Here is a 115,343-nt window from a genome sequence, read left to right as displayed (position 1 = left end):
TCGCTCAGATCTTGCGCCAAGCTAAATAAAATGCCTCAGCCATATAGATACCAAGAAAACTAGCAATTTTCACCAACTGCTCAAAGTAAATTGCCATTGTTAAATATTTTCTATGCATTACATTGAGGAAAAATTAAAATTCATTGAGGACGAGGATGAAAGCAGGACGAGCAAGTAAAACTGCTGAAGCGGCAGCAGCAATTAGGGCCAATCACCATTTAAATGCCAACGATCCCGTATTCTCTGACCCTTATGCATTTGAAATGACCAATTCACAATGGCGCTTACTTTTAAATAACGCCCTTCTACGTAAAGCGTTAAATTCCAATTTGATAAATCAAACTTTTGGTAAATTGACTGGACAAGTGGTTGGACGTTCTCGCTATACAGAAGATCTTTTAAAGCAAGCGATTGCACATGATCATATTCAACAGTATGTATTGGTTGGCGCTGGTCTAGACTCTTTTGTATTACGCTTGGCCCAACAATACACTCAACTCAAAATATTTGAAATTGATCATCCTGATACACAAAGAACCAAATTAGAAAAATTAAAAAAGCTCAGTAATACAGCTGAGCTCCCAAGCAATGTGGAATTTGTAGGGATTGATTTTGAAAAAGAAAAACTGTCTGATGCTTTGGCGCGTAGTGGATTTCAAAATACCCAAGCTGCATTTTTTTCATGGCTGGGCACAACCCATTATTTAACCCCACAAGCAACCCTAGCAACCTTACACAACATTGCAGCCTTTACTGGCAAAAATAGCCAAGTCGTGATGGATTATTCGATTGATTATAGAGCCTTACAAGGTATTGAGCGTTTGGGTAGCTTCGCAGTGTCACAGTTTACCCGTTTCTTAAAAGAGCCTTTGATTGGTGCGTTTTCTTCGCAAGCATTGCATCATGCAGTTGCAATGATGGGTTATCAGGTGGTTGAAGATTTATCAGGTAAAGACATTACCCATCGTTACTTTAACCATCGTGCTGATCATATTCGTCATACCCATGCCACGCATTTGATCCATTTAAAAATAGGTTAATACTTGAATACCAGCCAAGGCATCGCTGAAGAATTGATGTTTAAACCCAATGCACTGAATATTTTTTAATTGCTGATCAAGATCTAAGTTCAATCTAAGGTTACAATGCGCGCTCTAGCCTTTGCACTTAAGCTTTTGTACTCCCATGACTGACGCTATTCACTCCCCCGTAAAACACTGGTGCGAATTTGAGTTTATTTCTAAGACTGTGAAAAATCCCAATATTCATATTAAAGGAAATTATTCTTATTATTCGGCATATTGGGATCAGGGATTTGAACGTTGCGTGGTGCGTTATTTGCATGATAAGCCGTCAACTGTAGAGAAACCAATTGACCAATTATATATTGGTAACTTTGTTTGTTTTGGGGCGGAATGTGTAGTCATGATGGGTGGCAATCAATTACATCGCCCTGACTGGATCTCTACATTTCCTTTTGATACCCGTAGCTTTTTACCCGCTGGGGATACGGTGATTGGCGATGGCTGTTGGATTGGCAGTCGTGCCATGATTATGCAAGGGGTAACGCTAGGTGAAGGTGCCATCGTTGCTACAGGTGCAGTCGTCACTCAAGACGTGCCAGCGTATGCAATTGTCGGTGGTGTACCAGCAAAAATCATTAAATATCGGTTTTCTCAAGATCAGATTGAAAAATTACAGTCAGTTAAATTGTATGATTTAGATGAGAAGCAAATTCTAAAAATTCGAGAGCGATTACAAAGCGATGATATCAATCAATTGATTAAGTTTTTAAAAGCAGCAGAATAATTTCCTCGGTATTGGTTAATAATCACACAGAAAGCAAAAAGGGCTAAATATCAATTTAGCCCTTTTGCAAAGATTAAAATCTTTTGCTATACATCAGAATTTAACACAACATTTTGCTGTGCATTTTTTAACTTTCGTTGTTTCAGATAATAAGCAAGCATCAAACAAAGAATCCATGCTGGAATCATCATTACCGCAATACGCATATTCTCGGTAAATGACATTACCACCAGAATACCCAACATAAAGATAATGCAAAGATAATTACTGAATGGATAAGCAATACTTGGAAACTTGGTGGTCTGCCCTTGTGCTTGCATGGCTTTACTGAACTTTAAATGCGTCCATGAAATAACCACCCAGTTAATCACAATTGCAGCAACCACCAACATCATCAATAAACCAAATGCTTTTTCTGGAAATGCATAATTGAGTAGTACACATAAAACCGTAACAAAAGCTGAAACATAGACCGCATTGGTTGGAATACCGCGCTTATTAATATGCTTAAGGAACTTTGGTGCATTACCCTGTTGCGCTAAACCAAGTAACATCCGACTACTACAATAACTGGTCCCGTTATAAACCGAAACAGCTGCGGTAAGGATGACAAAATTCAGTAAGGTCGCAACACCATGACTATCCAGTGAAGCAAATACCATTACAAATGGGCTACCGCCTTCTGCCATTTGGTTCCATGGAAAAAGTGCAAATAAGATAAACAGTGTTGCAATATAAAAAATCAAAATACGATAAATAATTTGATTGACTGCTTTAGGCAGAGTTTTATCAGGATCACGCGCTTCTGCTGCAGTAATACCAAATAGCTCAATCCCACCAAAGGCAAAAATAATCACAGCCATTGCCATGACTAAACCTTCAACACCAAATGGGAAAAACCCGCCCAATGCCCAAAGGTTACTAATGCTTGCCTGTGGCCCTGCTGTACCTGTTGCAAGTAGATAGGAACCAAAGCCGATCATGGCTAGGATTGCCAAAATTTTGACGATAGAGAACCAAAACTCCATTTCACCAAAAAATTTTACATGCAATAAGTTGATACCGTTGATTAAAACAAAAAACACCAATGCTGAAATCCAAGTTGGGATTTCAGGCCACCAATATTGAATATAAAGACCAATTGCGCTCAGCTCTGCCATACATACCAAAACATTGAGTACCCAATAATTCCAGCCAGACATAAAACCTGCAAATGAGCCCCAGTATTTGTAGGCAAAGTGACTAAATGAACCACTGACCGGTTCTTGAACCACCATTTCACCTAACTGTCGCATCATTAAAAACGCAATAAATCCAGCAATCGCATAACCGAGTATGACTGAAGGACCTGCAAGCTTAATCGATTGCGAAATACCCAGAAACAATCCTGTACCAATAGCACCACCTAGCGCGATAAGCTGGATGTGCCGATTGCTTAAACCATGTTTCAGGTTTCCTTGCTCATGTTTTGACATATGATTATTCTCATCCTTGTCTCGTAATTTTTTTATTCAAAATTACGTATATCATAAGTTAATCAAAAATGCCTATATCTAATCGAAAAATAATTGATTTACTTTTCTCATAACCGCGCATATAAGCAGAAAATTCAACAAATAACAATTATTATGAATTGTGTAATTAAATTATGTATTGCGTAATCAAATATTTTCAGTATGATAGAAATCATAAGACACTGACTACTTGCTTGAGTCATTTGAACAAGGCATTTAAATAACTTTATATTTATTTGTTTTTCAAACGCTTAAGAAAAAATATCAAAGATTTTGATCACCCCTAACAAAATTAAAGACAAGGAAAGCAAATCATGAGCTCACATTTAACTTGTTTTCTTGAAATTGACTCACAATCAGATTTCACAATACATAATTTGCCCTACGGTATTTTTAGTGAAACACCCCAAGGCACAAAACGAGTGGGTGTTGCAATTGGAGATTGGGTCATAGACCTTGCCCACTTAGAGGCACATGGACTATTAGCGATCAATGGACATCAAGATTGTTTTAATCAAGCGACACTGAATAAATTTATAGAAACGGGTAAACACAACTGGCAAAAGGTTCGTACGACATTACAAAGTCTACTCTCTGCTGAAAATCCAACACTTCGTGATGATGTGGTTTTACGCCAAAACGCATTGTTTAAGCAAAATACAGTCACTTTGCACTTACCTATTCAAGTCTCTGGCTATACAGATTTCTACTCGTCCAAAGAACATGCCACCAATGTCGGAACCATGTTTAGAGATCCTAAGAATGCATTGCTTCCAAACTGGAGCGAACTGCCTGTGGGATATAATGGTCGTGCCAGCTCTGTGATTGTCAGTGGCAAAGATATTGTTCGCCCTTCTGGCCAAATCAAATTACCAGATCAAGAACGCCCTGTTTTCTCTGCAACACGTAAACTCGATTTTGAATTAGAAACTGCCTTTATCGTTGGTAAAGCGACTGAATTGGGTGAGCCTATCGCGATTGCAGATGCTTGGGAGCATATTTTTGGTATGGTTTTGCTCAATGACTGGTCGGCACGTGATATTCAACAATGGGAATACGTACCATTAGGCCCGTTTAACGCCAAGACTTTTGCAAGTGCAATTTCACCTTGGGTAGTGACCATGCAAGCACTGGAACCATTTAAAGTCAAAGGTCCAGAACAACAGCCTAAACCACTTTGCTATTTAGAAGAAAACATTGCCAACAGCTATGATATTCATCTCAGTATTGAAGTTCAAAGCCCTCAATCAGCACAAGCTGATGTAATTTGCCAAACCAACTTTAAATATATGTATTGGTCAATGGCACAGCAACTCACCCACCACACGATTGCAGGTTGCAATGTCCAAGTCGGTGACTTGATGGGTTCAGGCACAATTTCAGGTCCTACAGAAGATGCTTATGGTAGTTTGCTTGAACTGACATGGAATACCACCAAACCGCTCACCCTCTCGAATGGCGAAAAACGTGGTTTCTTACAAGATGGTGACCGTGTTGTGATGAAAGGCTATTGTGAAAAAGCAGGGATCCGAGTGGGCTTTGGTGAGGTTGCCAATAGTATTTTGCCAGCTTGCCAGTTTAACTTTCATCAAACAGAAGACTTGAGCTATGAAACTGTATAGTTATTTTCGTAGCTCTGCAGCTTATCGGGTTCGAATTGCACTGAACCTCAAACAACTGAGTTATGAAATACAGCCCGTGCATTTGGTCAAGAATGAGCAACTGCTAGAGCGTTACCAAGCACTTAATCCAAGTCAGTGTGTTCCAACTTTAGTGGATGAAGATCAAAGCTTTTTACAGTCACTCAGTATTTTGGAATATCTGGAAGAACGTTATCCAGCAATTTCATTGTTGCCTGACAATATCGTCACGCGCAGTAAAGTACGTGCTTTTGCACAAGCGATCGCCTGCGATATTCATCCGTTAAATAATTTAAGAGTCTTAAAGTATTTACAAAATGATCTCAGTCTCAGTGACGAGCAAAAAAAACACTGGTACCAACACTGGATCATAGCGGGCTTTAATAGCTTAGAAGCCCAACTACAAGATTCAAATGGGCAATTCTGTTTTGGTACACAACCGACATTTGCAGACTGTTGTTTGATTCCTCAAGTCTATAACGCCAAACGCTTTAAAATTGATTTAAGCGCTTTTGCAAAGATTGAGTCGATTAGTCAACACTGTTTAACCCTTCCTGCCTTCTTCAATGCAGCCCCAGAACAACAACCAGATTGGGAATAGAGATAAAGGAGTTTTATCATGAGCTTTGCGATTAAAAAAATTCACCATGTGGCTTATCGTTGTAAAGATGCCAAAGAAACCGTGGAATGGTATAAAAAAATGCTCAATATGGATTTTATTTTGGCCTTTGCTGAAGACCATGTGCCTTCGACCAAAGCCTTTGATCCGTATATGCATTTATTCTTAGATGCTGGACAAGGCAATGTATTGGCATTTTTTGAACTGCCTACTCAACCCGATATGGGGCGTGACGAAAATACCCCTCAATGGGTTCAACATATCGCATTTGAAGTTGAAGACCTCGATACGTTATTGATTGCAAAAGAACATCTTGAAACACAGGGTGTTAAAGTTCTTGGTGTCACCAACCATGGCATTTTCCACTCGATTTATTTCTTTGACCCCAATGGTCATCGTTTAGAACTGACCTATAACGATGTGCATGCAGATGCAAAAATTGCACGAATTACCGAAGAAATGAAATTAGAAATGCTGGAAGAGTGGAGCCGTACCAAACGTGCGCCTCAGCATACTCATTTTTTGCATGAAGACGAATTGGGCGCATAATCATGCTCAGTTGAGTATGTCGGGGGCCAAAGCCAACTGAGTACTTACTAAGTTTATTAATCGAATGATTCGTGATTTGGCATCCTAGATCTAGTTGAACACGATATTAAGCAGCTTTAATGGCACACAATGCTCGTTTTGCTGGAACTTATGTAACCTTCAACTAACAACAGCCATCAGCATTTAAAATATTGCTGTGGGACAATGCTAGAACTCATCGGTATTGAAGCGTTGTGACTCCAATACCGATTTTTATCGGCTTAACTTTAATGGTCTAGACCTTTTGATGATGTACTGTTGTTTAATAAATCATATGCAGCACTTCAAAAACAATTGTATGCTGATAACATTCACTGAGGCTCTGTTGAGATTTCATTTAAAAAGATAAGTTCTATTTTGTACAATGCTCAGGCACTATGTGTTAAATATGTAAATCAAATATCGACAGCACATCAACACTGCTAGATCGTATGCAGATTAAGGGTTATTCAATGATTGAAGAAAAGTTGTCTGGTGGGGTTCAATCACTTGAGGTGGGCTTAGCCGTTCTCAATGCCCTTTTGGAACATAATAAGCCGATTATTTTAAAAGAGCTGTCGAGTAAACTTGATATGCATCCAGCCAAGGTACACCGTTATCTTGTCAGTTTGATTCGGATGAATTATGCAAAACAACTTGAAGATGGTCAGTATGCGCTTGGTGATCAAGCTTGGCGTTTAGGTTTAAACTGTATCCAACACACCGATGTTTTACAGCTTGTTCAGCACCTTATTTATGAACTACAAAGTAAAATTGGTTGCGGGATTCAAATCAGCAAATGGTCACCTAAAGGCCCATTAGTTGTACAGTCGATTGAATCAAATCATCCGATTTCAATTGTGACCAAGGTCGGTTCGATCATGCCTTTAGTCAATTCAGCTGCTGGGCGGGTTTTTGCTTCCTATTTACCTGAAGCGCTAATCAAACCATTGATGCACTCTGAATGGGAAAAAGCAACGCTGAACCATAGTCAGGTCAAACCCACCAATTGGGACGAATTTCTTGTTTTAAAAGAAAATACTTTACGGCAAGGCATGGCAATTGCTCAAGGTGACTTGCTTGTTGGCATCAACGCTGTAGGTTTACCTATTTTCAATGCGCATCTTGCAATGGAATTTTGTATTGTTGCATTAGACAGTGAAATGTTTTTACCAGTCAACGCGGGTAGTGAAAAACTTGAATTATTTAAACGTGAAGTTGCTGCGATGAATCAATACATACAAACACGTTAATTTTTTAGTAAAAGATCGCAAAAAGCCAAAAATTAAATTCTTGGCTTTTTTGTATTGAGTACGATTTTGTTATTTGGCTTCTAATACACCACGGCGGATTTGGTCACGTTCGATTGATTCGAACAATGCCTTAAAGTTGCCCTCACCAAAACCATCGTCGTCTTTACGTTGAATAAATTCAAAGAATACAGGTCCAAGCATATTTTCAGAGAAAATCTGTAATAACAGTTTCTTCTGACCGTCTTTGGTATTGCCATCTAACAGAATACCGCGCTTTTGCAACTCTTCTGTCGGCTCACCATGATCAGGCAGACGATCTTTTAACATTTCATAATAAGTTTCAGGAGGTGCCGTCATAAACTTCAGCCCTAAACCTTTTAACTTATCCCATGTTGAAATTAAGTCATCGGTAATAAAAGCAATATGTTGAATGCCTTCTCCGTTAAAGTCAGCCAAAAACTCGGCGATTTGTCCATTGCCTTTGTCTGAGTCTTCATTCAAAGGAATACGAATCATCCCATCAGGTGCCGTCAGCGCCTTAGAAGTTAAACCCGTATATTCACCTTTGATATCGAAATAGCGAATTTCTTGGAAGTTAAAGATTTTTTCATAGAAATTAGCCCAATAATCCATGCGCCCTTTATAGACATTATGGGTTAAATGATCAATTTCATTTAAACCAGCACCACGTGGATTTCGATTTTCGTCATCAAAGAATACAAAATCATTTTCATAAATATCACGATCGACCAAGAAAATTGGCATACCGCCTATCCCTTTAATCGCTGGGATATTTAATTCCATTGGTCCTGCTTGCGAATACATTGGCTCTGCGCCAAGTTCAATTGCATTTTTAAAAGCTTTGGCTGCATCACGTGTTCTAAACCCCATTGCACATGCTGATGGGCCATGTTCTTTAAAGAAGAATGATGCATAAGATTCAGGTTGGTAATTCAAGATAATATTGATATTACCCTGACGCCATAAATAAACTTTTTTTGATTTATGCTTTGCGACTTTAGCAAAACCAATTGCTTCAAAGATTTGATCTAATCCATTTTCTGTCGAAACAAACTCAATAAAAGCAAAGCCACATAGTTCTAATGGGTTATCTAAAATATCCATCTAGTTTCCCTTATTTGAATAAATTCATCCGTTTTTTAATGCCGAGAAAAGATCACAGGTATTTAGGTCAATCGACAAAACATCCTGATTTGAACTCTTCCTTTCCATAATTTAGTCCATGTAAAGCGCTAACCTTGAACTGCATTTACACTGACGCTTAACTCTAAATTTATCCTACAAGAAAGCTTTAATTTATGCAATACATAATCAAATTATGTTATGTGTAATTTTATTTCTTATTCTAATAACCTCGAGCACACTATTTTCGCGCAAATAGCATTACATTATTATGAGACTTTTCTACTAGCTTTGATGTTTCAGGTTAAAACGCTTCCCAACTTAAATCGTTATAATTCAATATCCATTGATAATACGTTTTCCCAATGTTCTTAAACTCAATAGATAAATTTGAACTAGTTTCATCATGGCAATCTGTTGAGTTTTCATATTCCTCTTGAGAAAAACACGCTCGAATCCGCTCATAAGAATGAAAAGGTGTATCAGCCAGAGCCAGTTTATATACACCATTCGGCTCTAACATGACAAAGTCTGCAATCTCTTCCAATCGCCCACCGCCTGAATAACTCACGCTCCAGCGCTTTACCACAGCAATGGCGAACTTTTGACGATTTAAAGGATAAAATGCTGGATAAATACGAATACCATCACTACTTAACACTTCATCCATAGGACTTTTACTATGGTGTTGATAATGCTTGAAATTCCAAGAATTCAGCATGACATACTGATTATTTTCTTTTACGAATTCAATTAATTGAGGTGTTTTGTCTATTAAATATAAGTGATTATCTTTAATGGTTTTCTTTTTCCAAACCTCTGCATTGTTAGTACAGCTTATTTTTAATGCTTGGCAAATGTGCGTGACTTGAGCTGTTTCAGTATTCATTTTAACCCATGGAATTGCTTTGATTTGATCCGCAATTGCCTGCTGTGAGAAAAACAAGAGTCCAGCGTACATCATCCATTTTAATGTCTTGATCGATTGCATCTTATGGATAAACATCGTTATTTATCGTCCTTTAAAATTTGGCTTATCTTTCATTAAAAAAGCGCGAACACCTTCTAAAAAATCTGCTGACTGCCCTGCCTGTCTTTGCAAATCCTGCTCAACTTTAACTTGGCTGGTAAAATCATTTTGCATGCTGAACCGCATCGCTTGCTTAATCAAAGCAAAACTCAGGCTGGCTTGGGTTGCCAAATGCTCAGCTAAAGCAACAACCTCTATCTGTAACTGATCATCTTCTACCACTTTATAAATCATTCCCAATCGTTCAGCTTCATCTGCACTGATTTTTTCGGCAGTCAGCATCAATGCTTTGGCCTTGGCAAAGCCGATCATACGCGGCAATAACCAAGTTGCACCACAGTCTGGAATTAAGCCAATTTTACTAAAGATTTGTGAAAAGCTTGCAGACCTTGCTGCAATCACGATATCGCATAACAATACTAAGCTCGCTCCCGCACCAGCTGCAACGCCATTTACAGCACAGATGATCACTTTTGGTAGTGTATTGATGAGCGCTAATAAAGGATTAAAGTATTTTTCCAAGACCAAACCCAAGTCTATAGCACCGCCATCAAATAAATCTGGGTTTATCGCCTGACCTGCGCAAAATGCTTTTCCAATCGCAGCAATCACAATAATGCGGATTTCGTTATCATCTTTCCATTGTGTTAAGACCTCTACAATTTCAAGGCACATTTGCGGTGTAAAGCTATTGAATTGTTCAGGCCGATTTAAGCTCAAATATCCAACTGCATTTTTTTCTTCGACTATAATTGTTTGATATTCCATTGTCTTTTCCTTTTAATCCATGGTTTAAATTGTAATGTCCTATTATTTTCAGTATGTATATTTAAAACATTTTAAAGGAAGAACTGGATTTACAATTTGCCAATTGTTTCATTCAGCCTCTATATTTTCTCAATTGTGTATGGCTTTTGTTTAAACAATTTAAAGCTTTATTTTGATCATGCTTGATTGCATCTCGATCTTTATTTTATTGATTGATTTATCTTTTTATTCAGCTGCATTTGCAAGCAAAAAAACGGGTGGTGTTTCAAAAAGTATGCTGACATTAAATGAAGCCATTATTGATGTAAAAAAAGGTTAAGTCGAAAGCTTTAAAATGGTTTTCAATCTTTTTTGAAAAATTACAACTCCTTCTAAAACCGCGCCTAATTCGATGCCTTATTTTGCAATTATTACCTTCAATACCTACAGTAAAAAATTTACCAATACTTTGCTTGCAGTTTTTAAAAGCAGTTATGAAACTGTCCCAATGATCACTTGCAATTCGGGTGTAGTGAATACCTAATTGTTTAAGCTTTGTCTTCAATCGTTGAACTGTAGCTAAGTCTCTTTTACCCCAAACATAAGCAACAATCTCACCTGTTTCTCGATGGTAGGCGTAAATAAGCCATTGTTTATTATTTTTATTTCCCACAAAAGTCCAAAACTCATCAACTTCAAGAGACTCATAATGACTTTGTTTAGGCTGAATTTGGTAGGTCGATTCGGTTAAAGTACGTAAAACTTTACCGATACTGATTCGCTCAACTTCAGCGATATCTCGTATACCACTACCTCTGACCATCAACTGTAATATTTTTCGAGTAATGCCTGAATTACATCCTAGATAGCTCAGAGCATGGTCACCAATAAACTGACGTTTACAGTCTTTGCACTGATAGTTTTGTTTCCCATCTACTTTGATGCCATTTTTCTTTATACTGTCACTGAGGCAGGTTGGACATTTGATTTCTAGAGTTATTCGCATTTCTCTATTTTATCAAAATTCAACCTGCTTTGTTTCAGCATACTTTTTGAAACACCACCAAAAAACGATGTAACTTGATGCCAATGCTTTTAATTAAATTTATGATATTTATATGAATTATCCCTACACATTTACTCGGTTTTATTCATCTCATATTCACGTTATGATGACTTTATAGACTTAGAATTGTAATAAATATTCAACTCAGCTTTTCGATAAAATAAGGAAAATAGACATGGCTTATCAAAATATCCTCGTTCCTGTTGATGGTTCAGAAACTTCATTATCTGTTGTGAAACATGCGGTTGAATTTGCCAAAGCATTTAACAGTAAAATCACGGTTGTACAGGTGATGACTTTAGACCCTTATATTGCATCAGAATATTTGGCGCATGGTCAAAGCAATATGCTGATTGAGCGTGCTCGTGAATTTATTCAATCCAATATCAATGTAGCAAAAGATCAATTTGCTGCAGAAGGTGTGCATGTTGAAACACGTTTACTCGAAGGTGAAAATATTGCACATACCTTAAATCAAGCTGTGCAGGATTTAAAAATTGATTTGGTCATCCTCAGTTCACATGGTCGTACCGGACTGAAAAAAATCATTATGGGTAGCGTAGCGCAAAGCTTATTAACTGAATTACAAATCCCTGTTTTAGTAATTAAATAATTTTCACCATTTGTTTTAAAGATTCCTCACTATCTTTATAGTGAGGAACTAAGGTGCCCATTGATATTTTTTTAGATTTATTTTGCCATCAATAACCACAACATCCTCAGCCAATAACTTTGCAGTCTGAATACACATTCCCTTTTCATCCAGCTTTTTTAAGCTGATTCGCCCTTGTGAATTAACCACGCGATACCAAGGGATATCATGATCTTCAGGTAACTGTCCTAATACACGCCCAACCAACCGTGCATGTTTGGGTAAGCCTGCATATTTGGCAACTTGACCATAACTGGCAACTTTACCTTGGGGAATTTGTATGATGACATTTAAAATCATCTGAGCGAGTTCATGATTTGACATTTTTTAGATCGCTCAAGTAATAAAAAATAATATTCATAATCATCTTGGCAAACAGCGTTAAATTGACTTTGAAAATAGGCTTTCAACATTTTAGGCAAATGTAATTTGACTGTACATAATCTAATCTTAAATCGTACCTCAAATACAACAACAAGAGTATTCAAAGATGAAAGGAATCTTCAACAAACTGATTTTATCGACGGCATTGGCAATGGGTTCTGTGGTAACAGTAGGCTTATCGACCACAAGCTATGCTGCTCCAGCGATTGACATTCAAAGTGTGCTTCAACAAGAACGTGCATGGGCGGGCATGGAAACCAAACGTGTAAAAGTCGGTGATATTGATTGGGCTTATAGTGAAGGCGGACCAGCTGGCAAACCTACCATTATGCTCGTTCATGGCCTAGCTGGAAGTCGTGACAACTGGAATCGTGTGGCACGTTACTTAACGCCTTATTACCATGTGATTATTCCTGATCTTCCTGGTCAAGGTGACAGTAAAGTCCCTAACGATTTTGATTATTCATTGCCCAATCTCACTGAAAAATTACGTCGTTTTGCTGAAGCCATTAAAGTAGACAATGGCTTAAATGTCGCTGGTCACTCGATGGGTGGTTCGATTTCCTTACTTTACGCAGCACAATACCCTGTTGATACCAAATCTTTATTTTTAATTGATAGTGCAGGTGTATTTAAATCTGCCAATACTCCTTATTTAAAAGATCCGACAACTTTACGTAATATGATTGTCAGCAAACCTGGCGATTTTGATCGTTTAATGAAAATTGCCACCAGTCTACCGCCTTTTATTCCTAAAGAATTAAAAGATGCTCAAGAGAAATTGATGATTAGCCAATCGGCAAACACCACCAAATTGGTTGAACAGCTGATTGTGATGTCTAAATTATTTACCCCAGATTCTTTTGCCATTGCAGCACGTTCGATTGACCAGCCGGTATTGATTGCATGGGGAGATAAAGACCAAATTATCAATGTTGAAGCTGCGGCTGAACTCAAAGGCTTATTGAAAAATGCACAAGAGCCAATCATTCTAAAAGGAGTCGGGCATTTACCGATTTTAGAACAAGAGCAACTTTTGGTGAAACCTTACCTCGATTTCTTAGGCAAAAACGCAAAATAACAGCTCCAATAAAAAAGCCAGTATTGTTACTGGCTTTTTTATTGCGACAAACGTTTAAGAATATTGAAGTTTTAGCTTCTTAATTTTATACCTTAACTATTCATTTGACTGAATGCACTGCATTTAGAAGTTACCAGGATTTTCCAATCGCTTCATTTCCTGCGCTTTTTCAGGATGATGTACAGAGGCCACACCATCTGCAGCTTTCTTGTCAACCAAGGCTTCTGGGTTATAAATGGTGATGGTTTCATGCCCTTCGTTATCTTCACCCACAATATATTTGATGCCTTTACGGTTCATTTTATTGCACATGCGCTGATACCAACCTTTGAAACCTTGGGTTTCTTCATTTGGATTGTAATAAAAGGCATTCATGACTGCAGGTAAACCCAAACCACAGACGACCCCTGAAAGTAATACGCTGATAAAGGTATAACCAATTAGAATACTACTGTAGTCACGTAACTCAGGGACGTTTGCCACAGCAAGAATCAGTGCAAGTGAAATCCCCCCACGAACCCCTCCCCAAGAAAGAATAGCCAGACTACCGTTATAGCTTTTTTTGCGGAATGATGGGAAAAATGCAAAAGCTAAATAATTTGCGGCAAAACGAGAGAGATGCAAGGCAAAGAAAGCAAAAAAACCACCAAGAATCAGACTTGTGCTTAAATCTAAAATAAAGATTTCTAGACCAATCAAGGTAAAGAGAAAAGAATTAATAATCCCTTCTACCGTATGCCAAAAATGATTGACCTCACGAATTTCACGATCCTGTAAAATTTCTTTCCATTTATTACCGACAATTAAACCGCCAATCACACAGGCAATCGGAGCGGATGCATGGGCAAATAATGCAACCAGATAAGAACCACATGCCAATAATGCAGTGGTAAGAATCAAAGACTCCATCTCATGTTTACCACGTAATAAACGCAAGATTCCCAGACCAAAAGCCCAACCAATAATCACCGCAACCACAATTTCATATAAGAAAGTTTGTAGTGTTGCAGCTAAACTAAAATGCTCTCCTTCAAGAACATTTAATAAAGTCATGAAAACGGCGATACACATTGCGTCATTAAATAAGGACTCACCTTCCAACTTAACAATCAGATGATGCGGCGCACGTACTGAACTAAGCACACCTTTGATCCCAATCGGGTCTGTCGCACCTAAGGCAGAACCCAGTAACAACAAAACTAAAATTGGAACGGGATTGCCAATCAAGAATTGGAAACCAAACACCAATCCTGCAAAAAATACAGCACAGAGCAGTAAAGCAATCGTTGCCAAGATACTAATCGGCTTCCAATAAACTTTTAAATCTGAAACCTTAAATTTAAGTGCTGAAGAGGTCAGAATGAAGCAAATGACACCATTGACTAAAAAATCATAAAAATCGACATGCCGTACAGCTTCTTCAATATTATGGATGTTAATCGAGATAAATTGATTGCCATTGAGTAAGCTGGCACCCCATTGCAAAATAAAGACAAAAATTGCAGAAACAATGGGAACACCAATGGCTTGAGGGAAACCTAATATTCGCTTATTAAAAATTGTAGTCGCGATAGAAAGCGCAAAAATGACTGTAAAGACCTGAAGAAAGAAATAGTTACCCATCCGAAACCTGTTTTAGATTTTTAATTTAAATGCACATCAAACACTCAATCATTTTTTTATAAAATATAAAATAAGAGACCATTTAACAATCTAGATAATTGTACAAAAAAAACTGAAATATGATGATTACTGGTTATATTTTTTAACATAAAAAGCGCTTAAAAAAAATTGATTGAGAAAAAAAGAGAACATGATGTTCTCTTCTTTAACCCAACAATCCCTAGCTATCTATTTAAAGGTATCACACGCATTGATATCACCCGAATTCATACCAATGTTAAACCATTGCATACGTTGCTGACTGGTGCCATGCGTAAAGCTGTCTGGTACCGCATAACCACGTGCTTTTTTCTGCAAGTAGTCATCACCAATTTTTTCAGCAGCATCCATCGCCTCTTCAATATCACCCTGTTCTAAGAACTGGGTGCGTTGTTGTGTACGATTGGCCCAAACCCCAGCCAAACAATCCGCTTGTAATTCTAAACGTACTGAAAGTTGATTGCCCTGAGTTTCACTGGCACGCTGGCGTGCTTGTTGAACCTGAGACGATATTCCCAATAAGTTTTGGACATGGTGCCCAACTTCATGCGCAATTACATAGGCTTGTGCAAAATCACCCGCTTCATCTTTAGCTGAAAGCTCGGATTGATTTTTTTCTCCAGAGATGCCCATCTGTTGGCGCATATCTTTAAAGAACTGGGTATCGATATACACTTTTTGATCTGCTGGGCAATAAAATGGCCCCATCGCAGATTGAGCCGTACCACAGCCTGATTGTATCGCACCACTAAACATTACCAGTTTAGGTGAAACGTACTGTACACCTTGTTGTTGGAAAATCGGTTTCCAAGTATCTTCGGTATCTGCCAAAACGGTTTTAACAAAAGATGCCGTTTCCTGCTGTTCAGGGGTTAAATTAGTGGGAGCAGAATTTTGACTTGCTCCAGCCGAAGTCACCTGTTTGGTCGCTTGATAGGCTTGCTGTGGGTCAACACCAAAGAATTTCCATGCAACAAAAGCGACGATTAAGCCCAGGATACTAATCCCACCTGCTTTTACGCCCCCACCGCCACGGCGATCTTCGACATTATCACTTTCTCTACGTCCTTTCCAACGCATAGATCGGTCCTTTTTATTTTAAATTGGCTATCGTTTAGGATGTGCTTTGCATTTAGGCTGTTGTGGATTTACCACGAACTTTTTGAATAAGTCCAACAACCAATACCACGGCAAAACCTGCGACGATACCAATCAGTAAATTGATTAACGTTGGTGTTAATGCACCAATAACACTACCAACAGTTGGAATATGTTGAATATGATCAACGGCTTCTTCTGACCAATGATGCAAAGTTGATACCGCATGGGTGATGATCCCCCCACCGACAAGGAACATTGCGATGGTTCCGACAATCGTTAAGGTTTTCATTAACTTTGGTGCAAATACCAGTAAACCACGGCCAATGCTTTGTTTAACATTTGATGCTTGTTGAGTTAAGTACAAACCTAAATCATCAATCTTTACAATCATAGCGACAAAGCCATAAACACCGACCGTCATTAAAATTGCGATGACAGATAGCACCATCACTTTGGTACCAAATGCTGCCGTGGCAACAGTGCCTAAAGAAATCACCACAATTTCAGCAGAAAGAATAAAGTCTGTGCGTATCGCACCTTTAATTTTATCTTTTTCAAATGTGGCTAAATCAGTTTCGATTTGTTGTAATTCTTCTTGTGCAGCCTCACCTGTTTTGGCTTTTTTATGCTGCAAACTATGTAGAACTTTTTCAACGCCTTCATAGCAAAGAAACAAACCACCAATCATTAACAATGGATTAATCAACCACGGTGCAACCACACTGATCAGCAAAGCCAAAGGCACTAAAATTAATTTATTGATAAAGGAGCCTTTCGCGACACCCCATACCACAGGAAGCTCACGCTCTGCTCTTACACCACTCACTTGTTGTGCGTTCAGTGCTAAATCATCACCTAAAACACCCGCAGTTTTTTTAGCCGCCATTTTACTCATGACGGCAACATCATCGAGCACTGCTGCGATATCATCTAATAATATTAATAGACTACTTGCCATTTTTTATCCAAAATTTTAGTTATCCTGTCATTTTAAAGTGAAAATTCATTTTTCTATATAAAATTTTGTAGATTTTCACATTTATTGATAAAAATTGGTTCTACACCATTTTTCGCTGACATTAAAATAAATTATCTCGTACAATAGTGCCCATTCATAAAACACGACTGTCTATACAAAGACTTTGGAAGCGATAATGACGAATCAAGATAATCGTCCTGTGATTTTGACAGGCGACCGTCCTACTGGACAACTACATTTGGGACATTTTGTAGGTTCTTTGCGCTCACGAGTAGGCTTACAAGATTCTCATCATCAACACCTCCTTCTCGCAGATGCTCAAGCTTTAACAGATAATGCGGATAACTTTGAAAAAGTTCGTCGTAATATTCTTGAAGTAGCAACAGACTATTTAGCAGTCGGCATTGACCCAACAAAAACCACAATCTGTGTTCAATCTTGCTTACCCGCGTTGAATGAACTCACCATGTTGTATTTAAACTTTGTGACGGTTTCTCGTTTAGAACGTAACCCAACCATCAAAGCTGAAATTCAATTACGGGGTTTTGAGCGTGATATTCCAGCAGGTTTTCTTTGCTACCCTGTTGCACAAGCTGCCGATATTACTGCATTTAAAGCCACTGTCGTGCCAGTTGGTGAAGACCAAATTCCAATGATCGAACAGACCAATGAAATTGTTCGTCGTTTAAACCGTCAAATTGGACAAGAAGTTTTACCTGAGTGTAAAGCGCTTTTATCCAATATGAGCCGTTTACCTGGCTTTGATGGTAAAGCCAAAATGTCGAAATCATTGGGCAATACCATCGTGTTAGATGCAACAGATAAAGACATCAAAAAAGCAGTCAATGCAATGTATACCGATCCAAACCATCTGCGTATTGAAGATCCAGGTCAGGTTGAAGGAAATATTGTCTTTACTTATTTAGATGCTTTTGATCCAAATAAAGAAGAAGTTGAAGAACTTAAAGCGCATTATCGTCGTGGTGGTTTAGGCGATGGTACTGTGAAAAAACGTCTTGAAGGTGTGTTAAAAGAGTTGATTACACCAATCCGTGAGCGTCGTATGGAACTTGCCAAAGATCCAGATTACATCATGGATATCTTAAAAACTGGTACGGAAAAATGCCGTATCATCACTCAAGATACTTTAGATGAAATCAAAAATGGTTTAGGCGTATTTCATTTCTAAAATGTGCTGATTGTCTAAGCAAAAAAAGCCACTGAATTCAGTGGCTTTTTTTACAACATCTTTTATAACATCATAAATTAATTTTTATGACGCATATGTGGGAATAAGATCACATCGCGGATACTTGCTGCATTGGCAAATAACATCACCAAACGATCGATACCAATACCTTCACCTGCTGTAGGAGGTAAACCGTATTCTAATGCTTCAATAAAGTCAGCATCGAAATGCATTGCTTCATCATCGCCCGCATCTTTTTCAGCAACTTGCGCTTGGAAGCGTTCAGCTTGGTCAATTGGATCATTTAATTCCGAGAAACCATTTGCCAACTCACGACCACCGATAAAGAATTCGAAACGGTCAGTGATATGTGGATTATCATCATTTCGGCGTGCTAACGGCGAAGTTTCCGCAGGATATTCAGTAATAAATGTCGGCTGACGTAATTGAGTTTCAACAGTTTCTTCAAATACGATGGTTTGTAGTCGACCTAAACCAAAACCTGGCTTAACTTGCTCTTTTAACTCTTCACGAATAAATGTTGCCAAGAATTCACGATCCGAAACATTTTCAGCAGTGAAATTTGGATTATGCTCAAGAATCGCATCAAACATCGAGATTTTCTTAAATGGACCTTTGAAGCTATACACTTCTTCACCATAAGGAACATCTGTTGAACCCAAGATGTCGATTGCTAATTTTTCAAGCATACCTTCTGTCAAAGCCATGAGATCTTTGTAATCAGCATAAGCTTGATAGAATTCAATCATGGTAAATTCTGGGTTATGACGCGTTGAAACACCTTCATTACGGAAGTTACGGTTAATTTCAAATACACGTTCAAAACCACCAACAACCAAACGTTTTAAGTAAAGCTCAGGTGCAATACGCAAGAATAATGGCATATCTAATGCATTATGGTGTGTTTCAAATGGACGCGCTGACGCACCACCTGGAATCACATGCATCATCGGAGTTTCAACTTCCATAAAACGTTCATTGATGAGATAGTTGCGAATACCTGACACAACTTTTGCACGAATTTCAAAAGTTTTACGTGTTTCTTCATTCACAATTAAGTCTAAATAACGTTTACGGTATTTTACTTCTGTGTCATTCAAACCATGAAACTTGTCTGGAAGTGGACGAAGCGATTTCGTCAATAATTCAAAATGTTCAATATGAACATATAAATCACCTTTGCCAGAACGACCGATATAACCTTGAACAGCAATAATATCGCCAAGATCTAGACTTTTCACAGTTTCTAGAACTTCAGGTGCAAGCTCTTTACGTGGCACATACAATTGAATACGGCCGGTCATGTCTTGAATCACAATGAATGAACCACGGTTCAACATCACACGACCCGCTACAGATACGTGAACTTGCTCGCCTGCTTCAATTTGTTCTTTAGATTGATCTGCAAATTGTTCTTGTAGATCTTGCGCATAATGCTCACGCTTAAATGTGTTTGGCCATGGGCTAACACCGGTTTCCTTGGCGTGATCTTGAATTTGCTTTAACTTGGCATGACGCTGTGCAATTAAATCGTTTTCGGAAATGTGTTGTTCAGAAGTCGATTGAGCGTTATGTTGCGTCATCTCTGCCTCGATTATATTAAAAAACGGAAGTTGCATAGCATAGCAGATTTACAACATAATGCGTATGAATATAACTCTACGAACCATGTAAAAATTAAAAATCATGAATAAATACTGGCAAGGATTCGCCCAAAGTATCATTCTTTTCAATGTTTTGTGGTTTTCAACTGTGGTTGATGCCGAGCAAATCGTTGTTATGAGCAATACGCAAAAAGATCTTCCCATAAAAATTGAAAGCACCAATCTCAATAATCAAGATTATATTTGGCAATTAGAAATCGTTCCAAATCGAACCAGTTTACAAAGCCAAGTCAAATTAATGAATCCACACTCCACTCAAAAAGCACTCAATTTAAGGGCTTTAGAACTGGCAAAAAAACTCACTCTGGATCAATTACCACAAGTCAGTAATGATTTTAAAAATAAAACCCTCAATGTTGATGAACAAAACATCGCAAAAATAAAATATTATTATGGGAAATACATTCTGTTTATTAAATTTCCAACCCGCATCCAATACGCCATAAAACCCAACTTTTCACAAGTACAAAGCGCTTTAGAACCCTTTTGTGATCAAAGTAAGACACCACCTCAGAATAAAATTAAATTTGATCAACAAGGTAATATCTCGCTCTCAGCAAAATTTTTGGTAAATACACAAGGGCAAATCCTAAATATCCGTTACAGCCCTTTAATTCACGAACAAATGAAGTCGATACTGCAACCTTTACTAGAAAAAATTCGCTTCCAACCACGTAATGAAAATGGTGTGGCAAAATCATTTTCTATTGAACAACCCCTGATTATTCAATGCCATTAAACAATAATGAAAGTGCTAAGTTTCTTAATGGTTTTGTTCAGCCAATGATTTGACTATGGCAAACCCTTGCTGGAAAGCACGATCCATCATGTCCTTATATTCCTCAGAGGTTTCTATTTCAGCAGATAATGTGGTTGTTGCACCCTGTTCATTTAAGAAATATTTTTCTAAAGAGCCACTCCAACTTTGAACATCTGCACTTGTTGAATCTAAAACACCATTTTTCAAAACACCCAAATGTTTAAATACCACTTTTTTAAACTGCTCCAACTCTACAATGGTGGCGACCATACCATTACCACTGGCATCCTGAAATAAGGTTTCCCCGCCAATTTTCCAGTCAGACTGCATTCGCGAAGTTTCCGAAAACGGTTGGGTCCATTTGGAATAAGTATGGGTATCCCACAGGATATTCCATACTGTTTGTGCATTCGCTTGAATGACAATGTCATAGCTTAAAGTCATCATTTCTTTCTCTTATTTTATTGATCCAATCTATAGCTTAGTACAATAAAAACCCAGAATGATTAATTTTTGTTAATAAAAATCCATCACCCTAAAAATTTAAACCTAAACATTCAATATGTTAAACAATAAATAACAAGCATATTGATCTGTTACACAACACTCTTAGACCAAAATCTAAGTTTTTAAAAAAGTGCAGCTAAGTAGAATATTTGAATATAAAAATAGTTAAATGGAAAATTTTAAATCCATTGATAACTTTTTCTAGCTTTGTTCAATTTCTACCTTTGCTCAATAAAGAAAGACCATATGAAAACGATAACAATGAAGAGTATTCATTCTAAAATCTTATTTTTACATGGACTAGATTCATCTAAAGAATCGACAAAATTCCATGCCATTAATGCTGAAAAAAAATATTGTATTAACGTGGATTATCGTAACCTTAACTACAAAACGGTTGAGTGTTTTTATCACGATATTATCGAAAAGATTAAACCCGATTTACTGGTAGGTCATAGTTTAGGGGGGTATTGGGCATTAAAAATGTCACAGCAACATCGAATTCCTGCAATCCTTGCCAATCCGAGCTTAAATCCAGATTTCCGTGAAGACTATGCAGCGATTGATGAACATGATTTAGACCATGACATTCCACAAATTGCTTATCTGGAACTGGGTGATGAGGTTTTAGATATGTATAAAGTGCTTGAGCAATTAGAGTCATATATGCAGATTGAAGCTGTTGAAGGTGGACACCATCGTTTAGTCCAACCTGAAAACCTAAATCATTTAATTGAATATATGGAACAAACCTTTATTGCTTGAAATAAAATCTTCAAAGTACAGTTCGCCGCTCTCTAACTAAAAAAGCCTTGTATTTACAAGGCTTTTTTCACGACAAGACAGACAAACAAATGATTTAAGTATTTAATCACAAGCAGGTAGCCCGAAAACTTAACCTGTTATTGCCTTTAAGCAACCGCTTTTTCAACTGGCTTGGAATGCTCATCGAGCACTGACCAAATCTTTAAACCAAGATCTTGATGTAAATCAGGCAGGTCAAGAAAAATACTTGCACCCAATACTGTATGTTGGCATTTATGCATCAATTGATTGACAGCTTTTAAAGTACCGCCTGTAGCCAATACATCATCTACAATAATCACTTTTTGTGCTGCGATATCCGCTGACATTTCCAAGCGATCTAAACCATATTCTAAGCTATAGCCCACACCAACCACTGGAGGTGGCAACTTACCTGCTTTACGAACCAATAATAAGCCTTTGCCAGTACGTTGTGCCAATAAGCTGGCTAAAACAAAACCTCGTGCCTCAACTGCAACAAAACTATCCACGGCATCCAATTGCTCTACAGGAATACTCGCAATCAATGCATCGGTTAACTCCACAAGATTGTTCATAAACAATGGGGTTAAATCATAAAAACAAATACCTGGTTTTGGGAAGTTTTGGACAGTACGAATACTTGACCACAAAGCAGTAGACATGTTCATCATGGGGGGAGATTAAAAAAGATAAATAATACGTGAATTTTAACGTTTATTAGCCAAAATTGACAGCAGCTCGCTACCTGTTTAATATTAAATTCACGCTAAGTTATTGAATTTATTAAGTCCATTTTCATACAAAATAATGGCTATAGAATGAGCTAATTTTAGCTTAATATTTTTGGCTAAAATATTCATCTAGACCTTTGTCTAAATTCAAATATTTTTAAACTTTTATATCAGTGCTCATCCCTTGTTATGACAGTGTTGTAATTAAAATTGTCTGACAAAGTTGGCATAATAAACATCGCTTTTGTCCTGAGCTGCCATTCAGCTTTAAGATTAGTTAGATAAACTCCGATATTTACTTTACTTTAGATACAGAACTGCGTAAGAATTTAGAGGAATATGTACACATTTTATTTGCATATTATTTGAGTCAAGCAGCAGAAGGAATTTTACTGACAGAAAAAACAATGCATCTGTCAGATATCGGAGAATCAGATGAAGAAATATCAATGCATCGTTTGTGGTTGGATTTATGACGAAGCAGAAGGTTGGCCACAAGATGGCATCGCAGCAGGTACCAAGTGGGAAGACATTCCTGATGACTGGACATGCCCAGACTGCGGTGTTTCTAAAGCAGACTTTGAAATGGTAGAAATCTAAGATATTGCGTAAAGACCATGTTTACATGGTCTTTTTTACATTTATTTTCAACAATACAAAATTATTCAATTCACCTCTAAATTTGAAACAGGTATGGAGAAAGATATGCAACCGATCATCATCATAGGTTCTGGCATGGCGGGTTATACCCTTGCAAGAGAATTTCGTAAGTTAAACACCGAACAGGAATTGGTGATGATTTGCGCAGATGATGCGGTGAATTATGCAAAACCTACCCTATCTAATGCATTGGTTGGGAAAAAAGCACCTGAACAAATTGGTTTAGGCGATGCTGAAAAGATGAGTAGTCAACTGAACATGCGGATTGAAAAAGAAACATGGGTTAAAAGTATTGATGCAGAGAAACATGAATTAACCCTTGAAAAAGATGGACAACCTTCAACTCAAGGCTACTCAAAACTTATTCTCGCTGTGGGCGCAAATCCGATTCGATTAGCGATTGCTGGTGACGGAAGTGATGATATTCATGTGGTTAACTCACTAATTGACTATCGTGCATTCCGTGAAACTTTAGACAATTGCAGCACGGGTGAATGTGGTAACAAGCGTGTGGTGATTTTAGGTGCAGGCTTAATTGGTTGTGAATTTGCCAATGACTTACAAAATACTGGGCATCAGGTTACGGTGATCGACTTAGCACCACAGCCGTTAGGGCGTTTACTGCCTAATCATGTTGCACAAGCGTTTAAAGACAATCTTGAACAATCAGGAATCAAATTTGCCTTGGGCACCACTGTAGAAAAAGTTTCTAAATCTGAGCGTGGTTATATCGTTTCATTGGCCAGTGGTCAGTCCTTGCTCGCGGATGTTGTGCTTTCTGCGATTGGCTTACAACCTAATATTGCCTTGGCTAAAGCTACAGAAATCAACACCAGTCGTGGTGTGATTACCAATACCTTGCTCGAAACCAGTCAAGCAGATATTTTTGCCATCGGTGACTGTGCCGAAGTGAATGGAACACTCTTGCCATTTGTCATGCCAATCATGCAACAAGCGCGTGCATTGGCCAAAACCTTGAGTGGACAAACCACCACTGTACACTACCCAGCAATGCCAGTCGCGGTGAAAACCCCAGCCGCACCTTTGACTGTACTTCCTGCTCCAATTGATGTAGATGTTACATGGGAGAATGAAGAGTTTGAAGATGGAATGTTATCTAAAGCAACAGATGCTGAAGGTACCTTACGTGGTTTTGTATTGTTAGGTGCAACTGCTGGAAAACAGCGTTTAACATTAACAAAACTGGTTCCAGACTTGATTCCTGCATCGGTTTAAGGTTTTAATAGTAAGGATATTTTTTAATCAAAGAATATCCTTGCTTAGGAAAATAACAATGAATAGCGCACTTCAATTTCAAGTTTCACCTTATGCATCGTTCATGAATGAAACCAAAGTCGATTTAGGTAATGGTATTCAGCTTCATGTTGAAACTGGTGGAAATCCACAACACCCGACCATTCTGTTGATTATGGGTTTGGGTGCGCAAATGTTATTTTGGCCTGATTTTTTTTGTAAATCACTGATTGATCAAGGCTTTCATGTGATCCGCTTTGATAATCGTGATATTGGCTTATCTTCAAAAATTCGCCACCAAGGTCCACGTTTAAACTCTTATAAGCTGATGGGTCGCTTTGCTTTGGGCTTACCGAATGACGGCGCGCCTTATAACTTATTTGATATGGCGGATGATGTTGCATTATTGATTGATCGTTTAGGTATTGAAAAACCACATATTTTGGGTGCTTCAATGGGTGGTATGATTTCTCAAATTTTAGCTGCAAAATATCCTGAGAAAATTGATAAAGTCGGCTTACTCTTTACCAGTAATAATCAACCTTTGCTACCTCCACCATTTCCAAAACAACTCTTTAGTCTCATTGGTAAACCTGAATCACGTGATGAAGAAGGAATTGTGAATCATTCCTTGAAGGTTTTTCATATGATTGGTTCACCTGGTTATATCAACCAAGTTGAAGCAATTCAAACTGCACGTAAATTATATCGTCGTAGTTATCATCCAGCGGGTGTACTTCAACAGTTTTTAGCAATATTATGTACAGGTTCCTTACTTAAATTGGATAAGCAGATCAAAAAGCCAACTTTAGTGTTACATGGCTCTAAAGATCGGTTACTACCTCCAAGTCATGGTAAGGCAGTTGCTAAAGCAATTTCAGGCGCTAAATTTGAATTAATTGAGGGAATGGGGCATGATATCCCACCGCATTTTGTTCCTCAACTTAGCGGGTTATTTGCACATCATTTTAAATCATAAGCATTAGGACACTATGGCTGCATTACCATCCCTAAGACAGTTGTCATATTTAGTGACATTGTCTGAGACGCTGCACTTCACTGAAGCAGCGCGCCGTTCGTTTGTAACTCAATCTACTTTATCTGGTGGAATCATGGAGTTAGAACGTTTATTGGGTGGCGTACTCGTAGAACGTGATCGCCAAAACGTACGTTTAACTCCTCTAGGTGAGCAAGTTGTTGCCCGAGCCCGTGTTCTACTCGCCGATGCTCAGGACTTGATGCGGTTAAGTCGAGAAATGAGTGAACCGTTAACTGGTGATTTGCATTTAGGGATTATTCCAACCATCGCCCCTTTCATTTTGTCGCAGCTTTTGGAAGAAGTGCATAAACAACTTCCAAAAATTCAGTTGCATCTGCATGAAGCACAAAGTGAAAAAATTGTTGAAAAACTTGAGCATGGCAATCTAGATGTGATCATGCTGGCTTTACCATTCGACACACGTGGTTTGAAAGTTGCTGAAATTGCGAAAGAAGATTTATTCTTAGTCTGCAATAAAGCAGATCAAAATGCGATGAATGCAAGAAGCTTAGATGATTTAGATCTTTCTCATCTTATGCTCCTTGAAGAAGGTCATTGCCTACGTGATCATACCTTAAGTGTTTGCCCAATCGGTGAGCGTAAAAATGATCACCGTTTAAAAGCAAGCTCATTGCCAACTTTAGTGGAAATGGTCAGTTCAAACTTAGGCTATACACTGCTTCCTGAGATTGCAATTCATGCACATATGCTGAAAAACAATGATCAGATTGTGGTTAAACCTATTGAGAATGCACCATCACGCACTTTGGCTTTAGTTACACGTAAAAGTACACCACTACAAAGTGAATTTGATGTGTTGGTACAAATTCTTCAAAAAATCACGCCAAATTTACGTTAATTTTCCAATACTAAAAAGGAGTCATGATTGACTCCTTTTTTATTGAATATCTAAAAAACCTATAGATCACATCAGCATAAGCAAAATTAAAACGATCTTGTTTTTACTGGATCAAGCATGATAATATTTGACCAGTACAAAAACACTCGCTTATTTTTGTATGTATTGTTACGATAAAAATCGCGAAAAATCGACCTATCCTCAGCTTGTTTTTTTAAAAGCATGCATCCATCTCGTCGACACATATCCAATTCTTCGCATTGGTCAGCGTTCCATAGGGCTTGAATCTTCCAAGCATCGTTAACAGGTTTCCACAGTTTTCTGTGCCTGAATTTTCGATAGGACGCGTATGAACCGACCTTTATATATTATTTTTTCAACGATTGTCTTAGATGCAATTGGCATTGGCATCGTATTCCCTCTGCTTCCCGCACTACTAAAAGACCTGGGCCATCAGCATAACGTTGCCTTGTTAATGGGGGTTTTCCTAAGCCTGTATGCGCTTATGCAATTTATTTTCTCCCCGATCTTAGGTGCTTTGAGTGACCGTATCGGTCGAAGACCTGTTCTGCTGATTTCACTTGCCGGTTCTGCAATCAACTATTTGTTTCTTGCTTGCTCACCCTCTCTTATCTTGTTATTCATTGGACGGATCATTGCTGGAATCAGTAGTGCCAATATGCCCGTGGCTTCAGCCTATATCGTTGATACCACGTCAGAAGAAAATCGAGCAAAATATTTTGGTTTAATGAGCGCCATGTTTGGTATTGGATTTATTATCGGTCCTGTACTCGGTGGATTATTGGGCGGGTATTGGTTACGGCTGCCTTTTTTTGTTGCGGCAATTTTAACAAGCGTTAACTTGCTTATCGCATTCTGGCTACTCCCTGAATCCCGAAGTAACAATCCACTCCCAGTTCCCCCTCAAGTTTCAATTTCGCAAAGTTCGAGTTTAAAGATAAATCCCTTGAAAAGTTTTGGTTTTATCCTTGCTCAAAAAGGTATATTGCCGATTTTGCTGATATTTTTTCTGTTTAGCGCCTGCGGTGAAGCTTATGGTGTCTGCTGGGCACTTTGGGGACACGATACCTTTAAATGGAATACATTTTGGGTTGGTCTTTCTTTAGGCACTTTTGGTTTATGCCAAGTACTGGTTCAGTCATTTATACCGCAACATGCCGTCCGATATTTTGGTGAAAGAAATACCGTGCTGATCGGTCTGGCATGTATATGTATGGCATTAATCATCATGGCTTTTACCCAACACGCTTGGATCATTTTTGCAATCATGCCGATCTTTGCCCTAGGAAGTATCGGCACTCCTGCACTACAAGCTGTTGTTTCACAAAAAATCCCAGCTGCACAGCAAGGACAATTTCAAGGTGTTATCGCCTCAACCATTAGTCTGGCCTCGATTATTGCCCCATTGTTATTCTCTACACTTTACTTTCATTTCCAAACACAATGGACTGGCGCTATATGGTTGGTTGTCGCGATGATTTATTTAATTGCATTACCTGCAATTTTATCGAGTTTAAAACCACAACAGCTTAAGTCATTCTAGTATTTAAGAACGTCAATGCTTTATTAGAAGCGTTGGTTGCTGATTTAAAAAACTTAAATCTATAGCAACCAAGTCATTCAATTTCATTAAAATCCGATTGATTGATACAAAAAAGCCCGATTAATTTTAATCGGGCTTAAGACAATCAAATTATCTTGGCTTAACCATTTACAAAGTGCTCAAGCAAAGTTTGTTGTGCATTGTAAATTGCCTCGCCTTCTTTAGGTTGCACACGAGTCCAAGTACCATCGCCTTGCAACAGCCAAGCACGGATATTATCTTTTAAGTAGTTGACTAAACCTTGCTGGTAAATACGTTTTTTTAATGCTGGATCTTCAATCGGGAAGCACACTTCTACACGATTAAATAAATTACGATCCATCCAGTCTGCACTTGAACAGTAAATACGTGGATTGCCATTATTTCCGAAATAATAAACACGGGTATGTTCTAAGAAACGCCCGACAATTGAACGTACTCGAATATTTTCAGACAGGTTTGGCAACCCAGGACGTAAACAGCAAATTGAACGAATAATCAGATCAATTTGCACGCCTGCTTGCGAAGCTTCATATAATTTATTGATCAATTGAACTTCAGTTAACGCGTTAACTTTAACAATAATTTGTGCAGGCTTGCCCGCTTTGGCATTGGCAATTTCATCATCAATAAAAGCAATTAACTGAGCATGTAGCGTAAATGGCGCATGTAACAGTTTTTTCAACTTCGCCATTTTGCCCATACCGGTCAATTCTTGGAAAATACGATGTACATCTTCGCAAAGCTCTTTATCTGTAGTGAGCAGTCCATAATCGGTATAGATACGTGCATTCGTTGCATGGTAGTTACCCGTACCCAAATGCACATAACGTACTAACTTATTATTCTCACGGCGTACCACCAAGATCATTTTGGCGTGCGTTTTATAGCCCACGATGCCATAAACCACAACAGCACCCGCCTCTTGTAATACATTGGCAACAGCGATATTCGATTCTTCATCAAAACGCGCCCGTAACTCAATCACAGCGGTGACTTCTTTACCATTACGTGCCGCTTCTGCAAGTACCTGAACAATTTCAGAGTCAGCACCACTACGATATAAGGTTTGTTTGATGGCTAACACTTGGGGATCACGTGCAGCTTCACGCAACAAGTTAATAACTGGTGCAAATGATTCAAATGGATGATGTAAAAGAATGTCTTGTTTTTGCATTGCTGAAAAAATATTTTCAGACTTTTTCAATACTTTTGGAATCGCCGGCACATGCGAGTCATAACGCATATGTGGACGTTTAAAATTTGACACAAGACGTGCCAGATTTACCGGCCCATCCACTTTATAAAGTTGTTCTTGTTCTAGATCAAATTCTTCAAGCAAATATTCATAAATATGTTTTGGACAGTTTTCTGTCACTTCTAAACGTACTGCACGACCAAAACGACGTGAACTCAATTCACCTTTCAATGCTTTGGCTAAGTCTTCTACATCTTCATTCAGTGCCAAATCTGCATTACGTGTAACACGGAACTGATAACAACCTGTAGCTGTCATCCCTGGGAACAAATCCGATACATGCTCATGAATAATCGCAGACAACATCACAAAATGTTCTTTGCCGCCTGTAAGCTCATCAGGTAAACGCACTACACGCGGAAGCGAACGTGGCGCTGGTACAACTGCTAAATCAATTTGTCGACCAAATGCGTCTTTCCCTTCTAGAGTCACAATAAAGTTTAAGCTTTTATTGACCAATCGTGGGAATGGATGTGCAGGATCAAGGCTAATCGGAGTAAGCACTGGTGCAACTTGTTCTTGGAAATATTTTTTAATCCACACAGATTGTGCAGGCGTTAACTCGCCACGACGTAAAAAGCAAATGTCTTCTTCACGTAACTTAGGAAAAATTTCCTCATTGAGGATACGGTACTGACGCTCAATCGCTTCATGTGCAGTTTTAGAGATTTGGTCTAAGACTTGTTTTGGCGTCAAGCCATCTGGTGAACGACTTTCATTCCCTAAAGTTAATTGCTCCATCATTCCTGCAACACGGATTTCAAAAAATTCATCCATATTACGAGAAAAGATCAATAAGAAATTCATACGTTCAAGCAAGGGATGTAAAGGATCAACGGCTTGCTCTAAAACACGTAAATGGAAATCTAAAATTGAAAGCTCACGATTTATATATCGTTCATTATAAGAATATTCTGTAGGCGTTGTTGTCGTCACTGCGGTATTCATGCAATAAACCTGCATCAAAAAAATGTCTTAATTCTAGTATGCTTCAAATTTGTGACAATTTCATAAAAAAAGCATCGCTTCATAAAAAAAGCACATCAATTTGTGCTTTTTTAAATTCATTTATTTAGCGTCAATCTGGAATACGGGTATAACGCATATACTTCAAAACCAAACGCTTACGGTATTGAAGCTTAGAATCATCACGATTTTTTTGATAAAACTTCGGATTGGTTAAAATCACTGCTAAAAATGCGGCCTGCTCACGACTTAAACTTGCCGCGCTCTTAGAAAAGTAATGTTGTGATGCAGCTTCAACACCATAGATATGATCTCCAAATTCAACAGAGTTCATATAGACTTCTAAAATGCGCTGTTTCGTCCACATCCGCTCCATCATGGTGGTGGCAATCGCTTCCTGACCTTTGCGAATAAATGAGCGACGATTATAGAAGAATAAATTTTTAGCCAATTGTTGAGAGATCGTTGAACCACCGGCGACTACTTTGTCTTTTTTTAGATTACGTTGTAGTGCATTTTCAATACCATCCCAGTCGAAACCATGATGATCGAGAAATTTGGCATCTTCGGCAGCGACAATTGCATGTTTAAAGTTATCACTGATCTTGTCATAGTCACGCCATTGATGTTGAATCGGCTCAAAATCAGACAAATATGTCCAACGCATAAACATGGTGGTTTCTACATCATGAGTACGCCAATAAATTAAACTTGAGAAAATCCATAGCTGAATCATGATCAAAATACTGACCACAATTAACAAAGCACGAACAATAAAAGCTTTCATGTCAGCCGCTTACTCCGAAAATTCTGACGTTTCATGTTAAGCTGAATCTATCTATAAAAAGCTAAGCAATAGCATGTCTAAATATCAAGATCTTTCAACTTATAGCCAACCCAATTCTATTGGTAAAATAACCTTATTGTTGATTGTCATCAATGTCGGTTTATTTGCCATCCAAGTCTTATCAGGTGTCAATATTACTGACCCGACAACGTTGGATGCGTTGCGTTGGGGTGCTGATTATGCACCTTTAACCTTCTTAGAGGAACCATATCGCTTATTCAGTAGTATGTTTTTTCACTTCGGTATCCTGCATCTAATGATGAACATGTGGGCACTGTATATTTTTGGTGATGTTGCTGAAAAAACTTTAGGAAAGTTTTATTTTCTTGAACTTTATATCCTTGCTGGACTCATGGGAAGTTTATTAAGTGGTTATTTGGATATTCGAAATAGCTACGAACTGCTGCAAAATTTTGATCAAAAACTCTTTCCTCATGTATCTGCAGGTGCATCGGGTGCTGTGATGGGACTTGGTGGTGCACTGACACTACTATCGTTGTTCCCACCTACCCCGAATCAAAGATTCATTTTAGATAAAAGATCACTTTTAACGGTACTTGCGATCAACTTAGCTTTTGGCTTTTTAGCCTCTGGAATTAACAATGCTGCCCATATCGGTGGGATGTTAATGGGTGCGGTCATGGCTTTGGCTTGGTATGCAACACAACGTGCCAAAATGGGTAAAGCTGCCAATATTATCATTGTGATTTTAGGGATTGCAGCAACCTATGGCGTTTATCTCTATTGCCAGCATCTCGTTGGACCACTTAGCCCACTTTGGCAACAAGCCATTGCACAAATGCGTGAGCAATTAAACTTTTAATCTCTAAAATAGCTTGTCTATGCCGTAATAAAACATTGCAGAGTACACTCAATTCAAAAGTATAAAAAACGGCGACCTATAGGTCGCCATTTTTAATTTACTGTCTTCTCTGACCAGTCTTTTAAAGACTCAACTGAAATTAAACAGCCAGATAAAACCACTTAAACAAAGCGGTTTAATTCAACTCTCGTAGACTTTGCAATGGTGGAATTTCAGATAAATAGCTCAATCGGTAACGCCCAATCAATGCACACAACACTGCCATCGAAATTGGTAAAATCAACCAAATTTCCCAATGTAATTGCATCACCATTTCCATACGATAACTGGCAACGGCACTAATCACCTCTGCAAAGAAACAGGAAACGATTCCTGCCAATAATCCGATAAAGCCGATTTCAAAACTCATCATATTTTTTAACTGACGCTTTGAACTACCAAAAGAACGTAGTAATGCCACTTCTTTTTTACGTTCATCCATCAGCAAATTGATACAGGCAATCAGTACCAAAAAGCCAGATAAACTCACCAATACTGCCAAAACCGTAATGATTTTAACCAACACAGAAACCAAGTTTTTAATTTCATCAAAAATTAAAGTGACGTCAATAAAGACCGTATTGGAAAATTGCTGAATCAGATTAACCATCTTAATTTTTTCACTCGGCGGCACATAAAAGCTCCCTAAATAGCTGCCTGCATTTTCATCCAACGTCTTTGGGGTAAAAATAAAGAAAAAATTTGGGCTAAAGCTTTGCCATTCCACTGTACGCAAATTCACAACTTGCGCGTCCAAATTTCCCTCAGGCAAACTAAAAGTTAAACGATCACCAATTTTGATGCCCAATTCTTCAGCCAGTTTGGCCTCTACAGACACCTGCCCAATTTGAGTCAATTGAGCATCTCCAGCAACAATGATATTGTCTTGTGGATAATGATCTGCTTGGGTGAGATTTAACTCACGACGTAAAGAATTATTGGTTTTCACCAATTGGGCAGGAAAAGCTTGACCATTTTTTGCCAATAAGCGCCCTTTTACATTGGGATATAACGGTGTGCTTTTCCAGTGTTGCTGTGCCAATTGTTGTTTAAAAGCATCCAGTTCAAATGGTGGTAGACCATAAATAAACTGGTTAGGCGTTCCTTCAGGCAATTGTTGCTGCCAACGCTCTAATAAATCAGTTCTCAATACAGCAAGTACCGTGATCAGACTTAAACCCAATGCCAAAGCGGTAATTTGCAATGCGGTTTGCGAAGGGGTTCGGATATAGGCTGAGAGCCTATTTTTCATTGATTTTAAAGTCTTTAAAATCATCCAAACCACTGCATATAACAAACCTGTTAACACAATGACTGCACCCATTACCAACGCAGTAAGTATCAGATTTTCGGTCAAGACCAAACTAAAAATAATTAAGCTGACTAAACCTGTAGCCATCATCCACAACATTGAACGTGCCGACTTTTCTTGTTGGCGTATCACCCGAATAGGCGGTGTATTTAACAGTTGCCACAAGCTCGGTAAAATAAATCCAATCAATACAATTGCACTGGTAAAGATTGCAATAGGTAAAGGACCAACCAGCATCTGCAACATTGAAAATTGCAACTCTAGGTTCGGAATCATCTGCAACATCAATTGCAATAATGAATAACCTAAAATCAGTCCTAAAATACTGCCAATGACAATGGCGATTAAAATAACAACGCTCAGCAACCCGAGATAGGTTTGAAAAATCTGCCGTTTCGTTGCACCCATGCAACGCATCAGCGCAATATGATCTTGGTTCTGCTGTACATAACGCTGACTAGTTAAAGCGATGGCTAAACCACATAAAAGAATCGTCAGAATATTGGCCAATTGTAAGAAAGTATCGAGGTTTTCAATTGGTTTAAGTAAGCGTGAATTGCCCTCATCTGCATTACGTAGTCTTAAATTACTTTGTGCATCTAATTCATTATCCGCATTTTGTTGATCTTGTATGGATTGATCTGTTTGTGAGTGTGTTGCTGGCTGCTTTTCAGTCAATGTGTTTTCAGTCAATGTATTGGCACTTGATGCACTTAAAGCTGAATCTGCATCCGAATTTTGTGCAATCTTTGGATTCACATTTTGCTTTTCTTGCGCTTTAAATGTCTTAAAAAATTGCTGGTATGTTGCAATCGACTCCGCATCCCCTGCCATCAACAAACGATATTCAATTCGACTTCCAACTTGAATTGCACCCGTTTTTGCAACATCTGCTTGAGAGATAATCACGGTTGGCGAAAAGGCGGAAAAGCCTAATTCTTGATTTGAATCATGTTCAATGATGCCAGTAACTTTAAACTGACCATTGGCAATTTGAACGCTATCGCCTAGGTTTAATTTTAATAATTCTTGTGCGCGTTTGCTTAGCCAAACACCACCACTTTGTAAGGCTTGTTTTGGCGCAATCCTTAATTCACCACGTAAGGGAAATGCTGTGTCAATGGCTTTCACATTGACCATAACAAACTTATCCTGCGTAGAGGCCATTGAACCAAAAATAGTGACATGGGACTGTTTTAATTTTAAATCATCAGCCTGTTTGATCCATTGTTGGTCAATTGGATCTGTATCACTAAGTTGTAAATCTGCAGCTTGCATTTTGGCAGCTTGTAAGGTCACTGCTTGTTTGACTTGATCATTGCTAAACTTCAATGCGGTGGTCGCACTAATGGCTAAACTCAATGCAATAATCAGTAGATATATACCTGAACTGGCAAAACTTTGCCTAAATAAGGGTTTAAACAAGGTCAACATTACACCACCTCATTCGATTGAGGCGTTTGAGCATGTTCAATCAATTGACCATCTTTTAATTCATAATGACGTTGGCACTGTGCGGCCAATTGCGAATCGTGAGTGACAAGTACTAAGGTTGTACCGAGTTCTTTATTTAAATCAAATAAGAGTTGTTCAATTTCAAATGCAGTATGTTCATCTAAATTGCCTGTAGGTTCGTCAGCAAAAATAATTTTGGGGTCAGAAATTAAAGCTCGTGCAATGGCAACCCGTTGTTGCTCCCCACCAGACAATACTTTCGGGGTTTGTTGGCTTTGTCGCTCTAAACCAACTTTAGCCAATAAACTTAAGGATTTTTGTTCTGCGTGTGCATAATTAAAATTCTTCTGTAAGCGTAATGGTAACATCACATTTTCTAAGGCAGAGAGATGTGGCAGTAACTGGAAAGATTGAAATACAAAACCAATATATTGAAGCCGAATCAGCGCACGTTGTTCTTCGTTTAAATGCTCAATCGCTTCACCACAAACACTGAGTTGACCTGCACTGGCTTGATCGAGAGTGGCAAGGATGCCCAATAAAGTTGATTTTCCGGAACCAGAACGTCCAGTAATCGCGACCTGTTCACCTGTATAAATATTAAGATTTAGATTTTCAAAAATTGTAAGCGTTTGATGAGGTAATTCTATCTTTTGTGTAAGTTGCTGTGCAGAAATTATCACTTGTGGCATGATGGGAGAAGTTGAATCATCCTGAACCTTAGACATCATAAAGTACCTTATATGCAAATCAAAAAATTGTTAAATTTGAAAATGATGAAAAATCTAATTCATTGTTTATTTTTTAGCATAATCTGTCTGTTGCCCGTTAGTAGTTTTGCAAAAACGATCATGATTTTAGGTGATAGCTTAAGTGCGGGTTATGGTATCAACCCACAACAAGGCTGGGTTTTCTTGCTACAGCAACGCTTAAACCAACAATTTCCCAAACAACATAATGTGGTGAATGCCAGTGTAAGTGGTGAAACCACCAGTGGTGCCTTGGCGCGTTTTCCAAAACTATTACAAAGCCATAAACCTGATATTGTAGTGATTGAGTTGGGTGGCAATGATGGTCTACGCGGTCAACCGCCACAAATGATTCAGAAAAATCTTGCCCAATTAATTCAACAAAGCCAAAAAAGCCAAGCCACGGTCATTTTATTGGGAATGAAAATTCCACCGAATTATGGTGCAGCTTATAGCCAAGCTTTTGAGAAAAATTACCAAACCCTAAGCCAACAATACAAAGTAAAAATGCATCCGTTTTTTATGAATGGAATTGCAGGCAATAAAAGTTTGATGCAAAAAGACTTGATCCATCCCAATGCAACTGCACAGAAAATTCTACTCGATAATGTCTATCCGTTGATTCGAGGCGCGCTTTAAGTTTTTCTCAAAGCCGAAATGATTGTGTACCTGTTTACTACTCAAAATCGGATGTCGTGTTTTTTAAGACATCCGCAAAATTAAACAAACGCGCCAATAAGTGGTGAATATAGTCCAAACTCGATTCTTGTTCGGTAAATAAAATCCGATGCAACATGGGTGCAATCACAATTTCAATAATCAATTGATTGTCGATGCTTGTTTCATTCCTTTGTTGGGCACGTTGCTGAATAATATCTAACTGTTGAATCAAAAAGTCATAACACTTACCAGAGGTCGGCGAATCATTTTCCGCCACAATATCGCTTAAGATTGTACGCCCAACGGGTGAGGCATATTCCTCAAAATATTGCTCCATCCATGCATATAAGTCTTGCTTAAAATTACCAAGATCCGCAGGCACATTGTCTGGATGTAAAATATTAAAGGCAACATCCGCAAGCAGTTGAGATAAATCTCCCCAACGTCGATAGATCGTAGAGGGGGTGACTCCTGCATATTCAGCAATCATCGGAATCGTCAAATCTGCCACAGCAACATTGTGCTGTAATGTTTGCACCGCATTATGAACTGCAGCTTGTATTCGTGCACTGCGCCCACCGGGACGCAAACCTGTAATCACTTTCGTCATCAGTAAATCACTACAAATCTATAAATGAAAATCTATCAATGGGTTAATGCTTGAAGAACAGCTTTAATCAAAAATCATCTTAGCTAAACCTTTGTGTTTAATCCAAAATACGGTATAAAAGCTAATTAATAGCTTTTATGTACATGTTGATTATGCGCAACTCTAATTTTAATCGTCAAGTGACTTCCTATAAATTAAGCCATAATGCTGCACTGTACACACATACTTTTACCCTAATGGCCTTTTTGGCAGCCTCAAGCGCACCAACACCGTTATATCGCTTGTATCAACAACACTTCCATTTTTCTCCTGTTTTATTAACGCTTATCTTTGCCACCTATGCGTTTGCATTGCTATTAACCCTATTGGTGGCAGGATCATTGTCTGATTATATTGGACGTAAGCCGGTTATTTTTGTGGCTTTGATTTTAGAAATTATGTCCATGGGCTTTTTCTTGTTTGCATCCAATATCGAAATGCTGTTTATCGCACGAGGTCTGCAAGGTATTGCCACGGCTTTAGCCGCATCTACGTTTGGAGCAGCTTTGCTTGATCTGAGTAAAACACAGGGTTCTTTAATTAATAGTATTTCTCCAATGCTTGGTATGGCTGCGGGTATGCTAATGACCTGCATTGTTTTAGAGTTTTCGACTGTTCCATTGACACTTATTTTTGAAATACTCATTTTTCTGTTTGTATCTACCACATTTATCGCAATTTTTAGCCCTGAAACAGCAACTAAACGTGTGGGTGCTTTGGCATCATTAAAACCGCAACTGACTGTTCCAGTACAAACCCGAAAAGCACTCTTGATCGTAAGTCCAATTAATATCTCGTTATGGATGGTCAGTGGGTTCTTCCTCTCGTTAATGCCTTCATTGCTGGCTCAAGCTTTCCATGTGCAATCGGCATGGTTGAATGGCATGATGTTTATTACCCTATCAGTTTCAGGGGCTGTTGGGATTTTAACCCTGCGCAATGCGCCAACATTTAAAATTTTAGTCACTGCTGCAATTACGATTGTCTCGGGCTCAAGTGTTATTTTGCTTGGCATTCATCTGGTGCAACCAATCTTATTGTTTATTGGTGCTGTGGTGACAGGGGTTGGCTTTGGTACAGGTTTTATGGGTGCAATTCGTGCTGTTATGCCCTTAGCTTTACCTGAACAACGTGCAGGTTTAATGGCCGCATTTTTTGTTGAAAGCTATTTGGCCTTTAGTATACCTGCGATTATTGCTGGATACTTTGTCAATAAAGTGGGCTTAATTTTTACTGCAGATGTCTATATTTGTATGATTATCTTGTTGGCCAGCTTGGCGTTTGTTTTTGCGTTTAAAAATAAACAGAACATTCATTAAAGCGTGTTAAAAATCAAAGCAAAACAAAAGGCGCATTGAGCGCCTTTGGTTTTAAATCTTAGATTAAGCTGGAATATCACGAATAGATGCTTTGCGAATCGCTTCTTTCAGTGCATCATAACCATGAATTGGCGGGAACTGTGGAAATTCACGAATCACATTTTCAGGCGCATCAAATAAGAAACCATGATCAGCTTCACCCAACATGGTTGTATCGTTATACGAATCGCCTGCTGCGATTACACGGTAATTTAGACCATGTAAGGCTTTTACAGCTTCACGTTTTTGATCAGGTTGGCGCAATTTATACGCAGTGATCATACCATTTTCATCAGTTTCTAATTTATGACAGAAAATTGTTGGCCAACCCAACTGTTGCATCAACGGATGTGCAAACTCATAAAATGTATCTGAAAGAATAATCAACTGAAAATGGGTACGTAACCATTCTACAAACTCTTTTGCACCCGGGAATGGCCCCATGTCTGCAATCACAGCTTGAATGTCATTTAAGCCTAAACCATGCTGTTTAAGAATATTTAAACGTTGAGTCATCAACACATCGTAGTCAGGAATATCACGAGTTGTTGCTTCTAATTCTTTGATTCCTGTTTTTTTAGCAAAATTGATCCAGATTTCTGGTACCAATACACCCTCAAGATCAAGACATACGATTTCCATGGGTTCTCCCAAATGTCAGTTAAAAATTTTGGGCTTATCATAGCACTAAAGTTTAAAAATAATGCTGAAAGTTTTTACAGCAACCCTATTTCATTTGGTTATGCATAAGGCTTGTGAATATTTACAAATCTGTTTTATTCATAAGCATTTTAATTAATCTGCTAAGTAGCATATTTCATTTACTTTAAAATATCTGGATCGTCAAAAGCAGCAATTCACATAAGTTGAATTGACCTAATTTTTGCCAAAATGCTTAAATTCAAATATCTTTTGAACATGTTTACGAAAATTGTAGCTTCAAGCTAACTGCCAGGAGCAGATATGACCGCCATTCCAACCATAGATCTTGTGGACGCACTTGCGACTGAGTATGCCGACAAATCACCTTCTGAAATTTTAGAACTTGCGCTTTCTCAGCAAGGTGAAATTGCAATTTCATTTTCTGGCGCAGAAGATGTTGTTCTTATCGATATGGCACACAATTTAGGTAAGCCATTTCGTGTTTTTAGTTTAGATACAGGTCGTTTACACCCTGAAACCTACCAATTTCTTGAAACCGTACGTAAGCACTATGGGATTAAAATTGAGATTTGCTTTCCAGAAGCCGATGCCGTTCAACAGTTGGTCAATGAAAAAGGTTTATTTAGCTTCTATCAAGATGATCATAAAGAATGCTGTGGTATCCGAAAAGTTCAGCCACTACGTAAAAAATTAGCCACTTTAGATGGTTGGATTACTGGGCAACGCAAAGATCAAAGTCCAGGTACACGTACGGAAATTCCAGTCATTCAAACGGATAGCGGTTTTTCTGGTGAAGGCAAACAACTGATTAAATATAACCCATTGGCCAATTGGTCAAGTGCGGATGTATGGAACTATATTCGTATGATGGAGATTCCTTATAATCCATTACATGAAAAAGGCTTTATCTCAATTGGCTGCGAACCATGTACCCGTCCAGTATTGCCAAATCAACATGAACGCGAAGGTCGCTGGTGGTGGGAAGAAGCAACACATAAAGAATGTGGCTTACACGCAGGCAATTTAAAAAAGTAATATCAGGAAAACTCATTAAAACTCATGAATTTTTATTAACTTAACGTTCATCGAAATGCTTGGATTTTACGCTTAGAAAAGTTTTATACTAAGGTTTGTTGATATTTCATCTATAGCTTGTGTTATAGGCTAAAGTTGAGTAGGCAAAGGCATGAAAAAATAGTGAGACTATTTTCAGGTTTCATCACTCAAACTGAGAAATTTTAGCTATACCCAGAATGCCAACAAAGCGCTGCATTGTTGGCAACACAAAATGTAACGATGTACCTGATGTTTTCCAACATCACATCGTTGTAAACATGGACGAATGATCAACAGACCCAAGTTACACGGTTCTATAATTCTAACAATTCACCAGCTCATAAAAGAGTTGTTGTAGAAATTGCAGTGAGGCAATCCAAGACTATGCGCCCATTACACCCTATTGATTTTATTTTTTTAAATTTAGAAAAACGTCAACAACCCATGCATGTTGGTGGGCTATTCTTATTTGAAATACCAGAACATGCACCTTCTACCTTCATTCAAGATCTCGTTGCGGATATTCGTAATTCAAAATCTATTCCTGTTCCACCCTTTAACAACCGCTTAAGCGGCATGTTTTGGGATGAAGATGAAGAGTTTGATATTGACCATCATTTCCGTCATATCGCATTACCTCATCCGGGGCGTATCCGTGAATTATTGGTTTATATTTCACAGGAACATAGTTCGTTGATTGACCGAGCTAAGCCGCTTTGGACCTGTCATATTATTGAAGGGATTGAAGGTAATCGCTTTGCCATGTATTTTAAAATCCATCATGCCATGATTGATGGTGTGGCTGGTATGCGTCTGGTGGAAAAATCATTTTCAAAAGATGCTGACTCCAAAACTATTATTCCGCCTTGGTGTGTCGAAGGTAAACGGGCAAAACGTTTAAAAGAAACTAAACTGGATAAAGCTAAAAAAATATTCTCTGCTTTAAAAGGACAAGTTGAAGCAGCACCTAAAGTGACTCAAGAGCTGTTCCAAACAGTATTTAAAGAAATGGGGAAAAACCCCGATTATGTTTCAAGCTTCCAAGCACCAAGCAGTTTATTTAACCAACGGGTAAGTTCATCACGTCGTTTCGCTGCTCAGTCTTTTGAACTTGATCGTTTTAGAGATATTTCCAAAGCCCTTGGTGTTACGATTAATGATGTGGTGCTTGCTGTTTGTGCAGGCGCGTTACGTGATTATTTAATCACACAAGAAGCTTTACCGAAAAAACCACTGATTGCGATGGTTCCAGCCTCATTACGTGATGATGACTCAGATATGAGTAACCGTATCACCATGATTTTGGCAAATTTAGGTACACATAAAGAAAGTCCTTTAGAGCGTTTAGACATTATTAAACGCAGTGTACAAAATGCAAAAAATCGTTTTAAACGTATGAGCTCTGATCAAATCTTAAATTATAGTGCTTTCGTTTTTGGTGCAGCAGGTGTGAATATTGCATCAGGACTTATGCCAAAACGTCAGGCGTTTAACGTAATCATTTCCAATGTACCTGGACCACGTGAACCTTTGTATTGGAATGGCGCTAAATTAGATGCTCTCTACCCTGTTTCTATTGTTTTGGATGGTCAGGCACTAAATATCACCATGACCAGTTATTTAGATAAATTAGAAGTCGGTTTAACCGGTTGCCGTAAATCTCTACCTAAATTGCAGAATCTTCTCACGCATTTGGAAAATGAAATCCAAAAGTTTGAGCAAATTATTGCAGAGAAAAATGCACTAGAACTCGCCGATAAAAAGCCAAACGCTCAAGCCAAGGCAAAAACGGATACTCAAGATGTAGCGAAGGAATCTGTTGCAGCACGAAAGTTAGTATAGGATTTTATAATTGATTTTAGTGTTGATTGAGAGATAAAAACATAAATTGATTCAAAAATTAAGGGGCTAATATATGCCCCTTAATCTTTAACATTACGACACTTATTTAACAGTTGATGACAGACATTAACCACCATGTCTTTGGTGATTTTCACTTCTTGACCATTGTCATCTAACATAACACATGTATTTTTAGGCTGGCTTTCCAACACATGCTTGATACTACGACTGATTAATTGTTCACTTACACTCATTTTATGACCTCACTTGCTAAGACTGTGAAAGGGAGAAAGTCTTTGGCTACCTTTGTAATCTAGTATTGTGAAATCAGTTGAAAAAGTAAAATTTCAGATGTAACAACTGTTTAACGACATCCTGTTACAATTTCAACTCAAAATGATATCGTATTGCTCTTGCGTGTATAAATTTTCGACTTGGAATTTAATCACGCGATTAATAAAATGCTCTAAATCCGCGACAGCTGGGGCTTCCGCAGTTAATAGGCGATCAATCACCGATGGATGACCGATAACAGTAAAGCCACTCTTAGACTCATAAGCACGGGTATATCTTAAGATTTCTCGAAAAATTTCGTAACATACTGTCTCTGCTGTTTTCACAAATCCGCGCCCTTGACAGGTCGGACATGATTCACACAACAAATGCTCTAATGATTCACGGGTACGTTTACGTGTCATTTCAACTAAGCCAAGTTCAGAGACTTGGGTAATCTTGGTTTTTGCATGGTCACGTTCCAGCATTTTATCAAACTGGTTCATGACCTCTTCACGATGTACAGCTTCCTGCATATCAATGAAGTCAATAATGATAATGCCACCCAAATTACGTAAGCGTAATTGGCGCGCGATCACCTGTGTCGCTTCCATATTGGTTTTAAACACAGTGTCTTCTAGCGTGCGCCCACCAACATACGAACCTGTATTGACATCAATTGTGGTCATCGCTTCAGTCTGGTCGATCATCAGATAGCCACCTGACTTCAAAGCTACACGGGTTTGTAATGCTTTTTGGATATCTTCTTCGACATTGTACAAATCAAAAAGTGGACGCTCACCAGGATAATGCTGCAAGCGGCTTTCCATACTCGGTACAAATTCACAAACGAACTCTTGCAACTTGGCATGTATTTCTCGTGAATCGACATAAATCGTTGCCGTATCATCATTGGCTAAATCACGAATAACACGTTGTGGTAAAGGAAGCTCTTCAAAAATCAACGAAGGAACTGCAATAATTTTTTGTTTTTTCTGAATAAATTCCCAAAGCTTGGCTAAATATGCCATATCTTGAGCAATTGAAGCCTCTTCAATTCCTTCAGCGGCTGTACGTACAATCACTGAACCCGGCAACTTATGCTCGCTTTGAATTCTTTCAATCATCGAGCGTAAACGGTCACGTTCTTCTTCCGACTCAATCCGTTGCGATACACCAATATGACTGCCATATGGCATCAAGACAAGATAACGAGATGGGATAGAAAGATCGGTACTGAGTCGCGCACCTTTGGTGCCCAACATGTCTTTCATCACTTGAACCGTCAGAATTTGACCGGGTTGTAATAACTCAAAGACATTTGGCGTAGGTTGATTACGCGGCCAAATCATATCATTGATGTGTAAGAATGCAGTACGAGATAACCCGATATCGACAAAGGCTGCTTGCATCCCTGGAAGTACACGGACAACTTTTCCTTTATAAATATTCCCGACTAACCCGCGTTTAACAGTTCGTTCAACAAACAGTTCGTTGACCGTACCATTTTGAATTAGCGCCACACGACATTCCATAGGTGTGACGTTAATCAATAACTCGTCAGACATAACTAAACTCAAAACATTATAAAAATTCTTTTCAGCAGTTAATTTAGTGCCTCAACTGCGCTGATCTATACGATCAAGTAACTGTATCGTTTCATGCAACGGTAGCCCAACCACATTGCTATAACTACCCTTTATACCTGTCACATACTTTGCCGCAATGCCTTGAATTGCATATGCGCCAGCTTTCCCCAAAGGTTCACCTGTAGCCCAATATTCTTCCATATCATTCAGACTGAATTGTTGGAACTCAACTTCCGTGCGAACCACGACACTCAATAATTGATGTGCATTTGCAACGCAAACACCTGTCAACACTTCATGTTTTTGACCTGACAATAATGTCCATATTTCAAAAGCATGCTGCTTCGATGTTGGCTTTCCAATAATTTGATTGGCAAAAACCAAGCTTGTATCTGCAGCAATGACAGTGCTTTGTGGGTGCAATTTCAGTACCACTTTGGCTTTGCTTTCAGCCAAACGTTGTACATACTGCTCAATCTGTTCATGTTCCAAGACAGATTCATCAATATCTGGGCTGTGGATGCTAAAATCCAAGCCCACTTGTAAAAGCAGCTCTTTACGCCTTGGCGAGCCTGAGGCCAGAATTAAATGCGCCATCTTCTTAATAAATAATAAAGAACTGGCCAGCAAAAAATACTCGAAACCAATGTTTGCCAATGACGGGTAATCGAAAAATGCGTACCTGCCATCACTTGTGCCATAAAGGTAAATACCAAATGCGCGAGGATTGCAAACATACTAATAATCCAAAGATTACTAAATGTCAGTACACGTCTTTCTCGAATAAAATAGCGAGTTAAAAATGCAATCAGCACATAGCTCAATGCATTCATCCCCAAAGGTGCATCTAACAATAAGTCAGTAAATAGCCCCATGGTAAATGCAAACCAAATTCCACACCATGTAGGCTGACACAGCACCCAAAATAGCATGATTAAAAACATATACAGTGGCCGCCATCCTGCTAATGCATAGGACATCGGATAAACCACTAAAATTGAACCAATAATAATTGAGACAACAATAATCCATAATGGATCTTTACGTTGCTTTTCAGAAGGTAATTTCTTAGCGATCAACATTTGGCTGCTCCATCGCTAAAGAATCAGAGAAAAGTACCACAACATGATGACCACCTGCTAATTGTGCAGCGGGAACCACATCAATTTGCGCAAACTCACCCGTGTTATGACGCATAACTTTAGATACAGAACCGACCAAATAGCCTGCTGGGAAATGTTGCCCCAAACCTGAACTATAAACTTTATCACCCACTTTGATATTGGCACTTGTTGGAACATATTCCATTTTCAAATGTCCTAAATCACCAGTTCCCGTCACGATGGCGCGCATACCTGAGCTTTCTAAACGTACAGATAAAGAATGTTCTTTATCGGAAAGCAACATGACACGGCTACTATGTGGATAGACGTTGATGATTTGCCCCATGATACCTTTATCATCTAAAACGGTTTGCCCGACTTTTAAATGATTGGCTTCACCACGGTTAATGATAATGATATGGCGCAATGGGTCAGCATCGGTTCCAATCACTTCTGCAATTTCCATACGCCCATCGATAATCAATGGTGTATCGAGCAAACCACGTAAACGGGTATTTTCAGCAGAAAGTTCAGAGAGTTTTTGCAGACGTACTTGAGCCTGAAGCAATTCAGCTTGCATCGCGGTATTTTCACGACGTAACTGAGCCTCAGATTTAGTTTGTTGATTTAGCCATTCTTTCGACAATACAGGATAGCTTGCTAAGGCATAAATTGGATTATATGCCGCATACAAGACATCTCTTGCAGGTTGAATCACTTGTGGCATGCGCCAGTTAAAAAACAGCACTACCAAACAAGTGATGACCGCAATGATGAACGAGCGAAAAGATGGCGGTTGTCTTGAAAAGAGATTCGGTTGCACCGCCTCATCCTTAAACTTAATCGAGTATAGTTTAGCCTACAAAAAGCATATCATGGTTTGGATTGTCAAAGAATTCTAAGACTTTACCGCCACCACGCGTTACACAAGTTAAAGGATCTTCTGCTACAACAACAGGTAAACCTGTTTCTTGGGCAAGCAACTTATCGAGGTTACGCAGTAATGCACCACCACCTGTCAACACAATACCACGCTCTGCGATATCTGAAGATAACTCAGGTGGAGTTTGCTCAAGTGCTGATTTCACAGCAGAAACAATACTTTGTAATGGATCAGAAATCGCTTGGGTAATTTCATCTGAAGTTACCGTAATAGCACGCGGTACACCTTCAGCAAGGTTACGACCACGAACTTCAATTTCTAAAGTTGTGCCGTCAGCAACAGCCATACCCACTTCTTTTTTGATAGTTTCAGCTGTTGTTTCACCAATTACACAACCATGTGCTTTACGTACATAGTTAATAATTTGTTCATCAAAAACATCACCGCCAATACGTAAAGAATCTGCGTACACACAACCTTGTAAGGAAATGATGGCAATTTCAGTTGTACCACCACCCACATCTACGACCATAGAACCACATGCTTGCTCAACAGGCATACCCGCCCCAATCGCAGCAGCCATAGGCTCTTCAATCAAACGTACATCACGTGCACCTGCGTTAAACACAGCTTCACGAATCGCACGGCGTTCTACCAATGTTGATTTACATGGTACACATACCACTACACGAGGTGCAGGTGGAAATAAACGTTTTTCATGCACTTTACCAATAAATTGATTTAACATGGTTTCAGTAACTTCGAAATCTGCAATAACACCATCTTTCATCGGACGGATTGCAGAAATATTGGCTGGGGTACGACCAAGCATTTGCTTAGCATCTAAACCCACAGCTGCAACAATTTTCTGCGAACCACTGTGACGAATCGCCACAACTGTCGGTTCGTTTAATATAATGCCCCTTCCTGGTGCATAAATAAGTGTATTTGCAGTACCTAAATCAATGGCGAGATCTGGCGAAAACAAGCCAATTAGTCGTTTTAGAATCACGGGTCGTTCTCAGTTTAAACTTTATATGGACGCAAGATGGCAACTTTAACTAAATGTGATGATTTGAACAAGTCAATCGCTTATTATAACGCACGATATTTTGAATTTTTTTAAAACTGATTAGGTGAGACATCATGTCAAGTTCAGATGTTCAGCATTCTGCAGAATTAAATGCACAAACTGTATCACAAATCGCCAATCTTGCTCGATTGTCGCTGAATGATACGCAATCTGCTGAATATGCTCAAAGTTTAAATAAAATCTTAGGGATGATGGAGACCTTAAAAGCGATCAATACCGATGGTGTTGAGCCACTTAAGAGCCCATTTGATAATCCGCAACCACTTCGTCCAGATGTCGTGACTGAAGCGAACCATCGTGAAGAATATCAAGCCATTGCTCCTGCAACTCAGGATGGTTTGTACCTCGTTCCGAGAGTGATTGAATAATATTTGATCAAATGAACTTATTTTAAAAAATTAATCGTAAAGAATTGTACTCATGACTGATTTACACCGTTTATCGATTCGTGAAATGACAGAAGGCTTAAAATCTGCCCAATTTTCATCTCGTGAATTGACTCAGCATTATTTGGACCGTATTGCGAAAATTGATGATCGTGTCAAATCGTATGTAACGGTCACTCCCGAACAAGCATTGGCTCAAGCTGATGCTGCTGACAACTTACTAAAATCTGGAACTGCTGGCATATTGACTGGTGTTCCACTGGCGCATAAAGATATTTTCTGTACCCAAGGGATTAAAACCACTGCGGGTTCAAAAATGCTGGACAACTTCATTTCACCTTATGATGCAACTGTGGTGGCGAAAGCCAAAGCAGCTGGCCTAGTGACTTTAGGTAAAGTGAACATGGATGAATTCGCAATGGGTTCAACCTCTGAAAGTTCATTCTACGGCGCGACTAAAAACCCATGGAACTTAGAACATGTTCCTGGTGGCTCTTCTGGTGGTTCTGCGGCTGTTGTTGCAGCTGATCTTGCCCCGCTTGCAACAGGTACCGACACAGGTGGTTCAATTCGCCAGCCTGCTTCTTTCTGTGGCTTAACCGGTCTTAAACCGACCTATGGGCGTGTCTCTCGTTTCGGGATGATTGCGTTTGCATCATCACTGGATCAAGGTGGACCAATGGCACGTTCTGCTGAAGACTGTGCTTTTTTGATGAACACCATTGCTGGACATGATCTCAAAGATTCAACGTCAATCAACAAAGAAGTAGATGACTATGTTGCAAACTTAAATGCAACAGCAGTGAAAGGTTTACGTATTGGTATTCCAAAACAATACTTCAATGTTCAAGGTCTCGATGCAGAAGTTAAGGCACGTGTTGAAGAATCTTTGAAAAAATTACAAGACATGGGCGCGATATTGGTTGAGATTGACCTCAACATGACTGAAGCCTATGTACCAACTTATTATTTGATCGCGCCTGCGGAAGCGTCTTCTAACTTGTCACGTTATGACGGTGTTCGCTATGGCTACCGTTGTGAAAACCCAACGGATATTTTAGATCTCTATAAACGCTCTCGTTCAGAAGCGTTTGGTGCAGAAGTGCAACGTCGTATCTTGATTGGTACTTATGCGCTTTCTGCTGGTTATTACGATGCTTATTATGTGAAAGCACAAAAAGTTCGTCGTTTAATCCAACAAGATTTCTTAAAAGCTTTTGAGAATGTCGATGTGATTGCAGCACCATCTGCACCAACAACAGCATACAAAATCGGTGCGAACTTGAGTCCAACCGAAATGTATTTAGGCGATATCTATACACTTGCGGTGAACTTGGCCGGCTTACCAGCTATTAACGCACCTGTTGGTTTTGATACGAATAATCTCCCAGTAGGTTTACAGTTAATTGGTAACTATTGGTCAGAATCACAATTACTTTCAATTGTGCATCAATATCAACAAAATACAGATTGGCATACTAAACGTGCGGCAATTGCTGAGGAGAATGCATAATGACTGAAGCTCAAAAGTTAGCACCATCCGTGTCAAAGCTGATTGACGGTTGGGAAGTCGTTATTGGTATTGAGATTCACACACAGCTTGCAACTCAGTCTAAAATCTTTTCAGGTTCATCAACTGAATTTGGTCAAGATCCGAATACTCAAGCCAGCCTTGTTGACTTGGCAATGCCGGGTGTACTTCCTGTGCTAAACCAAGAAGTGGTTGATCTTGCGATTCGTTTTGGTTTGGGGATTGATGCCTATATCGACCAAGCCTCTGTATTTGCGCGTAAGAACTACTTTTACCCAGACTCGCCAAAAGGCTACCAGATCAGCCAGATGGACAATCCTATCGTTGGGCTAGGTCATATCGATATCCAGCTTGAAGATGGCACAGTGAAGCGTATAGGCGTGACTCGTGCGCATTTGGAAGAAGATGCAGGTAAATCGATTCACGATCAATTCGAAGGCATGTCTGGCATCGACTTAAACCGCGCTGGCACCCCTTTACTTGAAATCGTGTCTGAACCTGATATGCGTTCAGTTGAAGAAGCTGTTGCTTATATCAAATCGATTCATACATTGGTGCGTTGGTTAGGTATTTCTGACGGTAACATGGCTGAAGGTTCATTCCGTGCTGACTGTAACGTATCTTTACGTCGCCCGGGGCAACCATTTGGTACCCGTTGTGAGTTAAAAAACCTCAACTCATTCCGTTTTATCGAACAAGCCATCAATGTTGAAATTCAACGTCAAATGGACATCTTGGAAGATGGCGGTCGTATTGATCAAGAAACCCGTTTGTTCGATCCAAACAAAATGGAAACACGTTCAATGCGTTCTAAGGAAGAAGCCAACGATTACCGTTACTTCCCTGACCCTGACTTGCTTCCAGTGATCATTGCAAATGAGCAAATCGAAGCTGCTCGTGCTGCACTTCCTGAGTTACCTAAAGCGCGTCGTGCGCGTTTTATCGCAGACTTTGCTGTGACTGAATATGATGCACATGTACTGACTCTATCTCGTGAATTGGCTGACTTCTATGAAGCGGTTGTTACTGCTTCTGGCGGCGCGGCTCAAGGTAAAGTTGCTGCAAACTGGGTGATGGGTGAGTTCTCTGGTGCTTTAAATAAAGCCAGCCTTGAACTTCAAGACTCTCCTGTTTCAGCAAAACAACTTGGCGGGATGATCGCACGTATTGTTGACAATACAATTAGCGGTAAGATCGCTAAGCAAGTGTTTGGCTTTATGTGGGAAGAAGGCAAAACTGCAGATGACATCATTGCTGAAAAAGGCTTGAAACAGGAAACTGATACAGGTGCCATTGAAGCCATCATCAAAGAAGTGCTTGCTGCCAATGAGAAGATGGTTGAAGAGTATAAATCTGGTAAAGAGAAAGCATTCAACGGTCTAGTTGGTCAAGTAATGAAGGCCTCTCGTGGTAAAGCCAACCCTGCTCAAGTCAATGAATTGATGAAGAAATTGATTGGTTAAGCTGATTTAATTTTAAAAGAAAACCCGCTTTAGAGCGGGTTTTCTTTGTTTAGGGCATTGGTATGTTTAGCTTTTAAAAATTTGGCATATATTCAAATCTATTGTTTTATTTCAAAATTTTTTATATGGAAAAGCACCCTCACCCCAGCCCTCTCCCGGAGGGCATAGGTATCTACACAATTAAATCTATTTAAGTTAAATTGGAGAGCATGCTCTCCAATTTAACATTCCACACTTAGATAACCGATTAGTTAAACGCTACGGAAGTCTTGTAAAACTTAATATGAATCCACTTGCTTCATTAGCCCCAGCGCTTAAAGATATTGCCTCTACCCAAAAGACTAGCTTTGCTACAACCCAAGCAGTTTGGCGTTTCTTAAATAACGAAAACGTTTCATTTCAACAACTCAATCAGCCTATTCAAAAACTTGCGCTTGAACAAATCGCTCTATCGAACCATCACTATGCCTTAGTTGCTCATGATTGGTCTCAACTACAATATTTCAAACATAACAACAAGTTAAATAGATTCAAAAGAACACATGCAAGTGACAAAGGCTATGAATTACAAAGCAGTTTATTAATTGATGCGGAAACGGGTTTACCCATTGCACCATTAGATCAAACTTTATGTGATGCTACTGGACGTTATTCAACATTTACTGATGGGCATAAAATAAAAGAAACCCATTTAAATGCACTATGTGAACAAATCGAACATATTGAGTCTTTACCAATAGAAAAGAAACTCGTACATATTATTGATCGTGAAGGAGATTCAATTGCTCATCTTAGATTATTGAATCAACAAGAACATTTATTTCTTATTCGAGGTAAAGAAGGAAATCGTGTTGAATATCAAGGAGAAGATGTTAAGTTAAGGGAAGTGTCAGACCAAATACCAACTACACAAACCCATACAATTCAATATAAAGGGAATTGCGAACAACTCTATGTTGGTGAAACTCAAATCAGTATTACGCGTAATGCAAGACCAATGCAAAAAGACGAAACGGGAAAAAGAGTTCCACCACAAAAGGGAAAGTCATTAACCGTTCGACTGATTGTAGTTGAAGTTAAAAATAAGCAAGGAAAATCACTTTCTCGTTGGAGCTTATTAAGTAATGTATCATCAGAAATTCCAAGTATAGAATTGGCAACTTGGTATTACTGGCGTTGGAAAATAGAAAACTATTTTAAGTTGTTAAAACAGGCGGGCCATGACATTGAGTCATGGCTACAAACAACTCCGCAAGCGATATTAAGACGACTCTTAATTGCAAGTATGGCATGTGTATTAACTTGGCGAATACAGCGAGAAAATGATGAGAAAAATTCAAGAGTTAGAGTCTTTCTAACACGTCTATCAGGAAGGCAACAAAAAAGAGGAACAAGGGAAAGTGCTCCTGCAATTTTGGCTGGTCTGTCAATATTACTGAATACACTACAATTATTATCTGAACATTCGGTTGATGACCTTAAGCTGATTGCTGAAATTGCATTAGAGTCTCTACAAAAAGATGTGTAGATACCAATGCCCGGAGGGAGAGGGAGCGTCATCTGATTTTAATCATATTATTAATCTCATACTTTTTACGAGTTAATAAGCATAACGAGGCAAAGAGTCATTTTATCTTCACTATTACTTTTTTATTTTCCAGAAACAGTTACACTTTCAAAAGAAATCTTTGCTGTTATTACTTTAAAAACATTAATCTAGTGCTCAAAACTCAAGGTCAAAATGAAAATATCTATCCTAACTCTCTCAACACTTGTCCTTTTCACAACTACAACTTTTGCAGAAACGAAAGTTAATGTTCCTTCAAAAGAAGCCAACTTGATTTTTAAAGCAGCAGGTTTTGCAAAAACCAAACATGGTTGGGAAGGAAAATGCGAAACAGGTGAAATTACTGTATATCGGGATTTAAATAAAGATGGTCTAAATGATGCTGTTATTTCAGACTACAGCAGTATGTGTTATGGCAATACAGGTGTGGGATACCACCTTATTGCACAACAAAAAAATGGGAAATGGAAAACTATTTTTGAAAACGCGGGTATACCGACTTTTCTAAAAAGCACAGGCAAAGACGGGTGGCCTGATATTGAAAATGGAGGTCCAGGTTTATGTTTTGCGGTGTATCGTTGGGATGGTAAAAGTTATGAGCTAAATCGCTATGAGTATCAGGGTAAAGCCTGCTCATTAAACTAAACCAACCTTGCTTTAAGCCAAAGCATTAAAAGAATATTGATTGATCATGCTGATTGAGTTTAAAAAGGAAAATCCGTTTTAGAGCGGGTTTTCTTTGTTTAAAGAATTTATATGTTGAGTTTTTAAAATTTGGCATACATTTAAATCTATTATTTTTCTCATTTTTTTATCTGGCAAAATACCATCAGTCGATAAAAGCACTCGGTAAAACAACACTTATTTCAGCAAACTTATAATCCTGAATATTTCTCGTCACGATTTTGCTACAACCAAAACTCAACGCAGAAAAATATTGAATTGCATCTTCAAAATCAGAAAACTTAGACACCAACGCTTGAGAAATCCCAACATGATCAACAGGGATAACCACCAAGAATTTTAAAAGTTGTTGAATGAAAAGACGCGCTTTCTCATCACCGCCCAACTTACGCAAAATATAATAAATATTGGCAACACTGTTCGAAGAAATGCATCCTGTAAAATGCCCTTTCTCACACAACGCTACAACAGTTTGACTTGCTTCAACAAAAGGCTGACGCGCTAAAGCCACATCCAAAATTACATCAGAATCAATAAATATCCGCTCGCTCATTTATGTTTTTCCATACGAGCCTCAGAAAGCAATGCCTTATAATCTTGCCCTTGATCTTGAACGGCAAACATCCCAGTCAAACGTCCAGTAATAGGCGCTTGAACATCACTCGAAATTTCAGTGTGTGCTGAAATACGATCTAAATAAGCTTCAACCAAACTCGAAACACTCTGCTCATGTTCCTGAGCATAAAGTTTCGCCCGTTCAATCACTTTTTTATCTATAGATAAAGTCAATTTCGCTTGCATAAGATTTCACCTCATACGTATCATTTAATTAATTATACGTATTGGTTAATTTTTAACAATTAAATTTTAAACAAATTAGACAACGATTGATTTCGCATACCTAACTTATTTCTAATATCAGAAAGCAAAAATCATCTGCTATTTAAAAATTATCAAATTATAAACTATCAAAGCGCTCTACGTTCAGGTTCATACTGATGAATAAAGACTGTATATGTGTCGGCAGAAGGATACTATTCAAGAGCAATCTTATAGTTCATAAAATATATACCCTGAGTTTTTAAAATCTCTCCCAGATATCCAAATAGATTATTTCTTTTCAATGTCATTTTTTTGCGAGAAGTTTCCCTCACCCCAACCCTCTCCCGAATGGAGAAAGAGCTTCATATGATCTTAATCATGCTATCCATCCAATAATGGATGTTCTCCCTCCGTTTATGAGATGAGAAACGCTACCGATTATTTATTATTAAACCAATAATCCCATTTCTCACGATCAACTCCAAACTGTCCTTGCCACCATCGTGTTGGATAGTTCACATCATCATTTCTAATCGGTCGATGCTCTCTTTCTGGATATGTCACATATTTATCTGCATAGCCAAAATGCTTGTCATCATGCAAAATACCAATCACTCCAAAAATCTCTAAAAGCCCCAAACGCTCATCGTCATTGGACTTGAGTGCTTTAGAAATACTCTTTTTAAGTTGAGCTATTCTGTCATTGGGTTGAGCTGTCTCTATTATCGTTTTGAGTTCATTTAGAATGTTGTAATCTTCATCGCTTGGTTCAACGACAGGAAATTTAAGAAATTGTTCCAAATCAAATAAAACAGAAATCAAATTGTCTGTACAGCTTCCATGTTTGTATTTAAAGAAATTGAGTGTATTAAACTCAATGAGTCTTTCAAACTCATACGTATATAGCCCACAAACTGCACATATATTTGAGTTTGGTTCTGGACTGGAAACAAAGTCATGTTCAATCAAACTTTTACCAATACAGTAACTTGATAAAAAAGATCGATACTCCAATCGTCTTGTACTTAGACTGTAAATAAATGCATCCACCACAGATTGCTTTTCAATTTGATTAACTGCTGTTTTTATTCTTCGACAGATTTCATTGTGACTTATTTTTTCTTGTTCAAACATAACGGAATGGCTTTTTGCATATTCAAACTCATCTTCAGTAATGAATTGCATGTATGTATCCCAATAAAACCAGCTCTCTAAATTTTGATCCTGCGAGCTTTTAATAGTTTTAAGTAAAATTTTGACTGCTTTCTTGTCCATGTTTATTTATCTATTCACTTAAATTTTTTAATTCAACATCTTACATATATCATGATAATGATTTATCCCACTCTACGCTCAGGTTCATACTGATGAATAAAGACCGTATATGTATCGGCAGGATGAACCACCTGAGCATGATGCAAAGCATGCGCGATATTGCCTCTATGGTATGTTCCATGATTGATGATATGAAAGAGGATCTCTTCTATTGATAGGCTACCCGTTTTTTTATCTATAAATTGAAAATGAATAATTTCAGCAAGTTGATCCGATCCAATATTTTGTACAAATTCAATAAACCATAAATATGATTCAGCAATTCGATGTTTAAGTTCATCTAAGGCGGGTAAAAATTCTGTATTGGTTTGGCTGTGCAACGCTTTTTTGTTTTCTAGCCGAGATCTAAATAACTCTTCGACAATGATCATATGATTGAATTGTTGCTTGGCAAAATTATAATCTTCTAAATATTGCACTTGATCAATTTGATCTATGGCTTTAAATAAACGCTGATCTGACCATTGTTTATATAAAAAGAGTTTTTCAAAATTCATTAAATTGACCTAAAGCTTTCTTTGAATCAAATCATCAAGATAACATGCAATCACTGAAAAAACCCGATCTTTTAAATACCCTCAATCACCAATTTTTTACAGACCAAAACTCAATCTAATTTTAACAATGCCACTTTAAACAAGCTTTCTTGATGTATTCATTCCACTCCCCAAACCCTTTCAATAGTAAGAGGAGCTTCGTTGAGATTTCTATAATGATTTCAATTGAGTCATGAAGATTCCCACTCCTTTAAACAGAGAAGAAGTCTTGCTCCGTAAAGGTAAAGTGATTTATGGACGAATCACACCCAACTTATTCCAAATATCTGGGGTTAAAAACGTCATCACCAATTTATTTAAGTCGATATAACGCAATACACCCTGTAACTGTTTTTTCACTTCAGGGTTTTTAATAATATCTTCACCTGTCGTACGACCTAACTCTTGGAAACTGTCACCTACTGCTTGCACACCTTCAGCTGCAATCACTGCTTTGGTCTGTGCGGAACACTGCTCTACTATCACCCGTTGCAAAACCTGAGCAAACTTTTGATCGAGTTGTGTTCTTTGTGCATCACTGACATTACTCAATGCTTTTAGATCAGGGTGTGTAGATAGCGCAGCAAAGGTCCACTGTAATACTGTAGTTTTATCTGTTGCTGTAGTTGCTTTTACCAAACAATCACTGAGTTGATCGACGGTTGGCCCTGCGACAGCAAATTGTGCTGTTCCCATTAATGCCGTCGCCATAAACACAGAACGACCCATATGGGAAAATTTAGAATGCATTGAGGAGAAAATTTGGCGTGACATAAACAAAGTCCAATTCGAAATTAAATCCTTTGTATCACAAGCGCTACCTGTTCGCCTGTTATGACTCTGTAAACAACCTATACTAAAAATAATCTTATTTGCTGTGCTAAACTCGATTCAATATTTATATTGTATTTAGAAATAGAAAGCATCTCAAATTTCAAAAATAAAATACTTTCTTAATCCATCATCTAACTCAAACTGATTAAAGATCTAATCTCATGACTCGAATCTCAATCAATAATCCACACCCAAAAAACCTACATTTGTTGGATTTTCTGACATAAAAAACAATCCTGTTGGTCATTAGTTCATCAATAGCACATACGTTTTAATAAGATATTCCATAACTGTTTATAGGGAAATATATATGAAAATGGTCCAAACTCTCACAATAACTACTTTATTCGCACTTTCAATGCCTGCTTTTGCAAAGCAAGTTGTATGTGTTTTTGATCCGGTTGGTAAAGCAGGTGATGCATATGCCCTAGCTAAAGATTATGCACTTGAAGCAAAAAATTGGGGCGCTGATATAGATTTAAGAGCCGTTACTGACGAAAGGCTCGCAGCAGAAGACTTAAAAGTGGGTAAATGTGATGGTGCCATTATCAGTGGTTTACGTGGTCGCCAATTTAATAAATATATTGGCTCCTTAGACGCGATCGGCGCATTAACGGATATGAAAACAGCCATTTCAGCCTATAAATTATTATCTTTACCCCGAGCAGCGGAAAAGATGATCAATGGCCCTTATGAAATTGCAGGATTGGGTACAATTGGCCCAGCATATCTATTTGTAAATGACAAAAATATCAACACATTAGCCAAAGCTGCTGGTAAAAAAATTGGGGTGTTCCGTTATGACGAAGCGCAACCAAAATTGGTTCAACAAGTGGGCGCACAAGCTGTTTCTGTTGATGTCACCAGTGCAGGCGCTAAATTTAACAATCATGAAATTGATATCCTTCCTGCACCTGTTGTTGCATTTAAACCCTTTGAGCTCTATAAGGGCTTAGGAGAAAAAGGCGGAATTGTAAAATTTCCACTGACTCAAATTTCGGCCAATTTTATTATTCGCAAAGACAAATTCCCTCAAGGCTTTGGACAAAAATCTCGAACTTGGGTCGCAAGCCAATTGGGTAGAACATTTAACATCGTAGCCAAATATGAAAAAGAAATTCCTGCAAAATATTGGATGAATATCCCTGCCAATGAACAACTGAACTATATCAAAATGATGCGTGAATCTCGTATTGCACTGACTAAATCAGGTATTTATGATCCACAAATGATGAATTTCCTCAAAAAAGTTCGCTGTAAAGAAAATCCGAGTAGTTTTGAATGTTCGTTGAATGATGAATAAAGCTTTTCATTTATTCGGGTGTTTCACTTCGTTGAAGTGAAACACTTCATTCCATTACTTAATCTGCTTGAGCATATGTTTGGCAACTGCATGATTTTGATTACTCGCCAAATTCTGCAAAATTCGTCTGGCTCGATCTTGCGGATTAGAAAAACGCTGACTATAACTTGGCACATTGGTTAAACATCTTGCTACCAATACACCTGACTCAGCATAGACATTAATTCCACTTGTTCCATGCAAGCGCCCATAATTATAAGCACGTTCAGCATTGTTACAGGCATTGATCTGATTTTGCCCACGCCCTAACTCTTTGCGTGCAGAAATATATAATTGCATCTGTTGTGACTGCGGTGTCGTTATTGTTTTTTCAGGCTGAGACTTTTCTTTTACTTCCTCTGTAGCTGCAGCGACTGGCTTTTTTTCTTCCATGACTTTAACAGGGGTAGTTTTTGCTACATTGTTGATAGCAGCATTTTTTAAATTATTCGTTTTTATATCAGTGCTTTTTGCATCACTGCTTTTTGAATGACTATTTTTAGATTTCTTTTCTTGAGCAACTGCCGCCATATTGCTTTTGTTGTTATAGAATTTATTAAGCTCATCCAAAGATAAAACTTTGGTTTGCAAATTTACAACTCGGGTTCCAGTTTGATCGAGTTTACGTTCAGATAAAGGTTCGATGGATACATACCATTGCTGACCATTACTTTCAATACATTGGTATGCACCGATCCCCTGTTTAACACTACTATAAGTATTTAATAATTTTTTTGCCCAAATATCCTTAACCGAACTCATTGTACTTTTTTGCACTTGAGAAAAATGACCACCTTTGGCGCTACAATAACGGCTTAAATAACTTTTCGGTGTTAAAGACTGCACCTGCTGATCGCTTTGTTTTGATCCCCAATCATAAACATATTCTTTAGATGCGCTATTATTTTCATTAATATTGTGCTTATCAATGAGTTCTTGAGCAGAAGCATATTGTTTAAAAGCATCTGATGTTGATGTATTCATGGTTGTACAACCCTGCAATACAAAAGCGACCCCACCCAACAATAAGAATGTTTTTAAATTCACCGGACATTTCTCAATTATATTTATGCATAAAAATATCTTAAAATGCCCAAAACAACAAACTTATTATATTGAATTTATTGACTATTTATCGAAATAAAGTGATAAGAGAATCACATAAAAAATGATTAGAGATAATCAATTAAGTTAAAACTTAAAAAGCTCTATCTAGACATCTATTCCACTGCCATTTTTTATACAACATGTGAAAAAATATAAAAAAGCCTGCCAAGTCTTGATACAGCTTGGCAGGCTTTTAGGTCAGATTATTACCAAATGGTCACGCGTTTATTGGCAGGTAAATACATTTTATCGCCCTGCTGAATATGAAAAGCATCATAAAATGGTGCTTGATTTAGCAAGGTGGCATTGCCACGAACTTTATCAGGTGAATGCGGATCTCTTTTTAAGAATTCAACTTGCATTGCATCAGTAATTTTAGAACGCCATGCTTGTGCCCAACCAATATAAAAGCGTTGTTCACCTGTTAAATTATCCAACACTGGCGCAGCCTTGCCATTTAAAGACAGTTGATAAGCTTTATAAGCAATTGCCAATCCAGAGTTATCAGCAATATTTTCGCCTAAAGTTAACTCACCATTGACATGATAGCCTTTGATTGGCTCATAAGCGTTATATTGAGCAACCAATGTATTGGTTTTTTCTTTAAATTTTCGATGGTCTTCTGCCGTCCACCAATTTTTCATATTGCCCAATTCATCAAACTGACTACCTTGGTCATCAAAGCCATGACTGATCTCATGTCCGATAATTGCCCCAATCGCACCATAGTTCACTGCATCATCGGCATCCATATCAAAGAATGGAGGTTGTAAAATTGCTGCTGGAAAGACTATTTCATTTAAAGAAGCGTTGTAATACGCATTGATGGTTTGCGGTGTCATGCCCCATTCATCACGATCAACAGGCTTGCCCAATTTATTCAAGGCATATTGATGTTCAAATTCGCGTGAACGGATCACATTTCCAATCAAGTCATTATTTTTGATTTCTAAAGCAGAATAATCACGCCATTTGTTTGGATAACCAATTTTCACCGCAAAACTTGCTAACTTTTTCTGCGCCTGAACTTTCGTGGTTGGGCTCATCCAATCCAGTTTCTCTATGCTTTGAGAATAAGCTTTCATTAAGTTTTGCACCAAGACTTCCATGCGTTGTTTTTTCTCAGCAGAAAAATACTTTTTCACATAAATCTGGCCCAAACTTTCACCTAAAGTTCCCTCAACCAATTGTACACCACGCTTCCAACGTGGTTTCTGTTCCTTGATTTCTCTGAGCTGTTTGCTATAAAAATCAAAGCTATTGTCTACGAAAGCTTGACTAAGCAATGATGAAAAATCACTGACTAAATGAAATTTAAAATAAGCTTTCCAAACCTTTAGTGAGGTATTGTCAACAATTGGGCTTAAACCTTTGAAGTAACTTGGTTGAATGACTTGTATCGTTTTAATCTTATCGGACAATTCTTGTTTTTCTAGATAAGTTTGCCAATCAATTTTTGGACTAAGTTTAGCTAAGTCTTGTGTTTTATAAATATTATAGAGTTTTGTTACATCACGGTTTTGAACATTACTCCATTGTATCTTGGCGATTTGCGTTTCTAATTTTAAAATCCCTTGCGCATGCTGGGCGGCTTGCTTGTCTCCAGCTAGGCTTAAAGTTTTTTCAATATACTTTAAATATTGCGAACGGATTTTCTTAAATTTGGCATCATTTTTTAAATAATAATCACGATCAGGTAACCCTAAACCACTTTGCCCAAGCATTGCCACCATTTCAGTTGAGTTTTTCATGTCTTGGTCAATACCCACATCAAAAGGGCTGGTTACACCAATACGTGAAAAATGTGCGGCCAATTGCGCAATATCTTTTTTACTTTTCAATGCATCAACATTGGTAATTTCCGCTTGAATCGGCTGAATACCCAATGTTTCAATACTTTTTTCATCCATAAAATTGGCATATAGACTTGCCACTTTTTGCTCTGAACTTCCTTCCACCAATTGCTGTTTTGAAAGCTCATCGACAATATCATGCAATTGTTTTAATGATTCTTCATGCAAAATATCAAAAGTTCCCCAACGTGATTTATCTGCAGGAATTTCGGTATTTTTCAGCCACCCTCCATTTACATGTTGATAAAAATCATCATTTCCTTTTACATTTTGATCAAAATATTGATGATCAATCCCCGATTTTTTTTGATCTTTCACAATAGCTGAAGTGGTTTGAGTGATTTGCCCTGTTGTTTCAGCCCATAGTGGTGCAGATGACAACATGATTGCAGATGCTAAAACACTTTTTACAAATCCAAGTTTCAAAGCGATATCCTCAATTCTATTTCTAAGGTTTGAATTTAAAACAATAATAGTAATCTTGAGCTCAGGCTTTATGTGTAGCAAAAATGCAATGATTCACTGATTTTATTTTCAAGATAGAATTTCAAAGCATAAATTATTCCAAAATAGCTCAATCTAAACCTAGATCTTTAGTCCCAGTGAGCAACACCAACATCCAAAATATATAAATCCACTTATTTAGCTAGAGCTTTAGCAAGTCAACCTATAAATTAAGCGAGCAAATTTAAAATATGTTTTAAACGGATATTTTCAGCATCCTGCTTATAGACTGCATAAATTGGTGCAATACACGGCGTATCCGCTTTAAGCGCTTTGTAAATAATTTGCTTGTTCCAAAAATCTCGAATAGCCTCTGGAACTATCGACAAACCAATCCCTGCTGCAATCAAATTTAAACTCGACGTTAAACGTGGGGCTTCTTGAACAATCTTTGGACTAAATCCAGCCTGATAACAGCTAGCCAAAATATTATCAAACAAGTCTTGTCCCGCTAAACGGCGATACAGCACAAAATCATAAGGCTCTAAATCAAGTAATTGGATGGCATCAGGATGTTCGGCTAAGGGGTGATTATTGGGCAATGCCACAATCAAAGGCTCATCAAGTATATGCAAACTGGTGAGTCCCAAACCAATCGGCGCAGGCTTACGCAAAAAAACGATATCATTCTTTTCATTGATAATCGAATCAATCAATGAGCTACTGCCATCTTCTTCCAAATGAATAGACACCGCTGAAAATACTTCACGAAAATTACGCAGTAAAGCAGGTAAAAAGGAATGTAAGCCGACTGAGTTGGTAAAACCAATATTGATTTGCCCTTCCAAACCTTTAGAAATATTTTGCACGCGTTTGGGAATAGCCTGTGCATGCGCAAGTATAGTGAGTGCCTCTTGGTATAAGGCCTTACCCGCTTCAGTTGCTTCTACGCCACGCGGTAAACGCTTCAATAAATCTGTGTCTAATTCATCTTCTAAGTTTTTGATAATTCGTGTTAAAGGCGGTTGCTGCATATTCAGACGTACCGCTGCCCGAGAAATATTACTTTCCTCAACCACCGCCACAAACGCATTAAGCTTATGAATATCAATCATCTTTTCGCCTCAATATCGATCTTTTCATTTTTATCGTGCTAATTCACGTTTAAAGCATACTTTTTAGGTATGAATAACAGCAAAAATAGCATTTTTCTTTATGACTCAACAAGCAGATAATCACATTCAAGCCAAGTACATCACAGCAAATTGAAGAGGTCTAAATGAATACTGAAGCAATCCCAATGGAACAATCCATGACCACACCCAATTGCAAAGCATTATTTTTAGGCTTTATGAAACTTGGTCTCATGGGATTTGGTGGGGTACTCCCTCTCGCACATCGTTTAATTGTAGAAGATCAGAAATGGTTAACATCTGAAAAATTTACCGACTTGTTGGGTGTCTGCCAAATCTTACCCGGTGGGAATATTGTAAATATGGCAGTCGCGATTGGTTATGACTTTGCTGGAGTAAAAGGTGCGATTAGTGCGGTATTTGGTCTTATGCTGGCCCCGACCATTATTGTTATCTCGTTGTACCAGTTATATAGCAGTTTTCAAGATATCCCAATGGTGCAACACATGATTCAAGGTTTAGCTGCCGCTGCTGCGGGTCTACTGTTTGCTACAGGTTTTAAGATGTTAAAACCAATTATGAAAAGTAAGCTAACCTATTTCACCATTATCTTGACCATTATTTTTATGCTGTTGATTAAATTGCCCTTGGCACTGACGCTGTTGATTTTAATCACCGTGAATATGGCAGTTTTAGCATTTAATCAAACTAAAGTGACTCAGGAGTAAAATAAGATGTATGTTCTCATTGCACTGACTTTAGTGTTTACTCAACTGTCTTTATTGGCTTTTGGTGGCGGGAATGCCATCTTACCTGAAATGCAACATCAGGTGGTTGTGATTCACCAATGGATGACTGCTGAGCAATTCAGCTCTATGTTTGCAATGGCGCAAGCTGCACCAGGTCCAAACATGATGATTGTTCCCTTGGTGGGATGGCATGTCGCAGGGCCAATGGGACTGATCGTGACGTCTTTTGCAAAGTTTGGTCCGTCTTCAATCATCACCATTTATGCACTTAAATTTTGGAATAATTTTAAAAGTCATCCACTTCGGGCGAAATTTGAAAAGGCGTTAAAACCTATTACAGTCGGTTTGGTTTTAGTCAGTGCTTGGATTATTGCCCAAGCCTCTGCTCAAAATATTTTACTGATCGCAATCGTCGCCATCACTATTTGTCTAAGTCTGTTTAAGAATGTTCATCCAGTTTGGTTAATGGTGATTGGTGCTGGTACAGGTGCTTTAATTCTATAGATATTGATCAAGACCGCCTAAACAGATTCATTCATAAAGAGTCTGTCAAGACATCTCCCTCCCTCTAAGCCGTGTATCACACAAAGCAAAGAGGGAGAAAATTTATAATGCATAAGAGATTTAAATCGCGACTGCTCTATATAGCTTAATTTATCTATTTTACTGCTGGTTTTCTAAATCACGTTCACGACAAGAAAGCTCATAATATTCTGCTGTTGGTAATGCTTTCAGTTTAAAACCATAATAGTTACTGGCATCTGATTCTACTTTGCTTAATGAGCACTGGTTGGTTTTGGCAAATTGAGTCAAGAGTTTCATATCACTCTTTTTAGCTAAAACCGCTCCCCAACCCTCACTAACACAACATCCAGCATACTGTGTCATATATTCGTCTGATAGCAGTGCAACCGTTTGTCCCATAAATTGAAGCGGTTTTTTTAATTTATATACATCATTATAGTCATTTCTTGAAATATCCGGTTTTTTATTGATTAGCCCCTGCTTTTGCATCTTTTTAAAGCTTGGAAACTGTGCAGATGCCTCGCCCATTCCTCTATACACTGTTTCTTCTACCGCAGCATGGCTGCTCATGGTAGCCGCCGCAATCACTAAACCCAATAGACACTTTTTCATATTTTTCTCATTCATCACTGAATACAATTTTTATTACAGTTAAGTCTGTTAAATTAAGACTAAAGCCGTATAAATTCAACTTAAAACTGCAACTAGAGCATGCTATTTTACATGAAATAAATCATAAAATTTAAACAAAAGGTGTAAAAATGTCTAAACAAATTCTAATGTTAGTGGGTGATTATGTTGAAGATTATGAAACCATGGTTCCTTTTCAGTTCCTCACTGGATTGGGCTATAGTGTTCATGCAGTCTGCCCTGATAAAAAAGCTGGCGATACAATCGCAACGGCGATTCATGATTTTGAAGGTGAGCAAACCTATAGTGAAAAGCGTGGTCACAACTTTGCAATTAACTATGACTTTAACCAAGTTAACAGCGAAAACTACGTTGGATTAGTGATTCCGGGTGGTCGTGCACCTGAATATTTACGTATGAATGATCGAGTAATCGAAATTGTTCGCGAGTTTGATGCGATTAAAAAACCAATTGCCGCTGTTTGCCATGGTGCACAACTGCTTGCCGCAGCCGATGTATTAAAAGGACGCTTATGTTCCGCTTATCCTGCATGTGCCGCAGAAGTTAAACTCGCAGGCGGACAATATGCAGATATTGCAGTCACTGAAGCAGTCACAGATGGACACCTGGTAACAGCGCCAGCATGGCCAGCACATTCTGCTTGGTTAGCCCAATTTGTTAAAGCGCTTGGTGCAACGATTACTTTATAAAATTTAAAACTGTCTAAGCTAAGTTTTCCGCTGAGAGAAAACTTAGCCTTATACAACAGTGAAACTTTAAAAATGTTTAGGCTACATAAAGCCCCATCAATGTTGCGTTTCTTAACGCTGTATCTCAGCAAAGCTCATCGCGCTGTGCAATAATTATTTATAGAATTTTATGTTCAAACAATAGGTTAGTATAAAAGTGGAAATCATTGAATTACTCCAACCCGTTACCTTAAATAAAGATGATTTAGAACCAATTACTATTGAAACTGGGACTTTATTAAAGGTACTGATGGTAAACCCATCCTCATATCTTGTTGGTGATGAATCAGGTATTTCTTTTCTGGTTAATTTTTCAGAAGAAAACCGACAATGGAAAAAGATATAAGCTTATTATTTCGCAATTTATTAGTGTAAATTTACACTCAAAAATGACACCCACCACTTCATAACTTACACTTAAAAATCATATATTTAAATTAAAAAATCCGACTATATCTTGTATTTATATCACCAATAAAAAGTTTAAAAATTATGTTCTATTTGTATCTTTTTGTATTCTTATTGATAATAATAACGATTCTTATTTACCAATTTCTATTCTTATGGACAATCTACGTAAACAAACGGCATTAAACATTGCAATAAAATCAATTCTTATTTGCAGTGCTATTTCCCATAGTGCTTTTGCGCAAGAGCAAAAAAGTAATGAAGCGAATACTTCGGTACTCCCAACCATTACAGTTAAAGCAGATGCTCAGGATGAAAAAACTGAGGGAAGCGGAAGTTTTAAAGCAAAATCTTCAAGAAGCTCATCAAAATTAAAATTATCTTTAAAAGAAACACCACAATCTGTAAGCGTCGTCACCCGTGAACAAATTGAACAACGCGGGCTGACCATTCTGGATGATGTTCTTGCCGCAACACCAGGCGTTACCGCGACTAAAAATGACAGTGAACGTTCTAACTACTATTCCCGTGGTTTTCAAATTACCAATAGGCAAATTGATGGTATGCCTGTAGGAGACAATGCTCCCCGCTTTGATAGTTTTTTCTTTGACCGAGTTGAAGTGATCAAAGGTGCTTCTGGCTTAACTGGTTCAACAGGCAGCCCTTCTGCAACCATCAATATGGTACGTAAGCGTCCTGAAAAAGAGTTTAAGGGCAATGTCAGCTCAACTTATGGCTCATGGGACAATACCCGTGTTGAAGCAGATGTATCCATTCCACTAACTCAAGATGGCAGTGTTCGAAGTCGATTCATGGCAGCGTATACCGATAAAGAATCCTATATGGATCGTTATAAGCTCAAGTCCACAGCCGCAATGGGGATTATCAGTGCAGATTTAACCCCAACAACAACAGCCTCAGTCGGATTTCAATATCAAGACAACGATCCTAAAGGCTCAACGTGGGGTACAGTGCCATATTTCAATGCTGATGGAAGCAAAGCAAATTTTCCGCGAAACTTTAGTTTATCTGCGGACTGGAGTTCAATTGCTAATACCGATAAAACCGTTTTTGCTGATATTGAACATACTTTTGCCAATGACTGGATGGTTAAAGCAGCGATTGCCCACAGCACCTCGGATAATAGTTGGATGGTGGCTTATGGTGGTAGTGGCTTTCCAGACCCAAGCACAGGAAAAGGGCTGAGTCTATGGACCAGTGTTAGCCCTTATGCTGAAAGTAAAAAACTCAATATTGATTTGTATGCCACAGGGCCATTTCAGTTGTTAAATCGCCAACATGATTTAATTATTGGCTATAGTGGTTTTAAAAGTGAAAATACCTCATTGAGTGTAAAAAGCAATCTCGAGTATCCAGCAGCTATACCTGATTATCGTAATTGGACTGGTAATATTCCAAAACCAACCTATGAGAAAACTGGAGCTGGAAGTACCAATACCACAGAGCTTTACGGGGTATATTCAACTTTACGTTTAAATCTAGCTGACCCGCTTAAGTTAATTTTGGGCGCACGCTATAGCTCGTATGACTATAAAGTTGACAAGTGGGATCCTAATGCCCCGGTTTCTCCTACAAAGCCACGTAACTTTGATCAATTGGTGCCTTATGCGGGGATTTTGTACGATATTAATGATACTTATACAGCCTACACCAGCTATACCAATGTATTTAATCCGTCCACTAGACGAGATCGTTTTGGCGATTATCTAGATCCTGAAATGGGAAGCACCACTGAGCTAGGGATTAAAGCGGATCTATTGGATGATAAGCTATTGACCAGTGCTGCTCTATTTTGGTCAAGTGTCAAAGACCTTGCGGTAGAAGATGTTGAATATCGTGATGGTGTAAAAAATGGCACTATTCCAAAAGTAGATGAGATGGATACTGCATATATGTCATCGGGCAAAGGACTCAAAGTCAATGGCTTTGAGTTAGAAGCCATTGGAAAGTTACAGGAAAATTGGAATCTTAGCTTCGGCTATACCTATGTAAATAGCGTAAGTTCTGCAAACGCCAATGCTTTAAGCAATATTCCTCAAAACCAAGTAAAATTATTTAGTAGTATTACTCTTCCAGAAAATCTTTGGACAGGTTCAGAAAAGCTAACATTAGGTGGTGGATTGAATTGGCAAAGTGAAATTTCACAAAAATGGGGGGGAGCTCCTGCAAATGCCTATAACGGTGGTGTAGTCACACAAAAGGCCTATGTATTGGCCAATGCTTTTGCCAGTTATAAGTTAAGTGATGAGTTGACTGCAAGTGTGAATATCAATAACTTATTTGATGAAAAATACTATTTAAATGTAGGTTTCTATAATGGTGTTTATTGGGGGGAACCACGTAATGTGACTTTCACCTTAAGAGCGAAATTTTAATAAAATATAAAGCCAAGCATGAGCGTATAATTAAAAGCGCTCATACTTGCAAGTATTCTCAGCAATGCTTTGGCTGAATTGAATGGATCATAATGAATTAATGGCTAATGATAGAATCAGTCCACCCACTAAAAGGATTTTCAAACTCTTGCCATTTTTCTGCGCCTAGCGCCATTTCATCATCGTTTAATAAACAAGCATCAAATTGACGAATAAGTTCAGATTGATCCATCTGCATCCCAATCAACACGATTTCTTGTCGTGCATCACCAGTTTGAGCATCCCAGCTTTGTTGAATTGCATCTCGACTTTGTTGATCTGTAGGCCAATGTTCATCTGGCACTGCTGCCCACCAATATCCAGCAACGCCATGGCGTGCCATCGCCCCTGCTTGAGACCAAGATCCAGCAAACTCGGGATTTGAGGCTAACCAAAAAAAGCCTTTGGAACGGATTACGCCTTTCCATTCGGAGTTGATAAAATCAAAAAACCGTTGTGGGTGAAAAGGTCTGCGCGCTCGATAAACAAAATTATTGATTCCATATTGCTCTGTTTCAGACGTATGCTCACCTCTTAATTCCTTTAACCAACCCGGAGCTTGTGCCGCTTCGTTAAAATCAAATAGCTGGGTATTTAACACCCGATCAAGATTCACCTTGCCAAACGCAGAAACTTCAATTTTTGCTCTTGGGTTTAAAGACTGCAAAATTCCAAATAATTTTTCCTGCTCGTCTTGATCAATCAAATCTGTTTTATTCAATACAATCACGTCACAAAACTCAATTTGATCAATCAGTAGATCAACAACATTTCGCTCATCTTGTTCACCTAATGATTCACCGCGCGCTTGTAAGCTATCCAGCGAACTATAATCCTTTAAAAAGTTATAAGCATCGACCACAGTCACCATTGTATCTAAACGGGCAAACTCATTGAGAGAAATCCCATTTTCATCTTCAAAGGTAAACGTTTCTGCAACAGGGAGTGGTTCAGAGATCCCTGTAGATTCAATCACCAATTGATCAAAACGCTGATCCTGTGCTAAACGACGCACTTCAACCAGTAAGTCTTCTCTTAAGGTACAGCAGATACAACCATTACTCATTTCAACTAACTTTTCATCCGTTCTTGAAAGCTCAGCACCGCCCTCTCGAACTAAAGCGGCATCAATATTGACCTCCGACATATCATTCACAATCACTGCAATTTTTCGGCCTTCGCGATTGTTTAAGATATGATTGAGTAAAGTGGTTTTTCCAGCCCCTAAGAATCCAGAAAGCACGGTGACGGGAAGTTTTTGCGGAGTGGCTAAAAGAGTATTCATTGGCATTCTCACTTTATATTTTTGTGTTTTCATATCGAGATCGACATGAAAATACTGACTGAATAACTCCAAACAGATCGCTTTAGAGTTAAATTTTTAGCTGTGCTTGCACATACATTTTCAACACTGCAATTTGATGATTCGGCTTTAATCATTCGGTGATGATTACAGCGTTTATCAAGTTGCTATAAATCTAAGCTGAGGATTGAAAAACATCAGGATTTAGATTGTTTAATAGTGGATAAACATGTGTCGCTTGAATTTCTCGTATTAAAAGTTGTCTGATGTCACGGATAAAATTTGGCTTCATGGCGATTCACTCACTTTTTTATTGTTGCCAATTAAAGCGTTATTGATACATGGTGATGAGCTATAGCGATGGTCTGCCCCCCAAGTACGAAAACCTGCACTATCAATATGAATCTGTCCTGATGCATAGACGCCTAAGCCCATTTGAAGTTCCTCACCAGAATTCAGCCAAAATTGGCATAATTTTGCTTTGCGCTCTTGAATCATCAGCTGTTGGTTTAAGTCTGGATTTTCATCACCAATACGAAAATCTAATGCGGCATTAAAAATATGTTTGGAGAAAGCAGCGCCTTTTGCACATTGATTAAGCTTGAAATTTCGATAGACAGAAGTCACGCTAAACTGGGTTAAAATTTTTTCATCCACAAGACGATTTAAAATTTTTAATGTTGGCACAATATTGCCCCACAGCTCTTGTGGCGGAACTTCAAATTCAGATGCATCACATTGTTGCCAATCTCTGGCTGTTTGTAAAAATTCAAAAGTAGGAACATAAGCAGAAATACCTTGTTGCTTTAAAAAGCGCTGATAAGCCTGAACTTTTTCAGCATTTTCTGGCTCACTGAGCCATTTTAAATAAGCAGGCGGCAGATTTTTTTCTTGTTTTAAAATACCTTGCTGCTGAGGAAAGTCTGCCTTTAATGGCACTTGTGGTGACGCTTGCTGAACTGTACGCATAGCATGAATTGTATTTGAGTTGTTTTGACTACATGCAGAAAGGCAGAGTATGAATCCGATCAAATATTTTTTGTTCATCTCAATTTGCAATGATCTCATAGCGTAAATTTAACTCAGATGAGTAGTGTTGATTAATATTGTTATGTTATAACATAACAATATGTATTTCAACTTAAGCTATTCCCCCTATGAATCTTGTTCTTCCAGATGTTTCGGCTGAATCCTCACTCACAAGAAACTATTACTACCCACTCGATTGGGTCGGTATGGAAAAAATCGCGCTTCCGCTTTATCTCGAAAATAGCCTTTGCCAAAGCCAAGTGAATGCTTATGTCAGTTTGGATGATGTGTTTGCCAAAGGTATTCATATGTCGCGCTTGTATACCCGACTTTTGAAATTGAGCACGATCAAAAATTTAGCGCTACTTGATATTAAAGACGCTTTATTGGATTTCTTAGCCAGCCATAAAGATTTATCAGCGCATGCCAAAATCGAAATTCATAGTGAGCTTTATATCGAGCGCCCTGCCTTAGTCAGCCAATTGTCTGGCTGGAAAAGCTATCCTTTTGTGTTGTCCTGCCAGCTTTTAAAAGATGATTTTTATGCTGAATTAAAAGTCGAAATTCCCTATTCATCTACTTGTCCTTGTTCCGCAGCACTTGCCAGAAACATCATCCAACAAAGATTTGCATCTGCATTGGAAAATCAAGAGATTCAGTTAGACCCACAAGAAATCCTCAGTTGGCTAAATAGCACAGATGCAATTGCAGCAACGCCTCACAGCCAAAGAAGTTTTGCTCAGTTAAATTTCAAATTAGATCAAAACATTCAGTATATCCCACTGATTTTATTTATTAATCAGGCTGAACAAGCCTTGATGACACCCGTACAAACAGCAGTAAAACGTATCGATGAACAAGCCTTTGCTGTTGCGAATGGTCAAAACCTGATGTTTTGTGAAGATGCATTAAGACGCTTGTATGCCACATTTATCCATCATCCCAGCATTCTAGGCTTTAACTTTAAAGTGATTCATGCGGAAAGTTTACATGCTCATGACGCAGTTGCTCTGGGCGCTTGGCAATGGTAATGCCTTATCTCAACCACCCTCATTGTTTAACTTATTTAAAATGGTCTAGTCATGCTTAGAAAAAACCCATCTGGTGATCTCCCTGTTATCGATCAATCAGCCTATGTTGACCAAACAGCGATTATTTGCGGAAAAGTCATTGTCCATGCCAATGTATTTATTGGACCTTATGCAGTGATCAGAGCAGATGAAATCAATGACGCGGGTGATATGGAACCCATCATTATTGGTGCAAATTCCAATATTCAAGATGGAGTGGTGATTCATTCCAAAGCTGGGGCAGCAGTGATCATTGGTGAAAATTCCTCAATCGCACATCGCTCTATTATTCATGGTCCCTGTGAAATTGGACATCATGTTTTTGTTGGCTTTAACAGTGTGTTATTTAATTGCAAAGTGGGGCATCACAGCGCGATTCGTCACAATGCAGTGGTTGATGGGCGTGATTTACCCGATCATTTTTATGTACCTGCAATGAGTTATATCAATCCCAAAACCGATTTAAAGCAATTTCCACCCATTGATATTTCAATCAGTGAGTTTTCAGAAAGCGTTGTCAGCACCAATATCAAACTGGTTCAAGGCTATAAGGCATTGCACAATGAGTTTTAAAAATTCGCCCAATCTTATTATTCGTAATGCCAATATTGTCAATGAAGGCAAGCAGTATTATTCCGATGTACTGATTCGACATGGACGGATTGAAAAGATTCATCCCAATATTACAGGGGCTTATCATGCGAAAAATATAGATGCTGAAGGTTCGTGGTTAATTCCTGGCATGATTGATGACCAAGTTCATTTTAGAGATCCCGGCGCAGCGCATAAAGGCAATATTGCTTCGGAATCAATGGCAGCAACAATTGGTGGAATTACCAGCTATATGGATATGCCAAACACCAATCCAGCCACCTTAACCCTAGACGCTTTGACCCAGAAAAAGCAGATTGCAAAACAACATAGTCGGGCCAATTATGCTTTCCATTTTGGAGTTAGTGCGCATAATTTAAATATTATTGAACAGCTTGATCCCAAATCAATCAGTGGTGTTAAAGTTTTTATGGGCGCTTCTACGGGTGATATGCTCGTCGATGATCCTAAAGTTTTGGAACGCTTATTTGCAAATGTTCCAACGGTTTTATTGACTCATTGCGAGTTTACCCCTGCCATTAAAGCCGAAGAAAATTTCTATTTTCAAAAATATGGGGAAAATATTCCAGCAGAAATTCATGCGCAGATTAGAAATAAACATGTCTGCTTTGAAAGCTCAAAATTGGCTGTATCTTTGGCCGAGAAATATGCCACACAGTTGCATGTTTTACATATCACCACCGCGAAAGAACTGTGTTTGTTTAAAAACCTGCCTTTAAATCGAAAACATATCACAGCAGAAGTGTGTATCCATCATCTCAGTTTTGATGATGCTGATTATGCTACTTTGGGCCACTTAATTAAATGTAATCCCGCCATTAAAACCCAGCAAGATAAAGATGCTTTGATTAATGCCCTAGCGAATAGTAATCGCTTGGATATTATTGGTACTGACCACGCCCCACATACTTGGGATGAAAAACACCAGTCATATTTTTATGCCCCTTCTGGCCTACCTTTGGTACAACATGCGTTGCCTGCACTGATGGAACTGGTTGCAGCAGATAAACTGAGTATTGAAACATTGATTCAAAAAACTGCACATCAAGTGGCAGACCTATTTAGGATCAAAGACCGTGGTTATATTCGAGAAGGTTACTGGGCTGATTTAGTGATCCTTCGAGAAAATCAGCAACACATTGCAGTGAAAGATCAAAAAAACTATATGAAATGCAATTGGACACCATTTATGCATAAAACATTTGCTTATGAGGTCAGCACCACAATTGTTTCAGGGCAACTTGCTTGGCATCAACAACAGCTGTTTTTGAATTGTCAGGGACAACAACTTGAAATTAATCGTTAACATAGCAAGTAACGAATAAATGGCAGGAATTTATTGCAAACCTTTGATATTTAAATGGATCATTATTTAATTTCAATATAGCTCATCACGACAAATGTTTAATGATTTTGATTCAATGGGAGAATTTCCACCGAAAGGACTCACAATATTTGTTTAAACCTGATTGACCTCAGCTTTAACGTTATTTTTCATCTTGCTTTTACCCGGCTATAAGCCTAAAGTTAACTTTAATGTCAAGTGGAAGCCAGTAAAATGAACATTAGCGAGTTATCCAAACAAAGTGGTTTAAGTACCCCAACGATTCGTTATTATGAACAAATCAAACTGCTTCCCAAGGCAAAACGTAAATCTAATGGTTATCGTGAATATAGCGACAATGACCTCAAACAATTATTTTTAATTCAGCAAGCGCAACAAGTTGGATTTTCATTGGCTGAAATCAAAGCTTTCCTGCCTTCAAATGTAGGCAAGTGGGATCATAATATTCTGATTGGTCGACTTGAAAGTAAAATCAAAGATATTGAAGATCTAGAACAAAAGTTGTTGATCAGTAAGCAAAACCTACGCAGCATGATCACTGCAATCAATAGTAAGCCTGATGAAATCACCTGTGAAGAAAACGCCAACCGTTTACTGAATCTTTATTATGCCAATGATAAAGTTTAAACATCTTTAGCTTATCGCTAAATCGTAAAAGCGATTGAGCTTAAATCTCACTTTAAGCTCATGATTGTGCATAGGTCATTGATAAGTGATCTATGATGTTCAAACCTTGGAGTCTGCAAAAAGATTGATCAGTATTCTCATCATTACTTTAATGGGTGATCATCCCTAAGCATCAAGTAAAGCGTCTTCGAGTCGCAGTACAGTCTGTCGAATCACATCCAACATCTGAACAACGCACTGTACTTAAGCTGAATGTGAATACTCACGCATACGTTTTTTATACTGACGTGTGCGGCATGTCGTTTCTGTCTGTTGTACTATCAAGGCCCATAAAGGGGAAACCTTAGGATTCGGTGTTTTCCCACGACTAAGTTTCTTTAACTGGAATTTGACTGTTGCCATATTGGCAAGTGAAGCTAAGGTTTTATTTTCCCAGTGAATTGGTTTCAATTCAGGTGCGATATTCTGACCTTGTTTCCATTCGTTGGGTAAGTTAGGGTCGATCGCTAAGGCTGTTGCAATCCCCACCATATCGATCCCACTGTCAATGACTTGTTCTGCAACGGGTTTACGGCGAATACCACCAGTTACCATAATCGGCATATGGGCAACCTTGCCAATCTCTTGAGCAAACTCTAAGAAATAAGCTTCACGTGCCAAAGTCCGTCCATCTCTGGCTTGGCCTTGCATAGCTGGTGCTTCATAACTGCCACCTGACAATTCAACCAAATCAACTGACAGATCATTTAACATTTGAACCACTTGCTGCGCATCTTCAGCACTAAAACCACCACGTTGAAAATCGGCCGAATTCAGTTTGACAGCAACTGTAAATGTTGATGACACCACTGCACGTACTGCTTTGACAATCTCAATCAAAATACGTGCACGATTTTCCAATGAACCGCCCCATTGATCTTGACGTTGGTTGCTTAAAGGTGAAAGGAACTGACTGAGTAGATAGCCATGAGCTGCATGAATTTCTACACCAGTAAATCCAGCCTTTTCACCCAAACGTGCGGTATTGGCAAAACGTTGAATCACTTCGTCAATCATGGCTTGAGTCATTTCAATTGGAGTATTAAAACGATCTGACATTTTACCTAAATCTAAAGCCACAGCAGAGGGTGCCCACGTTGGCTGACCTAAATTTGACTGCATTTGGCGGCCCGGATGGTTGATCTGCAACCATGCTTGCGCGCCTTGAGAACGTGCGATTTGCGCCCAACGTTTGAAGTGCGCTAAATGCTGTTCATCTTCCAAGACCACCCCACCCGGTCCTGTCATCGCACGACGATCTACCATCACATTACCTGTAATGATTAAACCAACACCACCATCTGCCCATGCTTGATACAAACGCATGAGCTCTTCTGATGGTGCATGATTGAGATCTGCCATATTCTCTTCCATCGCAGATTTTGCAATACGATTTGGAATCTGAGTACCATTGGGTAAAACTAATTTTTCAAAGACGTTCATTTTTATAGCCTCATAAAGTATGGACTTACTTTAAGATTAAAGCTCACTTTAATGTCAATCCTTTTTTCGCATTTAATTTTTATTATTTTAAGAACTAATTTTATTCAAAGACTTACATCATAATAAGATAATAACCACCTGATACTTTAATAAAAAATAGAGGCTTCAAGGCCTCTATTTTTATTCTGCTTTAGATCAAACGACAACTGTTCACTCGCGAATAAAAGCCAATAAATCTGGATTAATTACATCGGCATTGACGGTTAACATACCGTGTGAATAACCTTTATAGGTTTTTAATCGGCCATTTTGAACCAGTTTGGCAGAAAGTACCCCTGAGTTTTCATAAGGTACAATTTGATCATCATCCCCATGCATGACTAAAACAGGCACTGAGATTTTTTTCAAATCTTCGGTAAAGTCAGTCTGTGAAAATGCAACAATTCCATCATAATGCGCTTTTGCTCCACCCATCATGCCCTGTCGCCACCAATTCAATACGACGGGTTCTGAAGGTTGAGCATCTGGTCGGTTAAAGCCATAGAATGGCCCCGCTGGTAGATCATGATAAAACTGAGCACGATTTTTAAAAAGCTGATTCTGTAAGTCATCAAAGACTTCTTTGGCTAAACCTTGCGGATTTTTTTCCGTTTTCAGCATAATTGGAGGTACAGCACTGACCAATACGGCCTTGGATACATTTTCCTCGCCATGACGTGCAATGTAGTGAACAACCTCACCACCACCAGTGGAGTGACCAATATGTACTGCGTTTTTAATGCCCAAGTGTTTGACCACTTCTGCAACATCATCGGCATAGTGGTCCATATCATGACCATCCCAGACCTGACTTGAACGTCCATGTCCGCGACGATCATGTGCAACCACACGAAAACCTTCATTTAAAAAGAACAATAACTGAGAATCCCAGTCATCCGAGCTTAATGGCCATCCATGATGAAAAAATAATACTGGGGCATCTTTCGGTCCCCAATCTTTATAAAAAATATCAACACCATCTTTTGTCGTAACATATGCCATGTTAATTTCTCCTGTGTATGATTTACACTTTGAATAACTTATTGCTGTTCTCATTTATGTCAGTAAATTACAATGTTTGATACGATTCGTATGGACCGTCATTCTATACTAAGGTTAAAGTTAACTTTAAGGTCAATGCTTTTGGTGATTTTCTGATAGCAGAAATGTAAATCTATAAAAAATAAAAATACACAAATATCAGGATTTATTATTGAAAGAAAACAGCTTTATTTTTTTATATAGGATTGTTGACGCTTTATGTCGTTACATGATTTAAACCATTACAGGTTTTCTGTTCAAAGCTTCAACGACAACCCACACTATTTTTTATCGGTATAAAAATGAATATAAAAAAGCCAAGACTGGTTTAAAAATCTTGGCTTTAACCTGTTGCAATGGGCTTAGACAATATGAAGTTGGTTGTTGGTTTTTATTTCTTTTTAGGTTTCAATATTTTTCGCAATAATTTAACCCATAAACTCCACTCACTATTTTTCTTGTCAGCTGTAAAATGATTCTCAACTTTATCAAATGCGTCTTCAATATAGGCATCGTGCAACCAACGAATTGCTAAGGCCCATTTTAAAGTCGCTAAACCTGTTGTTTTCATATCAATAATATGTGAAATTTCTGTTTTGTTGGGGTCTAATTCATTAATGCTAAATCTGTGAAAACCATTAAAACCTGTTAAGTCAAACTGAAAAGTGATTGATTTTTCGGGCTGATAATCTGTCACAGAATATCTGATTGGTCCATGCCCACCTTTTGAACCCACACTTAATCCATTGTCCAACTTCATGGCTGGCCATTTGTCTGTTGCTAACATTAAATCATTATCTGTTGACAAAGTCCTGAATAACTTAGCAATTTCAGCCTTTGATTGCTGAATTTCTCTTTTATGGATATTAATTACTTTCATTTTTCCTGCTCAATGGTCATGTTTGTTTGTCAGGTTATTGTTGTTGATAAAATGAAGCACAACTATCAAATATACGAAACTGTGTAAAAAATGCAAGTAAGCATTATTATTCACTTATTTACTTATAATCAGTATAGCTCTTACGAAATTAAGCTTCGGAATGATTTTTAAATATGGTTAAGCTTTATCAGGAATCAAACTTTGATCATTGCATAGAAAGAAGAGTATGAAAATCAAGTTTACACTGCCACACTTTGTATTTTTTATTGGTATAAAAAAGCCAAGACTGGTTTAAAATCTTGGCTTTAACCTGTTGCAATGGAAGTTAGGCGATACGATATTTTGCCTCTTCAGGAATACGCTGTAATGCCTGACGCTGTTTTTTAAAATAAGGTAAAACATGTTCGCCAAGGCGATAGGCTTCTTCTAAATGTGGATAGCCCGCCAAGAAAAACAGATCAATTCCAATACTGTTATATTCTTGAATCCGCTCGATAATCTGCGAATAACTTCCCACTAAAGCAACACCTGGTGGAATACCAATATAGCCAAAGCCTGACCAAACATTGGGATGAATAAAGAAATCATCGACGTTTTTACTGCCTGCTTTTTCACTATATTCTTTTTCAAAACTCAATACACGTGCCGATCTCAAACCTGCATGTGCAGCAGACGCATGTAAGCGTTGTTTTTCAGCAGCTTCATCCAAATAACGTTGTGCCTCTGCCAACGCTTCTTGTTCACTACGGCGTGCAATCGTATCAATGGATAAGCCGAATTTAATATTATCCCGCCCATATCTCGCAGCACGTTTGCGCACATCTGCAATCAATTCAGTAATTTCACTGGGTTTTTCAGCACGCATTAAATAATAATCAGCATGCTTCGCACCAAACTCACGGGCAGCCTCAGACGATCCTGCCGTACAAATGATCGGTAGTTCAGCTTTATTCAGAGGATATTTTAAACCGCCACCTTCAGCAGAATAATATTTGCCCTGGTAATGGAATGATTCATTATACCAATACCCTTTCACCACATCTAAAAATTCAGTCGCACGGATATAACGGTCATCGTGCGGAGTAGCATCCCCAACTTGGCGCTGAATAACCTCAGAGCCGCCGTTGATAATATTCCAAACCAACCGATTCCCTGTGGCACGCTGATACGTTGCTGCACTTTGTACTGCATTATAAGGACTAAAATGATAAGGCTGGAATGCAGTCACAAAGTTTAAACGCTTGGTTTCTCTTGCCAATAAGGAACACACTGTCCACGGTTCTTCACCTGTAGGTGCATTCACCATCAGCGCACCTGCAAAACCATTGATTTCAGCCGCACGAGCCACTTGGCTAAGATAGTCGATATAGGTAAAGTCATCACCAACTTGGTAATTCGATGTTGCACCAGTATTTTCTACACCTGCGACACGTGACCAATCACCACGATTGCGTGGATCACCTGCTAAGTACTCTGCTTCACCATGCAGTGGTAGACGGGTAAAAAATTCAATTCCCATGATGTTCTCCGTATAACTTAGAATTTAGCAGTCAAAGAAACACCAACTTGACGTGGGTTTCCATAAGTTAAAACATATTGTCCAGCGGGACCATTTGGACGGCCGTGTACTTGATATTCTTCATTCAATAGGTTTTTAACGTAAGCATTGACTTGGTATTTGTTATTTGCGCTATGGTAGCCAACATTGGCATTCCATAAGGTATATGCTTTTTGGCTTAAGATTGGATCTACCGAATAGTCTTGACGGTTTACAAGGAAAAATTCACGGTCACGATAGCTGGCATCTGTACCTACAACAACACGAGCACCATCATTGAGATTAAAGGTATATTCTCCACCCAGACCAACGGTGTATTTTGGCGAACGGACTAGACTGTTGCCTGTATTATCTGCATTAACCACATTGGTTATTGGGTTTTTATCGACGAAATCGGTATATTCGCTGTCAAGATAAGCACCAGCAAAACGTAAACGTAGATTTTCAGTCACTGAATAATCTAATTCTAATTCAGCACCTTTAACTTCAGCTTTTGGTCCATTGGCGAGAACCGAGGTCACACCGCCACCTTGTCCCTCTGTTGCAACCAGTAAATTGGTTTGAATATCTTTATAGTCATAATAAAAAATATTGGCATTTGCGATTAAATCTCCGTCCAATAACGTAGACTTTAAACCAAGTTCATAACTATTTAAGTATTCAGGATTCACGTCGGCAAGTTGGGTTAAGCTGCTGGATAAACCGGTGTTAAATCCACCTGAACGGAAACCGCGTGCGAATCTAAAGTAAGTATTTAAATTAGGATTAATTTCATATTCTGGGGTGATGTCATAGGTCAACTCATTCCAAGTTTTATTGCGACTTGTTGACCCATTTGCATTTGGGGTTGGGTTATAAACAGCATTGCTATAGCCATCTTTTTTCCACCAACTGCCTTTTGTATAGTCTCCCGTTGTGATCTGAGTCAGATTGAGATCAATATCTTTTTCTTCACTGGTCCAACGTAAACCACCTGTCACTTTAAATTTATCTGTAAATTTATAGGTACTGTTACCAAAAAGTGCAAAGCTTTGAGTGGCTTGGTTATAGGTTATATCTCTAAATGCTGGCGTAGATGCAGTTTGAGAAGCAGCGCCATTTGGCAATGTTTTATTGACACGTGCACTGACTCCAGTGGAATCTAAATCCTCATTGAAATAATGAAATCCTGCAATCCAACTTAAGCGTTTTTCAGCATCAGAAGCGATACGGAACTCTTGGCTATATTGACGCCATTCATTATCACTATAGCTTCGTGCGACATCATAAGGGGTGTAATCACCATCTGAAATCGACTTTTGTGTGGTCTTATCAAAGGCAGTAATCGAAGTAAAGCTATATCCGCCCCCCAAATCTCCAGTTAAGGTTAATGACGCGCCATCATGCTGAATCTTATTGTTTTCATCTAAATCTAAATTGGTGTCTCGCCCTTTAGGTCTTTCATAAATACCCCAGTATTTACCCACACTTAAGGAACCATTACTGCCTAAACCATTATAAGTTTGGCTGTGTAGATTGACCAAGGCATCCCATTCATCATTGATTTTGCCTAGCACTTGGAAACGAAAAGATTTTTTATCCACGTTGCCATAATCTTCACCATTGGCAATATTCTTTGCATATCCGTCACGGTCTTCAGAGTAAAAAGCCCCGCGCACCGCAACATTTTCCGAAATTTTGCCGTTTGCAGCACCTTCAAATGTTCGCAGGTTATGATCCCCTAAACCAATGGTTGCATATCCATTGGGTTTATCTGAAAAATTAGGCTTTTTAGAAATATAATTGACTGCACCCGCAGTGGTGTTTTTCCCATAGAGCGTGCCTTGTGGACCACGTAAAACTTCTATACGCTCTAAATCAAACAAGTCACCTGCACCTGCAACTGGCGCATTTAAATAAACCCCATCTGCATACACGCCAACAGGAAATACTGTCGATGCAGCCACATCTCCCGTACCTAGACCACGAATATACCAACGTGGACGACTATCCCCATCTGGGTTTTCAGCTGCAGCATTTGGTGTATAGGTTAAAACATCCCCAATAAAAGTAGAGCCTTTCGCAGCCAAGTCCTTACCCGAAACAGCAGTAATTGCAGTTGGAACTTTTTGAATATTTTGCGCCCGATATTGTGCAGTGACGATCACATCACTTAATTTTTTGACATCTTTGGCTTTTTCAACCTGTGCTTGTTGTGCTGGTGTAGTCTCGATCTCTTCATTTGCAATAGCCAGTGTTGAAACACTCGCCGTTACGCCCCACATAGCAGTTAAAATACTCTGCCTAATTTTTGTAACCTTAAACATGCTGACTCCATTTAAATAAATCTATTCTTGTTATTGGCAACTTTTGTGCCATTCCATTTATTTAAATATTTTCAAAGTGTTATATAAAAAATCATAAAAAAATTATTTATTTTTGCTGATAGATAGACATTTTTAATTGTCGTATTGTTGTTATTTCAACATTTTGCTGTTTTTTATTTTTAATGATATCTACTAAGAATAAATTTATAAAAAGCCATACAAAAGTATGGCTAATGTAATCAAAAATAAAAATCTGTTTAATTTAGAATTTATAGCTAAATTGTCCTTGTACCGTCAATGGACGCATTGGCTGTAAAAACTCGCTATTTGCACCAGCTAAACCATTTACGAAATTACGTTCATTGGTCAAATTAAGAATATTTAAGCCCACTGTCCACTGCGGTTGACGATAATAAAGTCCCAAATCTAAATTATAATTATTGGGTACCTTTACGGTCTGACTTAGATTGGTATACCAGTTACTTGTCCACCAACCCGATAGGTTTAGCCCAAAACCTGACTGGTGTTGATAGTCCACATAAGCACTTGCAGAATATTTAGGAATGCCTGCTGCATCATAACGTCCTGCTTTGCGTTGGTTTAAAGCATTGCTATCGCCCCATACCGTCGCATTGTCTGCATGGAAACCAAAAGGTGAAAAACCAGCTGGAATAATGGAAGAATATTCAGCATTGAGATAGGTTAAGTTTGCCCCGATCGCGATATTTTTTTGTAGCTGCCAACGCAATGATGATTCAAGGCCTTTGATTTCAAAACGAGCCATATTGCCATTGGTATCAGGTGATAAATCGCGCTTCTGTTCAAAACCACTGAGCGTTAACAGAAGTTGATCAGTGATCGGCTCGTATTTCACTCCCACTTCTTTTAATTCACTTTGGCTGTCAAAAGCCAAAGGATTTAGCTGATTTCCAGCGCCCCAAATTAAAAATGGACCAAATACACCCGTATTCAAAGCTGTACTTTTATCATAAGTAAAATATAGGGTACTTTTTTCAGTAGGTTTAATAAAGGTACTGGCTTGATAGCTGAGCAAACTATATTTATTGGAATCTGAGCGGACATCTGTAGGGACTAAAACCAGTGGATTCTCTAATTTTGCTTTTATAGAACTGTGGTTAATTCCCAGATTAATCCCAAAAACATCATTAAAGGTAAAATTTTGCTGTGTAAATACGCTGTAAGTGTCCCAAAAGCCTGTTCCTGTATAAACTGCACCACCTCCATTGGGAGGAAAACCGCCTTTTTCAGCATATAAGCCATGACCCACAGGGTACATTCGAGGTAGATTTAAATAGCCAAAATACTGCGAATACTGTGGAACACCAGCCTGCCCAATCCAGCTTCCAGTCGAACCGCCATGATTGACCAACCCCAATAAATCTCCAGGGTTTTTCTGTGATGGATCATTGGTTAAATCATAAGGATTGATATTAAAACTATTGTTTGCTGCGAGAGAGGTAAATTTCTCATGCCGATAAGCGCCACCTGTACTGCTTTTATTGTTGATTTTGACACCCAATAGCTCAACGTCATGATCGCCTAAAAACTCTAAGCGGTTATCCAATAATTCATGGTCCAAATCGGTAAAGAAACTCCCAACAGAATCACCCAAATCACGACTCTTTTGATATAGCGTACTATTGGCCACAGACCAATTTTCATTGATATCTTTGACCAGTTTAAATTGTGTACTAAAGCGCTTTGCACTGTTTTTATCTTCGCTCCGACCAGAAACATCATCATCTAATTTGACTAAGCCATTGCCTGCGATTGATGGATCATAGACCCAGCCTCGAATTGTACCCGCTTGATCAGCAGTGGAACTTGGCAAAGGAGAAGTCTGTACTGGACCTACAGCAATATATTGATTTTTATCATTCTTCTGCCGAGTTTGCCAACCAATCACTTTAGAGTGAGCTGCACCAGAATCAAAGACTGGAGACCAAAAGTTTGAACCGTTTTGAATAATCGGGGTCGCTCTGCCTTTATAGTAAAGCCCTTGATCAACGGATTGTTGTGTCGCTCTGTTCCAACCATGCGTCACATTAAAATCTGAATAATCGTCATAACTGATATTCCAGTCAACCCGTAGACTGTCATCTGGACGCCAAGCCAAAGCACCATAAAATGCATTAAAATTATTTTTTACATTGTCATAATAGTCATCTGTTCGTTGTGCTGTTGCACTGACACGAAATGCCAATTCTTTAGAAATAGGTGCAGTATGATCAATACTGACTGAGAAATTAGGCTCAGCACCTTGCCCTGCATAAATTGAACCCACTGATCCCGAAATCGTGGTTTCTGCTTTATTAAAATTCGGTTTTTTGGTGAGATAATTAATATATCCCCCTGAACCTGAGGTCGGTGCAAAAATTACCCCCGTTGGTCCTGCAACAATATCAGCAGCTTCATAGGCATTTAAATTGGTCGGATGTCGGGTACTGTATATTCGTTGGCTATCTTGAAAAACTTCGGAATTTTGCCCACGTATCTGTGGCGCGAAATTGGCATTTTGCCCACCTCCTCTGGTGATACTTGGAGCATACTTAACCAAATCATCTGCACTACGAATAACATCTTCACGAAACTGTTGTTCTGATACTTGTGAAACGACACGGGGGGTATCTAATACAGAACTATCCGTCCCATAAATCGAAGTGACTTTACGCTTGGGGAGAATGGTGGCTTTTTTATTTGCTCCTGTCACCACAACATCGGCTAAGGTAATTACATCACCATTAGAATCCTTGGCTTGCTCTGCGGTTTCTTCAGCAAAAATAGCGCATGGAAAGATTGCCCCAAATAGCCCTAGCGCAATCACCAGTGGCTTTAATTGAAAGTTCTGTTTCATATCACACTCAGTAAAATAAATTTACACTGCGTTACGCAAAGCCTATGCCAATCTTTAAATAGGCAAAACTCAAATATAAAACATTGATTTTTATTACTTTTAAATAGCCCTCATTGATATACAGATTTTATTCATGTTTATTTTTTCAACAGAAATGCTGAAAAAGCAACAGTGACAAAAAACACAACGCTTATAATTAATTGATAAATATTAGAAAAATATTAAAAAGAATTGGCATTCATTGTGCAATCTCCTCTGGATAAGTTCTAACTGAGTATTTTTAATGACACATGAAACCTTGTTACTCTCACGTCGAAAATTTTTAACCCAAAGTCTAACTGCACTAGGTGGCGTTTCTTTAATCAGTGGTTTATCTGCTTGTGGACAATCTCCACAACCTAGCGCTGACTCGCAAAGTTCACTTTCCAGTACCCCTAAGCATGGTGGAACAATTCGATTAGGGCTGATTGGTGGACAACAATCAGGTAGCCTTGACCCTCACCTTTCAGCATCAGGAAGTGGGATTACCCGTGGATTTGCGATTTATAATAAGCTCTGGGAATGGGACGAAAACATGCTTCCTCGTCTTGCTTTGGCTGAATTTGCAGAACCTAATCATAATGCCAGCGAATGGACCATACGACTGCGTAAAGGTTTAGAGTTTCATCATGCTAAAACCGTCAGCGCAGATGATGTCATTTTTTCATTGCAACGCTTAACAGATCCAAAGCTTGCCTCACCTTTTCGGAATCTTGTGCAATGGATTGATCGTGATCGTATCCAAAAATTAGATCAATATACAGTACGCATTCCTTTTATTAGTTCAATTGCTGGCTTTGTGGCGCTGCCTGAAACTTGGGTCAATTTTGGCGGTATTGTCCCCACTGATTTTGATCCCATTCATAACCCTGTGGGCGCAGGTCCTTATAAAGTCAAAGAATTTATCCCCGGTCAACGTTCTGTCTTTACTCGGTTTGAAAACTATTTTAAAGCAGATCGGCCTTATGCAGATCGTTTTGAAGTCATTGACTTTAAAGATCAAGTTTCTCGACTAAATGCATTATTGGCAGGACAAATTGATCTTGCAAATGCGATTTCACCTGAATACATTAAAATTTTAGAACAAGCAAAACATATTCAAACGGTTCGTTCTCAAACCAATACCCACAATAGTTTTGACTTTAATACTCAACAGGCACCATTTAATGATCCCAAAGTCCGCCAAGCATTTCGTTTAATCGCCGATCGTCAAGAGCTGATACAACGGGGTTTAAACGGTCAGGGACGCATCGCCAATGATCTATATTCTCCACAGGATCCAGCATTTCTAAATTTGCCACAACGTCAACAAGACATTACGGAAGCCAAGAATTTATTGGTTCAAGCGGGCTTTAAAGATGGCTTAAGCGTTGAGCTGATTACCCCCGTTGGCAACGCCCAACCTGCCCTGATATTTGCAGAACAAGCAAAGAAAGCCAATGTCAGTATTCGGGTCAAACAAGTTGATTTAGCCACATTTAATGGACCTGACCGGAGTAAATGGCAATTCTCCAGTAATGCAACCAACGTGGGTACACCATATTTATCCACTGCTGTAGTGAATGATGCGCCAATTTCAACAACCAATCGTGTCAACTTTAAAGACCCAGAATATAGTGAGCTGTTTTATAAAGCGCTGGCTGAACCCGATTTAGCCAAGCGTAAAGTGTATTTGGCTCAGGCACAAAAAATTCAACATGAACGCGGTGGAATGCTAATTTGGGGTTTTAGCCATAGCATAGATGCTGCATCGAAACAGATTGGAGGATTAGCTGCAGAACACACGATTTTCCCAACGTGGCGTTTTGAGAAATTATGGAACAATCAAGCCTAAAATAAAATTTGCAGCGCCTTAACACCAGCAAGCATCTGCTGTAGTCAGCGATCTTGTGACTTTTCAAGGACGAAAAGTCAATCCAGTATGGGGCTCTGATGATGCATCCCGACTATTGCAGCGCAACACAACGACCTTTTGTGTTGCTGATCAAAATCGTGAATAACACATTCATTTTGTACACATTCAGTTTATAAAAATCAGGCTTATATAAATCATGCTTATACAAAGCAATAAAATTTGAACACTGTTTTAATTTTAACTACCCATATTTTTAGACACTAAAAAAGCTGCCGTAGCAGCTATTTCATTCAGCATCCAAAGACTACTTGGGTACGGTAATCACAGATAATTTTTCTACCCCTACTCGCTCAATACTGGCAAGTAATTTTGCAACTGTTCCATAAGGAATGGTCTCATCGGCATTTAAATTCAAAGCCAATTTAGGGTTGCTGTTTTTACGTGACTGAATCTCTTTTTCAAAACTTGCCAAAGTTACTTTATCCTTGTCAAGGAAGATTTCTCCTTGCGGATTAACACTAATGACAACCGCTTTATTCTGATCCGTTGACTGCGTCGGTGCAGCCTTGGGTAAATTTACTTTCACGGTATTGGTTAACAGGGGCGCTGTAACGATAAACACGATGAGTAAAACCAGCATCACATCAACCAATGGCGTAATGTTAATTTCACTCACCACATCATCTTCTTGGGAGGTTGAAACGGCCATTATGCAAACACTCCTTTTTCTTTGACTTCTTTACTAGATGCATCATGATTGACTACAGTATTTCCAGTGGTATTTTTTGGCTTAGCGACAGGTAACTGAAAGCCCGCTTTTTGATTTAAACTGACAAAATCAGTGGCAAAATCATCGAGGTCTGCACCGATGGTTTTAACTTTACGTATGAAATAGTTATAAGCCAACACAGCGGGTACCGCCACAGCAATACCAATACCTGTAGCAATCAAGGCCTCACCAATTGGCCCTGCAACCACATCCATACTTGCATTACCTGAATGTGCAATGGCCTGTAAAGCATGAATAATCCCAAACACTGTTCCAAATAGTCCAATGAACGGTGCGTTATTGCCAATCGAAGCCAATAATGCAGAACCTTTTTCCAATTGACGACGTTCAGTTAAAATTTGCTTGCGTAAATGACGCTCTAATAAATCCTGCCGACTCCAACTGTTTTGCAAATCTTGATGAGTCTTTTCATCTGCCTCAATCAAGGTTTGAAAACCTGCATTTGCAACACGGGCTGTAGGGCCTTCCCCCTGTTGTGATTGAGTCACTGCCTCAGGCAAATTTTTGGCTTTCCAAAAGGCTTCGACAAAGACCTTACTTTGCTTGCTGGCTTTCTGTGTCTGTACCACTTTAACCACGATCAATACCCATGTGACGATGGAGAAAGCAACCAATAACCAGATTGTGCCGTCATGGATCAATGAATTTATGTCTGTCATGTAGATATCCTCTTAATTTAAAATAGTTTATTTCGGTAATTGATAATGAATTGGAACATCAACCCAACCTTCGACAGGTGTTTTACCTTTTAAGGCCGGTGAAAATTTCCATTGCTTTACTGTTCTTACAGCCGCGCTGTCTAAAAGTTTTTTGCCGCTACTTTGTTTGACTGTTACGCTATCTGGGCTACCGTTTGGCAATACTTTGACCCTTAAAATCACCGAGCCTTCCCAACCACGTTCTAAGGCCTGTTCTGGGTACTCTGCTGCGGGGTTGCTTAGATAACCTGCATAACCCTTGGCTTCTGTCACAGGTAAATTGTCATCAGCAGGCTTCACTGGTTCTGCTGTTTTTGGAGCAGGTTCAGCGCTCAGTTTTTTGCTTACAACAGGTTCCTCAGTTTTTTGAACTGTGTCTTGCGCAATGGGTTTTACAATCGGTTTGGCTTGCTCCACAGTTTTTTGAACAGGTTTCGGCTGTTCGATAGGTTTCGCAATCGGTTTTGGTTTTTCGACCACAGGCGGAATTTTGGGTTTTTGCGTCACTGGTGGAATTTTAGGTTCAATGACTTTAGGTGGTTCCACTGGTTTGACAATTTCAATCACCACGGGTTCTGGCTTTGCAATGTCCAAAGCTGGTGTCGGTAATTGTTTTGCGATATACCAAATACCTAAATGTGCTGCAGCAACCGCAATGATCGCGATCCACAATTTATTCAATTTTGCTGGAGGTGATTGACTCACATCCAAATGATGTCGTGTAAATGGGTCTGATATGCCAGTTGCAGTTGAAGCAGATGCATATTGCCCAAATAGCAACGCCCGCTGATGGGGATTAAATATTCGTTCACTCATGGCAATTTAAACTAAAAAATAAAATACTGTATTGAAAATTGCACAAGTCATGCCAACAATATAAGTCACTAATTTTTATAAATTTAATTAAAAAAATTCTTCGATTTGTCAGCAAAGCTGTTGGTTTTAAGACAGTTCTATGCTGTTGAAACAACAAGATCCCTCTGATATCTCAAAGGGATCTAAACTTATTATTTTAATTTATATCCAACCAAGGGTAAGACTTCTTCAGCAACCCGATATGCTTCTTCCAAATGTGGGTTACTGGCGAGAATAAAATGCCCAACACCAATGTCGATATATTCTTGTAAGCGCTGTGCCACTTGTTCATAGCTCCCCACTAAAATACAGTTTGGACCACCCCTTACATTTGACATACCAGCCCAAACATTTGGACTGACAAATAAGTCTTCAAAACGATTGCCTTGTGCTAAGGCCTGCTGACGTTTTGCACCAACCGACTCAGTATCTTTACGTTCAAATGCATTGCCATCAACAGCGATGGTTTCATACATCTGTTTAAGTTCTTGAAACGCTTGTTCCTGTGTGGGGCGTGCCAAAATATCAATACGCATACCAAACTTTAGCTTATGGTCTGGGGTATTTTGTGCAAGGAAGGAGCGCGCCTGTTCAATCACTTTTTTCTGCTGTTCAACAGGTTCCCCCCAGGTTAAGTGGATATCGGCATGCCGACCTGCAACTTGCAGTGCCGCTGGACTAGCTCCCGCTAACCACAAACGAGGAACGTCATATTGATTCATTGGGTATTTCAAACCACCTTGTTCAACGTGGAAAAACTTTCCATCATAGTCAAAAGGTGCCTGATGCGAATACCCTTTTACAAACTCTAAAAATTCATTGGTTCGCGCATAGCGCTGATCATGTTCAATAAAATCACCATAGGCACGTTGCTGTGCCCCACCGCCACCTGAAATCACGTTCCATTCAACCCGTCCCTGACTGAGACGCTGCAAACTTGCTGCCATTTGGCTTGCGTATGCAGGATGGATAAACCAAGGTTGAATCGCAATCAATAATCGGAGTCTTTTGGTTTCTCTTGCCAATGCCGATGCCAGCACCCACGGTTCTTCAGTATGTGGAAAAGCAGGAATCAATGCGCCGTGAAAACCCACGATATCTGCGGCTTTTGCTACCTGTTGTACATAATCATAGTAGGCAAACAATTCATCTTGATGTTGAGGTGCCACACGTTGAGGGGATTGTACTGCTGGGCTCAGCTGGTTCCATTCACCTCGTGTATGTAACTGATGTGCTCGACGACCATCCCCATGCACAGGGATTCTCCACAAAAATTCAACAGACATAATACTTCTCAATAATTTAAAGGTTTTACACGCTATCGTGAGTGATACAACTTATGAGCAGAAACCATGCCGTTTTTTATTCAATAATGAATTCATCTATATTGTTGTTTTATCTAAATATTATAAAAACCCAGCTAAACATGGTGTTGAAATTTCAACACTTATCCATCCAATACTGTCGGTTTCACAACATAACCTGTTTAATCCATTCAAATAACACCAATCATAAAAACATAACAAACTGATTTATATAAAATAATTATTTTGGCTTGGTTCTTGCTCTATCCCCTTATATTTCTAGATTTTTATGATGATATGCGTATTTTTTCTGGTCTTTTTTTAAGTTTTAGTCTTTTAGGATTGGTTGCTTGTGGCGTACACAAAACCGAAGATCCAAACCAAAGTAAAACCGGTCAACAACAGCTTCGTATTGCGGTTGTGGCCAATGGAACTTCTGGCGGTCTGGACTTTATTGGTGTACCACAACTTATTGCACAGGACCCCATTTTTCTAAAAGCATTAAAGCAGAAAAATATTGAATTAAAGTGGGAACCTGTAACCACTGCGGCTGTGGCCACCTTAGTCAATGAAAGCTTTATCAACAATAAAATTGATTTTGCTTTTTATGGCAATCTTCCTGCGGTAGTACTCAATGCCACTGGTGTTAGAACACAAATTGTCGTCCCTGGCGGAGTCGGTAATAATGTTTATTTGGTGGTTCCAGCGGATTCACCCATCAAAACCATTGAGGACCTCAAAGGTAAAAAGATTGCCTTACATCGTGGTCGTCCTTGGGAAATTAACTTTGCTCAATTGATACAGAGTAAAGGTTTAAAGCTTAAAGATTTTCAAATCATCAATCTCAATCCACAGGCGGGAGCTGCTGCTTTATCCGCTAAAAGCGTCGATGCATTTTTTACCTTAAGTGATGCGCTCACTTTACAAGATCGCCATCTTGGCAAAATTATTTGGTCATCGCAAAGTCTACCCGCTGACTGGAAAATGCGTGCTGAACTATGGGGACGCAAGACTTATCTGGATCAACATCCAGACACAACCCAACTACTTGCTGATGCGACAGTACGGGCAATGCAGTGGATTTCACAGCATCAAGATGAATTCCAACAAAGCCAAACCAAATTTGGTCAGCCTCTAAGTGTGATTCAACGCGAAAGTCAAAATACCAGCAGTAACTGGCAACAAGATTGGTCACCTGAGTACCAAGTGGATTTTCTTAAACAGCATTATGCAAAAGTCATCGACCATGCTGTAAAAAACCAATTGATTCAAACGCCAATCAAAGCTGAAGAGTTGCTCAATGCTCAGTTTACCAGTCAAGCCATTCAAAATTTACAACCACTTGATATTCAACATAAGTAAGGAAACTAGGTCATGAAAATCCTCGTAAATCCGCTTATCGAAAAAAAAATTGTGGCGATCAAAGCACCATTATGGAGGCGATTGTCTTCTGAGCAGGTCTATCGCTTGCTCTCATTCCTTTCACCCATCTTGGCGTTACTGGTTTGGCAATTGATTAGCTATTTACAGATTTTTCCAACCCAAATTTTAGTACCACCTATAACGGTATGGCAGACATTTCTTGCCTTGTTGCAAAGTGGTGAACTACAACTGCATTTAAAAGATAGCCTTTCTCGACTGCTGATGGGTTTTTCAATTGCGGCCACCTGTGCGATTTTGTTTGGCATTGCCTATGCATCTCTCACCTCTTTCCGAAATTACACTTATATTTTGTTCAATATCCTTTATCAAATTCCAATCTTTGTGCTTATTCCTATTTTTATTTTGGTTTTTGGCATTGGTGAACTATTTAAAATTTTACTGATTATTAAAGCCTGTTTTTTTCCAATCGCACTCACAACAGCGGATGCTGTTCGAAATATTCCTAAAAAATATATTGAATTGGGCCAGATCTACAAACTAAAAACTCCAGCATGGTTGAGATACATCATCATCCCTTGCATCCTCCCACCATTAATCGGTGGACTGCGGATTGCTCTAGGTCGTGCTTGGTTGATTTTGGTGGCCGTTGAATTACTTGCTGCAGGCACTGGCATTGGTCAAATGATGGAGCTCGGACGACAAATGTTACGTTTAGACGTTGTCATGGTCGGAGTTTTTATTACAGGAATCATTGGTTTTGCTTTAGATAAAACTTTACGTCAGCTCGAACAATATCTTGTATCACCTGCATTGAGTTCAAGGGGGAAATAATGTCACAGCATCCACTGAACTTAAAAAGTGCTTTTGCGCAACCACTGATCTTGATCAAAGGTCTGCTGCTCCCGCTCCTTTTACTGGCTTTATGGCAATACAATTCAAGTTTAGGCGCCAGTCATGCCTATGCATTTGTGCCTTTACAGAAGGTGTATTTTGCTTTTATTCAGCTGCTTGAAACAGGTGAATTATGGTTAAACACATGGGGAAGTCTTAAAAAAGCTGGACTGGGATTTTTACTTGGCTCGACAACAGGGCTACTACTCGGTGCCTTACTTGCCTATTCAAAAATTTTAAATGCCTTGGTTTCACCATTATTTAATAGCATTCGCCAAGTACCCTTACTTGGTTTAACCCCATTGATTGCACTGTGGTTTGGCAATGGTGAGCAGGCAAAAATCTTTATTATTGCGCTTGCTTCTTTTTTCCCGATGGTGATTAACAGCTTTCAAGGGCTAAGCCATTATGACCAGAAATACAGTGAAGTCGCTCGTATTTACAAATTATCTTTTTGGCAGGAATTTAAAAAAATCCGTTTCCCTCAAGCTCTCCCATATATTTTAACGGGGTTGAATTTAGCGGTGCCTTTTACATGGATTACCACAACTGCCAGTGAGCTGTTATTCAATGCTGGTGCAGGCTTAGGCAATTTAATGATGAAAGCTGAAATCAATGCCGAAATGGATATTTTGTTGGTGTGTGCAATCACGGTCACCCTCAGCGGTATTGGCATGACGCTTTGTATTCACTTGATTTCTAAACGACTACTGCAATGGCGTGTTTAACTGAATCACCCATCTCATCAGGATATTGATATGAGCTTTTCCTTACTCTCGATTAAAAAACTCAATAAATCATTTTATCGAGATCAACAAACTTTCACCGTATTAGATGGTATTCATCTCGATATTCAACAAGGAGAATTTATTTCTATTGTCGGAAGCAGTGGCTGTGGTAAATCGACCTTGTTGCGCTTAATTGCAGGATTAGATAAAGACTATCAAGGTGAGATTTTACTGAATCAAACACCAATACAAGGGACAGATTTAAAACGAGGTTTAATTTTTCAGGAGCACCGTCTATTGCCTTGGCTCAGTGTTTCCGAAAATATTCATTTAGCGCTCGAAGAAACCGACTTAAGCCGTGCCGAAAAAAATGCCCGTGTGGCAGAACATCTTACAATTGTGGGTTTAAAAGGTTTTGAAAATGCTTATCCACATGAGCTATCGGGTGGTATGGCGCAGCGGGTAGCGATTGCACGAGGCTTGGTTAATCAGCCTGATATTTTACTTTTAGATGAACCCTTTGGTGCTTTAGATGCAATTACACGTAGCCATCTGCAAACTGAATTACAACGTATTTGGCAAGATCAAAAGATCACCATGATTCTAGTTACACATGATATAGAAGAAGCGGTTTATCTGGGTGATCGCGTGATCGTAATGTCTGCTCGACCAGGAAAAATTAAAGAAATCATTCAAGTTCCTTTGACCCATCCAAGACATAAAGACAGCGAATTATTATTTAACTATCGTAATCAAGCACTCAATATGCTGGACCATAGCGCATAATGAAATCGAATATTCATCGATATAAATATTATTTAGAAAATATATTCAAGCATGATATTTATACCAACTAGTTTTAAATTATTAAGGAAATATGAAATGGGTTTATCAATTTGGCATATATTATTATTTGCCGTGATCGTTATTTTATTATTTGGTACATCAAAACTTAAAAACTTAGGTAAGGATTTAGGTGGTGCAATTAAAGATTTTAAAGACTCGGTTCATTCTGATGATCAAAAACTGTCTGAAACAAATCAGCCTAAAGAAATTCATCATCTCGATTTAAATAAAGAAAAAAACACTAACGGGTGAGTACTAAATCATTATGTTCAATATCAGTTTTGGTGAACTCTTGGCTTTTGCTGTTATTGCACTGATTATATTGGGACCTGAAAAGCTCCCTCAAACATTAAGGGTGGGATTACTTAAATATAGAGCCCTTAAAAATAATCTTAACAAAATCCAGCTAGAGTTAGAAAATGAACTGGAATTGCTTGAACTAAAAAGGATCATGCAAGAAGAGCTGCTCAAAATAAAACAAAACGAAGAGCTGCTCAAACAGCAGCTTGCACAAATGCAACACGAAATCCAAAGTGTACATAGCGCTGTTGCTATAGCACATCAAGCGCCCCCTTATCCCATACATGATTATGTTTATCAAATCTCTGCGCGTGAATTAAAAGTACCCTTTTTAATTTACACAACATCATCCAATATCTTGCGTGAGGATCAAGCTGCATGACCGAACAAATACTCAGTGAAACACTCACTGAAATGAAATATAGCGAACATTTAAAAGAGCTTAGAAAGCGTTTGATCTATAGCATTGCTACAGTCTTAACTATTTTTTTACTATTATTGCCCCTTGCACAACACAATTATCATTTTTTGGCTCAACCCTTAATATCCCGATTGCCTAAAAATTCAACCATGATAGCTACAGATGTGATGAGTACATTTTTAGCGCCCTTTAAACTCAATATTTATTTTGCAATTTTATTGGCGATTCCCTTTATTCTTTATCAATTCTGGCGCTTTATTGCACCTGCTCTATATCAAAGTGAAAGAAAATTTGGCGTGGCGCTTGTACTCTCCAGCATCGGTTTATTTTATCTTGGCCTATTATTTGCCTATTATTTGATTCTGCCTTTGGCGTTAAACTTCTTTGTCTTAGCTTCACCAGATAATGTTTTACCGATGACTGATATCAACAGTTATCTTGATTTCTGTCTCAAGCTTTTTCTGGCTTTTGGTATCGCCTTTCAAATCCCTGTACTCACCTATATTCTTATTTTTATTGGTATTCTTTCCATTCAACAATTGGAACATTACCGTAAACACATCATTGTTTTGTTTTTCTTTATCGCAATGTTTATTACACCCCCTGATATTTTTAGCATGCTTGCACTGGCAGTACCAATGTGGCTTTTGTTTGAACTTGGTTTATGGATCACAAAAATGACCAGCCCAAAATAAAACATCCATGGGTAAAATGGATGTTTCTATTGCACAGCCCAATTAAACAATTTCATTTTTATTTGGTAATAAATTATATCTTGATAACAAATTACGTAAAACATTGCGCGACAGTCCTAACATTTTTGCAGTCTTAACCTGATTATTCCAGCAACTTGAAAAAGCGGTATTGACGATTTTATCTTCAATGATGTGCCATGCTTCACCATCATATTCTTGAAATAAACGCTTGAGTACATCCTCAAACTCTTGAATCAAATCATTATCTGGTAAAACGCTTGAGCCACCCTCCTCTGAAAACCTTAAATGTTCAATATCAATGGTTTTGCCACCACTGATGAGCAGTGCATAATGGATATTATTTTCAAGCTCACGGATATTTCCCGGCCAACTATAGTTGAGTAGTGCATTTCTGGCGCGATCACTGATGTTGGGTTTCGGCGTAATCATCTTTTGCGAATAGGAGTTTAAGAAAAAATCCACCAAAGGCAAAATGTCACCCTTACGCTCTCGCAATGGTAAAATATTTAGCACAACCACATTTAGGCGATAGTATAAATCTAAACGGAATTTATTTTCCGCGACAGCTTTACGCAAATCAACATGTGTACCAGACAAGATGCGTACATTAATCGGGATCGGTTTACGTCCACCGACCCGAACAACTTCCTTTTCTTGCAATACACGTAACAGTTTTACTTGCAAAGACAACGGCAACTCACCCACTTCATCCAAGAACAAAGTTCCGCCGTCGGCTGTTTCAAAAATACCAGGGCGTGTCTTATGCGCACCCGTAAATGCGCCTGCTTCATAACCAAACAATTCAGATTCTGCAAGTGTTTCAACTAAAGCACCACAATTGACAGCAAGAAACGGCTTATTTTGGCGATCACTTTTCAAATGAATTTCACGTGCGATTAATTCTTTACCTGTACCTGATTCACCTTGGATGATCACACTGGCAGAACTTGGTGCAATGGTTTCAACTTGGCTTAATAGCTTACGAGAGTTTTGATCAGAAAATATAATCGCTTTTGCTCTTATTGGCTTAATTGGCACACCATTATCAGGCAAGGTAATTACTTTATAATCATTATCCAAATAGGATTTCATAATTAACCCTTTAAATAGCTGAGGAGGATATTAAAATAGAATAGTACAATTCTATTACAAAGCTGATAAATAATAATTACAGATATTTAATCCTAAATTTATATATTGAATGATTTAATAGGCGTTTTTGCTTATGCATTTATAATCAATATATTTCTATTTTTATGCAATGTTGCTTTTTAAACAATATGTCTGTCAATTGATCATATATAAACAGCTTACAATAATATTTTTGAAAAAATTATATATTTTATCTCCCCTCACTATTTGGCATCTATTTTGCTCTTTTATTTAAAATTTACAGCATAGGTTAAATGATGAGCATAGAGTTTGTGGGTATGGTTTTTCCAAATCAATGGTCTGAAACCAAAGGAACCCGAATTGGTCATAAAATTGATCTCGAATATTTACGTTATCATGCTCGTGCACATGAATATGCAGGCTTTGATAAAGTTTTAATCGCCAATGGACCAAGTAGCCCTGATAGTACCCAAATCGCAGCTTATCTGGCACAACAGACTGAACAACTTGGATTTATGATTGCACATCGCCCTGCGCTGATGACGCCTAATCTGGCTGCACGTTCCTTTGCCACACTGGACCATACCACTGGCGGAGGACGCATTCGTTTACATGCCATTACGGGAATTACCGCTGAACCGCAAGAAGGTGATTATATTGTTGATAAAATTCAACGTTATGAACGCACGGGTGAATATCTAGATATCATCCAAAAGCTTTGGAAAAGTGAGCAACCGATTCACTATGAAGGCAAATACTTTAAACTGGAAAATGCTTTCTGCCCTTTAAAACCGGTCAATGGAACTTCTATTCCGATTTCATTCGGTGGTTCTTCGGATATTGCCTACGATATCGCAGTGCGTCATGCAGATCTTTATTCGCTTTGGGGTGAGCCTTTAGCGGGCGTGAAAGAGCAGATAAATAAACTTAAAAAGGCAGCAGAAGCAGCCAATAAACCCCAGCCGCAGGTCAGTTTATCAGTACGTCTTATTATTGGGCCAACAGAACAATTCGCATGGCAACGAGCACAACAAATTTTAGCTGATATTCAGCAAAATCCAACGTTCCAAAATAATGGCTCACTTTCGGGACATAAAATTAAAGGCGTAGGTTCACAACGGTTACTGGCAGCAGCACAACAAGGTGATCGCCATGACCGAGCCTTATGGATGCCAACTGCAAGCGCAGTTGGGGCCTATGGTGATACCACCGCCCTTGTCGGAACGCCTGATACGATTATTGCCGCATTACTTGATTATGTAGATCTGGGCGTCACCACCTTTTTAAATCGTGGTTATGATCCAATTTACGATACTGTGGACTATGGTCGTTATATTATTCCTGCGGTACGAGCTGAGGCGGCCAAGCGAAACAAACAGATTGCCTAAGTCCTCAAGCTAAATAAAAACCGCTCATTTAATCGGATTGAATGAGCGGTTTTTATTGCTTGCTAATTTAAGGTCTTGTCATAACCATGAGCATCATTATGAGGGATGGTTATTTTCTTCTGATTTTCTATTGTAAATCTGGTTTGCAAATGGACTGAATCTTCTCCCCTGCAATCACCTTTTTGGCAAATGGAACAGAATCTTGTAGGGAAGCATTCACTGTCTCACTATGTCCCAATCCATGATACAAATGCCCTTCAACGACTGTACCTGCCTTACATGCATCCGCCACCAACTTCATTTGATTACGTGCATCTGGTGTACGATCATTTGCCCCAGTGCCAATAAATAATGGATGATTGATTTTTAAGGTCGGGTAATAACCATAATCATTGGATTGTTTTTCCTGTAATTTTTTATAGATCGATGGTGGATTCGCCTTATAGGCTTGCGCAGGTGAAAGTCCTGCTGTTTGAATATCTCCCATAAAACTGGTCAAACAGGCATTTCTTGCTTGTTCCACCAAAGGCACTGCTTCAGCGGTAAAAATATCTTCAGTTTTGATTTCAGGAAATAAGCTTTGTGTCACTAAAAAACTATAAATACCATATGCTAAGGATGGACTGACTTCATAAGGATTTAACTTTAACTGATTCTTTTCAGCTGTTGCCTCTGGGTCCTGATAAATCACCCCTGTGCCAATAGATCCTTTAATATTTAACTCTGGTGCATAGGTTGCTGAATAAGCTGAAGCTGAAACAGCCCCTGCCCCACCTTGAGATTGCCCCACAATAACAAAACGATTTGCTAGAGGTAATTTCGTTTTAAGCGCAGCTCGACCGCTGTCTAAAATACTATAAGCAAGCATTGGATTATTGATCAGCAAGTGCGGGCCAGCCACACCAAGTCCTTCATAGTCAGTTGCTACTACAGCGAATCCTTCTTTTAACCATCGGTTTAAATATTGTACATCTCGATAAGATCGTCCATTCCAAGAAGGTGCGCAGGCATCTGCTAGACCAACCGTACCATGTGCCCATAACACAACAGGCCAACCTTCTTTCGGTGGCGTACCTTTAGGAAGATGTACTGTCCCAGAAACCACAATGGGGGTCTTACTATCCCGTCCACTTGTTGAACTATATAAAATACGAATGGCCGTACTATCATTGTCCAAACGGATATAAGGGTTGCTGATGTCCTCTGTCTTTAAGAGTTTTCCAGCTTGTTCTGGAATCGCAGCTTTCCATGTATAAAATGCTGAAACACGTCCATCCCCATAACGATCTTCAGGCTGAGGGGCTTGCTGGGCATTTGCCATTCCAGCAGACGTTAGTATGCTTGCGACAAAAACGGATTTAACCACATTAGATATAAAAGTATTTTGCATTTTCATGACCTTGAAACCTATTTAAAAACTGTTTTAAAAAATTTATTTTTTAATTTAAAAGTCGTAACTTACACGGCCATATAAATACGTTCCAAAGGCACCTTCTGGCGCATTAAAACTGTATTTGACGATGTTCCCTACAGATGAGTCTTTAGCTTTGTCTGGGTAACTGTTAAATAAATTATTTGCGCCCAGATTGAATTTTAGCCCTTTTACCCACGCATCTGCTTTGTAGCCAAAGTCCAAATCAGCAATCCATTGCGGATCAAAGGTCTGATCCAATGAAGTATTGGTATTATTTAAAGTAGTCCATTTATCATAACGACGGACTGCGGCATTGATACTCCACGCTTGATTTGACCAAAGTGCCCCCAATGCTAATTTGGTTTTTGGCGCTGTAGATTCAATTAGGCTTTGGGTATTTCGACCAGCAATACTGGAGACTGGAATTCGCTCACCTTTTGCAGTGATTGAGTCTCGGCTGTCAGTGATTTTATTTTTATGATAAGCCAAACCTAAATTCAGCTTTAACTTGCCATATTGTTCAAGATCAAGATCATGTTTTAATGCGAACTCCAAACCACGTGTTTGCGTATCTAATAAATTATTAAAAAACGCCACATTGGCAATATTTGCATACGGCGTATTTGCAAAAGCATTATTGATCACGCTGCCAGTAATATTGTCAGAAAGTAAAATACGATTTCGAATATCGATTTGATAAAGATCTAAAGTTGCAGAGGTATTGATAAATGGTTTGAGTACCAAACCTAAAGAATAATTGGTCGATTTCTCAGGCTTAAGTGAAGTTCCACCAATCAGTAAAGCCGCTTCACTTCCCGCAACTAAAGTCCTTTGCTGTACATCTTGCCAACCTGTCGGAGTTTGCACCGTTTGTACACTATAAGCGGAGTATCCTTGCTGGGCTAATGACGGTGCGCGATAACCTGTATTGACAGATCCACGAAGAGTCAACTGCGGAGATATATCATATTTGGCAAAGAGTTTGCCGTTGGTTGTCGAACCAAAGTCTGAATATTTTTCTGTTCGAATAGCAGCACCAACATTTAAATCTTTTACAATATCGGCTTCGAGATCCAAATAAATGCCGTACACATCTCGACTAATTTTGCGTTGGTCTTGATCTGTAATACCCGCGTATATACCTGGGATACCCGTACCTAAAGCCGTACTTGGATTAAAATAGGGTCCACGGGTATAAGCAATGGGGTCGCCTGCATTTTGTTTATATTGTTCCCAACGGTATAGCGCTCCCGTCGAAACAGTCAATGGACTGGCTAGACCATCAATTGCAAAATCACGACTATAGTCCAGTCCTGTATTGAGTTGGGCAAAAATGTTTTCCCCTAAATCATAATGAGAGGGTGAATCTGCACCATAACTTGGGTTAATGCCATTGCCTTGTTCAGTGCTGACTTTGTTTTGTCCATAAGTGGCATACAGGTCATATTTTCCTGAAGTCTGGTTGCCTTGTTTAACCCCAAACGTGGTCGCAAAATCATCCACACTGACTAAACTCAAAGGTGAGCGTCCATCAGGATAACGTTGCTTAAAATAACTGGATTGATTCAGTACTGTTTTGGTGGTTGGAGGTTCATAAAAATTTTCCCCGATGGTCTTACGATGCCCATAACTACTAAAACCATACAAGGCAATTTCATCAGTTAAAGGTAAATCTAAATTCGCAGTGATATTGATTTGGTCTTTTTGTTCAGGAGAACCAAATTTCCAAGTTCTAAATGGTGTGTTCTGCTCGGTATATTGGGCTTGGGTTGAACCATCATAAAATGTTCGCGTATCTGGTGCAGTATTACTTGCAGCTTTACGCTTTCCTAAATCTACGGCAACAGTTAAAGCACCATCATTGGGTAATTCAAAGCCTTTCCAAAGATTGATTTTATGCTGTTCACCATCCCCTTGTGTATAGCCTCCAGTTTGATAACTCACGCCACCACCATGATCACGTGATTTCAATATAATGTTAACCACGCCCGCGATCGCGTCAGAACCATATTGAGCTGCGGCACCATCTCGTAAAATCTCTATACGTTCAATGGCACTAATCGGGATTAGGCTTAAATCTGTTACCGCAGCACCTCTCCCCCCAGCATACGCTTGTCGAGTGAAGTAAGCCGCTGTATGGCGACGTTTACCATTGATCAAAATTAAGGTTTGATCTGCAGATAAACCTCGCAATGCAATACTCGGCGGCACCGATGCACCGAAACCACCCGCAGGTGATGTTGGTAAACTCACTGACGGCGATAAGCGTGTTAATGCAGCTGCAAGATCACCTGCCCCTGTTTCTTGTAGTTCTTTGGCTGTCACAATGTCTACTGGAGCAGGAGCCTCTAAAGCACTATTGATCGCTCGCCGAGAACCCGTTACAACAACTGATTGCAATGTCACGACATCCTCTTTTTCTGATACAGGCCTTTGTTCATTTGCCAAAGTGATTGAGGCGGTAAGTGTACTGAACGCAAAAACAGAAGAATGAAGAATGAATTGAGAAAAATATGTACGCATATAAGCTTCCTTAACGATCTGCACCGATATAGCAAAGCCAATGCCAAAATTTTTATTATTGAATATCAAAAACTTATCATTAAAAATAAAAAAATCATTGTTTATATTTAAACAATGATTCGAAAAAATGTTTATAAAACCACAGATTTGCTAGTGGCGCATAAGCTTATACAAGTTGATTGTGTAAATAAGATTGATACAACTGATAGTAAGATTGTTGCTGTTGAATCAGTTGTTCATGAGAACCTTGTTCCACTACAGCCCCATTCTCAATCACCACAATTTTGTCTGCTTCTTGAATGGTACTTAAGCGATGTGCGATCACAATACAGGTTCTATTTTTACATAAGCGTCGAAGGGCATATTGGATTTTCTGTTCCGTATAAATATCAATTGCAGAGGTCGCTTCATCTAAAATTAAAATTTTAGGATCAGCCAAATATGCACGTGCGAGACAAACAAGTTGGCGTTGCCCATGACTTAAATTTTTTCCGAGTGTTCCAACTTCAGTAAAATAACCATGAGGAAGCTGTCCTAGAATATCATCTGCACCAAGTTCTTCAATCGCCTGAATCAGTTGTTGATCTGTAGCTTCGGGTTGAATTAAACGTAAATTGTCTAAAATTGTGCCGCTAAACAAGACATTGTCCTGTAAAACAATACTGACATTTTGTCTTAAACTGTCCAGATGGATATCCTGTATCGGATAACGGTCTAAGAAAATCCCCCCCTGCTGAGGCTCATAAAACCGTGTCAGTAATTGAACAATCGTGCTTTTACCATGACCTGTCGGCCCCACGATCGCAACCACCGTTCCAGCGTCGATCTCTAAATCAAAATTTTGTAAAACAGCTTTGGTGGTATAAGCAAAATGTACAGACTGAAAACGAATATGCCCGTTAAGTTGCCCTAATTTCAACGCATGTGGTGCATCTTGAATGCTAGATTGGGTATCTAAAAGTAGAAATATCCGTTGTGCACACGCTGCACCATTGGCATAACGCTCAAATAAATCGGTCAATTCCTGTAAAGGTGCCAAGAATAAAAACACGTAAAAAATACTTTCGGCAAACTGTCCAATACTGATGACACCTTCACTATAAGCATAACTTCCAATCACAATAAAAACCGCGGTTGCCACTGTCGAAAGCAATCCAGTAAATGGGGCAAACCAGCTGGTCCGCTTACTTCCATAAATAATAGAATCATTAAAATCTTTTAAGAGCTGCTGATAGCGCTGTTGATTGGTTTCACTATAATTTAATTGCTGAATAATTTTGGCGCCATTTACCGTTTCAACCAAATGTGCAGTAAATCGACTGCGTTCTTCGGCAACCCGTCCCCAATGCCGTTGTGATGACTTTTTAAATATTGCAGTCATTGTCAATAAAATCGGCAAAGTTGCAAATAAACACCAGAAAAATGGGGGATAGATATGCCACAAAAGCACAGATGCTAATCCGCAACGTAAAATCGCAGAAAGTAGTTCAGGTGGTCCTTGTATCAATACTGGTTCTAAAGTATCGACATCACGATCCGCTCGTGAAATAATTCGGCCCGCTTTAGTTCGATCAAAATAACCAATATTTAAAGCTTGAATATGTTGAAATAATGAACGTCTTAGATCATTAATGACACTTAAAGCCGCTTTTCCAGACAAGTATTTTGATACACCCGCTAATCCAAAACGACACACCCAGCTGAATGCCAGAATAGCAATTGCTATAAAAAGTACTGGCTGATACAACACCAGTATCCCAGCCACTTGCTGAAATCCAGAATCTAAAATGTACTTGACTGCCCATGGACGTACAAAGATGCTCAGCGCTTGTAAGATCTCTACTGAGATCATGGCTAGAATTAAATAACGAATCGGATAAAGCAAAGGAATGAGTTTTTTTAACATTCCGCGATGTAGTGCGGTTTTTGCTAAGTTTTCTTCGATCTGCAGATCAGAGATTTTCGCCAGCGGACGGAAATTTTTAACCGTGGTATTCATGCTTGAATCTCCTGTTGCGCTTTTTGAAAGCCCATCAACTCCCGATAAAATACGCAATGCTGGAGCAATTCTGTGTGGCTCCCTTGAGCAAGAATTTGTCCCTGATCTAATACGATAATGCGATCTGATAAAGAAATCGTGGTCTGTTTATTTGAATTGATCAGAATGGTTCTTTTGAGCTGATTTTTATTGTCAGCCAAGCCTGATAAACGCTGTAATACTTGTTTTTCTGTAGTGGAATCTAAAGCACTGGTTGAATCATCAAGCGCCAAGATTGGCGAGTTTTTTAAAATTGACCGTGCCAGTGCAATCCGTTGTTTTTGCCCTCCAGATAAGGTGACTCCCTTGTCCCCTATTCGTGTCTCCAGACCAGCATCGAGTCGCTGTAACAGTTCAGATGCTGAAGCCAAATGCAACGCATCTCGCATCTCCTGTTCAGTCGCATTCTGTTTGGCTATTTTTAAGTTATCCGCCAAGGTTCCTGAGAAAAAGAAATTATCTTGCGGAATAATCTGAACCATATGACGTAAGTTAGCCAAACTCAGATCTTTAAGATTGAGCCAACCGCGTTGATCTGAACCGATCCAGACCTGCCCTGCGGTTGGATCGATAAAACGATTGAGCAAGTTCATCAGTGTGGTTTTACCCGCTCCAGTTTTCCCCACAATGGTGACGATTTCACCTGCTCGGAATTCAACATTACACTGTTTTAAAATATACTTTTCTGTCTTTCGATCCTGAAAACTGACATTTTCCAGTCGAATATTTAAACCTTCATCCCCATCAGCATCCCCTTGTAGTGGCAAAGCATGTGCAGCATCTACAATTGCCGATTTCTCATCTAGCATTTGCCATATTCGAGTTGCCGATGAACGTGCATCTGCAAAAATATGTAAGACCTGTCCAATACTTTCAATACGAAACACCAATAAATTTGCCATAAGTACAGCAGCCACAAATTGCCCAATCTGTAATTGATTTTGTCCAATTAAGTAGCCACCAAACCCAATCACCCATAAGTAGGAACAGGCAATAATCATTTGAGGAATCGGTAAGCGTTGTGCACTGGTGCGAATGGTTTGAATGGAATGACGAATAAAGCTATCAACCGCAGCATTAAAACGTTGTAAGAGCTTTTCCTCAAGTTGAAAGGCTTTGACCACTCGAATGCCATTGACGCTTTCAGCCAAAGTATCACTGACTTTTTCATAGGCATAGGCAACTTGATGATCCAGCACCACCAACTGATTGGTCAGTTTAAACAGCACAGCTAGGCCTAGAAAAATAAAAATAAGCGGGACAATTCCCAACCAAGGATGATACCAACACAACAATCCGACTGTTGCGGCGACCACTAGACTGGATTCAAACACTTGTCGCCAAAAATTAATTAAAGCTTCTTTTAATTTATCTGAATCTCGGGTGGTTCTTGATAAAACTTCACCTAATCCGTGTTTCCAGTGCCATGAAACATCTAAATGCTGGACCTGGCTAAAGATTCTTTCTCTTAAAATACTTAACAATTGCTGTCCAATCGTCAAGGCACTTAAACCCGCTAAATATTGAATAATGGCGCGAAGTAAAGCGATACTCGTCAGTAGAATAAACCAAAACCACGGATTTAACGGATCTGTAAAAGCATGCTGAAATAAACTTTCAGGTTGGCTGTGTTTTAGCGTATCAATCGCATGTCCGATTGAATATTGCTGTAGTGCTAAGCCAAAATTGGCAAGGACAAATAATGTTGCCGTCAATACAAAGTGAAATGGCATAAAACGATATAAGGCCAAACTTCGCAGCAGTGGATAATTTTTAAACATAAAAATAAAACAACAACTAAAGATCTATAGCTCACTGCGAGATCTATGCCAAATTTTTCAACGGCATAAATATTTTAATCCACTGTTTTATATTGTTTTTTTAAAAAACGTGTTTGATGAGATGTTTGATTTAAAACATCCGCACTTATTCTCTGTTGTTATTGCAACAACATTTGATATATCAACATCATAAAAATAGATATTAAAAATATATTTTAAATATCAACAAGTTAAACAATGGCATCAATATTGCTTTAAAGCATTCAAATCACAACAGGATGTCACAATGACAACACTTCAAACGCAACCATTAAATACACTTTGGTATACACGCTGTCCAGTTCCTACAGGGCTCGGAATCTCGATTCAAAAAGGCTGGCTAAAAGAAAAATTTATTGAGCAACAAATTGAAATTAAATCAATTCGTGAATCGAACTCAAAAGAGGTTCGTAACTCACATTTTAACCATACCCTTGCCAATTCAGTTCGGCATGGTGGCAGTATTCCTGCAATTTGGGCATATGCTTCTGGACAAAAAACCAAAGTCATCGGTTTATCTTGGGCAGATGAAGTCCAATTACTGCTGACTCGATATGATTCCCAAATTAAGACGGTTGAGGATCTAAAAGGTAAACGCTTTGGGCTCCCACTGAATCAAGATGCCATCATAGATTTCTCTCGTGCTCAAGCCATTCGCGGTTTAGAAAATGCATTAAAAACAGTAAATCTTAAGGTCAGTGATCTTGAACTGGTGGATTGTCTGCGTGCTGATATATTAGTGGCGCAACTGCAAAATCATACCGAAGAAAATGATGCGAGTTTCTTTAGCAATCGTAATAAACTGAGCGCAAGTGCAGAGATTGTGGCTTTAATCAAAGGGGATGTCGATGCCATCTTTTTAAAAGGCGCACATGCAGCACAAATTGCCCATGATTTTGCCCTGCATACCATTATTGATATTGGTTCACATCCCGACCCTATCCTACGTTCAAATAATGGTACCCCTCGAACACTAACTGTGGATGAAGATTTTCTATCGCAATATCCACAACAAGCTCAATCCATCGTCGATGCGGTTTTACAAGCTGAACAATGGGCGCATGTGCATGCAGATGAAACTCACCGCTATCTGGCTAAAGAATGTAATAGCAGTGAACAATGGGTCCATGCAGCTTATGGCGCAGATGCACATCTCAAGCTGAATACCAATTTTGATGAAACATCGATTATTGCCTTACAAGACCTCAGTGACTTTCTCTATCGCTGGAAGTTTATTCCAGCTCAAATCAATGTTCGTGAATGGCTAGCACAAGACATTGCTATTCATTCACAAGTGGCTTAACAATACGAAAAAATAAAAGGTTGTCGTGATGACAACCTTTTATTTTTCAGCTTCCAAATTTAAGGCATCGCCTATACAAAAGCTTGTGACTATTCTCAACGCACAAAACGCTGCTTCTCACCGAAAAAAATATGCGATTAAGTACTGCCTCAAACAGTTGTGGATGAGGTTTCCGAATAGCATATTTTTGTCGAACTCAAATTATGACTTAAATTTGGTCACATTTTCAGCCTGTTTCTTTAAAAGCACAGAGTTATATTCACCAGGTGGAATATTATTTAAATAATAATTTCCAACATGATATAAACGCCAACGAATCGGATCATGTGTGGTATGCGTACGTGCATTACGCCAGAAACGATCTAAATTCCATTTTGACAAAGTAGAGCTTGCTCCAAGTAAGCCAAAAATTTCACTGGAAATTTTCAAAGATGCATGGTCTGACTGACTCCGTGTGGCAGCCACAGATAAAATCAATTCAGTTTGTAAGGCTTCATCTTCCAGATTGGTTAAATGCTGCTCAAAAATCGCTGCTGAGCGATCTAAAAGTGCTTCTGCTGAACGAACCAAAACTGCAAACTCACCAATTTGCTTAATGATATGCGGTTCCTGTGTCGGGGAGTCGACACCACTTTCCACCCAAGGACGAGCATTCTGTTGCAAATAATCAATCCCCCCTTCAAGTGCACCTTTGGCAATACCTGTATCCATAGCTGCATGCAAAATCTGAGGCCAAGTTAAACCTGTGCGTAGCACTGTCCCTAAACCACCAGTATTGCGCTTGGCAACATAGCGTTCATCGACAACAACATCTTTAAAATTGACTGTGCCACTGACACTATTGTTTTGCCCCATTGCATCCCAATCATCAAGCAGTTCTACCCCATGCGTATCACGATGAATCAAGATCGAAACAGGTCCATCATCACTGCCTGCAAATAAAGAGATCCACTCGGCCAATAAAGAGCCTGTGGAATAAAATTTACTGCCATTTAAGATTAACTGCCCTTGTGAATTTCTTTCTACACGAGTCTTATGCTGAAATTTATCTTTTCCGCCCACTTCTGCGAGTGCATTGCCTAAACGTTTACCACTTAATACATCACGCAATAATTGATCGCGAATATCATCCTCATAACCCGTTAAAATTCCTCTAAACATGGTGAAATGAATTTGTAGAAGTTGCCCCACACCACCATCTGCAGATGAAATGATCTTTACCACATTGACCAATGTGGTAATACTCGCACCTAAACCACCAAATTGTTGAGGAACAATAATCGCTGTCAGACCTGCTTCTGAAATTAAGCGGGCCTGTTCATAAGGAACACTTTTGTTATATTGAGGATCTTGAGCAAATTCAGTCAGTTGTTTTGCTACTGCCTTGGCAATATCCAATGCTTCTTGTCCACTTTGAATATGTCTTATACTGCCCAATTCTAAAAAATTGTGTTGCTGAATATCGTTCATTTTAACTCCGGAAAATCTCTTGTTTTTTATGCACAGATACGCTGTGCTGTAGTCTTAAATAAGCTGGGTGCATGTGTGAGCAAAGTTTTGGTATACGCATGTTGCGGATGACTCAGTACTTGATCGGTTTCACCGTATTCCACCAGATGGCCATTTTTTAAAACGGCAACTCGATCAGCAATTGCTCTAACTACCCCAAGGTTATGGGTCACAAAAAGTAAAGTTACGCCTTGCTTTTGCAGTTGTTGCAACAGTTTTAAAATAGATGCTTGTACTGACACATCTAAAGCAGAAGTAATTTCGTCGCAAATCAAAACATCAGGCTGACATAACAGCGCTCGTGCAATCGCTACACGTTGCCGTTCTCCGCCAGATAAATCTCTTGGGTAGAGTTCTTGAACCTGTGGAGGAAGCGATACTTGTTGAAGTACCTGAACGACCTTTTGTTGAGTTTCTTGCTGAGATGTAGCAAAAAAGTGCTGAACCACTTTAGTGAGTGTCTGTCCTATGGTGTGTGCTGGATTCAAGGCTTTATATGGATTTTGAAAAATATACTGCAGTTTATGTCGTTGTGTTAACTGACGTTTTTGTCCCTGCAAGGACAATACTTCATCTGCTAAAATCACCTGACCTTCTGCATTTTCATTCAGTCCTGCAATCACTCTAGACAATGTGGTTTTACCTGAACCAGACTCCCCGACTAAGGCCAAACATTCTCCACGCTGTATTTGAAAAGAAACATCGAAAAGTGCTTGTTGCTGGCCATACCAAGCATTGATATGTTTTACTTTAAGCAGTGCCTGTTGATCTGTTTTTAATTCAATCAGATGCGGATCAAGCTCTTGAAAATTGATCACGCCCACTTCATCCCAATGATGACAAGCAACAAAATGTGGATCAAATGCTTGAGATAATAGGGTTAATTTCGGTTGCTGTTGATGACATAATTCGCTAGCGAAAGTACATCTTGCGGCAAAAGCACATCCTGTTGGACGGTCATTCGGTGAGGGTGCATGTCCTTCGATGGGGGATAAATATTTACGAATCGACACATCGGGGATGGCATTGAGTAAACCTTGGGTATAAGGATGTTTTGGCGTTTCAAATAACTGGCTTAATGTAGCATCTTCTGCAATCTGGCCTGAATACAGGACGATTACGCGATCTGCAATATCTTTCACCACAGTCAAATCATGTGATACATAAATTGCTGCGACATTATATTCCCGACATAATTTACGAATAATATTCAGCACTAAAGTTTGGGTCGTAACATCCAATGCTGTTGTCGGTTCATCCAAGACAATTAAGCGAGGCTGTAACAAAAATGCCAATGCTAATAAAATCCGTTGTTGTTGCCCGCCGGAAAGCTGATGAGGATAGCGTTTTAAAAACACATCATCCTGAGGCAATCCCACTTCATCTAAAATTTTAGCAACTTTATGATTTCTTTCACCACTGGATAAGCGTGATTGATGGACTTCTAATAACTCAAGTAGATGCTGTCCAATTGTTAATGCTGGATTTAGTGCCGTTCCCGGATCTTGGGCAACGTGACTGATTTTATAACCTCGAATTTGACGCAAGGCGTGATCGTCAAGACTGAGGATATCTTGTCCATCCAGCGTAATTGTGCCTTGAATAATTTTGGCACCATGTCGTGCATAGCCCAATAACGCACTCGACAATGTGGTTTTACCTGAACCACTTTCTCCCACCAACCCAAGGACTTCGCCCTCGTTTAAATGAAAAGAAATATTCGAAACCACATGATTGCCTGTGTTGACCAATGCCACCGTTAAGTCTTTTACCTGTAGTACCGTATTCTTTAAAATCTCTGTCATGGTTACTTTTCCTCAATCCGCGCTGCGGCACGCCCTACACCTTCAGCCAACACATTGGTTCCCAGCGCAAACAAAGCAATTAAAATCACCGGTGCAAATACTGCCCACGGTTGAACCAATAACCCAGCACGATTTTCATTAATCATCAGGCCCCAATCGGCTGCAGGAGGTGCGATACCATAACCAAGAAAAGCCAGACCAGATAACATGCCAACAGCCCACGTCAACATCACCCCAAGATGAATTAATAAGGGTGTCAGCATATTGGGTAGGATTTCACGGAATAAAATATAGCTTTTCGAATAACCTAAAATTTTTGCGGCCTCTACATACTCTTGCTCAACCAAATTTAGCGCAACACTTCGAGCAAGACGTACTACCCCAGGAATAAAAGCAATCGAAACAGTGAGCACAATCAGCCATGGCTCACGCCCTAGCATCGAAACGATTAATAGCACTAAAATCAGATCAGGAAATGCCATAAAAACATCGGTAAGCCAAGTCACAAACTGGTCAACTTTATTTCGTGCAAAAGCAGCCAATATGCCTAAACAGGAACCAATAATTAAAGCCACTAGACTGGCAGCGAGGGTCATCCAAATTATTGAAGCACCACCCGCTAATACACGAGACCAAACATCATGCCCAATATAGTCATAGCCAAGAAAAGCCTGTGCTTCAGGCGCACCATAGGTCATACCCACTAATGCAGTTGGTTCAAAAGGAACCAGCACTGGGCCAATAAGCGCAAATATCAAAACTAAGCTTGTCACCACAAAACCAAAACGGACTTGTCGCTCAGAAATCAAGGCTTTAAAAAACTTACGTTGATACCAATGAAGTGTACTCATTTCCCCTCTCCTGAATTGATATTCTTCAAGGCATTACGGCGATCGACAGGCTTTACCGTAATCGGTCGGCCAGATTTCCATAAACGTAATGCCTGACGTAAACCAGGTGAGCGGGCTTTATGTTTTTTTGCAGTGCGTATTTTCGGTGTGAGTAAAGTGGTCATTAAGTCTGCAATTAAATTGACCACCACCACACAGATGGTCAGCAATAACACAATCGCTTGAATGGTAGGAATATCCCGCATTTCAATTGCTGCATTCAATGCATTGCCAATTCCGGGATAACTAAATACAACCTCGATAATTAAAGCCCCACTGAGTAAAACCCGTATGGTCAATGCCGTGCCTTGTACCACGGGCACTAAAGCATTAGGCAAAACATGCTTCCAGATAATGCGACGCTCTGGAATACCGCGTAATCGTGCCGAAGTGACATAATCAGACTCTAAGGCATCGATCATTGAGCCTCGCACAAGACGCATGAGATAAGGAATAAGCGATAAAGCTAACGTTAAAATGGGTAAAATTAAAAACTCTAACTGGCTAAACGGAGACTGCCCAGGAATCAGCAATGATGCAGCGGGTAATACATGCAAGATCGAAGTTGAAAATAACATCATCAGCCAAATGGCAATGACAAATCCGGGCACTGCTTTAAAAATAATCGAGCTAGATACAATGATTCGGTCTAGTTTGCGATCACGACGTAGCGATAACCAAACGCCAAGTAAAACTGAAATCGGTACAGTGATTGCCACCACCAAGCTACTCAAAGCAAGCGTATTACCAAAATAGTTTTGAATAATCTGTAATACAGATACATTAGAATCAATTGAGCGTCCAAAATTACCTTGTAATAATTGAGTCAGCCAATTCCAGTATTGCACCAATATCGGTTGAGTCAGCCCCAATTGTTCACGCAGTATTTGAACCGTAGCTTCTGGTGCTTCTGGTCCTAAAATGACCCGTGCAGGGTCAGATGGAAGCGCTTGAGTCGCGATAAATACAATTAAACTAATCACAAAAATCACTAAAATTCCTGACACGATACGGGTCAAAAACCAAGGTAACCATGCAGGAAATTCAAACGACTTGGCGATAGCTGGATGTTGAATCGAGCTTTCAATTTTGCTGGCTTGAGTCGTCATTATCACTCCCCTTTACGCCAAAACTCATCAGTTCGCCATGCTGCAAAACCGGTTCGATCAGGTGTTACACCACCAATCTGATGAGAATGTGCATCTAAAACATTGTTAAAACCCCAAATCAGTAAGCCACCTTGTTCATGCTGAATTTGCTGTGCCTCATGCACCAGAACTTTGCGTTTTTCCAGATCAGGCTGTTGCAATGCGTGATGCACCAGCTCTGTAAAACGGGCTTGATTAAAACGGGTTTTGTTATTGGCTGCACCGGGTCCATCAATCTGCAATACCGTCAATAAAAATGGACGAGAAACATTTGCACCTGTACTCAATGCCCAATCTTGTTTGACTGCATCTGCAAATGTTGCAGCTTCAACTTGTTTAACCTTTACGATCACGCCAGCTTGCGCTGCATGTTGCGCAAACACCAAGGCGGCATTGCTATCTGGTCCTGTATATAAATCAACTTTTAAGTTTTGATCAAAACCAGCGGCTTTTAATAGTGTTTTAGCTTTGGCTAAATCTTGCTTACGCTGTGGAATTTCATGGTTATAAACAGGATCACTAAATGAATACAGATCGTTGGCAATTCGCCCTTGTCCCGCCAATGCCCGTTTCACTAAATCATCCCGATTGGCAATCAAACGAAATGCTTGTCTGACACGAGGATCATTAAACGGTGCTTTAGTGGTATTCATGTCAAAGGATTGCCAAGCATCTGTTTCAGATGAAACAACACTCAGTCGTTTATTGGCTTGAATCAAAGATAAATGCTCGGCACTAATACCCGATGCAATATCAATTTGCCCTGATTGCAAAGCAGCAAGACGCCCGGTTTGGTCTTTAAAATCTATAATTTCAATGGCATCTGCATAAGGCTGATTGTCTTTCCAATAATTTTCAAAACGTACGAAACGGGAACGTTGACCTGGGGTAAAACTTTCCAGTTTAAACGGGCCTGCTCCGACGACATTCTTGATTGGATCATAATCTGTTGGAATAATACCACCCCAACTCATCCATGCTTCAGGTAAGGCTACTAAGCCTTTGCCTTGAGCAAATGGAATTTCAACGGTGTAATCATCACGCTTTTTAATCGCATCGCGCTGTAATGAATACAAATAAGCCGCAAAGGGAGACGCCAGTTTAGGATCGGTCAAACGACGTAAAGAGAAAATGACATCATCGGCTGTAATGGTTTTACCATGATGAAACTCAAGCCCTTTCTTTAACCGAATCGTCCATTTAGTGCCATCCTCATTGGGTTCTGCAAATTCAGCAAGCGCCAATTTAGGTTGAATATCTCGCCCCCACTCCCATAATTTGGCATATAACGGCCAACCTCTAAAGGCACTCGACATTCCAATCGGCTTATGGGCATCTAAATTTCCAGCTTGATTACCATTAATCACCCCAATTTTGATCACTCCACCTTTTTGCGGTGTGCCATGCTGGCTTGTATGTGCAGCAGCTTCATTTGCTGCTGAGGAATCGGAACGAGAACACCCGATCAGGCTTGCTGCTGCAATCGTACCTAGACCTAAACCAGTATTTTTAATTAATGCTCTACGCGTAATTTTACTCATAGGATTCTCCTTTTAAACCACAGTTTCTTGATTCAACAGAGAATCTACAGAGGAGCGCTTTTTTAACTTCGGTAACTCAAAACCATGATCGAGCTCAAGTAGAGGAAACAACAAGTCTGCAACACGGTAAACTTCAGTAATTAAAGGAAAACCCGACAAAATAAATGCAGATGTACCGTAGCTTTCATATTCTTGGATACGTTGAGCAATATTTTCAGCGCTCCCGACCAATGCGGTCCCTGCAGCAGGATTTAAGATATCAAAGCCAAACAGTGATGGCCCTGTCCAAATATTTGGATAAATTTCAAAATCTTTAGCTTGAGGTAATATCCCCTGACGTAAGCGTTCTAAATTTTTTTGAACAATCGGGTTATTACTTTGATAGCTTTCAAAAGTTTCATTGGGTGGAAGCTGACGTTTTACTGCTTCAATCGCATAATTCACATCAATTTTATCGAGTAGAGACTGCGCGTATTGCCACGCTTCTTCTTCGGTTTCACGAACAATAATTTGTAAGCGAGTTCCATACTGCAAAGTTCGCCCAACTTTAGCGGCTTCTTTTGCAACCTTACTGAATTTTTCTCCCAGCAGCGGCGGTGTGTTGGCAAAGCTTAAATACACATCCAGCAATTCCACTGAATGTTGTACCCCTTTCGCTGATGTGCCAGCGCCCCACAGTGGTACGCCTTGTTTTTGGGTTGCCCCATGCCATTTTGACATCGGTGAAGCACCCTCTTGACGTGGAGCCACTTGAATAAACTCACCCTGAAAACCAGATTTATCGCCTAAATAATTCTGTTGAAATGTGCTCCAGTATTCTTTACTAAAGTCATAGCGTTCATCATGTGAATAATGAATACCCAATGCGGCAAGTCCCTGATCATTGCCATTGACCACATTAAACAACAAACGTCCCTGAGAGAATGCATCAAAAGTTTGTGCATATTTGGCTAAAACTGCGGGTTGAACTTCACCTGGATGCTGTGCAACCAAAAACTTCAGGCGTTCAGTAAAAGGAATTAAACTCGCAGCAACCGCCAGTGTTTCATACTCACTTGTACCCATGAGCGAACCGTAAAACCCCAGACGATCTGCGGTAATTGCAATTTGTTGCAAATGTTCATAATCGGTATCCCAGCGTCCCGACTCCAACCAAGGATAGGGACCATCAGGAGAGGTGAGATACCATAAAAGTTTTACAGCCATAATATTCTCTATATTTGTTTTAAATCATGTTTCTAATGGAGTGGAAGTAATCCCAGTGATTTGGCTTTTTCAGTCAATCCGCTCATTTTCCACTGTTGCTGTAACACCCCTTGCCCATATTCACGACTTCCTCCAACCAGTTCTGCTAACAGTTGAATTTGAGCACCTTCTTCAAGCAATAAAATAAATTCAGCAGTTTCCTGTAGACCTTGACGCCCCCAAACTGTGGCACCGCCATTGGCTTCCAAAATAGCCCGATGCTCAATATCAATCTTGAGTTGATCTAAAATGAAATCGACTTCTGCCTGACGCCGATCGATATAAATCGGTAATTCATTAAATAAATGAAAACGCTGAACAGGCACATATCGAATCGGTAGGGTCCGGTGTGTTTGGGCCCAAGCACCTAAATTCGGTGCATGTACATGAGAGATTGTGGTGACATCTGCATGTTCACGAAACAGTTTGTTATAACGGCCGCCAGCACCTTTTCGTCCCAATAAAACTTCACCATCAAGTTTCTCTACCAGTACTTTGCTTTTTTTATCTCGTGACCAAGGACCTGCATAGTTAAAGGTCACCAAAGTATTCTCAGGGGCGCGTTCAACAAAATTGACCGTGCCATTGGCAGTGATTGTGCCCGTCTCACGGAACACCTCAAATGCAAATTCAGCTTTTTCACGGTTGCGTTCAATAAAATCATTGAGTTCAGGGGAAAGTGGCGATTGAATCAGTGTAGTCATGATAAATATCCTGTTTTAACGTTGTTTATTTTGGCGACGCTTTAAAACTTCGAGTAATGGGCGATGATCGACCCATGTATCAAGATCTACGTCTTTTTCAAGGAAGCCATGTAACCAAAGAAAATCTTTTTGTTGTTTTAAAAGCTCAAGGCGTTCTTCACTTAATGAAGGGTGTAAAGATTTATGGAAATTATTACGATACGCTGTAGCCACACTTTCAGCACCCGCAATAGTTTCATCTTGTAGAATAACCAGCACTTCATCTAAATGATCTTCTGCCCAGTCTGCGGTATCAAAAAGCTCTTCCAGAAAATCCACAACGACATCAAAGTGATGTTCCAATAAATCTTCATGTACCGTGATAGGACGAGGTGTCCCGTTGTTCACACGTGAAGTCACATCTGCAAATTGATCTAAATCGATACCGACTTTTAAACC

General features: G+C 39.0%; 104 protein-coding genes (1 of these 104 running past the window's edge). 46 read left to right on the top strand and 58 right to left on the bottom strand.

Translation table 11 applies throughout. The features are described 5' to 3' along the window. Positions 1 to 155: 155 nt before the first annotated feature. Both L3V46_RS05845 and L3V46_RS05840 read left to right on the top strand, forming a co-directional pair. Positions 156 to 1,040 (top strand): class I SAM-dependent methyltransferase, encoded by an 885-nt coding sequence (locus L3V46_RS05845; RefSeq protein WP_239045185.1) that lies wholly within the window; start codon positions 156 to 158, stop codon positions 1,038 to 1,040. Positions 1,041 to 1,185: 145 nt separating this feature from the next. Beyond that, the gene (locus L3V46_RS05840) at positions 1,186 to 1,809 is read left to right on the top strand and encodes a CatB-related O-acetyltransferase (RefSeq protein WP_209827299.1); all 624 of its coding nucleotides are present in this window, start codon (positions 1,186 to 1,188) and stop codon (positions 1,807 to 1,809) included. Positions 1,810 to 1,895: 86 nt separating this feature from the next. Here the strand turns inward: L3V46_RS05840 and L3V46_RS05835 are convergent, their stop codons facing one another. Next, positions 1,896 to 3,284, bottom strand: coding sequence for an amino acid permease (locus L3V46_RS05835; protein ID WP_239045184.1), 1,389 nt, complete (start codon positions 3,282 to 3,284; stop codon positions 1,896 to 1,898). Positions 3,285 to 3,637: 353 nt separating this feature from the next. Here L3V46_RS05835 and fahA point away from each other — a divergent pair, with 353 nt between their 5' ends. The 4 genes from fahA (at position 3,638) to L3V46_RS05815 (ending at position 7,402) form a co-directional block, all read left to right on the top strand. Then, positions 3,638 to 4,945, top strand: a complete 1,308-nt coding sequence (gene fahA / locus L3V46_RS05830; RefSeq protein WP_239045183.1) for a fumarylacetoacetase — start codon at positions 3,638 to 3,640, stop codon at positions 4,943 to 4,945. Further along, on the top strand, positions 4,932 to 5,564 hold the full coding sequence (gene maiA, locus L3V46_RS05825; protein ID WP_004717351.1) for a maleylacetoacetate isomerase: 633 nt from the start codon (positions 4,932 to 4,934) through the stop codon (positions 5,562 to 5,564). The genes fahA and maiA overlap by 14 nt, the downstream gene beginning before the upstream one ends. 18 nt (positions 5,565 to 5,582) lie before the next feature. After that, a complete protein-coding gene (locus L3V46_RS05820) occupies positions 5,583 to 6,131 on the top strand; it encodes a VOC family protein (protein WP_004823238.1) in 549 nt (182 codons plus the stop codon). A gap of 491 nt (positions 6,132 to 6,622) precedes the next feature. Continuing rightward, complete coding sequence (locus tag L3V46_RS05815; RefSeq protein ID WP_239045182.1) at positions 6,623 to 7,402, top strand: IclR family transcriptional regulator; 780 nt, start codon at positions 6,623 to 6,625, stop codon at positions 7,400 to 7,402. Positions 7,403 to 7,471: 69 nt separating this feature from the next. On the opposite strand, the gene hppD is transcribed toward L3V46_RS05815, so the two are convergent. From hppD to L3V46_RS05795, 4 genes are all read right to left on the bottom strand, one after another. After that, positions 7,472 to 8,527, bottom strand: a complete 1,056-nt coding sequence (gene hppD / locus L3V46_RS05810) for a 4-hydroxyphenylpyruvate dioxygenase (RefSeq protein WP_004717360.1) — start codon at positions 8,525 to 8,527, stop codon at positions 7,472 to 7,474. A 322-nt stretch (positions 8,528 to 8,849) separates the two neighbouring features. Next, positions 8,850 to 9,551 carry a hypothetical protein gene (locus tag L3V46_RS05805; RefSeq protein ID WP_239045181.1) on the bottom strand — a complete coding sequence of 234 codons (702 nt, stop codon included), beginning with the start codon at positions 9,549 to 9,551 and terminating at the stop codon, positions 8,850 to 8,852. Positions 9,552 to 9,557: 6 nt separating this feature from the next. After that, entirely contained in the window at positions 9,558 to 10,343 is a 786-nt protein-coding gene (locus L3V46_RS05800) for an enoyl-CoA hydratase-related protein (protein ID WP_239045180.1), read from the bottom strand. Between the two features lie 283 nt (positions 10,344 to 10,626). Then, positions 10,627 to 11,328, bottom strand: coding sequence for an IS1-like element ISPa14 family transposase (locus tag L3V46_RS05795; RefSeq protein ID WP_001223318.1), 702 nt, complete (start codon positions 11,326 to 11,328; stop codon positions 10,627 to 10,629). 235 nt (positions 11,329 to 11,563) lie between these two features. On the opposite strand from L3V46_RS05795, the gene L3V46_RS05790 reads away from it, so the two are divergent. Continuing rightward, positions 11,564 to 12,001: a universal stress protein gene (locus tag L3V46_RS05790; RefSeq protein ID WP_004823242.1), complete on the top strand. Its 438-nt coding sequence runs from the start codon at positions 11,564 to 11,566 to the stop codon at positions 11,999 to 12,001. A 48-nt stretch (positions 12,002 to 12,049) separates the two neighbouring features. Here the strand turns inward: L3V46_RS05790 and L3V46_RS05785 are convergent, their stop codons facing one another. Beyond that, entirely contained in the window at positions 12,050 to 12,364 is a 315-nt protein-coding gene (locus tag L3V46_RS05785; protein WP_096734820.1) for an MGMT family protein, read from the bottom strand. Positions 12,365 to 12,530: 166 nt separating this feature from the next. Here L3V46_RS05785 and L3V46_RS05780 point away from each other — a divergent pair, with 166 nt between their 5' ends. Beyond that, positions 12,531 to 13,505, top strand: a complete 975-nt coding sequence (locus L3V46_RS05780; RefSeq protein ID WP_096734821.1) for an alpha/beta hydrolase — start codon at positions 12,531 to 12,533, stop codon at positions 13,503 to 13,505. A 123-nt stretch (positions 13,506 to 13,628) separates the two neighbouring features. Here L3V46_RS05780 and L3V46_RS05775 read toward each other — a convergent pair whose 3' ends face one another. The 3 genes from L3V46_RS05775 to L3V46_RS05765 form a co-directional block, all read right to left on the bottom strand. After that, the gene (locus tag L3V46_RS05775) at positions 13,629 to 15,128 is read right to left on the bottom strand and encodes a cation:proton antiporter (protein WP_239045179.1); all 1,500 of its coding nucleotides are present in this window, start codon (positions 15,126 to 15,128) and stop codon (positions 13,629 to 13,631) included. Between the two features lie 228 nt (positions 15,129 to 15,356). After that, a complete protein-coding gene (locus L3V46_RS05770) occupies positions 15,357 to 16,247 on the bottom strand; it encodes a neutral zinc metallopeptidase (RefSeq protein WP_004823246.1) in 891 nt (296 codons plus the stop codon). 52 nt (positions 16,248 to 16,299) lie between these two features. Continuing rightward, positions 16,300 to 17,226: a DUF808 domain-containing protein gene (locus L3V46_RS05765; RefSeq protein WP_239045178.1), complete on the bottom strand. Its 927-nt coding sequence runs from the start codon at positions 17,224 to 17,226 to the stop codon at positions 16,300 to 16,302. Positions 17,227 to 17,422: 196 nt separating this feature from the next. Between L3V46_RS05765 and trpS the strand changes: the two genes are divergently transcribed. Continuing rightward, on the top strand, positions 17,423 to 18,436 hold the full coding sequence (gene trpS, locus L3V46_RS05760; RefSeq protein WP_004717376.1) for a tryptophan--tRNA ligase: 1,014 nt from the start codon (positions 17,423 to 17,425) through the stop codon (positions 18,434 to 18,436). A 77-nt stretch (positions 18,437 to 18,513) separates the two neighbouring features. On the opposite strand, the gene lysS is transcribed toward trpS, so the two are convergent. Next, the gene (lysS, locus tag L3V46_RS05755) at positions 18,514 to 20,040 is read right to left on the bottom strand and encodes a lysine--tRNA ligase (RefSeq protein ID WP_004717379.1); all 1,527 of its coding nucleotides are present in this window, start codon (positions 20,038 to 20,040) and stop codon (positions 18,514 to 18,516) included. A 103-nt stretch (positions 20,041 to 20,143) separates the two neighbouring features. Between lysS and L3V46_RS05750 the strand changes: the two genes are divergently transcribed. Next, positions 20,144 to 20,860 carry a hypothetical protein gene (locus L3V46_RS05750; protein ID WP_239045177.1) on the top strand — a complete coding sequence of 239 codons (717 nt, stop codon included), beginning with the start codon at positions 20,144 to 20,146 and terminating at the stop codon, positions 20,858 to 20,860. 24 nt (positions 20,861 to 20,884) lie between these two features. Here the strand turns inward: L3V46_RS05750 and L3V46_RS05745 are convergent, their stop codons facing one another. Beyond that, entirely contained in the window at positions 20,885 to 21,328 is a 444-nt protein-coding gene (locus tag L3V46_RS05745; protein ID WP_239045176.1) for an SRPBCC domain-containing protein, read from the bottom strand. 321 nt (positions 21,329 to 21,649) lie between these two features. Here L3V46_RS05745 and L3V46_RS05740 point away from each other — a divergent pair, with 321 nt between their 5' ends. Continuing rightward, the gene (locus L3V46_RS05740) at positions 21,650 to 22,153 is read left to right on the top strand and encodes a YqiA/YcfP family alpha/beta fold hydrolase (RefSeq protein ID WP_004717385.1); all 504 of its coding nucleotides are present in this window, start codon (positions 21,650 to 21,652) and stop codon (positions 22,151 to 22,153) included. A gap of 146 nt (positions 22,154 to 22,299) precedes the next feature. Here L3V46_RS05740 and L3V46_RS05735 read toward each other — a convergent pair whose 3' ends face one another. Then, complete coding sequence (locus tag L3V46_RS05735) at positions 22,300 to 22,845, bottom strand: adenine phosphoribosyltransferase (protein WP_239045175.1); 546 nt, start codon at positions 22,843 to 22,845, stop codon at positions 22,300 to 22,302. Positions 22,846 to 23,340: 495 nt separating this feature from the next. Between L3V46_RS05735 and rubA the strand changes: the two genes are divergently transcribed. From rubA to L3V46_RS05710, 5 genes are all read left to right on the top strand, one after another. Beyond that, the gene (gene rubA, locus L3V46_RS05730; RefSeq protein ID WP_004678010.1) at positions 23,341 to 23,505 is read left to right on the top strand and encodes a rubredoxin RubA; all 165 of its coding nucleotides are present in this window, start codon (positions 23,341 to 23,343) and stop codon (positions 23,503 to 23,505) included. A 105-nt stretch (positions 23,506 to 23,610) separates the two neighbouring features. Next, positions 23,611 to 24,801: an FAD-dependent oxidoreductase gene (locus L3V46_RS05725; RefSeq protein WP_239045174.1), complete on the top strand. Its 1,191-nt coding sequence runs from the start codon at positions 23,611 to 23,613 to the stop codon at positions 24,799 to 24,801. A gap of 58 nt (positions 24,802 to 24,859) precedes the next feature. Next, positions 24,860 to 25,798, top strand: coding sequence for an esterase EstB (estB, locus tag L3V46_RS05720; RefSeq protein ID WP_004823254.1), 939 nt, complete (start codon positions 24,860 to 24,862; stop codon positions 25,796 to 25,798). A gap of 13 nt (positions 25,799 to 25,811) precedes the next feature. Then, positions 25,812 to 26,717 (top strand): LysR family transcriptional regulator OxyR, encoded by a 906-nt coding sequence (gene oxyR, locus L3V46_RS05715; RefSeq protein WP_004717396.1) that lies wholly within the window; start codon positions 25,812 to 25,814, stop codon positions 26,715 to 26,717. 349 nt (positions 26,718 to 27,066) lie between these two features. Further along, a complete protein-coding gene (locus tag L3V46_RS05710) occupies positions 27,067 to 28,281 on the top strand; it encodes a tetracycline resistance MFS efflux pump (RefSeq protein WP_004823256.1) in 1,215 nt (404 codons plus the stop codon). Positions 28,282 to 28,441: 160 nt separating this feature from the next. Here L3V46_RS05710 and ppk1 read toward each other — a convergent pair whose 3' ends face one another. Next, positions 28,442 to 30,526, bottom strand: coding sequence for a polyphosphate kinase 1 (gene ppk1 / locus L3V46_RS05705; protein WP_004823258.1), 2,085 nt, complete (start codon positions 30,524 to 30,526; stop codon positions 28,442 to 28,444). A 130-nt stretch (positions 30,527 to 30,656) separates the two neighbouring features. Further along, on the bottom strand, positions 30,657 to 31,331 hold the full coding sequence (gene mtgA / locus L3V46_RS05700; RefSeq protein WP_239045173.1) for a monofunctional biosynthetic peptidoglycan transglycosylase: 675 nt from the start codon (positions 31,329 to 31,331) through the stop codon (positions 30,657 to 30,659). A 73-nt stretch (positions 31,332 to 31,404) separates the two neighbouring features. On the opposite strand from mtgA, the gene L3V46_RS05695 reads away from it, so the two are divergent. Continuing rightward, positions 31,405 to 32,214, top strand: a complete 810-nt coding sequence (locus L3V46_RS05695; protein WP_239045172.1) for a rhomboid family intramembrane serine protease — start codon at positions 31,405 to 31,407, stop codon at positions 32,212 to 32,214. A 175-nt stretch (positions 32,215 to 32,389) separates the two neighbouring features. On the opposite strand, the gene L3V46_RS05690 is transcribed toward L3V46_RS05695, so the two are convergent. Continuing rightward, a complete protein-coding gene (locus tag L3V46_RS05690) occupies positions 32,390 to 34,999 on the bottom strand; it encodes an FtsX-like permease family protein (protein WP_239045171.1) in 2,610 nt (869 codons plus the stop codon). After that, on the bottom strand, positions 34,999 to 35,748 hold the full coding sequence (locus L3V46_RS05685) for an ABC transporter ATP-binding protein (RefSeq protein WP_096734833.1): 750 nt from the start codon (positions 35,746 to 35,748) through the stop codon (positions 34,999 to 35,001). The genes L3V46_RS05690 and L3V46_RS05685 overlap by 1 nt, the downstream gene beginning before the upstream one ends. Positions 35,749 to 35,796: 48 nt before the next feature. Between L3V46_RS05685 and L3V46_RS05680 the strand changes: the two genes are divergently transcribed. Further along, positions 35,797 to 36,408: an arylesterase gene (locus tag L3V46_RS05680; RefSeq protein WP_085944123.1), complete on the top strand. Its 612-nt coding sequence runs from the start codon at positions 35,797 to 35,799 to the stop codon at positions 36,406 to 36,408. A gap of 37 nt (positions 36,409 to 36,445) precedes the next feature. Here L3V46_RS05680 and L3V46_RS05675 read toward each other — a convergent pair whose 3' ends face one another. Next, positions 36,446 to 37,039 (bottom strand): TetR/AcrR family transcriptional regulator, encoded by a 594-nt coding sequence (locus L3V46_RS05675; RefSeq protein WP_239045170.1) that lies wholly within the window; start codon positions 37,037 to 37,039, stop codon positions 36,446 to 36,448. A 152-nt stretch (positions 37,040 to 37,191) separates the two neighbouring features. Between L3V46_RS05675 and L3V46_RS05670 the strand changes: the two genes are divergently transcribed. Further along, entirely contained in the window at positions 37,192 to 38,397 is a 1,206-nt protein-coding gene (locus L3V46_RS05670) for an MFS transporter (protein ID WP_239045169.1), read from the top strand. A gap of 63 nt (positions 38,398 to 38,460) precedes the next feature. Here the strand turns inward: L3V46_RS05670 and thrH are convergent, their stop codons facing one another. Further along, complete coding sequence (gene thrH, locus L3V46_RS05665; RefSeq protein WP_004717409.1) at positions 38,461 to 39,078, bottom strand: bifunctional phosphoserine phosphatase/homoserine phosphotransferase ThrH; 618 nt, start codon at positions 39,076 to 39,078, stop codon at positions 38,461 to 38,463. Positions 39,079 to 39,399: 321 nt separating this feature from the next. Here thrH and L3V46_RS05660 point away from each other — a divergent pair, with 321 nt between their 5' ends. Further along, on the top strand, positions 39,400 to 40,134 hold the full coding sequence (locus L3V46_RS05660) for a phosphoadenylyl-sulfate reductase (RefSeq protein ID WP_239045168.1): 735 nt from the start codon (positions 39,400 to 39,402) through the stop codon (positions 40,132 to 40,134). Positions 40,135 to 40,539: 405 nt separating this feature from the next. After that, the gene (locus tag L3V46_RS05655) at positions 40,540 to 41,997 is read left to right on the top strand and encodes a wax ester/triacylglycerol synthase family O-acyltransferase (RefSeq protein WP_209827326.1); all 1,458 of its coding nucleotides are present in this window, start codon (positions 40,540 to 40,542) and stop codon (positions 41,995 to 41,997) included. Between the two features lie 80 nt (positions 41,998 to 42,077). On the opposite strand, the gene L3V46_RS05650 is transcribed toward L3V46_RS05655, so the two are convergent. The 6 genes from L3V46_RS05650 to L3V46_RS05625 form a co-directional block, all read right to left on the bottom strand. Further along, positions 42,078 to 42,251, bottom strand: a complete 174-nt coding sequence (locus L3V46_RS05650; RefSeq protein ID WP_004717412.1) for a PA1571 family protein — start codon at positions 42,249 to 42,251, stop codon at positions 42,078 to 42,080. 132 nt (positions 42,252 to 42,383) lie between these two features. Continuing rightward, on the bottom strand, positions 42,384 to 43,838 hold the full coding sequence (rng, locus tag L3V46_RS05645; RefSeq protein WP_004717413.1) for a ribonuclease G: 1,455 nt from the start codon (positions 43,836 to 43,838) through the stop codon (positions 42,384 to 42,386). 51 nt (positions 43,839 to 43,889) lie between these two features. Then, the gene (locus L3V46_RS05640; RefSeq protein ID WP_239045167.1) at positions 43,890 to 44,456 is read right to left on the bottom strand and encodes a Maf family nucleotide pyrophosphatase; all 567 of its coding nucleotides are present in this window, start codon (positions 44,454 to 44,456) and stop codon (positions 43,890 to 43,892) included. After that, the gene (mreD, locus tag L3V46_RS05635) at positions 44,444 to 44,941 is read right to left on the bottom strand and encodes a rod shape-determining protein MreD (RefSeq protein ID WP_004717415.1); all 498 of its coding nucleotides are present in this window, start codon (positions 44,939 to 44,941) and stop codon (positions 44,444 to 44,446) included. The genes L3V46_RS05640 and mreD overlap by 13 nt, the downstream gene beginning before the upstream one ends. Next, positions 44,928 to 45,785: a rod shape-determining protein MreC gene (mreC, locus tag L3V46_RS05630; RefSeq protein WP_004717416.1), complete on the bottom strand. Its 858-nt coding sequence runs from the start codon at positions 45,783 to 45,785 to the stop codon at positions 44,928 to 44,930. Before mreC ends, mreD begins: the two co-directional genes overlap by 14 nt. Before the next feature lie 31 nt (positions 45,786 to 45,816). Continuing rightward, positions 45,817 to 46,857, bottom strand: a complete 1,041-nt coding sequence (locus tag L3V46_RS05625) for a rod shape-determining protein (protein ID WP_004717418.1) — start codon at positions 46,855 to 46,857, stop codon at positions 45,817 to 45,819. Between the two features lie 134 nt (positions 46,858 to 46,991). Here L3V46_RS05625 and gatC point away from each other — a divergent pair, with 134 nt between their 5' ends. The 5 genes from gatC to L3V46_RS05600 all read left to right on the top strand — a co-directional run bounded on the left by gatC (position 46,992) and on the right by L3V46_RS05600 (position 52,530). After that, positions 46,992 to 47,306 carry an Asp-tRNA(Asn)/Glu-tRNA(Gln) amidotransferase subunit GatC gene (gatC, locus tag L3V46_RS05620; RefSeq protein WP_004717422.1) on the top strand — a complete coding sequence of 105 codons (315 nt, stop codon included), beginning with the start codon at positions 46,992 to 46,994 and terminating at the stop codon, positions 47,304 to 47,306. Between the two features lie 52 nt (positions 47,307 to 47,358). Then, a complete protein-coding gene (gene gatA / locus L3V46_RS05615; RefSeq protein ID WP_034610768.1) occupies positions 47,359 to 48,837 on the top strand; it encodes an Asp-tRNA(Asn)/Glu-tRNA(Gln) amidotransferase subunit GatA in 1,479 nt (492 codons plus the stop codon). Next, complete coding sequence (gene gatB, locus L3V46_RS05610; protein ID WP_239045166.1) at positions 48,837 to 50,318, top strand: Asp-tRNA(Asn)/Glu-tRNA(Gln) amidotransferase subunit GatB; 1,482 nt, start codon at positions 48,837 to 48,839, stop codon at positions 50,316 to 50,318. The genes gatA and gatB overlap by 1 nt, the downstream gene beginning before the upstream one ends. Before the next feature lie 283 nt (positions 50,319 to 50,601). Then, complete coding sequence (locus L3V46_RS05605; protein ID WP_239045165.1) at positions 50,602 to 51,846, top strand: transposase; 1,245 nt, start codon at positions 50,602 to 50,604, stop codon at positions 51,844 to 51,846. Positions 51,847 to 52,059: 213 nt separating this feature from the next. Continuing rightward, complete coding sequence (locus L3V46_RS05600) at positions 52,060 to 52,530, top strand: hypothetical protein (RefSeq protein ID WP_239045164.1); 471 nt, start codon at positions 52,060 to 52,062, stop codon at positions 52,528 to 52,530. 184 nt (positions 52,531 to 52,714) lie between these two features. Here L3V46_RS05600 and L3V46_RS05595 read toward each other — a convergent pair whose 3' ends face one another. From L3V46_RS05595 to L3V46_RS05575, 5 genes are all read right to left on the bottom strand, one after another. Further along, positions 52,715 to 53,122, bottom strand: a complete 408-nt coding sequence (locus tag L3V46_RS05595) for a PIN domain-containing protein (RefSeq protein ID WP_239045163.1) — start codon at positions 53,120 to 53,122, stop codon at positions 52,715 to 52,717. Beyond that, positions 53,119 to 53,370 (bottom strand): DUF6364 family protein, encoded by a 252-nt coding sequence (locus tag L3V46_RS05590; RefSeq protein WP_239045162.1) that lies wholly within the window; start codon positions 53,368 to 53,370, stop codon positions 53,119 to 53,121. Before L3V46_RS05590 ends, L3V46_RS05595 begins: the two co-directional genes overlap by 4 nt. A gap of 459 nt (positions 53,371 to 53,829) precedes the next feature. Then, positions 53,830 to 54,666 carry a hypothetical protein gene (locus L3V46_RS05585; protein ID WP_239045161.1) on the bottom strand — a complete coding sequence of 279 codons (837 nt, stop codon included), beginning with the start codon at positions 54,664 to 54,666 and terminating at the stop codon, positions 53,830 to 53,832. 62 nt (positions 54,667 to 54,728) lie between these two features. Further along, positions 54,729 to 55,223, bottom strand: coding sequence for a DinB family protein (locus L3V46_RS05580; RefSeq protein WP_239045160.1), 495 nt, complete (start codon positions 55,221 to 55,223; stop codon positions 54,729 to 54,731). Between the two features lie 291 nt (positions 55,224 to 55,514). Beyond that, positions 55,515 to 56,036, bottom strand: coding sequence for a hypothetical protein (locus L3V46_RS05575; RefSeq protein WP_056518050.1), 522 nt, complete (start codon positions 56,034 to 56,036; stop codon positions 55,515 to 55,517). A 370-nt stretch (positions 56,037 to 56,406) separates the two neighbouring features. Between L3V46_RS05575 and L3V46_RS05570 the strand changes: the two genes are divergently transcribed. Continuing rightward, positions 56,407 to 57,399 carry a putative solute-binding protein gene (locus L3V46_RS05570; RefSeq protein WP_154129234.1) on the top strand — a complete coding sequence of 331 codons (993 nt, stop codon included), beginning with the start codon at positions 56,407 to 56,409 and terminating at the stop codon, positions 57,397 to 57,399. Positions 57,400 to 57,453: 54 nt separating this feature from the next. Here the strand turns inward: L3V46_RS05570 and L3V46_RS05565 are convergent, their stop codons facing one another. The 3 genes from L3V46_RS05565 to L3V46_RS05555 all read right to left on the bottom strand — a co-directional run bounded on the left by L3V46_RS05565 (position 57,454) and on the right by L3V46_RS05555 (position 61,957). Beyond that, positions 57,454 to 58,485 carry a hypothetical protein gene (locus tag L3V46_RS05565; RefSeq protein ID WP_239045159.1) on the bottom strand — a complete coding sequence of 344 codons (1,032 nt, stop codon included), beginning with the start codon at positions 58,483 to 58,485 and terminating at the stop codon, positions 57,454 to 57,456. Positions 58,486 to 58,751: 266 nt separating this feature from the next. Then, on the bottom strand, positions 58,752 to 60,824 hold the full coding sequence (locus tag L3V46_RS05560) for a M13 family metallopeptidase (protein WP_239045158.1): 2,073 nt from the start codon (positions 60,822 to 60,824) through the stop codon (positions 58,752 to 58,754). Between the two features lie 248 nt (positions 60,825 to 61,072). Further along, complete coding sequence (locus L3V46_RS05555; protein ID WP_239045157.1) at positions 61,073 to 61,957, bottom strand: LysR family transcriptional regulator; 885 nt, start codon at positions 61,955 to 61,957, stop codon at positions 61,073 to 61,075. Between the two features lie 164 nt (positions 61,958 to 62,121). Between L3V46_RS05555 and L3V46_RS05550 the strand changes: the two genes are divergently transcribed. Then, positions 62,122 to 62,703, top strand: coding sequence for a chromate transporter (locus tag L3V46_RS05550; protein ID WP_004717445.1), 582 nt, complete (start codon positions 62,122 to 62,124; stop codon positions 62,701 to 62,703). 6 nt (positions 62,704 to 62,709) lie between these two features. Next, positions 62,710 to 63,228, top strand: coding sequence for a chromate transporter (locus L3V46_RS05545; protein WP_004823357.1), 519 nt, complete (start codon positions 62,710 to 62,712; stop codon positions 63,226 to 63,228). A gap of 159 nt (positions 63,229 to 63,387) precedes the next feature. On the opposite strand, the gene L3V46_RS05540 is transcribed toward L3V46_RS05545, so the two are convergent. Further along, on the bottom strand, positions 63,388 to 63,861 hold the full coding sequence (locus L3V46_RS05540; protein WP_239046753.1) for a hypothetical protein: 474 nt from the start codon (positions 63,859 to 63,861) through the stop codon (positions 63,388 to 63,390). Between the two features lie 149 nt (positions 63,862 to 64,010). On the opposite strand from L3V46_RS05540, the gene L3V46_RS05535 reads away from it, so the two are divergent. The 3 genes from L3V46_RS05535 to L3V46_RS05525 all read left to right on the top strand — a co-directional run bounded on the left by L3V46_RS05535 (position 64,011) and on the right by L3V46_RS05525 (position 67,432). Next, positions 64,011 to 64,589, top strand: coding sequence for a DJ-1/PfpI family protein (locus L3V46_RS05535; RefSeq protein ID WP_239045156.1), 579 nt, complete (start codon positions 64,011 to 64,013; stop codon positions 64,587 to 64,589). Between the two features lie 196 nt (positions 64,590 to 64,785). Further along, positions 64,786 to 64,974: a hypothetical protein gene (locus L3V46_RS05530; protein WP_239045155.1), complete on the top strand. Its 189-nt coding sequence runs from the start codon at positions 64,786 to 64,788 to the stop codon at positions 64,972 to 64,974. A 217-nt stretch (positions 64,975 to 65,191) separates the two neighbouring features. Continuing rightward, on the top strand, positions 65,192 to 67,432 hold the full coding sequence (locus tag L3V46_RS05525; RefSeq protein WP_239045154.1) for a TonB-dependent siderophore receptor: 2,241 nt from the start codon (positions 65,192 to 65,194) through the stop codon (positions 67,430 to 67,432). 97 nt (positions 67,433 to 67,529) lie between these two features. On the opposite strand, the gene zigA is transcribed toward L3V46_RS05525, so the two are convergent. Next, positions 67,530 to 68,756 (bottom strand): zinc metallochaperone GTPase ZigA, encoded by a 1,227-nt coding sequence (zigA, locus tag L3V46_RS05520; protein WP_035372001.1) that lies wholly within the window; start codon positions 68,754 to 68,756, stop codon positions 67,530 to 67,532. Between the two features lie 306 nt (positions 68,757 to 69,062). Then, complete coding sequence (locus L3V46_RS05515; RefSeq protein ID WP_239045153.1) at positions 69,063 to 69,821, bottom strand: D-Ala-D-Ala carboxypeptidase family metallohydrolase; 759 nt, start codon at positions 69,819 to 69,821, stop codon at positions 69,063 to 69,065. A gap of 110 nt (positions 69,822 to 69,931) precedes the next feature. On the opposite strand from L3V46_RS05515, the gene folE2 reads away from it, so the two are divergent. The 4 genes from folE2 to L3V46_RS05495 all read left to right on the top strand — a co-directional run bounded on the left by folE2 (position 69,932) and on the right by L3V46_RS05495 (position 73,457). Next, on the top strand, positions 69,932 to 70,834 hold the full coding sequence (gene folE2 / locus L3V46_RS05510; RefSeq protein ID WP_239045152.1) for a GTP cyclohydrolase FolE2: 903 nt from the start codon (positions 69,932 to 69,934) through the stop codon (positions 70,832 to 70,834). A gap of 51 nt (positions 70,835 to 70,885) precedes the next feature. Beyond that, positions 70,886 to 71,446: a hypothetical protein gene (locus L3V46_RS05505; RefSeq protein WP_004823366.1), complete on the top strand. Its 561-nt coding sequence runs from the start codon at positions 70,886 to 70,888 to the stop codon at positions 71,444 to 71,446. Further along, on the top strand, positions 71,436 to 72,791 hold the full coding sequence (locus tag L3V46_RS05500; RefSeq protein ID WP_239045151.1) for a dihydroorotase: 1,356 nt from the start codon (positions 71,436 to 71,438) through the stop codon (positions 72,789 to 72,791). The genes L3V46_RS05505 and L3V46_RS05500 overlap by 11 nt, the downstream gene beginning before the upstream one ends. 252 nt (positions 72,792 to 73,043) lie before the next feature. After that, the gene (locus L3V46_RS05495) at positions 73,044 to 73,457 is read left to right on the top strand and encodes a MerR family transcriptional regulator (protein ID WP_239045150.1); all 414 of its coding nucleotides are present in this window, start codon (positions 73,044 to 73,046) and stop codon (positions 73,455 to 73,457) included. A gap of 243 nt (positions 73,458 to 73,700) precedes the next feature. Here the strand turns inward: L3V46_RS05495 and L3V46_RS05490 are convergent, their stop codons facing one another. From L3V46_RS05490 to L3V46_RS05465, 6 genes are all read right to left on the bottom strand, one after another. Further along, entirely contained in the window at positions 73,701 to 74,939 is a 1,239-nt protein-coding gene (locus tag L3V46_RS05490) for an NADH:flavin oxidoreductase/NADH oxidase family protein (RefSeq protein WP_239045149.1), read from the bottom strand. A 210-nt stretch (positions 74,940 to 75,149) separates the two neighbouring features. After that, on the bottom strand, positions 75,150 to 75,980 hold the full coding sequence (locus L3V46_RS05485; RefSeq protein ID WP_004717468.1) for an alpha/beta hydrolase: 831 nt from the start codon (positions 75,978 to 75,980) through the stop codon (positions 75,150 to 75,152). Between the two features lie 430 nt (positions 75,981 to 76,410). Continuing rightward, positions 76,411 to 76,899, bottom strand: a complete 489-nt coding sequence (locus L3V46_RS05480) for a hypothetical protein (protein WP_239045148.1) — start codon at positions 76,897 to 76,899, stop codon at positions 76,411 to 76,413. Positions 76,900 to 77,224: 325 nt separating this feature from the next. Continuing rightward, entirely contained in the window at positions 77,225 to 78,418 is a 1,194-nt protein-coding gene (locus L3V46_RS05475) for an LLM class flavin-dependent oxidoreductase (protein ID WP_239045147.1), read from the bottom strand. A gap of 17 nt (positions 78,419 to 78,435) precedes the next feature. Next, entirely contained in the window at positions 78,436 to 80,763 is a 2,328-nt protein-coding gene (locus L3V46_RS05470; RefSeq protein ID WP_343212613.1) for a TonB-dependent receptor, read from the bottom strand. A 262-nt stretch (positions 80,764 to 81,025) separates the two neighbouring features. Next, a complete protein-coding gene (locus L3V46_RS05465) occupies positions 81,026 to 83,638 on the bottom strand; it encodes a TonB-dependent receptor plug domain-containing protein (protein ID WP_239045146.1) in 2,613 nt (870 codons plus the stop codon). Between the two features lie 283 nt (positions 83,639 to 83,921). Between L3V46_RS05465 and L3V46_RS05460 the strand changes: the two genes are divergently transcribed. Next, the gene (locus L3V46_RS05460) at positions 83,922 to 85,511 is read left to right on the top strand and encodes an ABC transporter substrate-binding protein (protein WP_239045145.1); all 1,590 of its coding nucleotides are present in this window, start codon (positions 83,922 to 83,924) and stop codon (positions 85,509 to 85,511) included. Between the two features lie 325 nt (positions 85,512 to 85,836). Here the strand turns inward: L3V46_RS05460 and L3V46_RS05455 are convergent, their stop codons facing one another. The 4 genes from L3V46_RS05455 to L3V46_RS05440 all read right to left on the bottom strand — a co-directional run bounded on the left by L3V46_RS05455 (position 85,837) and on the right by L3V46_RS05440 (position 89,161). Beyond that, the gene (locus tag L3V46_RS05455) at positions 85,837 to 86,241 is read right to left on the bottom strand and encodes a biopolymer transporter ExbD (protein ID WP_004717481.1); all 405 of its coding nucleotides are present in this window, start codon (positions 86,239 to 86,241) and stop codon (positions 85,837 to 85,839) included. Beyond that, positions 86,241 to 86,981, bottom strand: coding sequence for a MotA/TolQ/ExbB proton channel family protein (locus L3V46_RS05450; RefSeq protein WP_096734860.1), 741 nt, complete (start codon positions 86,979 to 86,981; stop codon positions 86,241 to 86,243). The genes L3V46_RS05455 and L3V46_RS05450 overlap by 1 nt, the downstream gene beginning before the upstream one ends. 27 nt (positions 86,982 to 87,008) lie before the next feature. Beyond that, positions 87,009 to 87,836: a TonB family protein gene (locus L3V46_RS05445; protein ID WP_224964047.1), complete on the bottom strand. Its 828-nt coding sequence runs from the start codon at positions 87,834 to 87,836 to the stop codon at positions 87,009 to 87,011. 191 nt (positions 87,837 to 88,027) lie between these two features. Further along, a complete protein-coding gene (locus L3V46_RS05440) occupies positions 88,028 to 89,161 on the bottom strand; it encodes an LLM class flavin-dependent oxidoreductase (RefSeq protein WP_239045144.1) in 1,134 nt (377 codons plus the stop codon). Positions 89,162 to 89,476: 315 nt separating this feature from the next. Here L3V46_RS05440 and L3V46_RS05435 point away from each other — a divergent pair, with 315 nt between their 5' ends. From L3V46_RS05435 to tatC, 7 genes are all read left to right on the top strand, one after another. Beyond that, positions 89,477 to 90,541 (top strand): ABC transporter substrate-binding protein, encoded by a 1,065-nt coding sequence (locus L3V46_RS05435; RefSeq protein WP_239045143.1) that lies wholly within the window; start codon positions 89,477 to 89,479, stop codon positions 90,539 to 90,541. 12 nt (positions 90,542 to 90,553) lie between these two features. Further along, positions 90,554 to 91,393 carry an ABC transporter permease gene (locus tag L3V46_RS05430; RefSeq protein ID WP_004717490.1) on the top strand — a complete coding sequence of 280 codons (840 nt, stop codon included), beginning with the start codon at positions 90,554 to 90,556 and terminating at the stop codon, positions 91,391 to 91,393. Further along, positions 91,393 to 92,181: an ABC transporter permease gene (locus L3V46_RS05425; protein ID WP_004717492.1), complete on the top strand. Its 789-nt coding sequence runs from the start codon at positions 91,393 to 91,395 to the stop codon at positions 92,179 to 92,181. Before L3V46_RS05430 ends, L3V46_RS05425 begins: the two co-directional genes overlap by 1 nt. A 30-nt stretch (positions 92,182 to 92,211) precedes the next feature. Next, a complete protein-coding gene (locus tag L3V46_RS05420; protein WP_154129246.1) occupies positions 92,212 to 92,967 on the top strand; it encodes an ABC transporter ATP-binding protein in 756 nt (251 codons plus the stop codon). Positions 92,968 to 93,063: 96 nt separating this feature from the next. Next, positions 93,064 to 93,279 (top strand): Sec-independent protein translocase subunit TatA, encoded by a 216-nt coding sequence (locus L3V46_RS05415; protein ID WP_004717495.1) that lies wholly within the window; start codon positions 93,064 to 93,066, stop codon positions 93,277 to 93,279. A gap of 13 nt (positions 93,280 to 93,292) precedes the next feature. Further along, positions 93,293 to 93,709: a Sec-independent protein translocase protein TatB gene (gene tatB, locus L3V46_RS05410; RefSeq protein WP_239045142.1), complete on the top strand. Its 417-nt coding sequence runs from the start codon at positions 93,293 to 93,295 to the stop codon at positions 93,707 to 93,709. Continuing rightward, the gene (gene tatC / locus L3V46_RS05405) at positions 93,706 to 94,443 is read left to right on the top strand and encodes a twin-arginine translocase subunit TatC (protein WP_004717500.1); all 738 of its coding nucleotides are present in this window, start codon (positions 93,706 to 93,708) and stop codon (positions 94,441 to 94,443) included. Before tatB ends, tatC begins: the two co-directional genes overlap by 4 nt. A gap of 42 nt (positions 94,444 to 94,485) precedes the next feature. Here tatC and L3V46_RS05400 read toward each other — a convergent pair whose 3' ends face one another. Next, positions 94,486 to 95,556 (bottom strand): sigma-54 dependent transcriptional regulator, encoded by a 1,071-nt coding sequence (locus L3V46_RS05400; RefSeq protein WP_004717502.1) that lies wholly within the window; start codon positions 95,554 to 95,556, stop codon positions 94,486 to 94,488. Positions 95,557 to 95,873: 317 nt separating this feature from the next. Between L3V46_RS05400 and L3V46_RS05395 the strand changes: the two genes are divergently transcribed. After that, on the top strand, positions 95,874 to 96,965 hold the full coding sequence (locus L3V46_RS05395) for an LLM class flavin-dependent oxidoreductase (RefSeq protein WP_239045141.1): 1,092 nt from the start codon (positions 95,874 to 95,876) through the stop codon (positions 96,963 to 96,965). 127 nt (positions 96,966 to 97,092) lie between these two features. On the opposite strand, the gene L3V46_RS05390 is transcribed toward L3V46_RS05395, so the two are convergent. The 4 genes from L3V46_RS05390 to L3V46_RS05370 form a co-directional block, all read right to left on the bottom strand. Further along, positions 97,093 to 98,304 (bottom strand): lipase family protein, encoded by a 1,212-nt coding sequence (locus L3V46_RS05390; protein ID WP_085942779.1) that lies wholly within the window; start codon positions 98,302 to 98,304, stop codon positions 97,093 to 97,095. A gap of 105 nt (positions 98,305 to 98,409) precedes the next feature. After that, a complete protein-coding gene (locus L3V46_RS05385) occupies positions 98,410 to 100,902 on the bottom strand; it encodes a TonB-dependent receptor (RefSeq protein WP_239045140.1) in 2,493 nt (830 codons plus the stop codon). Between the two features lie 166 nt (positions 100,903 to 101,068). Continuing rightward, positions 101,069 to 102,901 (bottom strand): ABC transporter ATP-binding protein, encoded by a 1,833-nt coding sequence (locus L3V46_RS05375; protein WP_239045139.1) that lies wholly within the window; start codon positions 102,899 to 102,901, stop codon positions 101,069 to 101,071. Continuing rightward, entirely contained in the window at positions 102,898 to 104,721 is a 1,824-nt protein-coding gene (locus L3V46_RS05370) for an ABC transporter ATP-binding protein (protein WP_239045138.1), read from the bottom strand. Before L3V46_RS05370 ends, L3V46_RS05375 begins: the two co-directional genes overlap by 4 nt. 286 nt (positions 104,722 to 105,007) lie before the next feature. On the opposite strand from L3V46_RS05370, the gene L3V46_RS05365 reads away from it, so the two are divergent. Next, a complete protein-coding gene (locus L3V46_RS05365; RefSeq protein ID WP_239045137.1) occupies positions 105,008 to 106,063 on the top strand; it encodes an ABC transporter substrate-binding protein in 1,056 nt (351 codons plus the stop codon). A 201-nt stretch (positions 106,064 to 106,264) separates the two neighbouring features. Here L3V46_RS05365 and L3V46_RS05360 read toward each other — a convergent pair whose 3' ends face one another. The 8 genes in view from L3V46_RS05360 to L3V46_RS05325 are tightly spaced (at most 32 nt apart) and all read right to left on the bottom strand, a layout consistent with a single transcriptional unit that may run on beyond the window. Beyond that, positions 106,265 to 107,533, bottom strand: coding sequence for an acyl-CoA dehydrogenase family protein (locus L3V46_RS05360; RefSeq protein ID WP_239045136.1), 1,269 nt, complete (start codon positions 107,531 to 107,533; stop codon positions 106,265 to 106,267). 26 nt (positions 107,534 to 107,559) lie between these two features. Next, positions 107,560 to 109,377, bottom strand: a complete 1,818-nt coding sequence (locus L3V46_RS05355; RefSeq protein ID WP_239045135.1) for an ABC transporter ATP-binding protein — start codon at positions 109,375 to 109,377, stop codon at positions 107,560 to 107,562. A 2-nt stretch (positions 109,378 to 109,379) separates the two neighbouring features. Further along, the gene (locus L3V46_RS05350; RefSeq protein ID WP_239045134.1) at positions 109,380 to 110,228 is read right to left on the bottom strand and encodes an ABC transporter permease; all 849 of its coding nucleotides are present in this window, start codon (positions 110,226 to 110,228) and stop codon (positions 109,380 to 109,382) included. Continuing rightward, complete coding sequence (locus tag L3V46_RS05345) at positions 110,225 to 111,376, bottom strand: ABC transporter permease (protein WP_239045133.1); 1,152 nt, start codon at positions 111,374 to 111,376, stop codon at positions 110,225 to 110,227. Before L3V46_RS05345 ends, L3V46_RS05350 begins: the two co-directional genes overlap by 4 nt. 2 nt (positions 111,377 to 111,378) lie before the next feature. Next, on the bottom strand, positions 111,379 to 112,956 hold the full coding sequence (locus L3V46_RS05340) for an ABC transporter substrate-binding protein (protein ID WP_239045132.1): 1,578 nt from the start codon (positions 112,954 to 112,956) through the stop codon (positions 111,379 to 111,381). Between the two features lie 12 nt (positions 112,957 to 112,968). Further along, positions 112,969 to 114,162 carry an LLM class flavin-dependent oxidoreductase gene (locus L3V46_RS05335; protein ID WP_004823401.1) on the bottom strand — a complete coding sequence of 398 codons (1,194 nt, stop codon included), beginning with the start codon at positions 114,160 to 114,162 and terminating at the stop codon, positions 112,969 to 112,971. 32 nt (positions 114,163 to 114,194) lie between these two features. Beyond that, a complete protein-coding gene (locus L3V46_RS05330; protein ID WP_004717530.1) occupies positions 114,195 to 114,905 on the bottom strand; it encodes a class II aldolase/adducin family protein in 711 nt (236 codons plus the stop codon). Between the two features lie 15 nt (positions 114,906 to 114,920). Then, on the bottom strand, positions 114,921 to 115,343 hold the final stretch of the coding sequence (locus tag L3V46_RS05325) for an ABC transporter substrate-binding protein (RefSeq protein ID WP_004823403.1). The gene runs 636 nt beyond the window's last position; the window shows 423 of its 1,059 coding nt (coding positions 637-1,059); the start codon falls outside the window, past its right edge; the stop codon is at positions 114,921 to 114,923.

It is taken from the genome of Acinetobacter sp. AG3, from assembly GCF_022343575.1.
GTDB classification, from domain to species: domain Bacteria; phylum Pseudomonadota; class Gammaproteobacteria; order Pseudomonadales; family Moraxellaceae; genus Acinetobacter; species Acinetobacter guillouiae.
This window is presented reverse-complemented; position numbering and strand designations above follow the sequence as displayed.

Bases quoted from the DNA above. Each gene is read 5' to 3' on its own strand.
- ppk1 (WP_004823258.1), bottom strand. From the start codon at position 30,526: ATGAATACCGCAGTGACGACAACAACGCCTACAGAATATTCTTATAAT.
- fahA (WP_239045183.1), top strand. From the start codon at position 3,638: ATGAGCTCACATTTAACTTGTTTTCTTGAAATTGACTCACAATCAGAT.
- L3V46_RS05840 (WP_209827299.1), top strand. From the start codon at position 1,186: ATGACTGACGCTATTCACTCCCCCGTAAAACACTGGTGCGAATTTGAG.
- L3V46_RS05770 (WP_004823246.1), bottom strand. From the start codon at position 16,247: ATGCGTTGGAAAGGACGTAGAGAAAGTGATAATGTCGAAGATCGCCGT.
- L3V46_RS05465 (WP_239045146.1), bottom strand. From the start codon at position 83,638: ATGAAACAGAACTTTCAATTAAAGCCACTGGTGATTGCGCTAGGGCTA.
- L3V46_RS05540 (WP_239046753.1), bottom strand. From the start codon at position 63,861: ATGAAAAAGTGTCTATTGGGTTTAGTGATTGCGGCGGCTACCATGAGC.
- estB (WP_004823254.1), top strand. From the start codon at position 24,860: ATGAATAGCGCACTTCAATTTCAAGTTTCACCTTATGCATCGTTCATG.
- L3V46_RS05400 (WP_004717502.1), bottom strand. From the start codon at position 95,556: ATGAAATCCTATTTGGATAATGATTATAAAGTAATTACCTTGCCTGAT.
- L3V46_RS05740 (WP_004717385.1), top strand. From the start codon at position 21,650: ATGAAGAGTATTCATTCTAAAATCTTATTTTTACATGGACTAGATTCA.
- L3V46_RS05650 (WP_004717412.1), bottom strand. From the start codon at position 42,251: ATGAGTGTAAGTGAACAATTAATCAGTCGTAGTATCAAGCATGTGTTG.
- L3V46_RS05335 (WP_004823401.1), bottom strand. From the start codon at position 114,162: ATGGCTGTAAAACTTTTATGGTATCTCACCTCTCCTGATGGTCCCTAT.
- L3V46_RS05725 (WP_239045174.1), top strand. From the start codon at position 23,611: ATGCAACCGATCATCATCATAGGTTCTGGCATGGCGGGTTATACCCTT.
- L3V46_RS05505 (WP_004823366.1), top strand. From the start codon at position 70,886: ATGCTTAGAAAAAACCCATCTGGTGATCTCCCTGTTATCGATCAATCA.
- L3V46_RS05640 (WP_239045167.1), bottom strand. From the start codon at position 44,456: ATGGCGCATTTAATTCTGGCCTCAGGCTCGCCAAGGCGTAAAGAGCTG.
- L3V46_RS05375 (WP_239045139.1), bottom strand. From the start codon at position 102,901: ATGAATACCACGGTTAAAAATTTCCGTCCGCTGGCGAAAATCTCTGAT.
- L3V46_RS05775 (WP_239045179.1), bottom strand. From the start codon at position 15,128: ATGGGTAACTATTTCTTTCTTCAGGTCTTTACAGTCATTTTTGCGCTT.
- tatC (WP_004717500.1), top strand. From the start codon at position 93,706: ATGACCGAACAAATACTCAGTGAAACACTCACTGAAATGAAATATAGC.
- L3V46_RS05420 (WP_154129246.1), top strand. From the start codon at position 92,212: ATGAGCTTTTCCTTACTCTCGATTAAAAAACTCAATAAATCATTTTAT.
- L3V46_RS05690 (WP_239045171.1), bottom strand. From the start codon at position 34,999: ATGTTGACCTTGTTTAAACCCTTATTTAGGCAAAGTTTTGCCAGTTCA.
- zigA (WP_035372001.1), bottom strand. From the start codon at position 68,756: ATGAATACTCTTTTAGCCACTCCGCAAAAACTTCCCGTCACCGTGCTT.
- oxyR (WP_004717396.1), top strand. From the start codon at position 25,812: ATGGCTGCATTACCATCCCTAAGACAGTTGTCATATTTAGTGACATTG.
- L3V46_RS05745 (WP_239045176.1), bottom strand. From the start codon at position 21,328: ATGATGACTTTAAGCTATGACATTGTCATTCAAGCGAATGCACAAACA.
- L3V46_RS05395 (WP_239045141.1), top strand. From the start codon at position 95,874: ATGAGCATAGAGTTTGTGGGTATGGTTTTTCCAAATCAATGGTCTGAA.
- L3V46_RS05580 (WP_239045160.1), bottom strand. From the start codon at position 55,223: ATGAATTTTGAAAAACTCTTTTTATATAAACAATGGTCAGATCAGCGT.
- L3V46_RS05450 (WP_096734860.1), bottom strand. From the start codon at position 86,981: ATGACAGACATAAATTCATTGATCCATGACGGCACAATCTGGTTATTG.
- L3V46_RS05695 (WP_239045172.1), top strand. From the start codon at position 31,405: ATGTCTAAATATCAAGATCTTTCAACTTATAGCCAACCCAATTCTATT.
- L3V46_RS05435 (WP_239045143.1), top strand. From the start codon at position 89,477: ATGCGTATTTTTTCTGGTCTTTTTTTAAGTTTTAGTCTTTTAGGATTG.
- L3V46_RS05525 (WP_239045154.1), top strand. From the start codon at position 65,192: ATGGACAATCTACGTAAACAAACGGCATTAAACATTGCAATAAAATCA.
- L3V46_RS05535 (WP_239045156.1), top strand. From the start codon at position 64,011: ATGTCTAAACAAATTCTAATGTTAGTGGGTGATTATGTTGAAGATTAT.
- L3V46_RS05685 (WP_096734833.1), bottom strand. From the start codon at position 35,748: ATGTCTAAGGTTCAGGATGATTCAACTTCTCCCATCATGCCACAAGTG.
- L3V46_RS05675 (WP_239045170.1), bottom strand. From the start codon at position 37,039: ATGACGAAAGTGATTACAGGTTTGCGTCCCGGTGGGCGCAGTGCACGA.
- L3V46_RS05495 (WP_239045150.1), top strand. From the start codon at position 73,044: ATGAACATTAGCGAGTTATCCAAACAAAGTGGTTTAAGTACCCCAACG.
- mtgA (WP_239045173.1), bottom strand. From the start codon at position 31,331: ATGAAAGCTTTTATTGTTCGTGCTTTGTTAATTGTGGTCAGTATTTTG.
- L3V46_RS05805 (WP_239045181.1), bottom strand. From the start codon at position 9,551: ATGTTTATCCATAAGATGCAATCGATCAAGACATTAAAATGGATGATG.
- L3V46_RS05575 (WP_056518050.1), bottom strand. From the start codon at position 56,036: ATGTCACGCCAAATTTTCTCCTCAATGCATTCTAAATTTTCCCATATG.
- thrH (WP_004717409.1), bottom strand. From the start codon at position 39,078: ATGGAAATCGTATGTCTTGATCTTGAGGGTGTATTGGTACCAGAAATC.
- L3V46_RS05460 (WP_239045145.1), top strand. From the start codon at position 83,922: ATGACACATGAAACCTTGTTACTCTCACGTCGAAAATTTTTAACCCAA.
- L3V46_RS05545 (WP_004823357.1), top strand. From the start codon at position 62,710: ATGTATGTTCTCATTGCACTGACTTTAGTGTTTACTCAACTGTCTTTA.
- L3V46_RS05485 (WP_004717468.1), bottom strand. From the start codon at position 75,980: ATGGCATATGTTACGACAAAAGATGGTGTTGATATTTTTTATAAAGAT.
- L3V46_RS05710 (WP_004823256.1), top strand. From the start codon at position 27,067: ATGAACCGACCTTTATATATTATTTTTTCAACGATTGTCTTAGATGCA.
- L3V46_RS05555 (WP_239045157.1), bottom strand. From the start codon at position 61,957: ATGATTGATATTCATAAGCTTAATGCGTTTGTGGCGGTGGTTGAGGAA.
- L3V46_RS05670 (WP_239045169.1), top strand. From the start codon at position 37,192: ATGCGCAACTCTAATTTTAATCGTCAAGTGACTTCCTATAAATTAAGC.
- L3V46_RS05835 (WP_239045184.1), bottom strand. From the start codon at position 3,284: ATGTCAAAACATGAGCAAGGAAACCTGAAACATGGTTTAAGCAATCGG.
- L3V46_RS05800 (WP_239045180.1), bottom strand. From the start codon at position 10,343: ATGGAATATCAAACAATTATAGTCGAAGAAAAAAATGCAGTTGGATAT.
- L3V46_RS05455 (WP_004717481.1), bottom strand. From the start codon at position 86,241: ATGGCCGTTTCAACCTCCCAAGAAGATGATGTGGTGAGTGAAATTAAC.
- L3V46_RS05480 (WP_239045148.1), bottom strand. From the start codon at position 76,899: ATGAAAGTAATTAATATCCATAAAAGAGAAATTCAGCAATCAAAGGCT.
- mreD (WP_004717415.1), bottom strand. From the start codon at position 44,941: ATGTTGATCGCTAAGAAATTACCTTCTGAAAAGCAACGTAAAGATCCA.
- L3V46_RS05490 (WP_239045149.1), bottom strand. From the start codon at position 74,939: ATGAACGTCTTTGAAAAATTAGTTTTACCCAATGGTACTCAGATTCCA.
- gatA (WP_034610768.1), top strand. From the start codon at position 47,359: ATGACTGATTTACACCGTTTATCGATTCGTGAAATGACAGAAGGCTTA.
- rng (WP_004717413.1), bottom strand. From the start codon at position 43,838: ATGTCTGACGAGTTATTGATTAACGTCACACCTATGGAATGTCGTGTG.
- gatB (WP_239045166.1), top strand. From the start codon at position 48,837: ATGACTGAAGCTCAAAAGTTAGCACCATCCGTGTCAAAGCTGATTGAC.
- L3V46_RS05795 (WP_001223318.1), bottom strand. From the start codon at position 11,328: ATGCGAATAACTCTAGAAATCAAATGTCCAACCTGCCTCAGTGACAGT.
- L3V46_RS05370 (WP_239045138.1), bottom strand. From the start codon at position 104,721: ATGTTTAAAAATTATCCACTGCTGCGAAGTTTGGCCTTATATCGTTTT.
- L3V46_RS05655 (WP_209827326.1), top strand. From the start codon at position 40,540: ATGCGCCCATTACACCCTATTGATTTTATTTTTTTAAATTTAGAAAAA.
- L3V46_RS05590 (WP_239045162.1), bottom strand. From the start codon at position 53,370: ATGCAAGCGAAATTGACTTTATCTATAGATAAAAAAGTGATTGAACGG.
- L3V46_RS05415 (WP_004717495.1), top strand. From the start codon at position 93,064: ATGGGTTTATCAATTTGGCATATATTATTATTTGCCGTGATCGTTATT.
- L3V46_RS05515 (WP_239045153.1), bottom strand. From the start codon at position 69,821: ATGAACAAAAAATATTTGATCGGATTCATACTCTGCCTTTCTGCATGT.
- L3V46_RS05350 (WP_239045134.1), bottom strand. From the start codon at position 110,228: ATGAGTACACTTCATTGGTATCAACGTAAGTTTTTTAAAGCCTTGATT.
- tatB (WP_239045142.1), top strand. From the start codon at position 93,293: ATGTTCAATATCAGTTTTGGTGAACTCTTGGCTTTTGCTGTTATTGCA.
- L3V46_RS05440 (WP_239045144.1), bottom strand. From the start codon at position 89,161: ATGTCTGTTGAATTTTTGTGGAGAATCCCTGTGCATGGGGATGGTCGT.
- L3V46_RS05500 (WP_239045151.1), top strand. From the start codon at position 71,436: ATGAGTTTTAAAAATTCGCCCAATCTTATTATTCGTAATGCCAATATT.
- L3V46_RS05790 (WP_004823242.1), top strand. From the start codon at position 11,564: ATGGCTTATCAAAATATCCTCGTTCCTGTTGATGGTTCAGAAACTTCA.
- L3V46_RS05785 (WP_096734820.1), bottom strand. From the start codon at position 12,364: ATGTCAAATCATGAACTCGCTCAGATGATTTTAAATGTCATCATACAA.
- L3V46_RS05845 (WP_239045185.1), top strand. From the start codon at position 156: ATGAAAGCAGGACGAGCAAGTAAAACTGCTGAAGCGGCAGCAGCAATT.
- L3V46_RS05660 (WP_239045168.1), top strand. From the start codon at position 39,400: ATGACCGCCATTCCAACCATAGATCTTGTGGACGCACTTGCGACTGAG.
- L3V46_RS05360 (WP_239045136.1), bottom strand. From the start codon at position 107,533: ATGAACGATATTCAGCAACACAATTTTTTAGAATTGGGCAGTATAAGA.
- L3V46_RS05475 (WP_239045147.1), bottom strand. From the start codon at position 78,418: ATGGGAATTGAATTTTTTACCCGTCTACCACTGCATGGTGAAGCAGAG.
- L3V46_RS05765 (WP_239045178.1), bottom strand. From the start codon at position 17,226: ATGGCAAGTAGTCTATTAATATTATTAGATGATATCGCAGCAGTGCTC.
- L3V46_RS05550 (WP_004717445.1), top strand. From the start codon at position 62,122: ATGAATACTGAAGCAATCCCAATGGAACAATCCATGACCACACCCAAT.
- hppD (WP_004717360.1), bottom strand. From the start codon at position 8,527: ATGGATATTTTAGATAACCCATTAGAACTATGTGGCTTTGCTTTTATT.
- L3V46_RS05365 (WP_239045137.1), top strand. From the start codon at position 105,008: ATGACAACACTTCAAACGCAACCATTAAATACACTTTGGTATACACGC.
- L3V46_RS05385 (WP_239045140.1), bottom strand. From the start codon at position 100,902: ATGCGTACATATTTTTCTCAATTCATTCTTCATTCTTCTGTTTTTGCG.
- trpS (WP_004717376.1), top strand. From the start codon at position 17,423: ATGACGAATCAAGATAATCGTCCTGTGATTTTGACAGGCGACCGTCCT.
- L3V46_RS05600 (WP_239045164.1), top strand. From the start codon at position 52,060: ATGAAAATATCTATCCTAACTCTCTCAACACTTGTCCTTTTCACAACT.
- folE2 (WP_239045152.1), top strand. From the start codon at position 69,932: ATGAATCTTGTTCTTCCAGATGTTTCGGCTGAATCCTCACTCACAAGA.
- maiA (WP_004717351.1), top strand. From the start codon at position 4,932: ATGAAACTGTATAGTTATTTTCGTAGCTCTGCAGCTTATCGGGTTCGA.
- L3V46_RS05585 (WP_239045161.1), bottom strand. From the start codon at position 54,666: ATGGACAAGAAAGCAGTCAAAATTTTACTTAAAACTATTAAAAGCTCG.
- gatC (WP_004717422.1), top strand. From the start codon at position 46,992: ATGTCAAGTTCAGATGTTCAGCATTCTGCAGAATTAAATGCACAAACT.
- L3V46_RS05445 (WP_224964047.1), bottom strand. From the start codon at position 87,836: ATGAGTGAACGAATATTTAATCCCCATCAGCGGGCGTTGCTATTTGGG.
- L3V46_RS05820 (WP_004823238.1), top strand. From the start codon at position 5,583: ATGAGCTTTGCGATTAAAAAAATTCACCATGTGGCTTATCGTTGTAAA.
- L3V46_RS05815 (WP_239045182.1), top strand. From the start codon at position 6,623: ATGATTGAAGAAAAGTTGTCTGGTGGGGTTCAATCACTTGAGGTGGGC.
- L3V46_RS05595 (WP_239045163.1), bottom strand. From the start codon at position 53,122: ATGAGCGAGCGGATATTTATTGATTCTGATGTAATTTTGGATGTGGCT.
- L3V46_RS05355 (WP_239045135.1), bottom strand. From the start codon at position 109,377: ATGACAGAGATTTTAAAGAATACGGTACTACAGGTAAAAGACTTAACG.
- L3V46_RS05750 (WP_239045177.1), top strand. From the start codon at position 20,144: ATGAATAAATACTGGCAAGGATTCGCCCAAAGTATCATTCTTTTCAAT.
- L3V46_RS05470 (WP_343212613.1), bottom strand. From the start codon at position 80,763: ATGTTTAAGGTTACAAAAATTAGGCAGAGTATTTTAACTGCTATGTGG.
- rubA (WP_004678010.1), top strand. From the start codon at position 23,341: ATGAAGAAATATCAATGCATCGTTTGTGGTTGGATTTATGACGAAGCA.
- L3V46_RS05425 (WP_004717492.1), top strand. From the start codon at position 91,393: ATGTCACAGCATCCACTGAACTTAAAAAGTGCTTTTGCGCAACCACTG.
- lysS (WP_004717379.1), bottom strand. From the start codon at position 20,040: ATGACGCAACATAACGCTCAATCGACTTCTGAACAACACATTTCCGAA.
- L3V46_RS05735 (WP_239045175.1), bottom strand. From the start codon at position 22,845: ATGATGAACATGTCTACTGCTTTGTGGTCAAGTATTCGTACTGTCCAA.
- L3V46_RS05430 (WP_004717490.1), top strand. From the start codon at position 90,554: ATGAAAATCCTCGTAAATCCGCTTATCGAAAAAAAAATTGTGGCGATC.
- L3V46_RS05680 (WP_085944123.1), top strand. From the start codon at position 35,797: ATGAAAAATCTAATTCATTGTTTATTTTTTAGCATAATCTGTCTGTTG.
- L3V46_RS05345 (WP_239045133.1), bottom strand. From the start codon at position 111,376: ATGACGACTCAAGCCAGCAAAATTGAAAGCTCGATTCAACATCCAGCT.
- L3V46_RS05570 (WP_154129234.1), top strand. From the start codon at position 56,407: ATGAAAATGGTCCAAACTCTCACAATAACTACTTTATTCGCACTTTCA.
- L3V46_RS05605 (WP_239045165.1), top strand. From the start codon at position 50,602: ATGAATCCACTTGCTTCATTAGCCCCAGCGCTTAAAGATATTGCCTCT.
- L3V46_RS05330 (WP_004717530.1), bottom strand. From the start codon at position 114,905: ATGACTACACTGATTCAATCGCCACTTTCCCCTGAACTCAATGATTTT.
- L3V46_RS05340 (WP_239045132.1), bottom strand. From the start codon at position 112,956: ATGAGTAAAATTACGCGTAGAGCATTAATTAAAAATACTGGTTTAGGT.
- L3V46_RS05780 (WP_096734821.1), top strand. From the start codon at position 12,531: ATGAAAGGAATCTTCAACAAACTGATTTTATCGACGGCATTGGCAATG.